The sequence below is a fragment of the Flavobacterium kochi genome (genome assembly GCF_048286715.1).
Lineage (GTDB): Bacteria > Bacteroidota > Bacteroidia > Flavobacteriales > Flavobacteriaceae > Flavobacterium.
In genome coordinates, this window is record NZ_JBLVPW010000013.1 from 1 (window position 1) to 115,343 (window position 115,343).

The 115,343-nt window shown below is 35.8% G+C and carries 101 protein-coding genes and 1 pseudogene; 59 read left to right on the forward strand and 43 right to left on the reverse strand.

Annotated features, from left to right (window positions below):
- Window positions 1-250: 250 nt before the first annotated feature.
- Both ACNQGH_RS12500 and ACNQGH_RS12505 read right to left on the reverse strand, forming a co-directional pair.
- The gene (locus ACNQGH_RS12500; protein WP_417956348.1) at window positions 251-1,840 is read right to left on the reverse strand and encodes a peptide chain release factor 3; all 1,590 of its coding nucleotides are present in this window, start codon (window positions 1,838-1,840) and stop codon (window positions 251-253) included.
- Window positions 1,841-2,028: 188 nt separating this feature from the next.
- Window positions 2,029-3,471, reverse strand: a complete 1,443-nt coding sequence (locus tag ACNQGH_RS12505) for an alpha-amylase (protein ID WP_417956349.1) — start codon at window positions 3,469-3,471, stop codon at window positions 2,029-2,031.
- An 805-nt stretch (window positions 3,472-4,276) separates the two neighbouring features.
- On the opposite strand from ACNQGH_RS12505, the gene ACNQGH_RS12510 reads away from it, so the two are divergent.
- From ACNQGH_RS12510 to ACNQGH_RS12540, 7 genes are all read left to right on the forward strand, one after another.
- Window positions 4,277-5,704, forward strand: coding sequence for a peptidylprolyl isomerase (locus ACNQGH_RS12510; RefSeq protein WP_417956350.1), 1,428 nt, complete (start codon window positions 4,277-4,279; stop codon window positions 5,702-5,704).
- Window positions 5,705-5,782: 78 nt separating this feature from the next.
- Window positions 5,783-6,736 carry an AAA family ATPase gene (locus ACNQGH_RS12515; RefSeq protein ID WP_417956351.1) on the forward strand — a complete coding sequence of 318 codons (954 nt, stop codon included), beginning with the start codon at window positions 5,783-5,785 and terminating at the stop codon, window positions 6,734-6,736.
- A 354-nt stretch (window positions 6,737-7,090) separates the two neighbouring features.
- Window positions 7,091-9,862 (forward strand): bifunctional aconitate hydratase 2/2-methylisocitrate dehydratase, encoded by a 2,772-nt coding sequence (locus tag ACNQGH_RS12520; RefSeq protein ID WP_417956352.1) that lies wholly within the window; start codon window positions 7,091-7,093, stop codon window positions 9,860-9,862.
- Between the two features lie 129 nt (window positions 9,863-9,991).
- Window positions 9,992-12,259 carry an aconitate hydratase gene (locus ACNQGH_RS12525; protein WP_417956353.1) on the forward strand — a complete coding sequence of 756 codons (2,268 nt, stop codon included), beginning with the start codon at window positions 9,992-9,994 and terminating at the stop codon, window positions 12,257-12,259.
- Window positions 12,260-12,459: 200 nt separating this feature from the next.
- The gene (locus ACNQGH_RS12530; protein WP_417956354.1) at window positions 12,460-12,780 is read left to right on the forward strand and encodes a panthothenate synthetase; all 321 of its coding nucleotides are present in this window, start codon (window positions 12,460-12,462) and stop codon (window positions 12,778-12,780) included.
- 119 nt (window positions 12,781-12,899) lie between these two features.
- The gene (locus ACNQGH_RS12535; protein ID WP_417956355.1) at window positions 12,900-13,127 is read left to right on the forward strand and encodes a hypothetical protein; all 228 of its coding nucleotides are present in this window, start codon (window positions 12,900-12,902) and stop codon (window positions 13,125-13,127) included.
- A gap of 535 nt (window positions 13,128-13,662) precedes the next feature.
- Window positions 13,663-15,144, forward strand: coding sequence for a LysM peptidoglycan-binding domain-containing protein (locus tag ACNQGH_RS12540; protein WP_417956356.1), 1,482 nt, complete (start codon window positions 13,663-13,665; stop codon window positions 15,142-15,144).
- Window positions 15,145-15,490: 346 nt separating this feature from the next.
- Here ACNQGH_RS12540 and ACNQGH_RS12545 read toward each other — a convergent pair whose 3' ends face one another.
- From ACNQGH_RS12545 to ACNQGH_RS12555, 3 genes are all read right to left on the reverse strand, one after another.
- Window positions 15,491-15,946 carry a VOC family protein gene (locus ACNQGH_RS12545; protein ID WP_417956357.1) on the reverse strand — a complete coding sequence of 152 codons (456 nt, stop codon included), beginning with the start codon at window positions 15,944-15,946 and terminating at the stop codon, window positions 15,491-15,493.
- A gap of 43 nt (window positions 15,947-15,989) precedes the next feature.
- A complete protein-coding gene (locus tag ACNQGH_RS12550; protein ID WP_417956358.1) occupies window positions 15,990-17,039 on the reverse strand; it encodes a glycosyltransferase family 9 protein in 1,050 nt (349 codons plus the stop codon).
- A gap of 376 nt (window positions 17,040-17,415) precedes the next feature.
- On the reverse strand, window positions 17,416-18,606 hold the full coding sequence (locus tag ACNQGH_RS12555) for a TIGR03118 family protein (protein ID WP_417956359.1): 1,191 nt from the start codon (window positions 18,604-18,606) through the stop codon (window positions 17,416-17,418).
- A gap of 474 nt (window positions 18,607-19,080) precedes the next feature.
- Here ACNQGH_RS12555 and ACNQGH_RS12560 point away from each other — a divergent pair, with 474 nt between their 5' ends.
- Window positions 19,081-19,254, forward strand: a complete 174-nt coding sequence (locus ACNQGH_RS12560; protein ID WP_417956360.1) for a hypothetical protein — start codon at window positions 19,081-19,083, stop codon at window positions 19,252-19,254.
- A gap of 122 nt (window positions 19,255-19,376) precedes the next feature.
- Window positions 19,377-19,604 carry a CDGSH iron-sulfur domain-containing protein gene (locus ACNQGH_RS12565; RefSeq protein ID WP_417956361.1) on the forward strand — a complete coding sequence of 76 codons (228 nt, stop codon included), beginning with the start codon at window positions 19,377-19,379 and terminating at the stop codon, window positions 19,602-19,604.
- A gap of 160 nt (window positions 19,605-19,764) precedes the next feature.
- Here ACNQGH_RS12565 and ACNQGH_RS12570 read toward each other — a convergent pair whose 3' ends face one another.
- Window positions 19,765-21,126, reverse strand: coding sequence for a sialate O-acetylesterase (locus ACNQGH_RS12570; protein WP_417956362.1), 1,362 nt, complete (start codon window positions 21,124-21,126; stop codon window positions 19,765-19,767).
- A 532-nt stretch (window positions 21,127-21,658) separates the two neighbouring features.
- Here ACNQGH_RS12570 and ACNQGH_RS12575 point away from each other — a divergent pair.
- Window positions 21,659-23,068 (forward strand): APC family permease, encoded by a 1,410-nt coding sequence (locus ACNQGH_RS12575; protein WP_417956363.1) that lies wholly within the window; start codon window positions 21,659-21,661, stop codon window positions 23,066-23,068.
- A gap of 205 nt (window positions 23,069-23,273) precedes the next feature.
- Here ACNQGH_RS12575 and ald read toward each other — a convergent pair whose 3' ends face one another.
- Complete coding sequence (ald, locus tag ACNQGH_RS12580) at window positions 23,274-24,398, reverse strand: alanine dehydrogenase (protein ID WP_417956364.1); 1,125 nt, start codon at window positions 24,396-24,398, stop codon at window positions 23,274-23,276.
- Window positions 24,399-24,610: 212 nt separating this feature from the next.
- Here ald and ACNQGH_RS12585 point away from each other — a divergent pair, with 212 nt between their 5' ends.
- Window positions 24,611-25,069, forward strand: coding sequence for an Lrp/AsnC family transcriptional regulator (locus tag ACNQGH_RS12585; RefSeq protein WP_417956365.1), 459 nt, complete (start codon window positions 24,611-24,613; stop codon window positions 25,067-25,069).
- A gap of 155 nt (window positions 25,070-25,224) precedes the next feature.
- Here the strand turns inward: ACNQGH_RS12585 and ACNQGH_RS12590 are convergent, their stop codons facing one another.
- Both ACNQGH_RS12590 and ACNQGH_RS12595 read right to left on the reverse strand, forming a co-directional pair.
- A complete protein-coding gene (locus ACNQGH_RS12590; RefSeq protein WP_417956366.1) occupies window positions 25,225-26,667 on the reverse strand; it encodes a glyceraldehyde-3-phosphate dehydrogenase in 1,443 nt (480 codons plus the stop codon).
- Window positions 26,668-26,820: 153 nt separating this feature from the next.
- Window positions 26,821-28,221 carry a S1C family serine protease gene (locus tag ACNQGH_RS12595; RefSeq protein WP_417956472.1) on the reverse strand — a complete coding sequence of 467 codons (1,401 nt, stop codon included), beginning with the start codon at window positions 28,219-28,221 and terminating at the stop codon, window positions 26,821-26,823.
- Window positions 28,222-28,358: 137 nt separating this feature from the next.
- On the opposite strand from ACNQGH_RS12595, the gene dapF reads away from it, so the two are divergent.
- The 5 genes from dapF to ACNQGH_RS12620 all read left to right on the forward strand — a co-directional run bounded on the left by dapF (window position 28,359) and on the right by ACNQGH_RS12620 (window position 32,446).
- Window positions 28,359-29,141: a diaminopimelate epimerase gene (gene dapF / locus ACNQGH_RS12600; protein WP_417956473.1), complete on the forward strand. Its 783-nt coding sequence runs from the start codon at window positions 28,359-28,361 to the stop codon at window positions 29,139-29,141.
- A 33-nt stretch (window positions 29,142-29,174) separates the two neighbouring features.
- Window positions 29,175-29,735, forward strand: a complete 561-nt coding sequence (locus tag ACNQGH_RS12605) for a GNAT family N-acetyltransferase (protein WP_417956367.1) — start codon at window positions 29,175-29,177, stop codon at window positions 29,733-29,735.
- Window positions 29,736-29,749: 14 nt separating this feature from the next.
- Complete coding sequence (gene mltG, locus ACNQGH_RS12610) at window positions 29,750-30,790, forward strand: endolytic transglycosylase MltG (RefSeq protein WP_417956368.1); 1,041 nt, start codon at window positions 29,750-29,752, stop codon at window positions 30,788-30,790.
- Between the two features lie 38 nt (window positions 30,791-30,828).
- Window positions 30,829-31,707, forward strand: a complete 879-nt coding sequence (locus ACNQGH_RS12615; protein ID WP_417956369.1) for a DUF2279 domain-containing protein — start codon at window positions 30,829-30,831, stop codon at window positions 31,705-31,707.
- Window positions 31,708-31,804: 97 nt separating this feature from the next.
- Window positions 31,805-32,446, forward strand: coding sequence for a peptidoglycan-binding protein LysM (locus tag ACNQGH_RS12620; protein WP_417956370.1), 642 nt, complete (start codon window positions 31,805-31,807; stop codon window positions 32,444-32,446).
- 74 nt (window positions 32,447-32,520) lie between these two features.
- Here the strand turns inward: ACNQGH_RS12620 and ACNQGH_RS12625 are convergent, their stop codons facing one another.
- The 5 genes from ACNQGH_RS12625 to udk all read right to left on the reverse strand — a co-directional run bounded on the left by ACNQGH_RS12625 (window position 32,521) and on the right by udk (window position 38,075).
- Complete coding sequence (locus tag ACNQGH_RS12625) at window positions 32,521-33,054, reverse strand: hypothetical protein (protein ID WP_417956371.1); 534 nt, start codon at window positions 33,052-33,054, stop codon at window positions 32,521-32,523.
- A gap of 353 nt (window positions 33,055-33,407) precedes the next feature.
- Window positions 33,408-35,546: a methylmalonyl-CoA mutase gene (gene scpA, locus ACNQGH_RS12630; protein ID WP_417956372.1), complete on the reverse strand. Its 2,139-nt coding sequence runs from the start codon at window positions 35,544-35,546 to the stop codon at window positions 33,408-33,410.
- Window positions 35,547-35,602: 56 nt separating this feature from the next.
- The gene (locus tag ACNQGH_RS12635; RefSeq protein WP_417956373.1) at window positions 35,603-36,970 is read right to left on the reverse strand and encodes a methylmalonyl-CoA mutase subunit beta; all 1,368 of its coding nucleotides are present in this window, start codon (window positions 36,968-36,970) and stop codon (window positions 35,603-35,605) included.
- 42 nt (window positions 36,971-37,012) lie between these two features.
- Window positions 37,013-37,345, reverse strand: coding sequence for an FtsB family cell division protein (locus tag ACNQGH_RS12640; protein ID WP_417956374.1), 333 nt, complete (start codon window positions 37,343-37,345; stop codon window positions 37,013-37,015).
- Between the two features lie 121 nt (window positions 37,346-37,466).
- Window positions 37,467-38,075 (reverse strand): uridine kinase, encoded by a 609-nt coding sequence (gene udk / locus ACNQGH_RS12645; protein ID WP_417956375.1) that lies wholly within the window; start codon window positions 38,073-38,075, stop codon window positions 37,467-37,469.
- A 152-nt stretch (window positions 38,076-38,227) separates the two neighbouring features.
- Here udk and ACNQGH_RS12650 point away from each other — a divergent pair, with 152 nt between their 5' ends.
- The 4 genes from ACNQGH_RS12650 to ACNQGH_RS12665 all read left to right on the forward strand — a co-directional run bounded on the left by ACNQGH_RS12650 (window position 38,228) and on the right by ACNQGH_RS12665 (window position 40,661).
- Window positions 38,228-38,809, forward strand: a complete 582-nt coding sequence (locus tag ACNQGH_RS12650) for a Crp/Fnr family transcriptional regulator (protein WP_417956376.1) — start codon at window positions 38,228-38,230, stop codon at window positions 38,807-38,809.
- A 90-nt stretch (window positions 38,810-38,899) separates the two neighbouring features.
- On the forward strand, window positions 38,900-39,652 hold the full coding sequence (locus tag ACNQGH_RS12655) for a pirin family protein (protein ID WP_417956377.1): 753 nt from the start codon (window positions 38,900-38,902) through the stop codon (window positions 39,650-39,652).
- A gap of 68 nt (window positions 39,653-39,720) precedes the next feature.
- Window positions 39,721-40,251, forward strand: coding sequence for a YceI family protein (locus tag ACNQGH_RS12660; protein ID WP_417956378.1), 531 nt, complete (start codon window positions 39,721-39,723; stop codon window positions 40,249-40,251).
- Window positions 40,252-40,322: 71 nt separating this feature from the next.
- The gene (locus tag ACNQGH_RS12665) at window positions 40,323-40,661 is read left to right on the forward strand and encodes a hypothetical protein (RefSeq protein ID WP_417956379.1); all 339 of its coding nucleotides are present in this window, start codon (window positions 40,323-40,325) and stop codon (window positions 40,659-40,661) included.
- A 23-nt stretch (window positions 40,662-40,684) separates the two neighbouring features.
- Here ACNQGH_RS12665 and ACNQGH_RS12670 read toward each other — a convergent pair whose 3' ends face one another.
- The 6 genes from ACNQGH_RS12670 to dnaA form a co-directional block, all read right to left on the reverse strand.
- Window positions 40,685-41,566, reverse strand: coding sequence for an SDR family oxidoreductase (locus tag ACNQGH_RS12670; protein WP_417956380.1), 882 nt, complete (start codon window positions 41,564-41,566; stop codon window positions 40,685-40,687).
- 78 nt (window positions 41,567-41,644) lie between these two features.
- Window positions 41,645-42,772 (reverse strand): methionine aminotransferase, encoded by a 1,128-nt coding sequence (locus tag ACNQGH_RS12675; RefSeq protein WP_417956381.1) that lies wholly within the window; start codon window positions 42,770-42,772, stop codon window positions 41,645-41,647.
- A 147-nt stretch (window positions 42,773-42,919) separates the two neighbouring features.
- Window positions 42,920-43,438, reverse strand: a complete 519-nt coding sequence (locus tag ACNQGH_RS12680; protein ID WP_417956382.1) for a hypothetical protein — start codon at window positions 43,436-43,438, stop codon at window positions 42,920-42,922.
- 513 nt (window positions 43,439-43,951) lie between these two features.
- A complete protein-coding gene (locus tag ACNQGH_RS12685) occupies window positions 43,952-44,674 on the reverse strand; it encodes an SAM-dependent methyltransferase (RefSeq protein WP_417956383.1) in 723 nt (240 codons plus the stop codon).
- A gap of 113 nt (window positions 44,675-44,787) precedes the next feature.
- Window positions 44,788-45,255 (reverse strand): low molecular weight protein-tyrosine-phosphatase, encoded by a 468-nt coding sequence (locus tag ACNQGH_RS12690; protein WP_417956384.1) that lies wholly within the window; start codon window positions 45,253-45,255, stop codon window positions 44,788-44,790.
- Between the two features lie 8 nt (window positions 45,256-45,263).
- Window positions 45,264-46,691, reverse strand: a complete 1,428-nt coding sequence (dnaA, locus tag ACNQGH_RS12695) for a chromosomal replication initiator protein DnaA (protein ID WP_035674283.1) — start codon at window positions 46,689-46,691, stop codon at window positions 45,264-45,266.
- Between the two features lie 184 nt (window positions 46,692-46,875).
- Here dnaA and ACNQGH_RS12700 point away from each other — a divergent pair, with 184 nt between their 5' ends.
- Window positions 46,876-47,280: an acyl-CoA thioesterase gene (locus ACNQGH_RS12700; protein WP_417956385.1), complete on the forward strand. Its 405-nt coding sequence runs from the start codon at window positions 46,876-46,878 to the stop codon at window positions 47,278-47,280.
- A 29-nt stretch (window positions 47,281-47,309) separates the two neighbouring features.
- Here the strand turns inward: ACNQGH_RS12700 and ACNQGH_RS12705 are convergent, their stop codons facing one another.
- From ACNQGH_RS12705 to ribD, 3 genes are read right to left on the reverse strand one after another with little or no spacing between them, the layout of a single operon-like run.
- Window positions 47,310-47,939, reverse strand: a complete 630-nt coding sequence (locus ACNQGH_RS12705; RefSeq protein WP_417956386.1) for an IMPACT family protein — start codon at window positions 47,937-47,939, stop codon at window positions 47,310-47,312.
- A gap of 13 nt (window positions 47,940-47,952) precedes the next feature.
- Window positions 47,953-48,555, reverse strand: a complete 603-nt coding sequence (locus ACNQGH_RS12710; protein ID WP_417956387.1) for an HAD family hydrolase — start codon at window positions 48,553-48,555, stop codon at window positions 47,953-47,955.
- On the reverse strand, window positions 48,548-49,591 hold the full coding sequence (ribD, locus tag ACNQGH_RS12715) for a bifunctional diaminohydroxyphosphoribosylaminopyrimidine deaminase/5-amino-6-(5-phosphoribosylamino)uracil reductase RibD (protein ID WP_417956388.1): 1,044 nt from the start codon (window positions 49,589-49,591) through the stop codon (window positions 48,548-48,550). The genes ACNQGH_RS12710 and ribD overlap by 8 nt, the downstream gene beginning before the upstream one ends.
- A gap of 118 nt (window positions 49,592-49,709) precedes the next feature.
- On the opposite strand from ribD, the gene ACNQGH_RS12720 reads away from it, so the two are divergent.
- Window positions 49,710-50,195, forward strand: coding sequence for a GNAT family N-acetyltransferase (locus tag ACNQGH_RS12720; protein ID WP_417956389.1), 486 nt, complete (start codon window positions 49,710-49,712; stop codon window positions 50,193-50,195).
- 61 nt (window positions 50,196-50,256) lie between these two features.
- Window positions 50,257-51,117, forward strand: a complete 861-nt coding sequence (gene prmC / locus ACNQGH_RS12725) for a peptide chain release factor N(5)-glutamine methyltransferase (protein ID WP_417956390.1) — start codon at window positions 50,257-50,259, stop codon at window positions 51,115-51,117.
- Window positions 51,118-51,226: 109 nt separating this feature from the next.
- On the opposite strand, the gene ACNQGH_RS12730 is transcribed toward prmC, so the two are convergent.
- Window positions 51,227-52,471, reverse strand: coding sequence for an ABC transporter permease (locus ACNQGH_RS12730; RefSeq protein WP_417956391.1), 1,245 nt, complete (start codon window positions 52,469-52,471; stop codon window positions 51,227-51,229).
- Window positions 52,472-52,853: 382 nt separating this feature from the next.
- On the opposite strand from ACNQGH_RS12730, the gene hisS reads away from it, so the two are divergent.
- From hisS to aspA, 10 genes are all read left to right on the forward strand, one after another.
- On the forward strand, window positions 52,854-54,224 hold the full coding sequence (hisS, locus tag ACNQGH_RS12735) for a histidine--tRNA ligase (protein WP_417956392.1): 1,371 nt from the start codon (window positions 52,854-52,856) through the stop codon (window positions 54,222-54,224).
- A gap of 302 nt (window positions 54,225-54,526) precedes the next feature.
- Window positions 54,527-55,105: a nucleotide exchange factor GrpE gene (locus ACNQGH_RS12740; protein ID WP_417956393.1), complete on the forward strand. Its 579-nt coding sequence runs from the start codon at window positions 54,527-54,529 to the stop codon at window positions 55,103-55,105.
- Between the two features lie 38 nt (window positions 55,106-55,143).
- Complete coding sequence (gene dnaJ, locus ACNQGH_RS12745) at window positions 55,144-56,259, forward strand: molecular chaperone DnaJ (RefSeq protein WP_417956394.1); 1,116 nt, start codon at window positions 55,144-55,146, stop codon at window positions 56,257-56,259.
- A gap of 144 nt (window positions 56,260-56,403) precedes the next feature.
- Window positions 56,404-57,324 carry an ABC transporter ATP-binding protein gene (locus tag ACNQGH_RS12750; RefSeq protein ID WP_417956395.1) on the forward strand — a complete coding sequence of 307 codons (921 nt, stop codon included), beginning with the start codon at window positions 56,404-56,406 and terminating at the stop codon, window positions 57,322-57,324.
- A gap of 56 nt (window positions 57,325-57,380) precedes the next feature.
- Complete coding sequence (locus ACNQGH_RS12755) at window positions 57,381-58,697, forward strand: ABC transporter permease (protein ID WP_417956396.1); 1,317 nt, start codon at window positions 57,381-57,383, stop codon at window positions 58,695-58,697.
- A gap of 134 nt (window positions 58,698-58,831) precedes the next feature.
- Window positions 58,832-59,995 carry a sigma-54-dependent transcriptional regulator gene (locus ACNQGH_RS12760; RefSeq protein ID WP_417956397.1) on the forward strand — a complete coding sequence of 388 codons (1,164 nt, stop codon included), beginning with the start codon at window positions 58,832-58,834 and terminating at the stop codon, window positions 59,993-59,995.
- Window positions 59,996-60,088: 93 nt separating this feature from the next.
- Window positions 60,089-60,823, forward strand: a complete 735-nt coding sequence (locus ACNQGH_RS12765; protein WP_417956398.1) for a DEAD/DEAH box helicase — start codon at window positions 60,089-60,091, stop codon at window positions 60,821-60,823.
- 16 nt (window positions 60,824-60,839) lie between these two features.
- Window positions 60,840-61,058, forward strand: a complete 219-nt coding sequence (locus ACNQGH_RS12770) for a DUF2007 domain-containing protein (RefSeq protein ID WP_291249006.1) — start codon at window positions 60,840-60,842, stop codon at window positions 61,056-61,058.
- 23 nt (window positions 61,059-61,081) lie between these two features.
- Window positions 61,082-61,879, forward strand: coding sequence for a Cof-type HAD-IIB family hydrolase (locus ACNQGH_RS12775; protein ID WP_417956399.1), 798 nt, complete (start codon window positions 61,082-61,084; stop codon window positions 61,877-61,879).
- Between the two features lie 262 nt (window positions 61,880-62,141).
- Entirely contained in the window at window positions 62,142-63,536 is a 1,395-nt protein-coding gene (gene aspA, locus ACNQGH_RS12780) for an aspartate ammonia-lyase (RefSeq protein WP_417956400.1), read from the forward strand.
- A gap of 55 nt (window positions 63,537-63,591) precedes the next feature.
- Here aspA and ACNQGH_RS12785 read toward each other — a convergent pair whose 3' ends face one another.
- Entirely contained in the window at window positions 63,592-64,023 is a 432-nt protein-coding gene (locus ACNQGH_RS12785; RefSeq protein WP_417956401.1) for a PepSY-like domain-containing protein, read from the reverse strand.
- A gap of 337 nt (window positions 64,024-64,360) precedes the next feature.
- On the opposite strand from ACNQGH_RS12785, the gene mtaB reads away from it, so the two are divergent.
- Window positions 64,361-65,695, forward strand: coding sequence for a tRNA (N(6)-L-threonylcarbamoyladenosine(37)-C(2))-methylthiotransferase MtaB (gene mtaB, locus ACNQGH_RS12790; RefSeq protein WP_417956402.1), 1,335 nt, complete (start codon window positions 64,361-64,363; stop codon window positions 65,693-65,695).
- A gap of 58 nt (window positions 65,696-65,753) precedes the next feature.
- Here mtaB and ACNQGH_RS12795 read toward each other — a convergent pair whose 3' ends face one another.
- The 5 genes from ACNQGH_RS12795 to ACNQGH_RS12815 form a co-directional block, all read right to left on the reverse strand.
- A complete protein-coding gene (locus ACNQGH_RS12795) occupies window positions 65,754-67,715 on the reverse strand; it encodes a vWA domain-containing protein (protein WP_417956403.1) in 1,962 nt (653 codons plus the stop codon).
- 40 nt (window positions 67,716-67,755) lie between these two features.
- Window positions 67,756-68,697, reverse strand: coding sequence for a hypothetical protein (locus tag ACNQGH_RS12800; RefSeq protein ID WP_417956404.1), 942 nt, complete (start codon window positions 68,695-68,697; stop codon window positions 67,756-67,758).
- Window positions 68,698-68,699: 2 nt separating this feature from the next.
- Window positions 68,700-69,200, reverse strand: coding sequence for an RNA polymerase sigma factor (locus tag ACNQGH_RS12805; RefSeq protein WP_417956405.1), 501 nt, complete (start codon window positions 69,198-69,200; stop codon window positions 68,700-68,702).
- 268 nt (window positions 69,201-69,468) lie between these two features.
- Window positions 69,469-70,185: a 3-ketoacyl-ACP reductase gene (locus ACNQGH_RS12810; protein ID WP_417956406.1), complete on the reverse strand. Its 717-nt coding sequence runs from the start codon at window positions 70,183-70,185 to the stop codon at window positions 69,469-69,471.
- 10 nt (window positions 70,186-70,195) lie between these two features.
- On the reverse strand, window positions 70,196-71,020 hold the full coding sequence (locus ACNQGH_RS12815; protein ID WP_417956407.1) for a DUF6929 family protein: 825 nt from the start codon (window positions 71,018-71,020) through the stop codon (window positions 70,196-70,198).
- A gap of 143 nt (window positions 71,021-71,163) precedes the next feature.
- Here ACNQGH_RS12815 and ACNQGH_RS12820 point away from each other — a divergent pair, with 143 nt between their 5' ends.
- From ACNQGH_RS12820 to ACNQGH_RS12830, 3 genes are all read left to right on the forward strand, one after another.
- Window positions 71,164-72,045, forward strand: a complete 882-nt coding sequence (locus ACNQGH_RS12820) for a PPK2 family polyphosphate kinase (RefSeq protein ID WP_417956408.1) — start codon at window positions 71,164-71,166, stop codon at window positions 72,043-72,045.
- 187 nt (window positions 72,046-72,232) lie between these two features.
- Window positions 72,233-73,681 (forward strand): PhoX family protein, encoded by a 1,449-nt coding sequence (locus tag ACNQGH_RS12825; RefSeq protein ID WP_417956409.1) that lies wholly within the window; start codon window positions 72,233-72,235, stop codon window positions 73,679-73,681.
- Between the two features lie 88 nt (window positions 73,682-73,769).
- Window positions 73,770-75,542: a cytochrome c peroxidase gene (locus ACNQGH_RS12830; protein ID WP_417956410.1), complete on the forward strand. Its 1,773-nt coding sequence runs from the start codon at window positions 73,770-73,772 to the stop codon at window positions 75,540-75,542.
- A 49-nt stretch (window positions 75,543-75,591) separates the two neighbouring features.
- Here ACNQGH_RS12830 and ACNQGH_RS12835 read toward each other — a convergent pair whose 3' ends face one another.
- Window positions 75,592-76,152: a hypothetical protein gene (locus tag ACNQGH_RS12835; protein WP_417956411.1), complete on the reverse strand. Its 561-nt coding sequence runs from the start codon at window positions 76,150-76,152 to the stop codon at window positions 75,592-75,594.
- Window positions 76,153-76,384: 232 nt separating this feature from the next.
- Between ACNQGH_RS12835 and ACNQGH_RS12840 the strand changes: the two genes are divergently transcribed.
- The 3 genes from ACNQGH_RS12840 to ACNQGH_RS12850 all read left to right on the forward strand — a co-directional run bounded on the left by ACNQGH_RS12840 (window position 76,385) and on the right by ACNQGH_RS12850 (window position 79,046).
- Window positions 76,385-77,764, forward strand: coding sequence for an MATE family efflux transporter (locus ACNQGH_RS12840; RefSeq protein ID WP_417956412.1), 1,380 nt, complete (start codon window positions 76,385-76,387; stop codon window positions 77,762-77,764).
- A gap of 81 nt (window positions 77,765-77,845) precedes the next feature.
- The gene (locus tag ACNQGH_RS12845) at window positions 77,846-78,754 is read left to right on the forward strand and encodes a prohibitin family protein (RefSeq protein WP_417956413.1); all 909 of its coding nucleotides are present in this window, start codon (window positions 77,846-77,848) and stop codon (window positions 78,752-78,754) included.
- 61 nt (window positions 78,755-78,815) lie between these two features.
- A complete protein-coding gene (locus tag ACNQGH_RS12850; protein WP_417956414.1) occupies window positions 78,816-79,046 on the forward strand; it encodes a hypothetical protein in 231 nt (76 codons plus the stop codon).
- A 2-nt stretch (window positions 79,047-79,048) separates the two neighbouring features.
- Here the strand turns inward: ACNQGH_RS12850 and meaB are convergent, their stop codons facing one another.
- From meaB to ACNQGH_RS12865, 3 genes are all read right to left on the reverse strand, one after another.
- Window positions 79,049-80,137, reverse strand: coding sequence for a methylmalonyl Co-A mutase-associated GTPase MeaB (meaB, locus tag ACNQGH_RS12855; RefSeq protein ID WP_417956415.1), 1,089 nt, complete (start codon window positions 80,135-80,137; stop codon window positions 79,049-79,051).
- A 96-nt stretch (window positions 80,138-80,233) separates the two neighbouring features.
- On the reverse strand, window positions 80,234-80,881 hold the full coding sequence (locus ACNQGH_RS12860; protein WP_417956416.1) for an NAD(P)-dependent oxidoreductase: 648 nt from the start codon (window positions 80,879-80,881) through the stop codon (window positions 80,234-80,236).
- 56 nt (window positions 80,882-80,937) lie between these two features.
- Window positions 80,938-81,345: an Rrf2 family transcriptional regulator gene (locus tag ACNQGH_RS12865; RefSeq protein WP_417956417.1), complete on the reverse strand. Its 408-nt coding sequence runs from the start codon at window positions 81,343-81,345 to the stop codon at window positions 80,938-80,940.
- A gap of 145 nt (window positions 81,346-81,490) precedes the next feature.
- On the opposite strand from ACNQGH_RS12865, the gene ACNQGH_RS12870 reads away from it, so the two are divergent.
- The 3 genes and pseudogenes from ACNQGH_RS12870 (at window position 81,491) to ACNQGH_RS12880 (ending at window position 84,369) form a co-directional block, all read left to right on the forward strand.
- A complete protein-coding gene (locus ACNQGH_RS12870; protein ID WP_417956418.1) occupies window positions 81,491-82,402 on the forward strand; it encodes an AEC family transporter in 912 nt (303 codons plus the stop codon).
- Between the two features lie 25 nt (window positions 82,403-82,427).
- Window positions 82,428-83,648, forward strand: a pseudogene (locus tag ACNQGH_RS12875) (MFS transporter).
- A gap of 82 nt (window positions 83,649-83,730) precedes the next feature.
- Window positions 83,731-84,369, forward strand: coding sequence for a peroxiredoxin (locus ACNQGH_RS12880; RefSeq protein WP_417956419.1), 639 nt, complete (start codon window positions 83,731-83,733; stop codon window positions 84,367-84,369).
- Window positions 84,370-84,462: 93 nt separating this feature from the next.
- Here the strand turns inward: ACNQGH_RS12880 and ACNQGH_RS12885 are convergent, their stop codons facing one another.
- From ACNQGH_RS12885 to ACNQGH_RS12910, 6 genes are all read right to left on the reverse strand, one after another.
- On the reverse strand, window positions 84,463-85,344 hold the full coding sequence (locus ACNQGH_RS12885) for a DMT family transporter (protein ID WP_417956420.1): 882 nt from the start codon (window positions 85,342-85,344) through the stop codon (window positions 84,463-84,465).
- A gap of 6 nt (window positions 85,345-85,350) precedes the next feature.
- The gene (nudK, locus tag ACNQGH_RS12890; protein WP_417956421.1) at window positions 85,351-85,932 is read right to left on the reverse strand and encodes a GDP-mannose pyrophosphatase NudK; all 582 of its coding nucleotides are present in this window, start codon (window positions 85,930-85,932) and stop codon (window positions 85,351-85,353) included.
- 61 nt (window positions 85,933-85,993) lie between these two features.
- A complete protein-coding gene (locus ACNQGH_RS12895; protein WP_417956422.1) occupies window positions 85,994-87,265 on the reverse strand; it encodes an adenylosuccinate synthase in 1,272 nt (423 codons plus the stop codon).
- 61 nt (window positions 87,266-87,326) lie between these two features.
- Window positions 87,327-87,782, reverse strand: coding sequence for a Fur family transcriptional regulator (locus tag ACNQGH_RS12900; protein WP_035670620.1), 456 nt, complete (start codon window positions 87,780-87,782; stop codon window positions 87,327-87,329).
- A 120-nt stretch (window positions 87,783-87,902) separates the two neighbouring features.
- Complete coding sequence (locus tag ACNQGH_RS12905) at window positions 87,903-90,125, reverse strand: RelA/SpoT family protein (protein WP_417956423.1); 2,223 nt, start codon at window positions 90,123-90,125, stop codon at window positions 87,903-87,905.
- Between the two features lie 127 nt (window positions 90,126-90,252).
- Window positions 90,253-91,038, reverse strand: a complete 786-nt coding sequence (locus tag ACNQGH_RS12910; RefSeq protein ID WP_417956424.1) for a TrmH family RNA methyltransferase — start codon at window positions 91,036-91,038, stop codon at window positions 90,253-90,255.
- A gap of 210 nt (window positions 91,039-91,248) precedes the next feature.
- Here ACNQGH_RS12910 and ACNQGH_RS12915 point away from each other — a divergent pair, with 210 nt between their 5' ends.
- The 5 genes from ACNQGH_RS12915 to ACNQGH_RS12935 are packed head-to-tail and all read left to right on the forward strand — an operon-like array spanning window position 91,249 to window position 96,220.
- Window positions 91,249-91,851, forward strand: a complete 603-nt coding sequence (locus tag ACNQGH_RS12915; RefSeq protein ID WP_417956425.1) for a trimeric intracellular cation channel family protein — start codon at window positions 91,249-91,251, stop codon at window positions 91,849-91,851.
- Between the two features lie 32 nt (window positions 91,852-91,883).
- Window positions 91,884-92,888 (forward strand): GNAT family N-acetyltransferase, encoded by a 1,005-nt coding sequence (locus ACNQGH_RS12920; RefSeq protein WP_417956426.1) that lies wholly within the window; start codon window positions 91,884-91,886, stop codon window positions 92,886-92,888.
- A complete protein-coding gene (locus ACNQGH_RS12925; protein ID WP_417956427.1) occupies window positions 92,885-93,982 on the forward strand; it encodes a DegT/DnrJ/EryC1/StrS family aminotransferase in 1,098 nt (365 codons plus the stop codon). The genes ACNQGH_RS12920 and ACNQGH_RS12925 overlap by 4 nt, the downstream gene beginning before the upstream one ends.
- 2 nt (window positions 93,983-93,984) lie before the next feature.
- Window positions 93,985-95,472: an oligosaccharide flippase family protein gene (locus ACNQGH_RS12930; RefSeq protein ID WP_417956428.1), complete on the forward strand. Its 1,488-nt coding sequence runs from the start codon at window positions 93,985-93,987 to the stop codon at window positions 95,470-95,472.
- Entirely contained in the window at window positions 95,465-96,220 is a 756-nt protein-coding gene (locus ACNQGH_RS12935) for an acyltransferase (RefSeq protein WP_417956429.1), read from the forward strand. Before ACNQGH_RS12930 ends, ACNQGH_RS12935 begins: the two co-directional genes overlap by 8 nt.
- Before the next feature lies 1 nt (window position 96,221).
- On the opposite strand, the gene ACNQGH_RS12940 is transcribed toward ACNQGH_RS12935, so the two are convergent.
- Window positions 96,222-97,121: a glycosyltransferase gene (locus ACNQGH_RS12940; protein ID WP_417956430.1), complete on the reverse strand. Its 900-nt coding sequence runs from the start codon at window positions 97,119-97,121 to the stop codon at window positions 96,222-96,224.
- 46 nt (window positions 97,122-97,167) lie between these two features.
- On the opposite strand from ACNQGH_RS12940, the gene ACNQGH_RS12945 reads away from it, so the two are divergent.
- Genes ACNQGH_RS12945 through ACNQGH_RS12955 form a run of 3 tightly spaced genes read left to right on the forward strand, consistent with a single transcriptional unit; the run spans window position 97,168 to window position 99,780 of the window.
- Window positions 97,168-98,271, forward strand: a complete 1,104-nt coding sequence (locus tag ACNQGH_RS12945) for a glycosyltransferase (RefSeq protein WP_417956431.1) — start codon at window positions 97,168-97,170, stop codon at window positions 98,269-98,271.
- A 4-nt stretch (window positions 98,272-98,275) separates the two neighbouring features.
- The gene (locus ACNQGH_RS12950) at window positions 98,276-98,683 is read left to right on the forward strand and encodes a sugar 3,4-ketoisomerase (RefSeq protein WP_417956432.1); all 408 of its coding nucleotides are present in this window, start codon (window positions 98,276-98,278) and stop codon (window positions 98,681-98,683) included.
- On the forward strand, window positions 98,680-99,780 hold the full coding sequence (locus ACNQGH_RS12955; RefSeq protein WP_417956433.1) for a glycosyltransferase family 4 protein: 1,101 nt from the start codon (window positions 98,680-98,682) through the stop codon (window positions 99,778-99,780). The genes ACNQGH_RS12950 and ACNQGH_RS12955 overlap by 4 nt, the downstream gene beginning before the upstream one ends.
- 10 nt (window positions 99,781-99,790) lie before the next feature.
- Here the strand turns inward: ACNQGH_RS12955 and ACNQGH_RS12960 are convergent, their stop codons facing one another.
- Both ACNQGH_RS12960 and ACNQGH_RS12965 read right to left on the reverse strand, forming a co-directional pair.
- The gene (locus ACNQGH_RS12960) at window positions 99,791-100,678 is read right to left on the reverse strand and encodes a glycosyltransferase family 2 protein (RefSeq protein WP_417956434.1); all 888 of its coding nucleotides are present in this window, start codon (window positions 100,676-100,678) and stop codon (window positions 99,791-99,793) included.
- Complete coding sequence (locus ACNQGH_RS12965) at window positions 100,678-101,364, reverse strand: cell division ATP-binding protein FtsE (RefSeq protein ID WP_417956435.1); 687 nt, start codon at window positions 101,362-101,364, stop codon at window positions 100,678-100,680. The genes ACNQGH_RS12960 and ACNQGH_RS12965 overlap by 1 nt, the downstream gene beginning before the upstream one ends.
- 256 nt (window positions 101,365-101,620) lie before the next feature.
- Between ACNQGH_RS12965 and ACNQGH_RS12970 the strand changes: the two genes are divergently transcribed.
- From ACNQGH_RS12970 to mdh, 8 genes are all read left to right on the forward strand, one after another.
- Window positions 101,621-104,635 (forward strand): tetratricopeptide repeat protein, encoded by a 3,015-nt coding sequence (locus ACNQGH_RS12970; RefSeq protein ID WP_417956436.1) that lies wholly within the window; start codon window positions 101,621-101,623, stop codon window positions 104,633-104,635.
- 59 nt (window positions 104,636-104,694) lie between these two features.
- Window positions 104,695-105,558, forward strand: a complete 864-nt coding sequence (locus ACNQGH_RS12975) for a PhzF family phenazine biosynthesis protein (protein ID WP_417956437.1) — start codon at window positions 104,695-104,697, stop codon at window positions 105,556-105,558.
- A gap of 141 nt (window positions 105,559-105,699) precedes the next feature.
- On the forward strand, window positions 105,700-107,454 hold the full coding sequence (locus ACNQGH_RS12980) for a TonB-dependent receptor (RefSeq protein ID WP_417956438.1): 1,755 nt from the start codon (window positions 105,700-105,702) through the stop codon (window positions 107,452-107,454).
- Between the two features lie 164 nt (window positions 107,455-107,618).
- Window positions 107,619-108,068, forward strand: a complete 450-nt coding sequence (locus ACNQGH_RS12985; protein ID WP_417956439.1) for a hypothetical protein — start codon at window positions 107,619-107,621, stop codon at window positions 108,066-108,068.
- Between the two features lie 239 nt (window positions 108,069-108,307).
- A complete protein-coding gene (gene asnB, locus ACNQGH_RS12990) occupies window positions 108,308-109,984 on the forward strand; it encodes an asparagine synthase B (RefSeq protein ID WP_417956440.1) in 1,677 nt (558 codons plus the stop codon).
- Between the two features lie 429 nt (window positions 109,985-110,413).
- Complete coding sequence (gene asnB / locus ACNQGH_RS12995) at window positions 110,414-112,030, forward strand: asparagine synthase B (RefSeq protein ID WP_417956441.1); 1,617 nt, start codon at window positions 110,414-110,416, stop codon at window positions 112,028-112,030.
- A gap of 178 nt (window positions 112,031-112,208) precedes the next feature.
- Window positions 112,209-114,152, forward strand: coding sequence for a DNA topoisomerase (ATP-hydrolyzing) subunit B (gene gyrB / locus ACNQGH_RS13000; RefSeq protein ID WP_417956442.1), 1,944 nt, complete (start codon window positions 112,209-112,211; stop codon window positions 114,150-114,152).
- An 83-nt stretch (window positions 114,153-114,235) separates the two neighbouring features.
- Window positions 114,236-115,171 (forward strand): malate dehydrogenase, encoded by a 936-nt coding sequence (gene mdh / locus ACNQGH_RS13005; protein ID WP_417956443.1) that lies wholly within the window; start codon window positions 114,236-114,238, stop codon window positions 115,169-115,171.
- Window positions 115,172-115,343 lie beyond the last annotated feature (172 nt).

The window sequence follows — 115,343 nt, forward strand, 5'->3', positions numbered from 1 at the left end:
TTAGCAAATTATCCTGGGGAACGATTAAATCATATAACGAAGAATACGGACTGAATTGAATTTTTTGTTGCTGAACTAACATCTAAAAAGCCTTATGGTTACAGTTAAATGTACGAAGAAAGGAGCAGAAAAACCGAGGTTTTCTACTCCTTTTTATTAACAATTAATCCTTAAAAAAGACTTTTTCAGTGCCCTCCAGTAATGAAGAGGCTTTTTTTATGTTCGCTATTTCAAGCGTATATTTTGCTATTTATTCAAATTCTGAAGTAAAAAATAATTTGACATTTGGATATTTATTTTGTGTCATCTGAATAGTAAAATCAGAATCGGCTAGAAATACCAATTGCCCGTACTTATCATGTGCCAAGAATTTTTGTTTGATTCTTCTAAATTCTTTAAACTCATCGCTTTTTATATCATTTGGCTTCACCCAACAGGCTTTATGAACCGGGAAATTTTCATAGGTACACTTGGCACCATATTCATGTTCTAAACGATATTGGATTACTTCATATTGAAGCGCACCTACAGTTCCAATGATTTTTCGGTTATTCATTTCCAAAGTAAATAACTGTGCAACTCCTTCGTCCATTAATTGATCGATTCCTTTGTCTAATTGTTTCGCTTTCATTGGATCGGCATTATTGATGTATCTGAAATGCTCTGGAGAGAAACTAGGAATTCCTTTGAAACTCATGATTTCACCTTCGGTCAACGTATCTCCAATTTTGAAATTTCCGGTATCGTGTAAACCTACGATATCACCAGGATAGGAAATATCTACGATTTCTTTCTTTTCAGCAAAAAAAGCATTTGGACTGGAGAATTTTAAATTCTTTTTTAAACGAACGTGATAATAGGGTTTGTTTCTTTCAAAAGTTCCAGAAACGATTTTTATAAAGGCCAGACGGTCTCTGTGTTTCGGATCCATATTGGCATGGATTTTAAAAACAAATCCAGTCATTTTTTCTTCTTTGGGATCTACTAATCGTGTTTCAGAATCTTTTGGTCTTGGTGATGGAGCGATGTCAACAAAGCAATCTAATAGTTCTCTTACTCCGAAATTGTTTAAAGCAGAACCAAAAAATACAGGTTGTAATTTTCCGTCTAAATAATCCTGACGATCAAACTTTGGGTATACTTCGTCTATTAACTCTAATTCTTCACGTAATTTATAAGCTGGTTTTTCCCCTATAATTTTTTCTAATTCTGGGTTTTTAACATCTGAAAAAGCGATCGTTTCTTCAATGTTTTTACGGCTGTCGCCACTAAATAAATTGATGTTTTCTTCCCATAAATTATAGATCCCTTGAAAGTCGTAGCCCATTCCTATTGGAAAACTTAGTGGTGTAACTGTTAAACCCAGTTTTTGCTCCACTTCATCCATCAAGTCAAAAGCATCTTTTCCCTCTCGGTCTAATTTATTGATAAATACGATAATTGGGATTTTACGCAATCGGCAAACAGCAACTAATTTTTCGGTCTGTTCCTCAACACCTTTGGCAACATCAATTACGACAATAACGCTGTCAACAGCTGTTAAGGTTCTAAAAGTGTCCTCAGCAAAATCCTTGTGTCCTGGAGTATCGAGAATGTTTATCTTTTTGTCTTTATAATTAAAGGCCAAAACCGAAGTGGAAACCGAAATTCCCCTTTGACGTTCAATTTCCATAAAGTCACTGGTAGCGCCTTTTTTGATTTTGTTGTTTTTAACAGCACCTGCTTCTTGAATAGCACCACCAAAAAGGAGGAGTTTTTCAGTAAGTGTTGTTTTTCCGGCATCAGGATGTGAGATAATCCCGAAAGTTCTTCTGCGTTGTATTTCTTTTAAAAAGCTCATGTATAATATAAATAGGCTGCAAAAGTACTATTTATAAATGCTAATTAAAAAAATAGTGTACCCTTAATTGATGGTATGAATTTCGAAGCTGTTATTCTTTTGATTTTTAAAATTAATTGTAAGCTTCTGAAGCAGTAATGACAAAAAAAAGACTGCCATTTGCAGGCAGCCCTTTAGCACATTATGTTTTACATATTAATGGACCAGACGGAATATCCATTTGGAGGGCACTGGATTTTTACCCATGTGTCTCCCTGAGTTGTAGGGAACCAGGTTGAATTACCGGTAAAATCTTTTATCTGAGCATTGGTCCAGTTGGTCGGAACCCATCTTTCTTGCCAGGTAGAGGAATTATTAATGTAAACGATTAATCCCGGATTTCCGTTATAACCATTTCTTCTGGCAATATACTCATCGGTATCTGCATATAAAATAGAAGTCGTACCGGTGGCTTTATTGTTGTGAATCCAAATCAGGTTGTTCATTTTTGTTTTGTTCAGCCATTCTTCATAATCGCGGTAAAAAATAGTAGGATACCCCTCATGGGTCAGTATGTAGGCGTAGGCTAATTCTTTTTTCCAAATTTCATCTGTGTCGTGATTGGTAACGAAGGTAACCGCTTTGTACGGGTTTCTTTTCCACATCATATCATCATTCAAAAGGGCAAGGTTGTTTCCGTCAAATGCGTCGTTCATTTTGTAATAACAGGCAAAATCAAAAACAGAACTGTTGGCATTATTCGCCCACCATTCTAACGTGTTTACATTGGAATCCCAATATTCTCCAACAGAGAAGCCGCCGACATTGGCATTCCATTGATTTACAACCCAAGGACCAAAACCTTTTACATAATCAAATCTCCAGCCGTCAAAGTGCATGGTGTTTTTATAGTACTTGCCTACACCATCAGCTCTTTTCCAAAGCCAATCCTGGACATTAGGGACTACATGGGCTAAATCCGGGAATCCGCCAAAAGCGCCTTCGTCATTATTGGCATAAGAATTTTTGTAAAAATCAGCACTGGTTCTAGGGAACTTTCCTGAAGCTACGCCAGTGAAATTAGTATAGGTTTGTGTTCCTGTAAAGGGGTTGTTTTCTAATTGACCTCCACTGTTGTGATTAATTACGATATCAGCATATACCTGCATGTTTTCAGTATGTGCTTTGGTTATCAGGCTTTCTAATTCTGTACGGGAACCAAATCTTGTTTCAACAGAGCCATTTTGATTGTAGTCTCCAAAATCGAAATAATCGGTAGGGTCGTATCCCATAGAAAAGGCACCATTTTGTGCTTTTGATACCGGAGGAAGCCATAGCGATCCGATACCTGAATTGGACCATTCGGTTACTTTGGCGTTGACGGTATTCCACCAGGTTCCGCCCGAAGGCACGTCCCAATAAAAAGCCTGCATCATAACACCGCCTCCGGGATTGGCTACATATTTCCCTGTTAATGAGCTGGTCGTTTTTCCGGTGCTGAAGGGGTGACCGTCATGATGGGTTACATTGATTATTTTGAATTGCGAAGCTGTCGCAGGGGAATCTGTTACTGCAGCATCATTGGAACTACACGAGTAAAAGCCAACTAATAAGGCTGATAAAAGATAAATTTTGAAATTTTGTTTTTTCATAAAAATACTAATTTTGGTTAAATAATAAAATTTGGTTAATAGCGATAAAAAAATAGAAGCATGCTAATTTTATAGAATCTTGGCTTGGCCCTTTTTAATGGTTTAAGCCTGAAGATGAAAATTCAATTTTATCAAAATGAAAACAAAAAGAGTAAATAAATAGATTAAATATAATTTTATGTCAATTATTTAAATAAAATGTTATTTTTTTTGCTAATTTATACAAATTCTTACACGATGTGCGTAAGCACTATTTTAATTCTTTACGAAAACGTAATAGTGTTAAAAACTTTTTAAATAGGAGTCTTAAAATGAGAATTTTAGGGGTCTTTTTGAGTTCCTTTTTTTGTGGTGCTAAAAGTGTTTTAAGAAATTGGAGTCCTATTTAAATAGTTCCGATTAATTAAGTGTTGGAAATAAATAATTCAGAAAAGAGCAGCGGCGAAAAAAGATAAAGCCGTAAGTCAATTTGAAAAGTTGTAATTTATTAAGTCAACATGCTGTTTTAAACTATTTCATTTGTTCTGTAAAGCACCTTTTTTCCAAGATTTATGATGTAAGTAAGGCAATACATAAATGCGTTTATAAATTTTTGTTAATACTAGTACGGAAACTTGTATTATGTAATTGAATTGTTATTTTTGTTCGTTTTAAATTTAAAGATTTGAAAGTAATTGTATTGTTAAATTCGATTCATTTCTTGATTCTTAAAGTGTATATTTGGCCCAAATTAATTATACCTTTTGTTATACAGATTTAAAGACAGGAAAATAACGATACCGTACGATAAAAAATTAAATTTAAAATGCCATTAAAAAAAATACAAATGAGATTCATGAATAATAAAATTGCACTTTCTTTTTTTCTTTTGCTTTTTTCATGTGTGATTACCAGGGCACAGGAAATTATTAAAGATAGTGCGGTTGTTACCACTACTAAAATACAATCCAATCAAAAACAAAAAATTGACGGTGTAATTGCTACAGTTGGGGATTACATTGTGTTAGATTCAGATATAGATAAATCCTATTTAGAAATCACGGGTCAGGGTGGTTCCGTAAAAGATATTACAAGATGTCAGATGTTGGGGAAATTACTGGAAGATAAATTGTATGCGCATCAGGCGATACAAGATAGTGTCAAAGTAACGGATTCTGAAGTAAAAGGCATGATGGATGACCGGGTGAACTACATGGTAGAGCAATTAGGGTCAATGGATAAGGTAGTGAAGTATTATAAGAAAAATTCTGAAGAAGAATTCAGAACTTATTTTTTTGATATTCTAAAAGAACAGAAGCTTTCATCAGAGATGCAAAAAAAGATTATTGACGCGGTGGAAATCACACCTGAAGAAGTTCGTAATTTTTTCAAAACAATACCGGCAGCAGAACTTCCTGTTTTTGGTGCAGAAATGGAAGTTGCTCAAATTGTAATTAAGCCTAAAGTTTCTGAGGCTGAAAAACAAAAAGTGATTGACAAACTCAACAGTTTCAAAAAAGAAATTCAGGAAGGTTCCAGTTTTGCAACTAAAGCGGTTTTGTATTCCCAAGATCCAGGATCGAGATCGAATGGTGGGTATTATAAAATGAATCGTAAAACGCCTTTTGTAAAGGAATTTAAGGATGTTGCTTTTGGACTTGCCGAAGGCGAAATATCGGCTCCGTTTGAAACGGATTTCGGATATCACATTATATACGTAGAAAAGATAAAAGGGCAAGAAATAGAATTGCGTCATATATTATTAACTCCGGCTGTTTCTGAAGAATCGCTGAATGAGGCGAAAGAAAAAATTGCTTTAATCCGAAAAAGAATTATGGATAAAGAAATCACTTTTGCGGAAGCAGCAAGAACTTTATCGGACGAGAAAGAAACCAGAGCGAATGGTGGAGCGTTAATCAACCCAAAAACACAAGATTCCCGTTTTGAATTGACAAAAATGGATCCGAGTTTGTATGGTCAGGTCTCCAATTTGAAAGAAGGAGAAATTACCGCGCCATTTATGGAAGACGAGCAAGGAAAGAAAAAATTCAAGCTCATTACCGTAACCAACAGAATAAACGAACATACGGCCGATTATGCTAAGGATTACATTAAAATAAAAGATTTGGCATTGAAAGAAAAACAAATCAAAGCAATCGGAAAATGGTTTGATGAGAAAATCAAAGAAACCTACATTAAAATTATTGGTGAATACAGAGATTGTGCTTTTACAAACAACTGGTTAAAAAAATAATTTTTATAAAATAAATAAAAAGAGTTAGCTTTATGAATTCATATCGTTAACTCTTTTTAATATAAAATACATTCTAAAATGTCTGACGTAGCAGCAATACATAATTTGGTTCAAAAACGAAATGAACTAAAAAACGAAATAGCAAAAATTATTGTTGGTCAGGATGCGGTGGTAGATCAAATTTTACTTTGTATTTTTTCTGGAGGTCACGCGCTTTTAGTTGGTGTTCCGGGATTGGCAAAAACATTAATGGTAAATACTTTGGCACAGGCCTTAGGGCTTGATTTCAAAAGAATCCAATTTACTCCCGATCTGATGCCGTCGGATATTTTGGGGAGTGAAATATTAGATGAAACTAGGAGATTTAAATTTATAAAAGGACCAGTTTTTTCGAATATTATTCTGGCAGACGAGATCAACCGAACGCCGCCTAAAACTCAGGCAGCTTTGCTGGAAGCGATGCAGGAGCGTTCCGTTACCATAGCCGGTGAAAATTATAAATTGGATTTGCCATACTTCGTTTTGGCAACTCAAAATCCTATCGAACAAGAAGGGACTTATCCTTTACCTGAAGCACAATTAGACCGATTCATGTTTGCCATAAAACTGGAATATCCTTCATTTTTAGAAGAGGTTCAAGTGGTAAAACGCACGACTTCCGATTTGAATAATATCATAAATCCGTTATTTACGGCGCAGGAAATTACCGATTTTCAACAGCTAATTCGTAGGATTCCTGTTGCTGATAATGTGATTGAGTATGCTGTAACTCTGGTGAGCAAAACACGTCCGGATAATCCTTTATCGAATGAATTTGTAAAAAACTATTTGGATTGGGGAGCAGGACCAAGGGCGTCACAAAATTTAATTTTGGCTGCCAAGGCCAATGCCGCTTTCAAGGGGAAATTTTCTCCGGATATCGAAGATGTAAAAGCTGTGGCAACAGGAATTTTGCGCCATCGAATCATCAAAAATTACAAAGCTGATGCCGAAGGAATTACTGAGGAAATGATTATTGATAAATTGATTTAAGGAGTTGTTTTTAGTCATAAACTAATAATTTTCCTTTTGACTCCTACAATATCACATATTTAGTATTATAATTTAGAAAAAAACGAAAAAATAATCAGAGTAAAAAGGTGATTTTGTCTTCGAAAGTAGTAATTATACAAATAATCTTTCTGATTTTCAGAATTTTTCAATAAAACACATAATATTTATTTTATTTCTAAATATTATGATTCACATGGCATCTTTTGCTGATTTTTTTAAATTCTCATCTTTAATTCTTAAGTTTGCATCACAAATAAAAAAAACTAATATTATGGCTTTTTTATTTTGAAATAATCAAGGAAATCTGCCATACAACATTGAAAAGACATCATTATGAACACTTATAACGATTACATCAAGGAGATCGAAGAACGAAAAATTCAGGGGCTACACCCGAAGCCAATCGATGGTGCCGAATTGTTAAGCGAAATCATTGCGCAAATTAAAGATTTAGGTAACGAATATCGCGAGGATTCTCTTAATTTTTTTATTTACAACACTATACCTGGAACTACTAGTGCAGCTGGTGAGAAAGCTAAATTTTTAAAGGAAATCATTCTTGGTGAATCTGTAGTGAAAGAAATTACACCTGCTTTTGCTTTTGAGTTGTTATCACACATGAAGGGTGGACCTTCGATTGAAGTGTTGCTTGATTTAGCTTTAGGTAATGATGTTGCTATTGCAAAAAAAGCTGCAAAGGTTCTTAAAACACAAGTTTACCTTTACGAGGCGGATACAAATTCTTTAGTGGAGGCATTCAAAAACGGTAACGAAATCGCTAAAGAGATTTTAGAAAGTTACGCACAGGCTGAGTTTTTCACAAAACTTCCAGAAGTGGCTGACGAAATTAAAGTGGTTACATATATTGCTGGTGAGGGAGATATTTCGACTGATTTGCTCTCTCCAGGGAACCAAGCACACTCGCGATCTGATCGTGAACTTCATGGTAAATGTATGATTTCTGCTCAAGCACAAGAGGAAATAAAGGCACTTCAGGCGCAACATCCGGACAAAAGCGTGATGTTGATTGCTGAAAAAGGCACTATGGGTGTGGGTTCATCAAGGATGTCAGGTGTAAATAACGTGGCTCTTTGGACTGGTAAACAAGCAAGTCCTTATGTTCCATTTGTTAATTTTGCTCCGATTGTTGCAGGAACAAATGGTATTTCTCCAATTTTCCTTACAACTGTTGATGTTACTGGTGGTATTGGTCTTGATCTTAAAAACTGGGTAAAAAAACTGGATGAAAATGGTGATCCTGTTCGCAATGAAAGTGGTGACCCTATTCTTGAGGAAACCTACTCTGTTGCTACTGGCACTGTTCTTACAATCAATATAAAGGAAAAGAAACTTTATAATGGCGACAAAGAGCTGATTGATATTTCTAAGGCATTTACTCCACAGAAAATGGAATTTATAAAGGCTGGTGGGTCATACGCTATTGTATTTGGTAAAAAGCTCCAGACATTCGCTGCGAAGGTTTTAGGCATAGATGCTCCTCTTGTATTTGCTCCGTCAAAGGAGATTTCTCATGAGGGACAAGGTCTTACTGCAGTAGAAAAAATATTCAATAAAAACGCTGTTGGTACGACTCTGGGCAAAGTGTTACACGCTGGTTCGGATGTTCGTGTAGAAGTTAATATTGTAGGTTCACAGGATACCACTGGTCTTATGACTGCTCAGGAATTGGAATCTATGGCCGCTACGGTAATTTCGCCAATCGTTGACGGTGCCTACCAATCTGGTTGTCATACTGCTTCAGTATGGGATAAGAAAGCTCAGGCTAATATTCCAAAACTAATGAAATTTATGAACGACTTCGGTTTGATCACTGCTCGTGACCCGAAAGGTGTTTATCACGCAATGACTGATGTAATTCACAAAGTACTTAATGATATTACTGTAAATGAGTGGGCTATCATCATCGGTGGTGACTCTCATACAAGAATGTCTAAAGGTGTTGCTTTTGGTGCTGACTCAGGAACCGTTGCTCTTGCACTTGCTACTGGTGAAGCTTCAATGCCAATTCCTGAATCAGTGAAGGTGACGTTCAAAGGAGATATGAAGAGTTATATGGATTTCCGTGATGTGGTTCATGCTACACAAGCTCAGATGCTTAAGAAGTTTGGAGGAGAGAATGTATTTCAAGGCAAAATCATTGAGGTTCACCTTGGAACTCTTAATGCTGACCAGGCATTTACATTTACTGACTGGACTGCAGAAATGAAGGCAAAAGCGTCTATCTGTATTTCTGAAGATGACACCTTGATTGAATCACTAGAAATTGCGAAGAGTAGAATCCAGATCATGATTGATAAGGGTATGGATAATGCTACACAAGTACTGAAGGGATTGATTGATATAGCTGATAAGAGAATCGGCGAGATTAAATCAGGTGAGAAACCAGCGCTGATTCCAGATGCAAATGCGAAGTATTTCGCTGAAGTTGTTGTTGATCTTGATCAGATTGCTGAACCAATGATTGCTGATCCTGACGTGAATAATATTGATATTTCTAAACGATATACTCACGACACCATCAGACCGTTATCTTTCTATGGAGGAGATAAAAAAGTTGATCTTGGATTTATTGGTTCTTGTATGGTTCACAAGGGAGATATGAAAATCCTTGCTCAAATGCTTAAGAATATTGAAGACCAAAAAGGTAAGGTAGAGTTTCTGGCGCCGCTTGTAGTAGCACCACCTACTTATAATATCGTAGATGAACTTAAAGCTGAAGGTGATTGGGAGGTTTTACAGAAATACTCTGGTTTCGAATTCGACGATAATGTTCCTAAAGCTGCTGCACGTACAGAATATGAAAACATGCTGTATTTAGAGCGCCCGGGATGTAACCTTTGCATGGGTAATCAGGAAAAAGCATCTAAAGGAGATACAGTAATAGCAACTTCAACGCGTCTTTTTCAAGGAAGAGTAGTAGAAGATTCTGCGAGTAAAAAGGGAGAGTCATTGCTTTCATCTACACCAGTTGTGGTTCTGTCAACAATTCTTGGTAGAACTCCTACAATAGAGGAATATAAAACGGCAGTGGAAGGTATCAATCTGACTAAATTTGCACCTCCTCATAAGCTGTTGATAAAATAATTACATGATTCGTTAATCATAATTCAAAAGCCCGGGTTCATAAACTCGGGCTTTTTTTTTTATTGCTACTCAAATTTTTTGTATCTTGTCATGTTTTAAATAGAATAAATAATCAATTATATAAATCTTATGGCTTTTGATATTGAAATGATTGAAAAAGTGTACGCAAATATGACATCTCGTGTTGATAAAGCACGTGAGATAGTTGGTCGTCCACTTACTTTAACAGAGAAAATTTTATACAACCACCTTTGGGATGGAATTCCATCTAAAGCTTTTGCAAAAGGGGTTGATTATGTTGATTTTGCTCCGGACAGAGTTGCTTGTCAAGATGCAACAGCTCAAATGGCATTATTGCAATTTATGCATGCAGGAAAGAAAACAGTTGCAGTTCCTACAACGGTCCACTGTGATCACTTGATTCAGGCAAAAGTTGGAGCTTCAAGCGATTTAGCTGTAGCCAATACACAATCTAAAGAAGTTTTTGATTTTCTTTCTTCAGTTTCCAATAAATACGGAATTGGTTTTTGGAAACCAGGTTCAGGGATTATTCACCAAATCGTTTTGGAGAATTACGCATTCCCTGGAGGTCTTATGATTGGTACAGATTCACATACTGTAAATGCAGGTGGATTAGGAATGTTAGCTATTGGTGTCGGTGGAGCTGATGCGGTAGATGTAATGTCAGGAATGTCATGGGAATTAAAATTTCCTAAATTAATAGGTGTAAAATTAACTGGAAAACTTTCAGGTTGGACTGCACCAAAAGATGTGATCCTTAAAGTAGCTGATATTCTTACTGTAAAAGGTGGAACCGGAGCTATTGTTGAATATTTTGGAGAAGGAGCGACTTCAATGTCTTGTACCGGAAAAGGAACGATCTGTAATATGGGAGCCGAAATCGGTGCTACCACTTCTACATTTGGTTATGACGAGTCAATGAGAAGATACCTTTCTGCAACCGGTCGTCAAGACATCGTAGATGCTGCTGATAAGGTAGCTTCTTACTTAACTGCCGATCCGGAAGTTTATGCAAATCCGGAAACTTATTTTGATCAGGTAATCGAAATTAACCTTTCTGAATTAGAACCACACATTAATGGTCCTTTTACTCCAGACAGAGGTACGCCGGTTTCTAAAATGAAAGCAGAAGCTGCGGCAAACGGATGGCCTTTAAAAGTAGAATGGGGATTAATTGGTTCTTGTACTAACTCTTCTTACGAAGATATGGCACGTGCAGCGTCTATCGTGAATCAAGCCGTTGAATTAGGAATTAGCCCAAAAGCTGAATTTGGTATTAACCCAGGTTCTGAGCAAATTAGATATACTATCGAAAGAGATGGAATCATCGCTACTTTCGAAAAAATGGGAACCAAAGTATTTACAAATGCTTGCGGACCATGTATCGGACAATGGGATAGAGCTGGAGCGGATAAAGGGGAGAAAAACACTATTGTACACTCTTTCAATCGTAACTTTTCTAAACGTGCTGATGGTAACCCCAATACACATGCTTTTGTAACTTCACCAGAAATGGTTGCAGCATTAGCAATTTCAGGTCGTTTGGATTTCAATCCTTTGACTGATACGTTGATTAACGATAAAGGGGAAGAAGTAAAATTGAATGCTCCTTTTGGGGATGAATTACCTAAAAAAGGATTTGCTGTAGAAGATGCAGGGTTTCAAGCGCCGGCAGCTGATGGATCAGGTGTTCAAATCGTAGTTAGTGAAACTTCAGATCGTTTGCAATTATTAGCGCCATTCCAGCCTTGGGACGGTAAAAATATTTCAGGAGCTAAATTATTGATCAAAGCTTTTGGAAAATGTACTACAGACCACATTTCTATGGCCGGTCCATGGTTGCGTTTCCGTGGTCACTTAGATAATATTTCCAACAATATGCTGATAGGAGCAGTTAACGCTTTCACAGATAAAACCAATTCAGTTAAAAATCAACTAACTGGTGAGTATGATGCAGTTCCTGCAGTTGCTCGTGCATACAAAGCGGCTGGAGTTCCGTCTATTGTTGTAGGAGATCACAATTATGGAGAAGGGTCATCTAGAGAACATGCTGCTATGGAGCCAAGATTCTTAGGTGTTCAAGCGGTATTGGTAAAATCATTTGCTCGTATCCACGAAACAAACCTTAAAAAACAAGGTCTTTTAGGATTAACATTTGCTAACGAAGCAGATTACGATAAAATCCAGGAAGATGATAGTATCAACATCACAGATTTAGTAGATTTTGCTCCAGGAAAACCATTGACATTAGAATTTGTTCACGCTGATGGAACCAAAGATATCATCTTGGCAAACCATACGTATAACGAAGGACAAATTGGTTGGTTCGTTGCTGGTTCAGCATTAAACTTAATTGCTGCTGCCAGTGAAGCATAAGTAAATTAATTTTTTATATACTCAAAACTCTCAGGGCAACTTGGGATTTTTTTGTTTTATTGGCCTTTCTTTGAAGAATGGAATCTCTCGTCTCAAATCATATTAACTAGAAGTTAAATTATTGATAATAAGTTAATTAGTGTTTATGGTGCTTGTGTTATTTTGTATCTTTAGCAGTATTAATTTTAAATTCAATTGCTATGAAAATGTTAGTTAATGTTATTTTTCCTATTGAGCCTTTTAACTCAATGGTTAGAAATGGTAGCGCTGGTGAAATCATCAATCGGGTGATTGATGATATCAAACCAGAGAGTATTTATTTTTCCGAACAAGACGGTAATCGAGGTGCTGTTATGGTAGTTGAAATCCCTGATGCTGCTGCTGTTCCATCTATTGCTGAACCTTGGTTTTTAAATTTTGAAGCCAATTGCGAATTTAGGATTGCGATGACTCCTGATGATTTAGGGCGAGCCAACCTCAGTAAACTTGCTGAAAAATGGAATGACGTTCATGTAGTATAAGAAAGCGAGAGAACTAAGAGCACCACTTCATATAAAATGAGGTGGTTTTTTTATAGACCACTATTAATTAATATGGGGATAAATACCGAAATAAGCGGGAATTTTGATCGCTGTACTATTTGCCAAGTTGGATAGCATTTCAAAGCGTTAGCACTCCTTTTGCCGCCGTATGGGATAATGGGTTACGTCCAAAGAGAGTACATATTGTAAATCCACTATACTATTTAGTGGTCAGTTTAAAAGAAGAAGTGTTTAGAGTTGAGGACTGCGACTGGTTATTAAAACACTTTTTTGGGAAGCCATTTCCTGTTGGCTGTTCCAATGTTTTTCATGGAATTGCATTTTAAAGGCTTTTCACTTTCATCTGATCAGCAATCTGGAGGAATATTTTTTTATGGATTTTACGATTTGTCAAAAGGAAAGAAGTATGTTTTTTTATAAAAAATGGAATTTTTTGTTCTAAAAAGGCCTTAAAAATGCTGAAAAATAGGCGTTTTCTTTTTTTTACGTGTTAAAATCAAAAAAAAATATTGTTTTTTTAATTTTATAACTTAAATTAGCTTTTTTGTAGATAAATTTTTCAGCGAAGCTTTTTTTGATTGTAAATACAGATCATCTTCACCAGAATATTTATTTTAAGCGCGACAATACATTAGTATTGTACTGCGTTCTGTTTAAGTTGCTTTTGCAATTCGAACAAAAAATTCAATTAGATTTTAAAATCAAAACATTCTTGCCCTCTTTTTAAAAAAGAGATAAGATTTTTTTATGATTTTTTTAAATAGAAAATAGTTGAAAAGAGACCCTGGCGAGATTTAATAATTATATCCCGAAATTGCTAAGGAGAATAAAAATGGGGTAAGTAATTTGAAATAAATGAATATGAGTTTAAGATTAGTTGTAACATTGTTTTTATTTAATAGTATTGTACTTTTTTCCCAGGAAAGCACCAAGAAACATACCATCGTAAAAGGGGAGACCATATCGAGTATCGCAGAGAAATATGATGTAAAACAAAGTGAAATCTATAAATTAAATCCAAAATCCAAAAATCTATTAAAACTCCATTCAGTATTATTAATTCCTAGTACTGCTCCAAAGAATACCACTCCCAAATCTAAGATTGCAACAAATTATTCCGAGAAAGAACATGAAGTGCTTGCCAAAGAAACACTTTACGGAATCGCAAGACAATATGGAATCTCACTAAAAGAATTGAACGAAGCCAATCCAGCATTAGAATCGTCAGGATTACAAATTGGTCAAAAAATCATCATTCCTTTAAATGCAACTTCAACTGAAATCACAGTTGTGGCTCCAGTAAAAAAGTCCTCTCAAAAAGAATTAGTAGCGGTTGAACCTCAAAGTGTCGAAACGGAAAGTTCTACTACAGGACAAACCACCATAGAAGTTTTACCAAAAGAAACAAAATATTCCATTACAAAAAAATACGGAATCACAATCAAGGAATTTGATAAAGCTAATCCAACATTGGGAGTTAAATCACTTAGAGTGGGCCAAAAAATTAATATCCCGGCAACCGCTTCACTAAAAACTGAAATCGCAGTTGTAGCGCAGGAAAACAAAATACAATCAGTAGCGGAACAAACTGTTATTGTTCAGCCCATAACTGATTTGCGTAAAGCTGAATCGGTAGCTGTTTCCCAACCAGCCGAAACTACAGGCGAAGCTATTGTTCATGAAGTTTTACCAAAAGAAACCAAATACGGCATCGCAAAACAATACGGCATTACGGTTCGGGAGTTAGAAAAGCAAAATCCTGAAATTAGAAATAATCTGGCTGTTGGCTATAAACTAAACATTCGATCGGCTATTGTGACTAATGAAAGTGTAGCAGCTTTAAATACTGAAAATACAGTACATGAATTTAGAAATACTGAGGATGATAGCGAGGAATATAAAAACGTAGAAAACAACGTTTGGGAGTTCAAAAGTTTTGTAAAACCAGCTTCGAATCCTAATTTTTTAGATGAATTGATAGAGACAGCCTCGTCTAATATAGGGACGAGATACCAATCGGGAGGAACTTCAAAATCGGGTTATGATTGTTCTGGTTTAATGTGTACTACATTTGGAGCTTTCGACATTAAATTACCGAGAACTTCTTTAGAACAGTCCCGTTTAGGAGTTGTTGTCAATCCGGAAGATGCCCAAAAAGGAGATTTAATTTTCTTTAAAACTAATGGAAGAAGCCGCATCAATCACGTTGGAATGGTTGTTGAAGTTTGCGATGGTGATATAAAATTCATTCATGCCTCTGTCGGTGGAGGTGTTGTGATTTCATCTGTTAAAGAGAAATATTATGAAAAAAAATTAACTCAAATCAATCGCGTTTTACAATAATCAAACGTTAGAAAATACAGTACTTATATATAATGGAAACTCTTCAGGAAACTAGGGAGTTTTTTGTTTTTTATTGATTTCATTTCATCTTTTAACTCCAATGGATTTACAGGTTATGGCAGCTATCTGCTTTATTATCTGGTCCAAATGAGAACTAAAATCTATACTACAAAGTGTTGCACAATAGGTGCGAAGAAAATGTTACACAATTTAGAAGAAAAGTATCATTTTTCACACCTGCGATTAGAGTGGTTTATTATTCTTTTGCGAGAGTCGTGACGCTTATCCATTCTCTTACTCGCATTTTGGCATTACGACTAAGCTGCAGATTTAGAATGACGGGCGGTTATTTTTCGACACTGTTTACTTCAATCCAATATCCATCGGGATCCTGAAAATAAATCTGTTTGATACCGTCAGCACGGACATTGATTTTATGAAGTGTTCCTGGCCAGTCAGAATAAGTAATTTTTAGGTTTTCCAATACTTTTACCAGTTCATCAAAGTTAGTCGCTTTAAAAGCAAGATGCACCGCTTTATTTATTACAACGGGTTCTTTAATAGTAGAGACTAAATGCAATTCTTTTCCATCTCCCAAAGAAATCCAACGAATGCCTTCTTTTCTGGTGAGGTTAGTAATTTCTTTAAGTTTCAGAACGTTGGTGTAAAAATCTACCGAACGATCTAAGTCTTTTACTGAAAGCGCTGCATGATCCATAGTTAAGGAAAAGGAGTAGTTGTCCTGCGCCCAAATTGCTTTGGTAATTAAAAGTGTAAAAACTAAAAAGAGTATTCTTTTCATGGTTATTTAATTTGGGTTTTTTGTAAAAAGCAATGCTAAATCATTAGGCAATAAGGATTTTATTGATGATTTCAATACAATCATCCGTAGTACTAGTATTGGTATCTATTGCTATACTATTATTATTGTAAGGCGCATACATGTTTATATTAGGACGTGAAAATAAACCGACAGTTGGGGTTTGCGAAGCACTGGCCAAATGCATAATGCCACTATCAGCACCAATAAAAATAACGGTATTCGCAATCACAGACCCTATTTCACGAATGTCTTTACTATAAAATGTAGGTGCTTTGAATCCAATCTGCGAAATATTTTCAACGGGTAAAACTTCAATAATGTTGTAATTTGGGCATGCTGTTTTTAATCGATCATAGAATTCTTCCCACCAAGATTCTGAATAGCATTTATCATCAGTGGCGTAGGTGAAAATGGAAATTGTTTTTTTATCGTTATCGACTATTTTCTGTACAATTTTTTGACCTTCAGCAATTTCTGAAGGACTTAGCTTGAGGTCCAATGAGGAAACTGGATTCTCGTTTTTCTCAAATCCTAATTTGGTTAAAAAACTTCTAAATTCATACACCGGATATTTTGCAATATGTTCGTAATCTTTGTATTTCAATTGAATGTTTTCGTCCACTTCACCAAAAAATTTATATTTTGCATTAGCAAATTGTGCCGATAATCTTCCGGATGAAGAACCTTTATCCACATTTATAACAATATCATAATGCTGTCTTTTGATTTTTATCCAAACTTTAAAATAATCTATTATATGTTTAAAAGGTTTTTTAGGCAGCTCAATGATGTAATTTATGTTTTCATAATTTTGAAAAACAATAGGGGCTAAACCTCCTTTTACAAACAAATCAATTTTGCACTGCGGAAAAGTGATTATAACTTCTTGTACCAGTGGCGTGATTAGCAATAGGTTCCCTAATCTATGATTGGGTCTAGAAATTAAAACTCTTTTAATTTCTATCTTTTGAGTCAAATCAATGTGTTGTTTCTTTTGTGAACGGCCAATGTTTTTAGTCAGGCTGTGCGTTAAAATCCTTCTGTAAACATTTACTTTTGTTAAGATACTCATGCTTTAAATAATATATGGTATTGAATTCTTCTTTGTTAAAATTAAAAAGGTTGTGAATAGGAAAAAAATAAACACAGCCAAAAAAATGTACGACGTAGGCAAATGTACAATTTAGATGGAAATCATCCTGCTTATACACTAAAAATAAAAAGGGAACCGGAATCAGCATCCGTTTGCGCGATTGCGAATGGTACTTTAATTAAGATTTACAAATTGTGGAAACAATTTTGGAAAACAAAGAACGAACTCGAATTAATAGTTTGCACAATCGAGAGGTTTATTCATTTGAGAAAAATAAAGGAAGTTTTTAAAATAAAAAACCCGGCACTGAGTTGAGTCATTTACCAGGTTAATCAAATAAATTGATATTTTGAGTTTACGGTTTTTTGTAGGTCGGAATAATGTACCCGAACAATCCATGTTCTTCCTCATCAGGACCAGCAGTGAAATAAATTCGGTTGCGGGCATCCTTATAAGCAGTGTTTTGTTGTGGAGGATATGAAAGTGCCCATAGTCCTTCAATTTCTATTGGGGAACCATTACTTTGCAGCTGGCCAAGAAACATTCCTTTGCCGTCATAGGCATTAATGCGGCCATCACCAAAGTTTCCAATCAGGATCGTTTGTTGTGCCAAAGGCAATTCGGGAGCTATTGCAAATCCGTTGTTAAATTTCAGAAGCTCAATTGCCCAGGGAGAATTAAGAGTTCCTTGCGAAGCAAAACGGTGTTTAAGAACACCGCCGGCATTGAAGATATTTACATAACCATTGCCTGGACCGGCTTCATCATCCTCATTGTCCGGACCCAGTTGCTTAGCATAGGTAACAAATAGGCTGCCGCCGATTTCTCTAATGTTAAAGGGAGCAAAACCTACAGGAATTGTAGGATCGGCAAACATGCTATTTCCTATGAAAGCAAAATTGTGGTCGAACATGTCCACTTTTCCATTATGAAAATCCGTTGCATAAAGAAACCACTCGCCATTGTTGTTTACCAGCGAAACGCCTTTGTAAACCGCTCCGTCTGCCGATCTGTCGGCTACTGTTACGGCATTATTACCTCCAGCCCATGCGGCGATCGTTCCGTTTTCGGTAACGAAAATAAATCTGCTCACCTGTCCTGTTGCCGGAATAACAAAAGAAGTAGTTGAATTAAATACCTGCCCTGTTGGATTGCCTCCTCCGGTTCCAAACGGAATATGAACGGGAGCGCGAAGAATATTACCCTCCTGACCGTATATAGTGGATACACTGGTTTCAGCTGCTGAAACCCATATGCCTCCGGTTGGGCCAAATGCAATGCCCCATGCGTTCACAAGATTGGGATCGATTAATTGCGCATCATATTCTTCGACATCCGAAATGAGGTTTACCTGGGCATAATTGGTACTGCTGCGAAATATTTTTGCAGTGGAGTTGTAACTGCCTTCCGAATCCATTAAAACATCATTACTTTGACATCCTGAGATGGTCATAAACAATGCAAGAGCAACGATACAAACAACTGAAATTTGTTTTTTGTAATTCACATTCCCTCTGATAGCTTTTTTTGATAGTTTATTTTTCATATTAGTTATTATTAAATGTTTATAAATTATGTTTAGTGCTTAACTCTTTAATGGAATGATATTAATTTTCGAATCTGTTTATTTGGTAAAACAGTGTTGGATTACATTAAATTGCATAAAAAAATACAAGGGTATTCCCTCATCAAATTTTATTTCAAATCAATGTTTAAAGAACTACGATAGTCGTCTATACTTTTTATTTTATTTCACCAGGCTTGATTTGGGGTTTTTCAAGCATTTCCTATTTTTTTGTCTTCTCAAATGTCAGGTCATTTTGGTAAGAGGACATGTTTCGGTTTGAATTCGTTTCAACTCATTCCAACTTAGTTTGTTACTTATCGAAATTTTTTGAACTGTAAATTTACGAAATTAATACAATAATATTTAATGTAATTTGCTTATTTTCAAAATGTTAGATGTATTTTTTTTGAAATTAATGTTCTTTAGATATAATCTTACAAGCAGTAATGTTTTTTGAATAAAAACAAAATCGCTACTTTAGGAAGCGTATTTAGAGAGCGGGGATTTTGCAATTTATATTGGGGAAGTAAAGCGATAAAAAGAGAGGGTAAAAAGGGAATCAGAAAAAGGATTGGGATTTATTTAGTCTCGGTAGTTGGGGCTGCTGTCGTTACTATTGCCTCATAATTTAGCTTTTACTCAATATAGAATTAATGTAAATTAGCCTTCTGCATCATAAAAAAATAGCAATTGCAGCCCTGTCAGGATATATTTTTGCAATCTTTGGGCTCAAAAAAAGCAATAGCACTATGAGTAAGACAAAATTAATAATTAATCGCAACGGATCTATAAAAATAGAAGGAGAGTTCGAAATAATGGACTATGAGGGTAAAGTTTATGGATTGGAAGGAAGAACTGCATTGGGACTTTGCCGTTGTGGATTATCATCCAACAAACCTTTTTGTGATGGTTCACACCGCAACAATTTTGAACATGAAGCAGCTGCATTTGATTTGCCGCCTATGAAAACGAATTAAAGCACACTGTTTTCTCCTTGCCATTTGAAAATAGAGTAAGATCGTGCGGATTTTGTGTATCGTTATTTCAAGACGGACATTAAAGCAGTTCCTAAAAAAATAAAGCCGCACAATTCTGCGACTTTATTTTTAGTTCGGTTTATCTATTGATGAAATTGTTTTAATAGAAAAGTTTATCCCACGGATTATCACTTCTGAAAGGAACGGCAGGAAGTCCTTCTTTGTTGATAAAATTGGATTGAGCAGCTTCGTTCCAGCCAAAACGCACCGAAAGGGGATGTTGAACTTCGAGAGCGCCAACGATTACTTTATTGCCATCTATTTCAGCTTTTGCCGGCACAAATTTTCCATCAGCTCCTGCTACACTAAACCAAGTAAGAGATTTTTTATCACGGCTTGCTAAACCACTTCCTACATTTGAAAAAGTGACTTCAATGGTATTGTGTACTATTTTTATTTTTTGATATGCAGGTCCGGAACAAATGACATTTTTTTGTCCGTAAGCTTTATTTGCGGCAACAAGACTCAAACGGCGGCCAACCTGCCATTTGTATCCGGGATGTAAATCAGCAATGCTGTCGACTAAATCAGTAATTACAATCATGTTTGTATTCTTTAAATGTAATGCCAGTGCCTGTGCTTCCCGGAATTCAGGAAGATTTTCAGTAGTATGTTTACGAACATCTTTGGCAGCAGAATAATTGTAAGGAGCTATTTGAACAAAATAAAAAGGTAATTTTTTATCGTTCCAATCGTTACGCCAACTTTCTATTAGTGTTGTAAACTTATAAGCATACCGGATATTTTCGTTTAGAAAACAATTTGATTCCCCCTGATACCATAGAATTCCTTTCAATGCAAAAGGAATTAGTGGTTGTATCATGCTGTCATAAAATTTACCAGGATCGCCACCATCCGCACTTAGTTTGTCTAAAATTTTCCCATTTTTCATTTTAGGTTTCTTGTCCATTTTAGAAGCCTGAATCCATGGTTCAATCCGACTACCAGGCACTGCTGCAGCAACCATTCCGATAGGCACCTGTAATTTGGCATATAAGTCTTTTGCAAAATAGTAACCAACAGCTGAAAAATCAACCAATGGTCCTCCCATCGCTTTGTCCCAACCGAGATGTTCCGGACTTGGATCCATGTATTTTCGACGGTCAAGAAAAATGCGGATATTTGGATTATTTGCTGTGTTTAAATCATCTTCAGGCGGTCTATTTCCCTTCACCGCTGTCTTGAATTTGCCATATTTTCGCATGGCATATTCCATGTTCGACTGGCCTGAACAAAGCCAGACTTCCCCAACCAATATGTTTTTCAGTACGATTGTATTTGTCCCTTTAATGATCATTTCGCGTGGTGTAAATGATGCTTTCATCGGGCTGAGTTTCACTGACCATTTTCCAGCGTTGTCAGCAACTGTTGTTTTGCTTTGTCCAGCAAAAGCAACCGATATTTTTTCGCCCGGACCAGCGGTTCCCCAAACTGGTACTTCTTTCAGTCGTTGTAAAACCATGTTATGTCCTAGAATTTTCGGGAGTGCAATTTGACTAAAAAGATTGCAAGTAAATACAAGTAAAACAGTTAAAGATAAGAGAGTCAGTTTTTTGGAATGCATATTTTTTATTTTTTAAAAAAGCACGGGATGACTAAAACGCAGCCCGTGAATAAAGATTATTCAGTATTTTTTATCGAAATCAATTGGTCGTTTTTTTTACTTCATCGAGTTTTTTTTTCTGCTGTCGCTATTTTGAAGAAGGTCAAATAATAAACATTGTTATTTGTTACTTCAAATTCATTTACTGTAATACCTTCACTGTAATTAATTTGAGTTCATTTGTCACTATGACAAATGTAATCTTTATTCTTTTGCTAAAGTAAAAATAAATTCTCCGAAGGATTCCGGACCAACTGGATACTTTGCCGGAGGGGTCATGCCCAAAACTTTAAAATTATTGCGCATCCTTTTCTCTATTTTCTTAAATTTCTAAAAAAAGTATATCTTTAGCCAATTATAACCAAACCGATAAACCCCGCAAACTAAAAATATGGAAGACCAAAAACCAGAAGATTTTAAAAGAGAATTAGGATTATTTGACGGAACCATGCTTGTAGTGGGTTCTATGATAGGTTCAGGGATATTTATTGTAAGTGCTGATATTGCCAGACAAGTGGGATCAGCGGGTTGGCTGATTTTGATTTGGCTGATATCGGGATTGATTACGATGATTGCAGCGATAAGTTATGGCGAATTGAGTGCTATGTTTCCAAAAGCAGGGGGTCAATATGTATATCTTAAAGAAGCGTATAATAAACTGATTGCTTTCCTGTATGGCTGGAGTTTCTTTGCCGTGATTCAAACAGGGACGATTGCTGCGGTAGGTGTTGGTTTCTCTAAATTTGCGGCTTATCTGGTTCCGCCATTAAGTGACGAAAATATTCTGTATGAAATAGGCTCTTTTAAGCTCAATGCAGCACAAATAGTGTCTATAATCACGATTATTTTACTGACGTATATCAATAGTCGCGGAGTGAAAAACAGTAAAATTATGCAAACGATTTTGACGGTAATTAAAATTTTATCGTTGTTTGGATTAATTGTTTTTGGTTTTATTCTTGCCGCAAAAGCAGAAATTTGGAATACGAACTGGACAAATGCTTTTAGTTCCAGAGCCTTCAATACCGAAAGCGGTTCTTGGATGCCAATAGGTGGAACGGCTTTGTTAACCGGAATTTCGGCAGCAATGGTAGGTTCTTTATTTTCCAGTGATGCTTGGGTGGGAGTGACTTTTATAGCGGGTGAAATTAAAAATCCAAAACGTAATGTAGGTTTGAGTTTGTTCTTGGGAACCTTCATCGTTACAGTTATTTATGTTCTTACGAATTTGATGTACCTGGCCGTAATTCCTTTGGACGAGATTGCTACCGCAAAATCAGATAGAGTAGCGGTTGTGGCCTCACAATATACTTTTGGAGATATGGGGACGATTATCATTGCAGTGATGATAATGATTTCGACTTTTGCCTGTAACAACGGATTGATTATGGCAGGAGCCAGAGTCTGTTATACGATGGCAAATGATGGTTTATTTTTCAAGAAAGCAGCGGTACTTAATGATGCGAGTGTGCCTGCCTGGGCTTTATGGATACAGTGTTTTTGGGCTTCGGCTTTGTGTCTGACAGGGAAGTACGGAGATTTGCTGGATTTTGTAATTATTATTGTATTGATTTTTTATATTCTGACCATCTACGGAATTTTTATCCTTCGTAAGAAAATGCCTGATGTGGAAAGACCTTACAAGGCTTTTGGCTATCCTTTTCTTCCTTTTATATACATAGTTATCGCTTCGGCAGTGTGTATTTCTTTATTACTTACTAAGTTTTCTACCTGTGGTTGGGGAGTACTGATTATGCTTACTGGAATTCCAGTGTATTATATGACGAAACCGAAAGCGTAGTTTTGATTACTGCGGTTCGTTTGCAACTGCAAGGGAGCAAAAGGGGAAATCTTTTATGAAGTGTAACACAGTAAAAGATGGTGGTGCATAACCAGCCCTACGTTTTACAGAAGATTACTTCTAAAATTCTTTTAATTATATAAAAACAGAAAACCCGCCTTGAGACAAGGCGGGTTTTTCTAGTGTAGTAAGCACTTGTTTAATGTTAGCTAACTGCGTTTTCTAACACTAACTCTTCATGAAAAGGCAGATTCCAAGCTTCAGCAACTCCTTTGTAAAGGATTTTTCCGTTTGCAATGTTTAATCCTTTTTTCAATTCTTCATTTTCGGCACATGCTTTTTCCCATCCTTTGTTCGCTAATTGCAGCGCGTAAGGTAACGTAGCATTTGTAAGGGCCAATGTAGAAGTATAAGGTACTGCGCCTGGCATATTGGCCACGCAGTAATGTACGATGTCGTCTATGATAAAAGTTGGGTTTTCGTGTGTGGTTGGTGTACAGGTTTCGATGCAGCCTCCCTGATCAACAGCTACGTCAACTACCACAGTTCCCGGACCCATTAATTTCAACATATCACGAGTGATTAAGTGCGGTGCTTTGGCTCCTGGAATTAAAACAGCTCCAATAACTAAATCAGCAGTTGCAATTGCTTCACGGATATTATAATGATTGGAGATGATAGTGGTTACATTAGCTGGCATGACATCAGATAAATAACGTAAACGTGCTAAGCTTACGTCCATAATGGTTACTTGAGCACCAAACCCTGCAGCCATTTTTGCTGCTTGGGTTCCTACGATTCCACCACCTAAAACCAATACTTTAGCAGGAGGAACTCCCGGAACCCCACCTAAAAGAATTCCTTTTCCTTTCAATGGTTTTTCTAAATATTTTGCGCCTTCCTGAATGGACATACGTCCTGCCACTTCGGACATTGGGACCAATAAAGGCAAGCTACGGTCTGCTTTTTCAACCGTTTCATAGGCCAAACATACTGCGCCACGTTCAATCATAGCATGGGTCAATGGTTCCGATGATGCAAAATGGAAGTAGGTAAATAATAATTGGTCTTTTTTGATCAAAGGATATTCAGAAGCTATAGGCTCTTTTACTTTAATTATCATTTCAGCGATGCTGTAAACGTCTTCAATTGTTGGCAATAACTCCGCTCCAGCTTCAAGGTATGCCTTATCGCTAAAACCACTGTTTTCACCAGCACTTGCTTGTACATAAACGATATGGCCTTGTTTTTTGAATTCGGCAACACCTGCTGGTGTAAGTGCAACACGATTTTCGTTGTTTTTGATTTCTTTAGGAATTCCGATTATCATAGTGATGTGTTTAAATGTTTGAGTATAATTGCATTACAAACATACTATATAAAGAAAATATTATTGCTATATGGTGTTAAATTAAGAAAATATTCATTTTATTTAGTAATTTAGCATAAAATATTTCTTTAAAAGCCTTTTTTTATATTTCTAAAAAGAAAAAAAAACTGCTTTTTTTAAATAAAAAAGAAGCTACAATCAATTTTTTAACTATGATACTGGACGAAACTGACAAAAAAATCTTACGTCTTCTTCAGGAAGATGCGCATTTGACCTTGAAAGATATTGCCAATCAAATAAGCCTGTCGCTGACACCGGTCCATGACAGGGTAAAGCGCCTGGAAAAAGAAGGGATTATTGAGAAGTATGTTTCTATTTTGAATAAAAAAAAACTAGGTAAAAATCTGACGGTTTATTGCCAGGTGACGCTCGTAAAACAGAATTATGATATTTCAGAAGGATTTAATCAGGCGATTCTAAATATGCCAGAAGTGGTGGAATGTAATTTTGTTTCTGGAAATTTTGATTATATGTTGAAAATCGTATTGCCGGATATGGAAAGTTACCATTATTTTCATCAGAAGAAATTATCCGTTTTACCCGAGGTTTCTTTGATTAACAGCTTTTTTATTATTTCGGAAGTGAAGAGTACGACCGTTTTACCGATTTAAGTGATACGCTTGTTCGATATTCCAAAAACAAAAAAAAATCCGCTTCATGATGAAACGGATTTTCTATTTAATTCAGGTTGGGTTGCTTTATATAAAAAAAATTAAAACTAAAACTAAAACTAAAAAACGGCAACGCACAACCTGTAATCTAAATGCTAGTAGTAGGTAAAACGTCTTACTTTAGCAATATATTTTGCCAATCGGATGACTTGGTGGCTGTAGCCATATTCGTTGTCGTACCAAATGTATAGCACTATATTTTTTCCGTCATTGGAAACAATCGTTGCGCTGCTGTCATAAATCGATGGTGCCGAAGTACCCACAATATCTGAAGAAACTAACTCGTTATTCAACGAATATTTAATCTGTTCTACCAGTTCGCCCTCCAAAGCATATTTTTTCATAATAGCATTAATTTCCGCAAGTGAAGTTACTCTGCTAACTTCAAGATTAAGAATTACCAGGGAGCCATTAGGGACCGGTACTCTTATAGCGTTAGAAGTTAATTTTCCCTCAAGAGACGGTAATGCCTTTGCAACGGCACTTCCTGCACCTGTTTCGGTAATTACCATATTCAGGGCAGCAGCTCTGCCGCGACGGTATTTTTTATGCATGTTGTCAACCAAGTTCTGATCGTTGGTATAGGCGTGTATGGTTTCTAAATGTCCCTTTACAACTCCCAAAGTGTCTTCTACAACTTTCAGGATCGGTGTTATTGCATTGGTTGTGCACGACGCAGCCGAAAAAATGTTTGTTTCATCTGGATTGTATTCATTTTGATTTACACCGTGAACAATATTTGGAACTCCTTTTCCTGGAGCAGTAAGCAAGACTTTATCAGTTCCTTTTGAAACTAAATGCCTGCTCAAAGCTTCATGATCTGTGAAAGCACCGGTATTATCAATAACCAAAGCATTGTTAATACCATAGCGCGTATAATCAATTTTTTCAGGCGCATTTGCCGTGATGATGTGAACGGTTGTTCCATTAATTATCAAAGTATTATTTTTAGTGTCAGCAACAACTGAACCCTGAAAATCGCCGTGAATAGAATCATAACGCAATAATGAAGCTCTTTTTTCTAAAGAAGTCGCGTCGTTTCTATCACGAGTTACAATGGCTCTCAATCGCAATTGGTTTCCTTTTCCGGTTTTTGAAAGCAATTCACGGGCTAGTAATCTTCCAATTCTGCCAAAGCCATATAACACTACATCTTTAGGTTGTATTTCTTCATATTTTTTGGCGTCTTTTAATTTGGCTAGTACAAAATGCCTCGTGTCAGGATATTTTTCATCTTCTAAACGATATTCATAAGTAAGTTTACCAATGTCCAATTTTGAAGGAGGTAAATCCAATTCTAAAACAACTCTGGCTATTTCTACCGAGTCAAATACAGAAATTGGTTTCCCCACAAATTCGCCTGCATAATCATGCAGGTTGATGATTTCGCTAACGTTTCGGTCAATTAATTGATTTCTAAATAAGACCATTTCAATTGATTTGTCATACCACAGATCACTAATGATTTTGATCAATTCTACTCCTGCACGTCTCCTGTCGGCTTGAAAAGAAACTTCTTTCTCGTATGTAATACTCATGTTGAAAATTTATGAAATAAATGAAATGCTTTTTTTAAAATTTGCGCAAAAGTACCTATTTCAATCGATTTCGTAAGCTATTTTATGATTTATTTTTAAAATAAAAAAGCCACCTTGGTTTGCAAGGTGGCTTTCATTTTGACAGCATAAGTATTAGATGATAATTTTTATAATTTCTCCGTTTTTATTAATCATTTCAATTCGGATACTTTGGCTTTCGTCCTTTTTACCTAAAAGTTTAGATACCGTTTCTATATCTGTTGCTTTTAGATTGTCAATACTCAGGATAATATTCCCCTTGAGCTCTTCTTCATATTGTTTTAGGTTGTCATTGGTAATGGATCTAATTTTAACACCATAGCCCAGATTGAATTTCTTTTTGTCTGAAGCATCTAAGTTTTCCAATTCCAGGCCTTTAAATTCGGTACTGAAAAATTCGTTTTTACTCAAAAATACAGGGATAATTCTATTTTTTCCGTCACGAATGTAAGTTACCTGAATCTTGTCATTAGGTCTTTTCGTGTTTATATAACCAGATAAATCAGCATAGGTAGCCACATTTTGGTCGTCCAATTTTACGATGATGTCCCCTTTTTGAAGACCTGATTTTTCGGCACCAGAATTTTTAGTGACCTTGCTGATGTAAAATCCCTGTGTTTGGGAAATCCCTAATTCTTTAGAAGCAGTTCCGTTTAATTCTCCACCTTCAACTCCAAGAATTCCTCTTTGGACATTACCGAATTCCATGATATCTTCGATTATTTTTCGGGCGATATTTGACGGAACGGCGAAAGAATAACCAACATAAGAACCAGTCATGGATGAAATCATCGTGTTGATACCAATTAATTCCCCACGGGTGTTTACCAAGGCACCACCACTATTTCCGGGATTTACGGCTGCATCTGTTTGTATGAAAGACTGAATGCCGCTGGTGTCCAGATTTCTGGCTTTTGCCGAGACAATTCCTGCCGTTACTGTAGAGGTCAGGTTATAGGGATTTCCTACCGCCAAAACCCATTCTCCAATTTTGACCGAATCAGAATTGGCAAAAACAGTATAGGGTAATTTCTCATCAGCATCAATTTTTACCAATGCAATGTCCATTTTGGAATCGGTTCCAACGAGTTTGGCTTTGTATGATTTTTTGTTGTTTAAGGTGATTTCAATTTCCGAAGCATCTTTTATTACATGATTATTCGTTACAATATAACCATCTTCAGAAATAATTACACCTGAACCCGTTCCTACCTGTTCTTGTTGCTGCTGCCCGCCGTAGCCGTAGAAATATTCAAGCATTGGGTTGGTGACCGTTTTGCGCGATACATTTTTTACGTGAACTACCGTATGAATTGTTTTGTCGGCAGCTTCGGTAAAATCAACATTTTCAGCTGATAATCCGACGCGTTTTCCATACGAATCTGACGCTACCGTTACGAGTGGGTTTTTGTTACCCGAAAAATAACCATCAGTGTCAAATAATAATTTATAAGAGCCTAACGTCACGGCTCCGCTCAGTAATGATATTGAAAACAGTGTTGAAAATCGTTTCATATTAGATTTCATTTTTAAATTATTTTAAGGTAAAAATAGCATTAAATTTTTTTTTATAAAACAGTTTAACGCGCCCTTTAACAATGATTAACATTTCATTAATAGTTCGTACTTTTGTATATCTCAATTCAAAGAAAATGCAAATAGAATTTTATAAATACCAAGGAACAGGAAATGATTTCGTGATGATTGATAACCGTCAGGGAATTTTTCCAAAAGATGATGTTCAGCTTATAGCCCACTTATGCGACAGACGTTTTGGGATAGGTGCAGACGGGCTTATTTTATTAGAAAATGACATTGAAGCCGATTTCAAAATGGTCTATTACAACTCAGATGGAAATCAAAGTTCCATGTGTGGGAATGGTGGAAGATGTTTAGTGGCTTTCGCCAAAAAGCTAAACGTTATTGAAGACGACACTACTTTTATAGCAACAGATGGTCTGCATCATGCTTCAGTTGCCGACAATGGAATAGTCTCTTTACAAATGATAGATGTCGAAGAGGTGAAAATAACGCCGGAATATGTTTTTATGAATACTGGTTCTCCGCATCATATACAATTGGTAGATGATTTAGAACACTATAATGTCAAAGAAAACGGAGCGAGCATTCGATACGGTGAATTGTATGGGAAACAGGGAAGTAATATTAATTTTGTAAAAAAAATAGATGAAACTACTTTTTCATTGCGAACATACGAAAGAGGAGTTGAAGATGAAACATTAGCTTGCGGAACAGGAGCAACTGCCGTAGCAATAGCGATGAATGCCTTAGGGGAAACGAAAGCGAACTCAATAGATTTGAATGTTGAAGGAGGAAAATTAGTGGTTTCCTTTGATAAAAAAGAAGGGCAGTTTACCAATGTTTTCTTGAAAGGACCTGCTGAATTTGTATTTAAGGGTACTATCGAGATATAACAAGAACCCGAAACCAAGAATCTAATTCCCAAAATGATAACATTAAAAGGTGATACTATATACATCCGGGCATTGGAACCCAATGATTTGGAGTTTGTCTATGCTATAGAGAATGACCAAAGCATTTGGGAAGTGAGCAATACGCACACGCCTTACAGTCGTTTTTTGGTAAAACAATATCTGGAAAATGCACATCAGGATATTTATGAAGCCAAGCAATTGCGATTGGCCATTTGTCAGGATCAGGATTTTCCGGCTTTGGGATTAATTGATTTATTTGATTTCGATCCAAAGAATAATAGGGCAGGAGTGGGGATTGTGATTCAAGGCCATGAAAACAGAAATCGGAATATTGGTTCTGAAGCATTGGAATTGTTAATTCATTATGCTTTTCATCATCTTAACCTGCATCAATTATATGCAAATATTGGCATTGAAAATGTAGCAAGTACCGCTCTTTTTACTAAATTTGGTTTTCAAACTATCGGCATAAAAAAAGATTGGAATTTAGTTAACGGGATTTATAAAGACGAAGCTATTTTTCAATTAATTAATAATCACACGAGCGTCAGCGAACTGGCGCGGCAATTTTAAAAAACAATACTATTTTGAATTTAAAGAAAATTATAACTATCCTGTCTGTTGCATTAATATCCGTATTACTAGTTTACGGATTTATTTTGTTGCGTCAAATTTTTTCAGCGAATACGAAGTTTGCAGATAAAGAGGTTTACGTTTATATTCCAACAGACTCTAAGTACGAAGATGTCAAAAAAATAATCGCTCCTTATATCGAAAATATGGACCGTTTTGAAACGGTTGCCAATAAAAGAGATTATCCGGAAAATGTGAAACCAGGTCGTTTCTTATTCACAAAAGGAATGAATAGTTATGAATTGGTGAAAGCTATGAGAATCAATTTACCGGTAAATTTAGCTTTCAATAATCAGGAACGTTTGGAGAATTTTGCCGGACGCGTGGGATCTCAAATTGAAGCCGACAGTTTGTCATTGCTGGCTACATTTAAAGATTCTGTTTTTTTGAAAGAAAATGGTTTTACCGAAGAAAATGTTTTGGCGATGTTCATTCCTAATACGTATGAAATTTATTGGAATACCTCGGCTGAAAAATTCCGGGACAAAATGATTAAAGAATATAGAAATTTTTGGAACAAGGAACGTATTGCCAAGGCCGCTAAACAAGGATTAACTCCAATTGAGGCCACTATTCTGGCTTCGATAGTACATAAAGAATCAGTAAAAAAAGACGAGAGACCCAGAATTGCCGGCGTTTATTTGAATCGTTTGAGAGCACAAATGCCATTGCAGGCTGATCCAACAGTTATCTATGCGATAAAAAAGAAATCAAATGATTTTGATCAGGTTATAAAAAGGGTTTTTTACAATGACTTAACCATGTCTTCCCCTTACAATACGTATGTAAATATCGGACTTCCTCCCGGGCCTATCGCTATGCCCGATATTACAGCCTTGGAAGCGGTTTTAAATCCGGAAAAAAACAATTTTATCTATTTCTGTGCCAGTGTAGATCGTTTTGGATACCATGAATTTGCGGCTACTTTGGAAGAACATAATAAAAATGCGAAAAAATATTCCGATTGGATAAACAGCCAAGGTGTAAAAAGATAGTTTTGAAATTTATCAAACTGTTTTTTTTATTCTTGATTTTGACTGAGTGTCAAATAGGTTTTTCTCAAAATACAAATACTTTCCTTACTCCATCGGATTCTTTAAATAAGAAAAGACAACAAACCGTGGTGCTTTCTGAGGCCGTATTGGCTTCGGTGATTTTGGCAGGCTTAAACCAGCTTTGGTACGCCGATTATCCCAGGTCTGATTTTCATTTTATAAATGATAATTCGGAATGGCTTCAAATGGATAAATTGGGACATTCTTTTTCTTCATACCATTTAGGCAGGTTTGGTGCTGAAATGTTGCAATGGGCCGGAGCCGGTAAAAAGAACCAGCTGGTTTACGGAGCCGGGTTGGGATTTGCTTTTTTGACGGCTGTTGAGGTTATGGATGGGTATTCTTCTCAATGGGGTGCCTCATCGGGCGACATAATCGCAAATGCTTCGGGAACGGCTTTATATGTTTCGCAAGAATTGCTGTGGAAAGAACAGCGCATAACTCCCAAATTTTCTTTTCATACCACCCAATATGCGAATCAGAGACCAGAAGTTTTAGGTAGTTCATTTACAGAACAAATGCTAAAAGATTATAACGGACAAACCTATTGGCTTTCGATCAATTTACATTCCTTTGCTAAAGACTCAAAAATACCGGTATGGCTGAATCTTGCATTGGGTTACGGAGCCGAAGGAATGATTAGGGGAAACAGACCAAATGAGGCACAATTTTCGACCCTGAATACACAGCGATACAGACAATTTTACTTGAGTTTTGATGTTGATCTGACTAAAATTAATACCAAATCACACTTTCTAAAGACTCTTTTTTCAGTTTTAAATACAGTGAAAATTCCAGCTCCAACGATTGAAATGGTGCACTTCAACGATGTTAAATTACACTTAATCTATTTTTAGCAAACTTTAACTCATTGATTATCAGCACTATTATTTTTTACGTATATTTGCACGTAGAAATTTCTTAACGGGACAGCGTTTTGAAGAAAAACAATTTATGATAAAGAAATGGTATTTTTATGCAGGTTTGGCAATTATTGTTGCCTTTTTGAGCTCGGGTTTTAAACCCTTTAATTTAGACACCAACTCTTGGTTTCTAGTACATGAAGAAGATGGATCACACTACTTATTTCCATCTGAAAAACAAGAAGATTACACCAATTTGAATATCCCTTTTACCGGAAATTTTTTTATTGGCTTCAAAGAAGCGATCGGATACAGAGAATCTGAAAGCAAATACAAAAAAATTAATTCACTTGGATATTTAGGTAAGTACCAGTTTGGTATTGAAACACTAAAAACAATCGGTATACACAATAGTGCAGCTTTTTTGAATAGTCCTGAAATGCAGGAAAAAGCATTTATTGCTCTTTTGGCAAAAAACAAATGGGAGCTAAAAAAGGAAATTGAAAAATACGAAGGCACGATAATGAATGGAATCTACATAACGGAATCTGGAATATTGGCTGCTGCACATCTTGGAGGTGCAGGTTCAGTAAGAAAATATTTGAAAAATAAAGGGAAGAGATATTTCCGGGATGCTTATGGCACTTCCATACGAAGTTACATGAAATCCTTTGGGGGTTATGATACTTCGTTTATTGTTGCAGATAGTAATGCAAACATAAAAAACATATAAATTTGCTTTATTCAAACAAGGAGGCTGCCAATATTTTTTTTGGCAGCCTCCTTTATTTAGTATTCAAAGTAGTATTATTTCATTTTTATAATTTCGCCATCGGGACGAACTACCAATTTAACGATTTCCTTGTCTTTTTTAATCTTAACGTTATACTGTTTCTTAACAACATCCCCTTCCTTTTGTGTATAAAGAAATTGATCGTTTACAATAGCCCATCCTGGATAAGCTCTGTAAATAGAATAAATTACCTCACTGGGAAGTTTTACATTTTTATACTCTTCAACTACACGCATTAATTTTCCATTCTCATCGTAAGTTGCAGATAAGGTCCCTTTTTTGGTACTCATAACCAAGAGATATTCTTCAAACCCTTCATAGTCTTTTCCAAGGTCATAAGCGATGAATTTTTCTTCTACAGCTTTGACACCTTGATCCGGGTTATTATCCGGAAGATAGACTGAGAAATCTTTCCCCGCTTTTTTGATTACAACTGGCGGCAATTCTGTGATTTTCATCTTTCCCTGAACGGTATCTTTCTTCTGATCTTGTGAATAAGATGGTACGCATAAACCTAAAAACAATAAAGTAATAATTAATGATTTCATGATATTTGGTTTTAAATTAATATTAAATAAGTTAAATTTTATTGAACAAATAAATGCTAAAGTTTACTGTTTTCTTTTTCTTATTAATTATTTTAATTAGCTATATATCAATATTTTAAATAAAAAATTATTTTAAACTATTATTTTGAAAATTATCTTGTCTACAGTAAAATTAACATATTTATTCAGCCTTTTAAGTTAATTTTTCCTGTATGTTATGTTAAAATTAACTACTGTAAAAGGCTTTTTTTTTAATAGGAATACCTACTCCTAATTTGGATTAAAAATGGCTCAAAAAAAACACCAATCTTATGATTGATGTTTTTTAAAATTAGTAGTACAAAGGTTTTTCTTTACTCGAAACTGTCCATTAAAATTTCCAGTATCTTGATCGCTGCTTCACTAATTTTTGTACCAGGGCCAAAAATAGCAACTGCACCGGCATCAAATAAAAACTGATAATCCTGGGCAGGAATTACCCCACCTACGACCACCATGATATCTTCCCGGCCGTATTTTTTAAGTGCAGAAATTACTTGTGGGACAAGGGTTTTATGTCCGGCTGCAAGAGAAGAAACACCCAAAATATGCACGTCGTTTTCTATGGCTTGTTTTGCAGCTTCGGCAGGGGTTTGAAAAAGTGGGCCAATGTCAACATCAAAACCTACATCGGCGTAGCCGGTAGCAACAACTTTTGCTCCGCGATCATGTCCGTCCTGCCCCATTTTGGCAATCATAATTCGAGGGCGACGTCCTTCTTTTTTAGCGAAGGCATCAGCCATTTGTTTTGCTTTTTCAAAACTTTTGTCGTCTTTTATTTCTTTACTATACACGCCGCTAAAGGATTTAATTTGTGCTTTGTATCTTCCAAAAACCGTCTCAAGCGCATCGCTAATCTCTCCTAAAGTGGTTCGGTTTCTGGCAGCTTCAACGGCAATTTCCAATAAATTGCCTTCACCTGTCTGAGCGCAAAAGATTAATTTTTTTAGGGAGTTTTGTACTTTTTCGGTATCTCGGGTCGCTTTAATTCGGTCTAGTTGTTCCAGTTGTTGTTTGCGGACCATTTGGTTGTCCACATCCAGAATCTGTAAAGGATCTTCTTTTGCTAATCGGTATTGATTTACACCCACAATGATATCCTGGCCGCTATCTATTCTTGCTTGTTTTCTGGCCGCCGCCTCCTCGATTCGAAGTTTTGGAATTCCGGATTCGATGGCTTTGGTCATTCCGCCCAGTTCTTCCACCTCTGCAATGAGTTTCCATGCATTTTCGGCGATTTCATTGGTTAGGCTTTCCACATAATAACTACCTGCCCAGGGATCTACGGTTTTCGTGATTTTAGTTTCTTCTTGTAAATAGAGTTGCGTGTTTCTGGCAATTCTTGCCGAGAAGTCCGTTGGCAACGCTATGGCTTCATCTAATGCATTTGTATGTAAAGATTGGGTTCCTCCAAAGACGGCTGCTGCCGCTTCAATACACGTTCGAGCCACATTGTTGAAAGGATCTTGCTCCGTTAAACTCCAGCCAGAAGTTTGACAATGGGTTCGCAACGCTAATGATTTATCGTCTTTTGGTTCGAATTGTTTTACCAGTTTTGCCCAGATCATTCTTCCCGCACGCATTTTGGCGATTTCCATGAAATGGTTCATCCCAATGGCCCAGAAAAATGATAATCTTGGAGCGAATTCATCAATTTTCATTCCCGTTGCCAATCCCGTTCTAATGTATTCCAATCCGTCGGCCAGCGTGTAAGCTAACTCGATATCAGCAGTGGCTCCCGCTTCCTGCATGTGATAACCAGAAATGGAAATCGAATTGAATTTTGGCATTTTTTTACTGGTGAATTCAAAAATATCGGCAATGATTTTCATAGAAGGAGTCGGAGGATAAATATAGGTGTTGCGCACCATAAATTCTTTCAGAATGTCATTTTGTATGGTTCCTGAAAGTAATTCGGGTTTGACGCCTTGTTCTTCCGCAGCCACAATATAGAAAGCCATAATGGGTAAAACGGCACCATTCATGGTCATGGAAACCGACATCTCATCCAGTGGAATTTGGTCGAATAATACTTTCATATCTTCCACCGAATCAATTGCAACTCCCGCTTTTCCTACATCACCCACTACACGTTCATGATCCGAATCATAACCGCGATGGGTAGGCAAATCAAACGCTATAGAAAGTCCCTTTTGACCGGCGGCCAGATTTCTTCTATAAAAAGCATTGCTTTCTTCTGCAGTGGAAAATCCTGCATATTGGCGCACGGTCCAAGGTCTGCGAACATACATCGTAGCGTATGGTCCGCGTAAATTTGGTGCAAAACCAGCTCCGAAATCAAGATGTTTGAGGTTTTCAATGTCTTGTTCCGAATAGGTTGATTTTAGTTCAATTCCTTCGGCCGTGAGAAAGGTGTCAGTCCATAAATTGTCACTTTCGACTTTCGACTTTTGACTTTCTAATTGAATATGCTGAAGCTCTTTTCTTTTCATTTTTTAGCAATGAATTATACTATTTTGTAACTATTTTTTAACGTAAAGCGAAATTCTCAGTGTTCTTTCTCCAGTCTTTCCTGTTCTATTTTTTCTGCCAGTCGTTTTTCGATTATTGGCGTAATTAATGTTTTTCTCGGTTTGACTTTTACAAAAGGAAACAGTTCCAAATCGTGTTTCATTTTATCCTCTTTGTTGGGATGTTTGTTTGTTCCAAGTAAAATTTCTTTGCCATTGTCAAATAATTCTTGAGCCGTAGCAGCACTTTCCTGAATTTTTCTTTTGATAATTCCGTCATTAAGTTGTTTCAGAAAACCTCCGTTGGACTCTATATCCTTGAATAAAGCCAAAGATTTTTCGGCTAATTGATTGGTAAGGTTTTCTATATAATAACTACCATCAGCCGGATTATTTACTTTGTCAAAATAACTTTCGTTTTTGAGAATCAATAATTGATTTCTCGCTATTCGATCTCCAAATTCATTGTCTTTGTGATATAATGCATCGTAAGCTAAATTAGCAATAGCATCAGCTCCGCCAATAATAGCCGACATACATTCCGTTGTGGTGCGCAACATATTGACGTTGTAATCATATAATGTTTTGTTGCGTTTCGTAGGGGAAACAATGATGTTGCAATCCAGATTGTGGCTGTATTCTTTGGAAATCAAATTAAAAAGCAATCGCAATGCGCGCAGTTTTGCAATCTCAAAAAAGTAATTTGTCCCAACAGCAACTTCAAAAACGATAGGCTGGTTTATGCAATCAATTCGGTTTAAGTATTCATTGGCATGTCCTAAACTATAGGCGATTTGTTGTACCATGTTAGCGCCTGCATTTTGATACAATGCACTATTGATGCTTACTAAAGATACAGCTGCTATTTCTTTAGAAAGTAAATTGAGCGTTTCAAAATTATTTTTTTCTTTAGTGGCAAACCAGTTCCCGTCTTTGGCTAATTGTCCAATTGGATCCAGATTGCAGAAAATTGTCGTGTTGTTTTTCTTTGCAAAGGTATCAATCTTTTTAACGAAATCGATTGATATGAAGCTCAAATGGAAGTAAACACTAACTTTTTCTAAAGGTAATTGCTCCAGTAATTTTGTGATATCAATGGATTCGTTTTCTATTGTAAAGCGAAGACTGTCTGCACCCCGATTTAATGAATCCAGTGCTCTTTCTATTGATTTCTCAAAATCATAAACAAATATGTTTTGACAAATTTTGAATTGGGTGGCTTTCGTAGTAACTGAAAAAGCTTTTGTGAATTCATCTTTGTGGTAAAACGGTTTTACCTGAATGTCTTCCGGGGAATTCCAAACTAAAGTTTCATTATAATCAGCTCCATTGAGTTCAAATTGAATTTTTTGTTTCCATTGTTTGGAGGAAATGGGATTGAAATCATCGAAAAGGTTTGCAGCCATTTTGTTTGTTGATTATTTTATGGTTTTGAATAATTAAAATTTTTAATTATTTATTTTTTTTTCAATGGTGTCGCCTTCGAATTCAATGATATAAATATCTTCACTATCTTTTTTCATATAGTATTTCTCGCGGGCGTATTTTTCTATTTGTTCTGAATTTTTTAATTCTTTGATGTTCTGCTGATCTTTTTTTATTTCTTCCTGATAATATTTTTTATTGTCTTCCAGTTCGTCAATTTGTTTGTCCAGGAAGCGGTGGTCAAAATAGGAATAGTTATCCAGAAAAATCATCCAAGTAGCAAAAAACAACAAGACCCAAACGTATTTGTTACTCAAAAATTTAAACCAGGATTTATCTTTATACGGATTTATCATTTTTATTTTTTTAGTCCCGATTGCAACGTAATCCTTTTATTTTTGATGCCAAAAATAAAAATATTGAAGCGTGAAGCGGGAAATAGCTGCTACTAATTAATAGCTTAAAAGTACAGCTAAATTACAGAATTTTTTGATTTATTACCGCTCGAACTACGTCTATGGCTACGGTATTGTATTTGTCATTTGGTATTATGATGTCGGCAAATGCTTTTGTAGGTTCTATAAATTGCTCATGCATCGGTTTTAATGTTGTTTGGTATCGATTGATAACTTCGTGCATGTCGCGACCTCGTTCTGCAATATCACGCTTCATACGACGGATTAATCTTTCGTCAGAGTCAGCATGAACATATATTTTTACATCAAATAATTCCCTTAATTCTGGATTTGCCAAAATTAAAATACCTTCTACAATCATCACTTTTCTAGGATGTGTAAAAACGGTATCATCGGTCCTGTTGTGCGTTACAAAGGAGTATACTGGCTGATTGATGTTCTTTCCCTCTTTTAGCTCTTTCAGATGAGCGACCAATAATTGAAAATCAATAGCGCGGGGATGATCAAAATTGATGAGTGATCTTTCATCGAATGACAGCCCGTGATTTTCTTTATAATATGAGTCTTGTGAAATAATACCTACTTCTGTTTCGGGTAATTCATTCATAATTTGATGAACTACGGTTGTTTTTCCGCTTCCTGTTCCACCAGCAATTCCTATAATGAGCATAAAAGATGTATTATTTATTTATCATAGCAAAAATAGGAATTTAATTGCGAGTGGTTTTTATTTTTAGAGGAAATGTTGCTAATTAATATATTTATTGGGCGTAGTTAATTAGCATTTTTTTCTACCTTTAGTTTTCTAAAAACAGTAGCACTTTGTATTCACAAATCAATAGAAATATCAGTCGTTATGTGACTTTTGAACCAGAAGAAATGGAAATTTTCAATTCTTTACTGGAATATAAAACCGTTCCTAAAAAAACAATTCTGCTTCATGAAGGTGAAATGTGCAACTTTGAAGCATTTGTTATCAAAGGCTGTGTCAGGAAATATTATATTGATGCCAATGGTTTTGAAGTTATTCTTCAGTTTGCTATCGAAAATGCGTGGGTAAGTGATATTTCTTTTAGTATTTACGAAGATAAGCCGAGTCGGGTGTTTATTGAAACATTGGAAGATTGTGAATTTTTTATGTTCAGTCCTGAAACAAAAGAAGCTTTATTTGTCAAAGCGCCAAAGTTTGAAAGAGCTTTCAGAATATTGATGCAGCGCAATCTCGCAGTTACTCAAGAGCGCTTGTTTAATACTATTTCTAAAACGGCGACCGAGAAATATTTGGAGTTTCTCGAGCATTATCCTACACTGTCACAACGTGTTGCCCAGCATTATATTGCTTCCTATCTTGGTATTTCTGCAGAGTTTTTGAGTAAAGTAAGAACCAAAATCGCCAAACAGTAAATTCTCGTTATTTTTCATTTCTTGTCCTAGTTCAATGCATGCGCTCTTTTTTTGACGCAACTTTGTATCATAATAATAAAGAACAAGACAATGGAAAATAAAAATAATACAAAAGAAGAAGTAATTACCAATTACATTTTGCACAAAGCCGATACCCGAGGTCATGCAAACCACGGCTGGTTAGAATCCTATCACACTTTTAGCTTTGCTAATTATCAGAATCCGGAGCGCATGAATTTTGGTGTTTTAAGGGTTCTGAACGATGACAGAGTGAATCAGGGGATGGGTTTTGGGAAACATCCGCATGACAACATGGAGATTATTTCCATTCCTCTTGAAGGTGATTTAGAGCACCAGGACAGTATGGGAAATACTACGGTAATCAAAGAAGGAGATATTCAGGTAATGAGTGCCGGTACCGGTATTTTTCACAGCGAATACAATAAGAATAAAGACCAGCTGGTTAAGTTTTTACAGATTTGGATTTATCCGAATCAAAAAAATGTGACACCTCGCTACGATCAAGTTACTTTGGACCTGAAGGACCGTCACAATAAATTGCAACAAATTTTATCGCCAAATCCAGAAGATGAGGGGGTTTGGATTCATCAGGATGCCTGGTTTCATATCGGGAAATTTGACACTGGTTTTTCTACCTCTTATCAATTGAAAAAACCAGGAAACGGAATTTATGCTTTTGTTTTGAAAGGTGATTTTACGATAGGAAATATTGGATTGAATGAACGCGACGGATTAGGAATTTGGGATACCGATACAATTACAATCACTGCAAATTCTGCTGATGCCGAAATCCTTTTGATGGAAGTACCAATGAAATTGTAATCAGATAAATAAATAACAGCAATAAATAATACTAAATAACAGCGCTTACTAATAATAAATACAAAACTATGGCAACAACAAAATGGGCAATAGACCCAACACATTCAGAAATTGGTTTTAAAGTAAAACACATGATGTTTACTACTATTTCAGGGAAGTTTTCAAAATTTGACGCTTCAATTGAATCAGAAGATACGGATTTTGAAAACGCAAAAATTGAATTTACCGGAGCAATCGATTCCATATCTACCGGAAATACTGATCGGGATACCCATTTGTTAAGTCCTGACTTTTTTGATGCAGCGCAGTTTCCAGAAATCAAATTCACAGCGATTTCATTTACTAAAATTAATGAGGGTGAATATGAATTGGTTGGAGATTTAACCATGCACGGCGTTACAAAGTCAGTGAAACTGGCGGCAGAATTTAGTGGATTAATGAAAGATCCATGGGGAAATACAAAATTGGCTTTTTCATTGGAAGGAAAAATTAACAGAAAAGACTGGGGATTGAATTGGAATTCAGCTCTGGAAACTGGAGGAGTTTTAGTGGGTGAAGATGTTCGATTGAATATTGAATTGCAATTTATAAAATTATAATTTTCACAGGAACGAAAGGTATAGCCTCAAAGGAATAGTAATCTTTGAGGTTTGTACTTTATAAAAGTTGAATGATGGAAACCACCAATATTCTTTACGTAGGCCGACATATCGATATTCTGGCAATTGTTGTCCGACTCATTAATTCTAACGAAGATTGGAGTGGAGTAGGTGTTATGAATGATGAAGAGGCAAAGGGAATTTTTAGTCAAAAAGAGTTTTCAATAGTTTTATTGGGTTCGGGGATTGATAAAGAAAGCGAAACCAATTTGTGTGCTTTTTTCAAAAAACAGAATCCAAATATAATTATTGTGCAGCATTATGGCGGAGGAAGTGGTTTGCTGAAAAGTGAAATTTTGGCTGCCTTGGAAAATAATAAAAGCAGAAACAAAAAAGAGAGCCATTTTTAAACTCTCTTTTTTTGTTTATAAGCTTATTTATTCTTCTTTGCTTTGATCATCATTTCCAACTGATCCCAAAGTTCTTCGGGTATAGCTTCCAGAATGTTGAATTGTCCGGCGCCTTTCAGCCATTCACCACCATCAATAACAACTACTTCACCATTTACGTACGCTGAAAAATCAGATACTAAATAAGCCGCTAAATTGGCTAATTCCTGATGATCTCCAACACGTTTTAACGGTACTTTTTTTGCCATATCAAATTTTTCGGCTAAATCTCCTGGCAATAATCTGTCCCAGGCGCCTTTCGTTGGGAAGGGCCCCGGAGCAATCGCATTGGAACGAATCCCGTATTTAGCCCATTCTACAGCAAGGCTTCTTGTCATAGCCAAAACTCCCGCTTTTGCAGTGGCACTTGGCACCACATAGGCGGAACCAGTCCACGCATAAGTAGTTACGATATTTAAAATTGTAGCTGATTTTTGTTTGGTGTCAATCCAGTGTTTTCCAAAAGCAAGGGTGCAGTTTTTTGAACCTTTTAAAACAATATCAATTACGGTATCAAAAGCGTTTGCCGATAATCTTTCGGTTGGAGAAATGAAATTTCCCGCAGCATTATTAAGCAAAACATCCACTTTGCCAAAAGCATTTAAAACTTCCAGTAGCATGTTTTCCACTTCTTCATAATGACGCACATCACATTGAATCGGCAGGCATTTTCCACCTGTTTCAGTTTCCAGTTCTGCAGCTGTATTTTTTAGTTTTTCTAAATCTCTTGATGTAATGGCAACTTGCGCACCCAATTCCAAGAAATATTTAGTCATTGCTTTTCCTAAACCGCTTCCGCCACCGGTCACGACAATCACTTTGCCTTTTAGTGCATCGTCACGCAACATTTTATCAGTATAACTCATGTGTTGATTATTTTTATTGTAAATATAATAAAATTAAAATAGTATGCATGCATAATAAAAAAAATAAAAGCAATCCTTTTAAATGGCGCATAATCTTTTAGCGGCTTCTTCCAGCGTTGCATTGTCTTTGGCAAAACAAAAGCGAATTAATTTCAAGTCTTTTCCATCGGCATAAAAAGTAGAGATCGGAATGGCAGCCACGCCATGTTCAATGATCAGGCGCTTGCAAAAATCAACATCATTCTCATTTGAAATCGCAGCATAAGAAGCCACCTGAAAATAAGTTCCTTCGCAGGGTAGGAGCTTGAAGCGGCTGTCTTTTAGTAATTGTCTGAAATAATCTCTTTTTTGCTGATAAAATTCACTAATTTCATCTACAGAAACAATGTCTAAATAGTCACTAATAGCGACTTGACAAATACTGTTTACGCTGAAAACTAAAAATTGATGGACTTTTTTAATTTCTTTCGTTAAGTATTCAGGTGCTACCAGATAACCAATTTTCCATCCGGTAACATGAAACGATTTTCCAAAAGAGGAAATCATCACACAACGTTGGAGTAGTTTTGTTCTGGTATGAGCTGAAATATGTTTTTCTTCAAAAGTGATGTATTCATACACTTCATCCGAAAGAAGTAGGAGGTTGGGATATTTTTCCAATAGGATTTCCAATGATTCAAAATCGGATTTCGTTAAAATTTTCCCAGTTGGATTATGTGGATTATTAATGATGATCATTTTCGTTTTTGGCGTGCAGGATTTTTCTATAATTTCCCAATTTGGGGTGTAGTCATCGTTTAAAGCCACGCGAATCGGATTGGCGTTGCATAATAGTACGGGCGCTTCATAACAGTCGTAGCTTGGATCTAAAATAAGAACTTCATCATTATTTTTTACTAATGCCAGTATTGTGGTGAAAATGGCTTGGGTAGCCCCTGCAGTTATTATTATTTCCGTATCAGCCTGAACGGTTCTGTTGTATGATTTTTTGATAAGTGCCGTTATTTTTGATAGTAGTGGCGAATAACCTGACATGGGCAGGTATTGATGAACATTTTCTTTAGCAAGTTTTGCGACAATGTTCGTTAATCTATGGTCAACAGAAAAGTTTGGAAAACCTTGCGATAGATTAATAGCGTTATACTCAGTTGCCATTTTAGACATAACAGTAAAAATACTCGTACCGATATTTGGTAATTTACTCATATAATGATTTCATTTGTTACCTGATAAATATAACTGGTTTAACCCTAAATTTGCTTTTTTAAGATTAAAATTTCAAAAATAAATCGTTGTCTAAGTTTCAAAAAAAAGCTATCTGAATGATAGCTTTTGATTTATGTTTATTTGTGATTACATTCCTTTGACAATATCCCCATTCGCATTAACAACTAATTTGCGAACTTCTTTGTCTTTTTTTACTCTGAGATTATATTCTTTTTTAAGAACGTCACCTTCTTTTTGAGAATATAAATATTTGTCATTTACAATTTGCCATCCTGGAAAAGCTTTATAAACGGAATAAATTACACTACTTGGCAGTCTTACGTTTTTGTAGTTTTCAACTACTCGGACCAATTTTCCATTTTCATTATAAGTTGCATTCAGTGATCCATTTTTGGTTTCCATAATTACTAAATAGTTTTCATATCCTTCATAATCTTTCCCCAGATCATAGGCGATAAATTTTTCTTCTAAAGCTCTTACATTTTTATCAGGATTTCTATCCGGTAAATATATAGAGAAGTCTTTTCCGGCGCTTTTAATTACAACCCCAGGTAATTCCTCCATCTTTATATTTCCATCGATATCCTGCGAATAAGATGTAAGGGTTATGCTTAAAAAAAGCACAACAATAATAAACGATTTCATGACATTTAATTTTTAAATTATATTCAAGTCAACAGTTATGATTCAAATAAATTTAATAAGGCTTATCATTTTCTCCCCCTTTTTGTTATTAATTTTAGTTTCATTTGAATCATTACAATTCAAAACATCAGTGGTTATATTTTTTGAATATTGGTCAAAAAATTATATTGGGGACTAGTAAAGTTACCACTTTTTTCAAAGTGATGCCGTTAACATTTTCTATAAATAAAGTTAATGTGCGTTAGGGATTTATATCCATCTTTAGCAATAAAATCCATTTATAGCGAAAAAAAAAGGGAGAATTGTTATGTTTTTTGCGCAATAGTTAATGACCTTTCAATGCGGCACATTTTATTTTTAGAGCACTATAGTAATCTGTCGTCAGAAAGAGCTAAAGCCATGGTTTAGAAAGAATGTTTTTGCAGGTATTCTGTTAAATCACCTCTTTCACGGAGTTTTTGATTTAATACTAACGGTATTGTATACTGATGCTAAATCAGAAATTTTGGGATGCTATATTTTATGAATAATAAAAATAGTAGGGCGGTTGTGTAAATCCACGGATGTTTTTTTCCAATCAGAGGCGCGCATAGTTTTGATGTATTCTGTCGGCAAAGTAATATCAGTTGCTATACAAAGATACGTGGCGGGATTAAGGGCCTGTAAGATATCCTCCAGCATTTTATTATTTCTATACGGTGTTTCTATAAAAATTTGCGATTGGTTTTTATCCTGAGATAGTTTTTCCAGGTTTTTCAGAGCCGTTTTCTTTTCCCCTTTTTCAATTGGTAAATAGCCATTAAATGTAAAACTTTGTCCGTTCATTCCAGATGCCATCATCGCCAAAAGAATAGAGGAAGGGCCTACAAGCGGAATCACCTGTATTCCCTTTTCATGTGCCAGTTTTACAATTACTGCGCCAGGATCAGCTACACCAGGACAGCCTGCTTCGCTCATTAATCCTACATTTTTTCCTTCTAATAAAGGTTTGATAAAATCTAAATGCTCTTTAGTTTCAGTGTGTTTGTTTAAAACAAAAAGTTTTAGCTCCGATTGTTTCTTTTCAGGACTAACTCCTTTGATGGATTTTCGGGCTGTTTTCTCGTTTTCAACAATGTAATAATCAATAAAATCAATACTTCTTTTTACGGTTTGTGGCAAGACATCCATAGGATCGCTATCTCCCAAAGTAGTTGGTATTAAATAGAGTTTTCCTAAAAGAGGGATTGATTTCATCAGTTTGATTTTATGTTTTTAAAGTAAATGGTATGCTGTGCTTTTTTGTAAATACTGTGATTGCTATTTAAAGGGACAATAAATTCCCGAAAATATATTTTAGAACTGAGCCATTATTGATGTTTGGCTATTAATTTTTTAGCAATTGCGTCACAAACTTCGTCAAGCATATTGTAAACTATTTCAAATCCGTTGGTTAAACCAAAAAAAGGATCTGGAACATCTACATTTTCATTTGGAAATAATTCATTCAAAATAAGGTGTACTTTCTCTTTTTGATCCTGGTTTTCAGCGAGCTCAATAACATGCTCATAGTTAGCATTATCCATCACAAAGATATAGTCGAAAGTATCAAAATCATTGGTGCTGAATTGGCGTCCTTTTTGATTTGAAATATTTATTTTATTTTTTTTTGCAACAGCAATGGAACGATCATCAGGGGAATGACCAACATGCCATGAACCTGTTCCTGCCGAATCAACTGTAAATTTATTTTTTGGGAGTTTTGATGCTAATATACCTTCGGCCAAGGGGGACCGACAAATATTTCCTAAACAAACCATTAAAATTTTTATGGACATGATGCTTTTTATAGCGTTAATTTTTTATTGATATCTTCAACAAATTTTTTGAATTGTTTGTCGGTAGCAACTAAATTGTCAACGGTTTTGCATGCGTGTAATACTGTAGCGTGATCTCTGTCTCCAATTTGTGAACCAATGTTGGCCAAAGATGCTTTTGTGAATTTTTTTGCAAAAAACATAGCTAATTGCCTCGCCTGTACAACATGCCTCTTTCGGGTTTTTGATTGTAACGTTTCTAAATCCAATTGGAAATAATCGGAAACAATTTTTTGAATGTAATCGATAGAAATTTCCCGTTTTACATTTTTTACAAATTTTTCAACAACACTTTTAGCAAGTTCTAAGGTAACTTCCTTTTTATTAAAAGACGATTGTGCAATCAAGGAAATAATAGCTCCTTCCAATTCTCGTACATTAGATTTGATATTTCTTGCAACGTATTCAATTATTTCTTCAGGTATTTCCACACCATCTCTATACAATATGTTTTTAAGGATAGAAATTCTGGTTTCATAATCCGGTTGGTGCAATTCTGCAGACAATCCCCATTTGAAACGAGATAATAAACGTTGTTCAATGTCTTGCATGTCAACGGGTGCTTTGTCTGATGTCAAGATTACCTGTTTCCCATTTTGATGCAAATAGTTGAAAATATGAAAAAACACATCTTGAGTTCCTGATTTTCCAGAAAGGAATTGAACATCATCAATAATCAAAACATCAATTAACTGATAGAAGTGTATGAAATCATTTCGGTTGTTTTTCTTTACCGAGTCGATATATTGTTGGGTGAAAATTTCAGCCGAAATGTATAAAACAGTTTTTTCAGGATATTTATCTTTTATTTCCACACCAATAGCGTGCGCCAAGTGGGTTTTGCCAAGGCCAACTCCTCCAAAAATCAATAGCGGATTAAATGAAGTTCCGCCGGGTTTATTGGCAACAGCCATACCCGCAGAACGGGCTAACCTATTGGAGTCTCCTTCAAGGAAATTGTCAAAACTATAATTTGCGTTAAGTTGAGATTCAATTTTTAAATTACGTATTCCAGGAATTACAAACGGATTTTTTAATTCCGGGTTTAAGTTTTTAAATGGAGCGTCAACTTCTTGAGGCTTCATTGGAACTCTGTTGGCACTTGGCAATTGTTCCGTAAACGGTTGTTTATTGCCATAAGTGTTTTCCATTCTGATTTTATAGAGTAACTTTGCGTTTTTCCCAAGTTCTTTGGTAAGTGCCACTTTTAATAATTTTACATAGTGTTCTTCTAACCATTCATAGAAAAATTTACTTGGAACTTGAATATATAATGCATTATCGGTTAGCTCAACTGATTTGATTGGTTCAAACCAAGTTTTGTAGGCTTGATCTTGAATGTTGTCTTTTATAAAAGACAAACAGTTTTCCCATACTGATTGAGCAGTTTTGTTCATATATTCTGTTAAATTATTTTTATTCGGTAATTATTATCTTACTTAAAAAAGAGTGAAATTCTATTGTTTTTCGGGGTAACAAATATGTGAACAAATTTCTGTAAAAAAAAATATATTGGGTAATAATTTTACAAATTATTGTTGTAAGGAGCTTTTAAAATTTAAAATTTTTAATACATAATTAATGAAAGATCATCAAATTCAAGTTCGTGTACGTTATTCAGAAACGGACCAAATGGGCGTTGTATATCATGGTAATTACATTCCCTATTTTGAGATAGGAAGGGTGGAATGGCTTAGAGACAAAGGGATTTCGTATAAAACCATGGAAGAAAGCGGTATTGGGTTGCCAATTGTTTCGATGAATATAAATTATAAAAAATCAGCTCGGTATGATGAGGTGCTTACCGTTCATACAACTTTCAAAAGTCAGAGTTCCGTGAAGATTGAATTTGATTGTGCTATTTATAATGAGTCTGATGAGTTATTAACAACTGCTCAATTTATTTTGGTTTTTGTATCCTTAAAAACGGGTCGTCCAACAGCTCCTCCGGATTATATTTTAGAATTGTTAAAAAGGATAGAATAAATTATAGAAACAGTAATTTCGAGTAGAAATTAGAGTCGTTTTATATCGATTTCAAACATTAGATTAAAGGTGTCGAATATTATTTCGGCATTTTTTTTTCGTGTTTTTACTTCTATTTTGCTTATCGGAAGTCCGGAATCCTGATTTATTTCCATTTCCTGAGCTACAATTTCCATTCTTTTCTCCTTAATTACCCGCATTACTTTATTCATGTTTTTGTAGTCGAATGTAATTGAATAATGAATATTTATAGTTTTTTCGACTATTTCGCAGGTTTCAAGAACCATTTGAGCGGTGGTCTTATAAGCAGCTATCAATCCGCCGACACCTAGCTTTACGCCTCCAAAAATCCGAACCACTACAATTAATACATTGGTTACAGTAAACGACTGAATTTGTCCGTAAATAGGCACGCCTGCCGTGTTGCTGGGTTCTCCATCGTCATTAGCTCTATAAGTAACGGTATCAGCACCTATTTGATAGGCATAGCAAAAGTGTCCTGCATTGGGATGTTGTTTTCGTAAAGTTTCGATTAACGGTTTTACTTCCTCTTCAGAATGAATGGGGTAAGCATAGCCAAAGAATTTACTGTTTTTTTCTTTAAATAGTACTTCCGAAGAGGGAAAATCAATGGTATTGTAAGTGTCTTTAGATTCCAAAAAGGTATTCTTTCTAAATTATTTTTTTGTCAAATAAATTAACCACATCTTCTTTTCCAACTTGTAAATTCCAAACTTGAAAACCTAATGCAAGAGCCGCATCTGTATTTTCTTTTTTATCGTCAATAAATAAAGTGCGTTTTGGAGCTAAATCATGTTTGTTTACCAAATAATTGAAAATTTCAGGGCTGGGTTTTCTCATTTCTACTTCAAACGAAAAATATACTTTTTCAAAACACTGGTAAAAATCACTGTAAAATGAAATTCCATTTTTTTGCTCGAAAGTTTCTATATGGATGGAATCAGTATTGGACAATAAAAAGAGTCGGTATTTTTTGGAAAGCATTTGAAGAAATTCCAATCGGTATAATGGGAAATCAAGAAGAATAGCATTCCATGCATCTAAAATTTCGTTTATAGAAGCATTGGGCACCTGTTTTTGAATGCCAAGCAGGAATTTTTCACGTGAGATCTGACCCGTTTCAAACTGAATATTCAAATGGTCCAATTCTTCATTCCACTCCGGCAGGCCTAATTGATATAAGGCATCCATGGTGGCTTGTTTATTCAGATTGATAAAGATATCCCCAAAATCAAAAATAATGGTATTAATCATGGTTTCTAGAAATTATAAGTTCATCGTTGGCTATCGAATATTTTTTAAACGGTTTTTTATCTAGTATTGGGGCTTTTGTTCCTGTAGTAAATTGAATGTTTCCAACAAAGATTCTTGCTTCATCCCAAAGATTTACGTCAATAAAAGTCTGTAGTGTCTGTCGGCCGCCTTCAATAATTACGGATTGAATCTGATGCTGATACAATGCTTTCAGTATTTGTTTTGCTATGTTTTGTTCAAAATCAATTACTTCAAAGATAGTGTTTTCTTTTTCAATTGTGGTTTGCGATTTTGAAAATAGGATAGTTTTAACCTCATTGTTAAAGAGATGACTGTTTTTCGGAATCCGATTATTTTGATCTAAAATCAATCGGATAGGATTGTTTCCATTCCAGTCCCGTGCGTTCAGTTTTGGATTGTCATCAATAGCGGTTTGCGTTCCCACCAGTATAGCCTGCTCCTCTGTTCGCCATTTGTGTACTAATTGGCGGGAATAAACATTGGTAATCCAAACTGGTTTTTTCTCCTCTTTTTCTAAAGGTGCAATAAAACCATCCTGACTTTCGGCCCATTTTAAAATGATATAAGGTCTTTTCTTTTCGTGGAAGGTAAAAAAGCGTTTGTTCAGTTCATGACATTCCGCTTCAAGAATACCGACAGTAACTTGCATTCCGGCTTCAATAAGTTTTTTGATTCCGTTTCCTGCGACTTTTATATTTGGATCAATAGTTCCGATAACCACATTTGGAATTTTATTTTTGATAATTAAATCGCAGCAAGGAGGTGTTTTTCCAAAATGGCTACACGGTTCTAAACTCACATAAATAGTCGCTTTTTTTAATAGCGCTTTATCTTTTACGGAATCCACAGCATTAACTTCGGCGTGAGCTTCTCCCGCTTTTTTATGCCAGCCTTCGCCAATGATTTTATCCTGATAAACAATTACACTGCCAACCAAAGGATTTGGATAGGTTGTTCCTAAACCATTTCTGGCTAGTTCGATGCATCGTTTTATATATTTTTCATGTATTTTCACATTACAAAAGTAGTAATTTTTGGGTTTAGCCCCGAAACTTCGGGATTAGTTTTGAAACTATCGAAAATAACAATAAACAATTTCTACTTTTGTGTATAAAATTAGTTTCTGAAAGAAAATGGGAGATTACACTATTAGAAAAATAAAAAAAGAAGACAATCAGGCAGTTGCACAACTCATACGAGCGGTTTTTGATGAATTGAACATTCCAAAGGTGGGGACTGCTTATGAAGATCCTTATTTGGATTTTATGTTTGAAGAGTATAATAAGCCTAAATCTGTTTATTATGTAGTTGAAAAAGAGGGGGAAATCATCGGTTCAGCTGGAGTAGCTCCACTTGAAAATGAAACGGAAACCATTTGTGAATTGCAAAAAATGTACTTTTTACCAGAAACCAGAGGTTTGGGAATTGGTAGTAAAATGATGGCGATGTGTTTGCAAAGTGCGAAGGATTTTGGGTTCGAAAAATGTTACCTGGAAACCATGCCGTTTATGCATGATGCTCAGAAATTGTACCAAAAAACAGGTTTCGAATACATCTGTTCTCCAATGGGAAGCACCGGTCATACAAGTTGCCCGGTTTGGATGTTGAAAGAGTTATAAGTTTAGCAATATGAATGATGAATCGATAGCGACAATTCATTAGAATCGATTACCTGATAAAATGAAAATAAAAGAATACAGAACTCAATTTATTGACGCGCTTACTCCAATTTATGATGCGGGCGAAGCCGAGAGTTTTTTCTATCTGATTTTAGAGGAGAAAAAGCAGTTGAAAAGAATTGACTTGGCGTTGCATCCTGATTTGGTTTTTTCGGAAGAGGAAATTGCGGTTTGGAATGGTATTTTGGAACTATTAAAAAAGGAAATTCCAGTGCAATACGTATTAGGGAAAACCAGTTTTTATGGGTTGGATTTTGAAGTAAATGAAAATGTTTTGATTCCAAGACCGGAGACCGAAGAATTAGTGGATTGGATTATAGCATCTAATGCATCCCATGAAAAAAATAAGATCTTACGAATTCTGGATATTGGAACCGGAAGTGGCTGCATTGCTATTTCATTGGGGAAAAACATTTCTAATGCCCAAGTGTATGCCCTTGATGTTTCCGAAAATGCGTTGGACATAGCTAAAAAAAATGCCCAAATTAATACCGTTGATGTTACTTTTATACAGAAAGACATTCTTGAAGCCAAAGGTTTACAACAGCAATTTGATATTATTGTTTCCAATCCTCCTTATGTTCGGAATCTGGAAAAAGAAGAAATTAAGAAAAATGTTTTGGACAATGAACCGCATTTGGCTCTTTTTGTCGAAGATAATGATGCGCTGATTTTTTATAGAAAAATAGCTGAACTGGCTCAAAAAAATCTTGTGCCAAACGGGCAATTGTATTTTGAAATCAATCAGTATTTAGGAAAAGAAATGATTGATTTACTCACAAACTTGAAATTCAAAAATATCGAATTGCGCAAGGATATTTACGGAAATGACAGGATGACAAAAGCAGTTCTTAGCAGTTAAATTTCTGAAATTAAAAATCGGTCTCCAGGCCCGAAAGTACGAATCGGCGAAGCCATCATTAGTAAGCCATCAAAAAAAAGGTATTCAGTGCTTCTTTTACCGCTGTAAACTATTCGTATCGCAATGCCTCAATGGGATCCAGTTTAGCAGCTTTTACAGCAGGATATAAACCGGAAACTATTGCTACGATAAAACTGGTTATAAATGCTGCCATGATAGCGCCCCATGGAATTACAAATACAAAAGTCATTGCCGTAGCGATTCCAAATCCAATTAAGATTCCAAAAATAATTCCTGTCAGACCTCCTAATTGTCCTATAAGTAAGGTTTCTATAAAAAACTGAAAAGCAATCGTGGTTCTTTTAGCGCCTAATGCTTTTCTAACGCCGATCTCTCTAGTACGCTCGGTCACGGAAACAATCATGATATTCATCAAAGCGATAGAAGATCCAAGAACGGTGATAATACCGATGAGCCAGGATGCAAGTCCAAGGTATTTAGTAATTCCAAGGATTCTGTTGATCAAGTCATCACTGCGAACGACACCAAAATTATTGTCCTTTACGGGGCTTAATTTACGGACCCTGCGCATGGTACTGGTAGCATTATCTATGGCTTGATCCAATAATTCTTTCTTGGAAACCATAATACTCATAGTATAATTGATATTTGGTGCAGTAAAAAGAGAACGAGCTACTTGAATTGGGATTAAAACTCTTAAATCCTGACTGTTTCCGAAGGTGCTCCCCTTTTCTTTCAGCACTCCAATAACCTTAAATCGGGCGCCACGAATCGAAATCACTTTGTCAATTGGGTTAACGTCTTTGAGTAATCCTTTTTCAAAATCAGAACCGACAATACAGGCATAGACATTATTATCGATGTCAAAACCGGTAAAATTTCGTCCTGAACTGGTTTCTAAGCCGGAATTGGTGATGAAATGTTCATCAACGCCTACAATTGAATTTTCGGGATCAGTTTTAATGGCTCCGTATTTAACTTCCGCTATTGATGTGGCTTTAAAGGAAAGAGACGTTTCGGTAAAAGGATATTTATATTTGTTTTTGAAAGCGACGGCTTCCGGATAGGAAATAATCGGATTTATAATTTCACGTTCCTGTCCGCCACGGTTTCGGACTTCGTTTTCATATTGATTAATATTAAAAGTATTCGCCCCCATCGAGGCAAAATCAGTCGAAATCGTGTTTTCTAAAGCTGAAACAACAGTTAATATGCTAACCAAAGCGGTGATCCCGATGGCGATAATCAGCACCGTAAGTATGGTTCTTAACAATTGTGTTCTGATAGAACCAAATGCAATCCGAATATTTTCTTTGAATAATTTTAGCATCATACAAGTTTGACACGAAAATACAATTTTTGTTACATGTTTTCTTTTCTAAAATTCCAATTTAGTCCAATCTCTTTTTCCTTGTAGCGATTTCCTGCTTTTCAGTACAAACTGTCAGTAAAATAATTTGGTTTCAATTGCCTAAAGGAAGCTTTCCCTGATAGCTCCTTCAGCGAAGAAAGTTGCGGTTGTTTTTTACTGCGCTGTTTTCGCTTCCATGCGGGCTAGTCATTATTAATAAAATTGCGGGAATTTGTAAACGGATTTATTTTAAAAATAAGATATTTGCAAAGAATTACAATTTTTGAATTGCGATCTGCGATTTTGTTAGTCGATTGTTTTGTTTAAAATAGGTAATTCGTAATTCATAATCCGTAAAGCAACAATGGCATCAAAACCGAGCATTCCAAAAGGAACCAGAGATTTTTCCCCAACTGAGGTGGCAAAACGTCAATATATTATTCAGATTATAAAAAGTAATTTCGAGAAATTTGGTTTTCAGCCTATAGAAACGCCTTCATTCGAAAATTCCGAAACCTTAATGGGAAAATATGGGGAAGAAGGCGATCGTTTGATTTTTAAAATATTAAATTCCGGAGATTATTTGGCGAAAGCCGATGCCGCTCATTTAGAAAATAAAGACAGTACTAAATTAACGTCAAGTATTTCTGAGAAAGCCTTGCGCTATGATTTAACTGTTCCGTTTGCCCGTTATGTAGTACAGCACCAAAACGAAATTGAATTTCCATTCAAAAGATATCAAATCCAGCCTGTGTGGAGAGCTGACCGTCCACAGAAAGGACGTTTCAGGGAATTTTTTCAATGTGATGCTGATGTAGTAGGTTCTAAATCCTTGTGGCAGGAAGTGGAGTTGGTTCAATTATACGATACTGTTTTTTCTGCTTTAGGGTTAAATGGAGTAACCATCAAAATCAATAACAGAAAAATTTTATCTGGGATTGCTGAAGTAATTGGCGCATCAGATAAATTGATAGATTTTACCGTTGCATTGGACAAACTCGATAAAATAGGTGAGGACGGGGTGAAAAAAGAAATGCTGGAGAAAGGGATTGCTGCAGAAGCTATTGAAAAAGTGCAGCCATTATTTAATTTTACCGGAATCATTTCGGAAAAAATAAACCAACTTTCTGTCCTGCTTACTGAATCTCAGGAAGGAATGAAAGGGGTGGAAGAGTTGCGTTTTATTTGTGACAATGTAATGAAGCTTGGATTAAATACTGCCATTTTAGATTTGGATGTAACCCTGGCAAGAGGTTTGAATTATTATACGGGAGCTATTTTTGAAGTGGCTCCGCCAAAATCAGTTGCCATGGGGTCCATTGGCGGCGGTGGAAGATATGATGATTTGACTGGAATTTTTGGACTTAAAAATATGAGTGGTGTTGGGATTTCTTTTGGATTGGACCGAATCTATTTGGTTGTCGAAGAATTGAATTTATTTCCTGAAACCGTGACGGCAGCTTCCAAAGCGTTGTTTATTAATTATGGTGACTCTGAAGCATTTTATGGATTGCAAGCCATACAAAAATTAAGAGCTTCCGGAATAAAGGTGGAATTATATCCTGATAATGCAAAGGTGGCCAAACAATTTCAACACGCCGATAAACGAGGAATTCCTTTTGCTGTAATTGCAGGGGAACAAGAAATGGATTCTAATTCTTTTTTACTTAAAAATTTAATAACGGGGGAACAGGTTTTACTCGATTTTGAAGGGCTGAAAAAGGCGCTTTTGTAGGCACTTTAAAAAACATAAAAAAAGCTTCGTTTTGTAAAACGAAGCTTTTTTTACTATAGGGTAATATGAATTAATAATTTTTTTTGGGCAACCTTTTGTGTTTTTCTTTAAAAAAACATTAACAAATTTATGGAATCTATATCGAGATAGTCTTAAAATTATATTAAATTTTCAGGTCGACGCATTAAAATTATTTTGTCGTGATTTAACTAAAAATGAAATTGTGTTTCAAAAGTAAGGTGACAATTTGACATTTTATAAGATTTGGCAGTACTTTTGCAATCCAAAGAAAAGAATAAAAAATGAAGTTTAAGAATTTTTTTAAAAACACAAGTAATATGACTACTGAAAATACAGAAATCGATCAAGAAATAGATGACCTAACATTAGAACAGAATGCGAATGGCGAGCAGCTTATTATTGAAGAATTAAGTGTTGAAGAGCAATTAACTCAAGACTTAGCCAAAGAAAAAGATAAGTATTTAAGATTATTTGCTGAATTTGAAAATTACAAACGAAGAACTTCTAAAGAACGTATCGAGTTGTTTAAAACTGCAAATCAAGAAGTTTTACTTGCCATGTTACCTGTTTTAGATGATTTTGATAGAGCTATTGTGGAAATAAGCAAATCTGAAGATGAACTGCTGTTAAAAGGAGTAGAACTTATTCATGAAAAATTAAAAAACACCTTGGTTTCTAAGGGTTTAGAACAAGTTGAGGTTAAGGCTGGGGATACTTTTGATGCAGATTTTGCTGAAGCAATAACTCAAATTCCTGCACCATCAGACAAAATGAAAGGTAAAATTGTCGATGTTCTTGAAAAAGGATATAAATTGGGAGATAAGATCATTCGTTTTCCAAAAGTTGTTATCGGTCAATAATAACAACAAAACGCAATACGCCTCAAATTTAAAGAAACATGAAAAAAGATTTTTACGAAATATTAGGCATTTCAAAGAATGCTGATGCTGCCGAAATTAAAAAAGCATATAGGAAACAAGCGATAGCGCATCACCCTGACAAAAATCCTGGAGACAAATCGGCAGAAGAAAAATTTAAATTAGCGGCCGAGGCATATGAAATACTAAGTGATCCTCAGAAAAAAGCCAAATACGATCAATATGGACATCAAGCTTTTGATGGTTCGGGAGGTTTTGGCGGAGGTGGTCACGGCGGAATGAATATGGATGACATTTTCAGTCAGTTTGGGGATATTTTCGGAGGCGGTTTTGGTGGTTTCGGAGGCGGTGGAGGCGGCGGAGTTCGTCGTGCTAAAGGAAGCAACCTTCGTATCAAAGTAAAATTGACTCTTGAGGAAATTGCCAATGGTGTGGAGAAAAAAGTAAAAGTAAAACGCAAGGTTCAGGCCCCTGGAGTAAGCTATAAAACATGTTCTACATGTAATGGTCAAGGACAGGTAATGCGAGTTACCAATACGATTTTAGGTAGAATGCAATCAGCGTCTACGTGTCCTACCTGTAACGGTTCAGGACAGATTTTAGATAAAAAGCCAGCAAACGCGGATTCTCAGGGAATGATTCTTGAAGATGAAACGGTCTCAATAAAAATACCTGCTGGTGTGGTTGATGGAATGCAATTAAAAGTTTCCAATAAAGGAAATGATGCTCCGGGAAATAGTATTCCAGGCGATTTAATTGTTGCAATAGAAGAAATCGAGCACGAATTTTTGAAACGTGAAGGGGAGAATTTACATTTTGACTTATACATTAGTTTTGCTGAAGCAGTGTTAGGTATTTCTAAAGATATCGAAGCCATAAACGGAAAAGTGAGAATTAAACTGGAAGAAGGAATTCAGTCCGGTAAAATTCTGAGATTAAAAGGAAAAGGAATTCCGAGTTTGAATGGCTATGGTAACGGAGATTTACTGGTGCATGTAAATGTTTGGACACCAAAAACACTTAACAAGGACCAAAAACAATTTTTTGAAAAAAATCTTACGGATGAAAATTTTATTCCAAGTCCGGAAAAATCAGACAAATCATTTTTCGAGAAAGTAAAAGATATGTTTTCATAATAAAAATAGGTAGAGGCAATTTAATAGGTCTCATCTAAAAAATATATTTCCCCATCCTTGTTAAAATAAGGATGGGTTTTTTATGAAACAATTCTAAGTATTTCGATACTAATTATTTACTTTTACAGCAATTAAAAATTTAGCATGAGTAACATACTTGAAGTTAATAAAGTCGTCAAGCAATATGGTGATTATGTGGCGCTTAACGAGGTTTCATTAGCTGTTCCAAAAGGAAGTATCTACGGGCTTTTAGGCCCAAACGGAGCAGGAAAAACATCTCTTATCCGAATAATAAATCAAATTACATTACCTGATAGCGGCGAAATTATTCTGGACGGTGAAAAACTGCAACCCAAACATGTTCAATATATAGGGTATTTGCCCGAAGAAAGAGGATTGTACAACACGATGAAAGTGGGCGAACAGTGCTTGTATTTGGCTCAAATGAAAGGCCTTTCTAAGGCTGAGGCCAAGAAACAACTCGAATATTGGTTTGATAGATTAGAAATTCAAGGGTGGTGGAATAAGAAAATTCAGGAGCTTTCTAAAGGAATGGCACAGAAGATCCAGTTTGTGGTGTGTGTGTTGCACAGACCAAAACTGTTGATTTTTGATGAGCCGTTTTCTGGTTTTGATCCTGTAAACGCCACTATTATCAAAGATGAAATTCTGGCGCTGAGAGAAGAGGGAGCTACCATAATTTTCTCGACACATCGTATGGAAAGTGTGGAAGAATTATGTGATCACATTGCGCTGATTCATAAATCGAATAAATTGATTGAAGGAAAACTGGACGATGTTAAAAGACAATTTAAAACCAATAGTTTTGAAGTAGGTATTTTATCGGATAATGTAGAGGGTCTGATGTATGCCATTACACAGAAATTCACTGTTGGCCCGGCTCATTTTAAGTCACTCAACAACGAACTAAAACTGGAGATTCAACTTGGAAATGCAACGCCAAATGAATTGTTGAATATCCTTACACAACAGGGACAAGTGACACACTTTGTAGAAAAAATACCAAGTGTAAACGATATTTTTATAAAAACGGTAACTAAATAATATTGGTTTTACGATTTTGGAAATCGAAAAGCGTAAATCAAAAATAACAAATTTAAATGAGCATCATTTCATTAATTATAAAAAGAGAATTTATTGCCAAAGTGCGGAATAAATCTTTTATTGTTATGACTTTTCTAAGTCCGTTGCTATTTGTGGCGGTAGCGGCATTTGTGGGTTATTTAAGTTCCATGAAAGCCGATACCAAACGAATCGCCATTCATGATGAATCGGGTTTGTTCGTTAAGGAATTTACTTCACAAAACGCTAAGAAAGGGGAATACCAATACCTCGATTTGTCTTTGATGGATTTAAAATTTCTCAAAGATAGCATCACAAATGAAAGCTATCAGGGGTTGTTGTATATTCCAAACGAAAGTAATTCTAAAGATTTTGAAAATAAAATCCAATTCATTTCGAATGACAGTCCGAGTATTTCATTCATTGAAAATGTTCAGGATGTAATTGCAAAGAAGTTAACCAAAACAAATTTGGAAAAAGCGCATCTCGATACATTAGCTATAAAAAATGCAGAATCTAAAGTCAATATCAGCTTAACAAAAGCATCAGGCGAAGAAAGTGTAAAAGGACTTAACGAAATCAAAATCGGTATTGGTGGCGCGTTCGGATATCTTATCATGATGTTCATTATCATCTACGGCAATATGGTGATGCGAAGCGTTATCGAAGAAAAAACAAATCGTATTGTCGAAATTATCATTTCCTCCGTAAAGCCATTTCAACTGATGATTGGGAAAATTGTCGGAACAGCATTAGCAGGATTGCTGCAATTCATCATATGGGCCGTTATTGGACTATCTTTAATGTTTGCCGCTTCTGTATTTTTTGGGGTAAATGTTGGGCCAACTGCCAGAATTTCACCTGAACTAATGCATACTGCCCAGCAAGAATTTGCAGGAACCGCCCAAATGTATATCAGGGAATTATGGAATTTACCCATTGCAGGTATCCTGATTGGGTTTGTGATTTATTTCATTGGCGGCTATTTTCTGTACAGTTCATTTTATGCTGCGATTGGGGCTGCAGTTGACAATCAAACCGACTCGCAACAATTCTTGTTACCCATCATCATGCCGTTAATGTTGAGCGTTTATGTAGGTTTTTTTACAGTTATAAATGATCCGCACGGGACGGTTGCCGTTATCTTTTCAATGATTCCGCTAACCTCACCCATCGTAATGCTAATGCGAATTCCATTTGGAGTACCTTTGTGGCAAATTGCAATATCTGTAACATTATTATTTGGTACTTTCTTTTCAGTGGTTTGGTTTGCCGCCAAAATATATCGGGTGGGAATACTCATGTACGGCAAAAAACCTACGTGGAACGAATTGTATCGATGGTTGAAATATTAATAAGGGTTTGTTTCGGCTTCCGTTAAAATTTAATTAATTTATGGAGCTATTTCCCGCTTTTCGGTGCAATCTTTTTATTTTTAAAAAAATTAAAAAAGAGGGTTTCCGCTCAATCGGGCTAAAAAAATAAAAATATGTCAAAAATACTAATCATAGAAGACGAGGCCGCTATTCGAAGAGTACTAACAAAAATACTCTCGGAAGAAAACGACACTTATCAGGTTGAAGAAGCTGAAGATGGTGCTGCAGGTTTTGAAAAAATAAAAAATAACGATTACGATTTGGTTTTGTGCGATATCAAAATGCCTAAAATGGATGGGGTTGAGGTTCTTGAAGCAGTAAAAAAAATCAAACCTGAAATCCCTATGGTTATGATTTCCGGTCATGGTGACATGGAAACAGCCATTAACACGATGCGGTTGGGAGCCTTTGATTACATTTCAAAACCGCCGGATTTAAACCGATTATTAAATACGGTTCGAAATGCTTTAGACAAAAAACAACTGGTAGTTGAAAATAAAATTCTAAAGAAAAAAGTCAGTAAAAATTACGAAATGATTGGCGAAAGTGCTGCCATCAATCACATTAAAGTAATGATTGATAAAGTGGCACAAACAGAAGCCAGAGTTTTGATTACAGGTCCAAACGGAACTGGAAAAGAACTTGTTGCGCATCAATTACACGAAAGAAGCGAAAGAGCTAATTTTCCGTTAATCGAAGTGAATTGTGCTGCTATTCCATCTGAACTGATAGAAAGCGAATTATTCGGCCATGTAAAGGGAGCCTTTACATCGGCGGTAAAAGATCGCGCAGGAAAATTTGAAGCAGCTGATAAAGGAACCATTTTCCTGGATGAGATCGGTGACATGAGCCTGTCGGCGCAAGCCAAGGTATTACGTGCTTTACAAGAAAGCATGATTACCAGAGTAGGAGCGGATAAAGATATTAAAGTCGATGTTCGTGTGGTTGCAGCGACCAATAAAGATTTGAAAAAAGAAATTGCTGAAGGGCGTTTCCGTGAGGATTTATACCATCGTTTGGCTGTTATCCTGATAAAAGTCCCATCATTGAATGACAGACGAGAAGATATTCCGATGTTGATTTCACATTTTGCCGATAAAATTGCTCTTGAGCAAGGAAATGTTATAAAAAAGTTTTCAAGAGAAGCGATTCATTTATTGCAGGAATACGATTGGACAGGAAATATCCGAGAATTGCGAAATGTAGTAGAACGCCTAATTATCCTTGGCGGAAGCGAAATTTCTGAGAATGATGTGAAGTTGTTCGCCAGTAAATAAAACTAATTTAATGATTAAAAATGTAATGATGTGGGGATTTGGCTTCTGTTTTGATCTTTCAGTCTTCTGTTTTTTAATCTTCAATCCTAAGAAATGAAACTAAAAAAAATAAACGAAAAGTTACAACAAGCACTAATTGAAAACGGTTTGACCGAGGCTAATGTAATGCAACAAGAAACCTTTTCGACACTAAAAAGCGGGGCGGATTGTATTATTATTGCGGAAAAAGGAAGTGGAAAATCTACCACAATTGTGCTCAATGTAATTCAGCAATTGGTCTGTGAAGGAGAAGAATCGCCGCGTGCTTTGATTATTGTCGAAGACAAAGCCAAAGTATTGGAAATGGAGGAGCTTTTCGAGAAGTTTGGAAATTATACTGATTTGCGCGTTTATGGTGTACATGATAAAGGGGATATGGAATATGATAAAAATTATATTTCTACCGGAATTGATGTGTTGATAGGAACTCCAAATAAATTAAGCGAAATGTTCACTACAGCAGGTTTTAATGTAAATCGATTGAAAATGTTTATTTTGGATGATGCGGATCCAATTTTGAAATTGCGTCATGAAACTAAAATCATGCGTATTTCGAATAGTATCACTAAAACGCAACGTATTATTTTCTCCGAACAACTCACAGAAAGAATAGAAATTCTGGCGGAAAAAATGTTGGTGGAACCTTTTCTATTCGAAATTGAAGAAGACGAGGACGCAGAAAATGATTTTGAGGAAGACGAAGATTTTGAGGAGGAGGAAGATTTTGAACCGCAAGCAGGAGATGACTTCGAGGAGCAGGAAGGTGATGAAGAAAACGGTAATAAATAATTAAATAAAGAATAAAATGGGATTAATGAAAGTGTTTTCGGGTAGTGAAATTTTAGCTTTAGCGTTACAACAGAGAATTGAAGCAATAGGAGTGGATACGGTTTTAAAAAACAACATACAATCCGCTCGATTAGGAGGTTTTGGAAATTCAGATTTAGCAGTGGAATTATTCGTTCAGGAAACTGAGTTTTCAAAAGTGAATCCGGTTATTGAAGAATTTAGAATGAGTATTTAAAGATATTCGCAATAAAAAACAGAATGAAATATAAAATGTTAGTTTTGGACATGGATGACACCTTGTTGACCGATGACCATACCATTTCAGATGAGAATAAAGAAATGGTGCTTAAAGCGCAGGAATTGGGTGTGCATGTTATTCTGGCTTCAGGTAGGCCAACACCAGCAATGACTGCTTATGCTAAAGAATTACAGCTGCATAATTCCTATATGATATCTTATAATGGAGCCGTTATTACAGATTTAAAGGAAAATAAAGTTATTTTCGAGCAAACGTTAACACAACAACAAATCCATGAATTGTATGATTACAGTTTAAAAAGTAAGACTCATATTATTACTTACCTTGATGGGAAAATTGTGAGTGAGACAGATTCTGAATACATTGAAATCGAAAAAAACATTACAGGTTTAGAACATAATAAAGTACTTAGTTTTAAAGATGAGGTCAGATCCGCAGCTGTAAAATGTATTTTATTGGAAGAGCCAGGTTATCTAAAACAGGTTGAGGAAGATTTGAAAATAGCCATGCCACATCTTAGTGTTAGTATGTCAAAACCCTTTTTTCTTGAAGTAGCACAAAATGGGATTGATAAAGGGGCCAGTATAAAATTTTTGGCAGAAAAACTGAATATTCTTCAAAGTGAAATTATAGCTGTTGGAAACGCGGGTAATGATTTAACGATGATCCAATATGCAGGATTAGGTGTCTGGGTCGATAATGTAGATCCTAAATTGAGAGATAAAGGAGATGTTATTGTTGCCTCAAATAATAATCATGGCGTGGCTGAAGTAGTTCGTAGATTTATTTTGAACTAAATAGCTTTATGCCGGTATAGCAGGAAATTAAAAGAGCACTATCGTAGAGAAGGTTTTGCTTTCTTTCATATGTGTTTTTTGTCTTGGTTTTTACTTCGTCTCAAGTTTAGGAAAGAAAAAATCAATTGTCTAATTAGATAATTTGTAAATAACCACAATTGCGAAAGTAGTTGTGGTTATTTTATGTTTGTGTTTTAAATTTATTTATTCCGGAAGTTTTATTGTTAAAATAAGAGGTATCTTTAATGTAAAATAACTCAAAATGGATAGAATAGAAAACGATTTATTGGGAGATTTAAATGTTCCCGTAAATGCTTATTACGGTGTTCAAACCCAAAGAGCAATTGAAAATTTTCATATTTCAGGAGTCAAATTAAATCAGTTTCCTGAATTCATCAAAGGGTTGGCTTACGTAAAATGGGCCGCTGCCGAAACCAATTTTACACTGGGATTACTGGATGAAAAATTGAAAAATGCTATTATTCAGGCAGCAAAAGAAGTTATTAGCGGTCAATTTAATGATGAGTTTCCAATTGATATGATTCAGGGTGGCGCCGGAACTTCCACCAATATGAACATCAACGAAGTTTTGGCGAATCGTGCCCTGGAAATTATGGGGTATCAGAAAGGGGACTATCAATATTGTTCTCCCAATGATCATGTGAATTTGTCGCAATCGACCAATGATGCCTATCCAACATCCATAAAACTGGCGGCCATTAATTTGAATATCCAATTGATTGAACATCTTAAAACGTTAATCCGATCGTTTCGAAGAAAAGGAGAGGAGTTCAAGCACGTTCTGAAAATGGGAAGAACGCAATTACAGGATGCGGTTCCCATGACCATGGGGCAGGAATTTGAGGCTTACGCGGCAACTTTAGAAGAAGAAATTGAGCGATTGAACCAAAATTCAGCTTTGTTTCTTGAAATCAATATGGGAGCAACTGCTATTGGAACCGGTTTAAATGCGGCTCCGGGTTATGCCAAATTGTGTGCGGAAAACTTAGCCAAAATTACAGGGCTTGCTTTTGTTTCTGCACCAAACCTGATTGAAGCCACACCGGATACCGGTTCGTATGTGATTTATTCTTCGGCATTAAAAAGAATGGCAATTAAAATTTCCAAAATATGCAATGATTTACGATTGCTTTCTTCTGGCCCGAGGTGCGGCCTGAATGAAATTAATTTACCGCCAATGCAACCTGGTTCTTCTATTATGCCGGGAAAAGTAAATCCAGTAATTCCGGAAGTAATGAATCAGGTGTGTTTTCGGGTCATTGGAAACGACTTAACGGTAACCATGGCTGCCGAAGCAGGACAACTGGAATTAAATGTAATGGAACCGGTTTTGATTTATGCAATAATGGAGTCTATGTCATTATTGTCCAATGGGATGGATACATTAGCTTCAAAATGTATTGATGGAATTACTGCTAACGAAGCCCATTGTAGAGATATGGTTTTACACAGTATCGGCATTGTAACGGCGTTGAACCCACATATTGGATATAAAAACAGTACTAAAATTGCCAAGGAGGCACTCCAAACAGGGAAAAGTGTTTACAACCTGGTGTTGGAACACCAGCTTTTGTCTAAAGAACAGTTAGATGATATTTTGAATCCAGAAAATATGCTGGCTCCAAAGCCGGATTAAGATGAAATAAGAATACTCCAGATAAAAAAACGAGACTTCATGCTGGCGTAAATGATTAATCGACTTTTAGGAATTTTCCGTCGGTATCAAACTCCAAATCAATTCTGTGTGTCAAATCTACATCCACATCTTTGTGGCCTTTATCGATATGCGTAATCCGTTCATTTGGATAATTTGCTTTCACATAATTGACAATCGGTTTAGGAATATAATCGGTCGGAATAGCTTTTTTATGGCCATCAACCTCTCTCCAGGCGCCATCTTTCGTAAATTCGACTTCGGTTCCGTCAGTTAGTCTGACCTCATACCCTTTCTCTCCGTGTTCCCAGTCTTTAGTCGCGCGATTTATTGGGTTGTTTGGAAAATGTTTTGAAAGAAAAAAAGAGGCCTCCTTAGGAAGCTCAGAAATGCTGATTTTCTTACCTTGTCCGTTGGTTAACGTCACTATAATTAGCATTAATAGCGTGTAAATGATTTTTGGATCCATAACCTGGAGTTTTAGAAATTGAAAATAGCAGCTTAAATTTACGAAAAACCAAATCGAACTCCAATCAATTTAAGAAAGGTTTAATTTTTACGGCTTTTTGGAGCTCCTGTGGAAACCAGGGTGTTTTGTGTTGGTCTTAAATTTAGGATATTTTTTGAGCAGCTTCATTTGCAGTACTTTCAGGATCAAACTTTAATTGCTCTCCTGTTACTACTTTTGCCCTGTTTTTATTTTGTTGAGGGTAACAAATTTAGAGGATTTGTATTAACTCTTAAAATATTGTGCGTAAATTTGCAACCTCATTTTTTTGGAGAAATTTGCAAATGAGATTGATTTTATGGAAAAGAGAAAAAGAGTTGCTTTTTATACGTTAGGTTGCAAACTGAATTTTTCAGAAACGTCTACTATTGCCCGGAATCTTCAGGATGAAGGTTTTGATCGCGTAGATTTCGAGGAAGTGGCAGATATGTATGTCATTAATACCTGTTCGGTTACTGAAAATGCAGATAAGCAGTTCAAGCAAGTCGTGCGAAAAGTAATGAAATTGAATGACAAAGCATTTGTTGCGGCAGTGGGGTGTTATGCCCAGTTGAAACCAGAAGAATTAGCTGCAGTTGATGGTGTGGATTTAGTTCTTGGTGCAACTGAAAAATTTAAATTGGCAGACTATATCAATGACTTGTCCAAAAATGATTTTGGAGAGGTGCATTCTTGTGAAATTGCCGAAGCTGATTTCTATGTAGGAAGTTATTCCATTGGTGACCGAACCCGCGCTTTTTTGAAAGTACAGGATGGTTGCGATTATAAATGTACGTATTGCACAATTCCATTGGCAAGAGGGATTTCCAGAAGTGATGAGCTGGAAAATGTATTGAAAAATGCCGCTGAAATTTCAAAACAAAACATCAAGGAAATTGTTCTTACCGGAGTAAATATCGGTGATTACGGAAAAGGAGAATTTGGAAATAAAAAACACGAACATACTTTCTTAGAATTGGTTCAGGAGTTAGATAAAGTAGAAGGAATCGAAAGATTGCGAATTTCATCTATCGAGCCGAATTTATTGAAAAATGAAACCATCGAGTTTGTGTCAAAAAGCAGGACTTTTGTACCGCATTTTCATATTCCGTTGCAATCCGGAAGCAATGACATCTTAAAGTTGATGAAGCGCCGTTACCTTCGGGAAGTATATACCGAAAGGGTGAATAAGATTCGTGACGTTATGCCGCATGCCTGTATTGGTGTGGATGTGATTGTTGGATTTCCCGGAGAAACAGACGATCATTTTTTGGAAACGTATCATTTCCTGAATGATATGGATATTTCGTATTTACACGTTTTTACCTATTCAGAGCGGGATAATACAGAAGCAGCTGCAATGGAAGGCGTTGTTCCTGCCAATGTTCGTGCGAAACGCAGTAAAATGCTACGCGGATTATCCGTTAAAAAGCGTCGTGCTTTCTATGAAAGCCAGTTGGGAACCAATAGAACTGTTTTGTTTGAAAGTGAAAATAAAGAAGGCTACATTCACGGTTTTACTGAAAACTATGTGAAAGTAAAAACACCTTGGAATCCGGAACTAGTCAATACATTACACGAAATCAATTTGACCAAAATTGATGAAGACGGAAGTGTACGAATGGATTTTTTGAAGATCAATTCGGAAGTTTAATAAAAGAATAGACCTAACCGTTGCTAAAACGGGTTAGGTCTAAAAAAATACTATAATCTTACTGCACTGTTTCTACCAACCTCATAAACTCGGCTTTATAGCCTTCAGGGTCTTTGGAAAGTCCCTGTTTCGTCAGTTTTAAAATGGATTGTGAATCTTTTACAGCGATTAATTTGGAATCTCTTAGCTTTAATCCAAACCAGGCCACGGCAGCACTAAATTTAAAATCATCAGAAGTGCTTGATAGGCCATTGCTTTTGTTTTCAATGGTTTGAATCATTTCAATACTTTTGTTTTCATCGGCTTTTTTGTAGCGAAATTTGATAGTGGCTAATTCGTTGCTGTAATTACTGGTATTCGCTGTTTTAGTGTATTTTAAATCCGGCAGACTGTAGTCACTTTCCACACCTGTTGGAATGATTTCATACAATGCTGTAACCGTATGCCCACTTCCTAATTCCCCAGCATCAATAGCATCATTTTTAAAATCTTCCGGGCGCAGTTTTCGATTTTCGTAACCAATCAACCGGTAGGCTTGAACATGTTTAGGGTTGAATTCAATTTGAATTTTAACATCTTTGGCGATAGCAAATAAGGAACCTTTGAATTCTTTACCTAAAAAACGATTGGCTTCCTGAATGTTATCGATATAAGCATAATTTCCGTTGCCTTTGTTGGCCAGGATTTCCATTTTGCTGTCTTTGTAATTTCCCATTCCGTAACCCAGACAAGTTAAGAAGACACCTGATTTTCGTTTCTCTTCAATCAGGGTCTGCATGTCCTTATTAGAGGAGCTACCTACATTAAAATCGCCATCTGTAGCTAAAATTACGCGGTTGTTTCCTCCTTTGATAAAATTTTCTATAGCTGTTTTATAAGCCAAGTCAATTCCTGCTCCTCCAGCCGTGCTTCCTCCAGAACTGAGATTGTCCAGGGCATTGATGATGATTTGTTTTTTATCACCTGTGGTAGGTGGTAAAACCATTCCTGCAGCGCCGGCATAAACTACAATGGCTACTTTGTCTTCTTTTCTCAATTCGTTGACCAAAATTTTCATTGATTGTTTGAGTAAGGGTAATTTGTTGGGGTCACTCATTGAGCCTGACACATCAATAAGAAAAACCAGATTAGAAGCGGGTAATTGTTCGGTAGGAACGTTTTTGCCCTGTAACCCAATTTTTAGTAGATTGTGTTTGCTGTTCCATGGGCAGTTACTGTATTCCGTATTGATAGAAAACGGATATTTGTCTTTGGGCTGAGGATAGCTGTATTTAAAAAAGTTCATCATTTCTTCGATTCGTACAGCGTCTTTCGGAACGGCTTGTCCGTTATTGATAAAGCGACGAATGTTGGTATAGGAAGCATTATCCACATCGATAGAAAAGGTAGAAAGCGGAACGTTTTTAGGTGTGTCGAATTGGTTTTCAACAAAATTTTCGTACTCTTCTCCGTTTGGATCCGCTGGCAAAGGGGGATTGATATTCACCTTATCATACAATGGAGAACCAGTATCTGATGAGCGAACTCCCCGAATCATAATGGAAAGGGAAGTTTTAATTTTATTTTCTGTAGTCGCTACTCCGGCAACTTGACCTTGCAAAGCTTTAGTATAATTATTGGAATAATAATTTTCCTTTTTTTTGCCGGATACAGCTGCTATGGATCCTGTCTGTGTTTCTTTGCTAATGTTTCCGTATCCGACAACAACTACTTCGTCCAGTTGCTCGGAATTGTTTTTCAGACGTACATTAATCACATTCGAATTTTCTATTTTAATCGTCTGGGAGTTCATGCCAATATAGCTAAACACCAATTGGTTTCCTTTTTGGGCCTGAATGGCGTAGTGACCGTTACTATCGGTTTGTGTTCCTTTTCGGGTACCTTTGATAGAAATTACTACCCCAGGGAGTGCGGTCTTGGTTTCATCGGTTACCGTTCCGGTAATTTTGATTTCCTGTCCAAAAGAAAGGATAGAAAAAAGCATAGCAAGGGCTAATGAAATAAGTTTTAGACTTTTCATGACAATAGTTTTTAAAAGGTTAGAATGTGTTTTTTACGAATTAGTGCTGCAGTGGAATTCCGTTTTTAGTAGTGACAATTACGACTCCTTTTTTGCCTTTATCCCCATATTTTGCAGTTGCCTCCTCGTTTTGCAAAATTTCAAGTGTTTCAATTTTTTGCTTACTCAATGGAGCATAAGGACTAGTAGGATTTGGTCCAAAAAGCGATGCTTCACTGTATTCAATACCATTGATGATGTACAAAGGTTCTTTGAGAATGATAAGCGATTCCAGTTCCTCATTATCGAGGTTGGATAAGATTTCTTTTTTAGTTTCCTGCATCGTCTTGTATTTTGCACTGGAAATAATTTTTCCGTTCCTAACAACCAGAGGAGCATTTGCTGCAATTGTTTTTGTCTCCGGTGTGGGCTCTTGCGTTATTGTATTTGCGTAGGCAGATTGTACTTCAATAGCATCATAAATTGCCCCGCTGTTAAAGTTACTCTTGTTCTTGTCAGCCCGTTCTTTTTTGAGCATCATTTTTTCGGCTCCAGCTGTTTTATCATCGCTTTTCGTTTGAACTTCTTGTAGGGCAACAACTGCTGGTGTAGAAATTTTATCCTTTATGTCTTTAGATGCAGTAACTGTTTGGGTTTCTTTTATAACGCTACTAATTTTTGCAGTATCGATTATTGCAGCGGTAACTACTTTTTCTGCTATTTTTGGTGCGATTGGGTTTACAGAATCTTTTTGAACTATTATTTCGTTAGTTTTTTGATTGGCTTCAGATGGTTTTAATAATTGGTATACTAAAGAAACCAATAGTAAGACGGATGCAGCAATGGCTATTTTTTTCCAAACTTTATTTTTGGTTTGCAATGCCTTTTGGTCGAGTTTTTCGTCTACACGTGCCCAAATCTTTTCCATTCCAGGAAAATCTTGTTGCTCCGCTTGATGTGCAGCGGCTTTGATTTTGTTAATTATTTTATCTTGATTGTCCATGACTAATTCGATTTTTGGTAATACAGATGGTTTACTAATTCCTTCAATTTGGTTTTTGAGGCATTCAATTGTGATTTTGAAGTGCCTTCTGAAATGTTGAGCATGCTGGCTATTTCTTTGTGGCTGTAGCCTTCAATGACAAAGAGGTTAAAAATAGTCTTGCATCCCTGGGGAATATGATGGAGTAAATGGAGTAAATCTTCTTCTTCAAGATTTGTTGCTTCATCTGTAAAAGGTTGCGATAGTGTTTTGACATCATCGAGATACATATTGAAGTTGGTTTTCTTTTTTATAGTGGCCAAGCATTGATTGACTGCTATTTTTCTTGCCCAGGATTCAAAAGCACCAATTTCTTTTAGTTGATCTAGTTTTGTAAATATGGTATAAAAAGCATCTGCCATTGCTTCTTCAATTTCCTCCTCCTGCTTTAAATAGCGTTTGCAACTCGCATAGATTTTAGGAGCTAGTAGCTCATACACTTGACGCTGGGCGCTTCGTTGCATTTTTTTGCAGGCTAGTATTAGATTTTCGTTTATCACAATAAGGTCTTTAATAGTAAAGAGCGTTAAAAATTAAAAAAGGTTGGGAGAGGAAATGTTTTTTTTTCAAAAAGACAAAATTATTTTTGTAATCAACAGCTAATCAGTATGTTTTTTTTTGCTAAAATAAAACCATTAAAGAAATAGGAAACTCAATTCTTTAATGGTTTTGTTTTTTAAGTAGTAGTTTGCGTGTTCTTGCTTACTTTATAGGCCTAGAATTAAAATCATCTTATGGATTGGTAGACCAAATACTGCTGTTTTTTATAAAAACGCGTCTGTTTAGTTTGAGTTGCGCGATGATTAATTCGGCCATATCTTCGGATTGCATGACTTTATCAGGATTACCATCGGTCAGCTTTAGTTCTTTGGCCATGTCAGTGGCAACAGTACTTGGAGTTAATGCCGTTACACGGATGTTGTGCTTGCGAACTTCCTGCATCAACGATTCGGTCAATCCTAAAACTGCAAATTTAGAAGCACTATAAGCACTGGTCAAAGCATTTCCGCTTAGTCCCGCTGTTGAAGAAATGTTGATGATGTCACCAGTTTGTCTTTCAATCATATTGGGCAAAACGGCACGTGTCACATAATAGGTTCCCATCAAGTTTACCTGAATAATGCGCTCCCAGGCTTCAGGTTCTAATTCTAAGAATTTGCCAAAAGCGGCGATCCCGGCATTGTTGATTAAAATGTCTATAGTTTTAAATTCAGCCAATGCTTTCTCAACGGCAGCGTTTACCGAATTGATATCAGCAACATCAGCGGTTATTGCAAGTGCTTTTACTCTTAAAGAACGCACTTTTGCTGCTACATTGTCTATTTCCTCCTGTGTTCTGGCAACCAAAATCACATTTACGCCCTCTTTGGCTAAGGCCAAAGCGATAGCTTTTCCAATTCCTTTTCCAGCTCCTGTAATCAGGGCATTTTTATTTTTTAAGTCAGTCATCGTTTAATTTTTAAAATTTTTTGTCTAAAGTCAATTTGTAAATATCCGTTTCCAAAGCTTCGGTGTCCTTATCTTCACAGAGTAAGAATTCAATTTTTTCTTTTGAATGCGTAAATAAAGTTAATCCTTCGAATTTATGGGTTGCTGAAACCTTTTGGGTAAATGCAACTTCGGAAGTCTCTAATGATAAAGCTCCGATGAAACTTCCAAATACTTCTCCATCCTCGTATGTTGAGGTGGTGTTTTCTACTGCTGCCAGGAAATAGATTTTATCTTCTACGAGAATTGCATCGGTAAAGGTAGCTTCTATGTTTTGGATCTTCGGTAACGAGATTGGGGAAAAACGAATGTCATTTCCTTCTTTGTCTAAAATAAAAATACCGTTTTTAGATTGTGCTCCATTTCCTCGTTGAAAGAAATGCCATTTTTCGTTGTGAAATAAAGCACCTTCTATGTTTAAATCATTATCCGAAATAGAAGCGGTTTGTTTTAGTTTACCATAAATAACGGATAAATCTTTTTCTTCTATTGCTTTAGAAGTAAGATCGTAACTGATCCGTTTATTTCTGTTAGGTGTGGAACCGGAACCAAAAAAATAGAATTTGTTTCCTTTTTGCATTATGGATTCAAAGTCAAATTTGTTTCTTTTCGGAATGTTTTCCTGGCTGTTTTCGAAGAGTTTTATTTTATGGAGTTCTTTTTCTTTGACGCGGTATTCATAAAGGAAGGAGCTGTTGTCAGAGATTACAAACAAGGAATCGTCTTTGTGAATAAGTCCTGAGGCAGAGCCAATTCCGATGATTTGAAATAGTAATTCAAGCGTGAATTTTTCCATAAGGTTTATTTTGAAAAGGAATGTCCTGGTCCTGCTGTACGCTTGTATCTTTTCCTTTTATAAAGGAAAAAATACAAGCGTACAGCAGGAAAAAGCTCCCTATTTTTTGTTATATTTGAGTTAACAAAGATAAAATATTTCTTATGAAGTCTATAGATCCCAACGATTTTAAAGTGCTTGACAAAATTAAATTGTCTGAAATCCCTACCAACTTGTTTAGTAAAGCCGATGATGATGATAAAGAAGAGAAGCTGGAAAAGGTACAGGTGAAATTGAGTGAAATACAAGATGTGATGTATGCCCACAATCGCTACGGTGTTTTGATTTGTCTGCAAGGCATGGATACCTCCGGGAAGGACAGCATGATTCGGGAAGTTTTTAAGGAATTTAACTCACGGGGTGTTGTGGTCCACAGTTTCAAAACGCCAAATTCAAGCGAGTTGGAACATGATTATCTGTGGAGGCATTATTTGGTTTTACCTGAAAAAGGCAAGTTTACGGTTTTTAACAGATCGCATTATGAAAACGTTTTGGTCACCAGAGTGCATCCGGAATATATTATGAATGAAAATTTACCGGGTATTGAAACAGTAGATGATATTACACCGCAATTTTGGGAAAACAGGATGGAACAGATCAATAATTTCGAGAGGCACATTACCCAAAATGGAACAATTATGTTGAAATTCTTTTTGCATATGAGCAAAGAAGAGCAAAGAGAACGCTTGTTACGCCGATTGGAAGAACAAAAACACAATTGGAAATTCTCAACAGGCGATCTGAAAGAAAGGGAGCGCTGGGATGATTATATGCATTATTACGAAGAAGCGATTAATAAAACAAGTTCAGAATATGCACCCTGGTATATCGTTCCTGCGGATGATAAGGAAATGGCAAGATATATTGTTGCCAAAATTATTTGGGAAGAAATGCAAAAACATACCGATATTCAAGAACCTGAAATGGATGAAAAAATCAGGGAAAATATTGAAATCTATAAAGAAATATTGAAGAAAGAGAAATAGGTCGAGTGGACTTTCTCCTGAATGTTATTTTAAGTTTATTACTGTATTATCGTAGTATTAGCATGTAAATTTATTGTTTTTAGAGTTGAAAATCGTAGTGAACTCTTGTCTTTTTATTAATATTTAGTTCATTTGAAGTTAAAATTCAGTGCATTTCTTTGCCTTGAATTTAAAACTATCGACCAAGATGAAAAGAATTATTTTACCATTGTTATTTTTGGCCTCATTAATCTCTTGTGAGAATGATGCTAAATCTTCGAATGAAACTACCAATGTGGTTTTAGCAAACCAATCTGTAACCCCCGTATTATTGAAAAAACAAGCAGGCTTTGAAAGTCTGGAGCTTTTTTCGCTTGTTACTTCAGATGATGTTTTAGCAGGAAGTCCAAGCTATGTTTTTGGGGGATCTGCGGACGGTTCAGGTTTATTGAAAAATGAAGATGGGACTTTTACCTTTTTAGTAAATCAGGAAGATAATTTTGCAGTTTCCAGAATCACATTAGACAAAACGTTCAAACCTACAAAAGGGGAATATTTGTTGAATTCGAACGGAGGAACCTGGAGATTATGCGGTGCTACAATGGCAACTGTTGCTGAACAGGGTTTTGGACCACTTTATTTAACCTGTGGTGAATCAGGTGAAGAATCTCGTACACATGCTTTAAATCCTTATGGAGATGTTGGTTCTGCCTCTGTTTCTAAAGAATTACCAGGTTTTGGAAGGTTAAGCGCAGAGAATGCTTTGCCTTTAAGAAAGACTGCTTTTGCAGGAAAAACAGTTGTTGTAATTGGTGACGACGATTCCGGTACCTATGGAGGTCAGGTATTTATGTATGTTTCCAATACTGTTGGAGATTTAGCGAATGGTTCTTTATATATGATGAAAAGAACAGATGACAATCAAAGAGAAAAAGATATGGCTGTTGGTCAAACGTATGCTGTTTCGTTTGTAAAAATCGAGAATCATACTACAATGACCGGGGCTCAAATTAATGCCTCAGTAAATACCCTTAAAGCGATAAAATTTGGTAGAGTTGAAGATTTGGATTACAGAAAAGGAGGAGATGCAGCAGATCGCGAAATCTACTTTAATGCTACAGGACAAAATACTACCGGAGTTAATGCGGATGCTTCAAGAACGAAGTATGGTAGAGTTTACAAGTTAAATTTAGATGCTGCAAATCCGTTAACAGGAACTTTACAGGTAATTCTTGATGGTGACGATCGTACAGGAATTGCTGGAAAATTTCAAAATCCAGATAACATTTGTGTTACAAAAAATTACGTTTATGTTCAGGAAGATTCGAATGGATATGGAGACGAAACGCATGATGGTTATATTTATCAGTACAATATTGCAACCAAACAATTGAAAGTGGTCGTAGAGTTGGATCATCGTCGTGATGCAACTGATGCTGCAAAATATAATGTAGGGGGAGTTAGTAAATTTGGAGATTGGGAATATGGAGCATTAATTGATGTATCGGAGCAGTTAGGAATTGACGATACCTTTTTGTTAAGTGTGCAGCCACATACCTGGAGAGGAACAAAATATAAAGGAGTCGATGGGGGAACAAATCGTCCAAATGAAGATCAAGCCAGCCAAATTGTAATAATCAAAGGACTTGCCAGATAATTTATCTCTAAATTAAACAGTTACAAAAATCCACGGTTTCCTATTAGGAATCGTGGTTTTTGCTTTCTCCTCATTTTTAAAATTTCTTATGAAAAATTTCTTTTTTCTTTTACTGTCGATGCTCCTTTTCTCTTGTGAAAACCTACCCAAAGACGAAAAAATAAATAATTTGTTTCAATCCGACATTCAGGTGCTGATTCAAAATGTTGCCCAATTGGAACTTTTAGTGAAATCAGATGTTGTTTTGCCAAAAATTCAGAAACAATTTCTTCAGGCGCGTCAAAGCTATAAGCGTGTAGAAATGATAAGTGAATATTATTTTCCTGTTGTTTCTAAAGCGATTAACGGACCGGCGTTGGATGAGTTTGAAGAAGATGAAGGGAAGACAGTCCCTCCTGAAGGATTTCAGGTAATCGAAGAATTTCTTTTCCCCAAGTATGACTATCGATCAAAAGCCGAACTGCTAAAAGAAATCGGTATTCTTTCCGCAAATTTAAAACGATTGGACAAAGTGTCGCAAACTAATGAATTAACCGATTCCCATATTTTTGATGCGATGCGGTTGGAAGTTTTTAGAATGATCACTTTAGGAATTTCCGGATTTGATTCTCCAATTGCCCAAAACTCAATTCCTGAAGCGTTAGCATCATTAGAAAGTATGGAGCAGTATTATCAAATTTATGCCGATAATTCAAATGACTCGAGTTCTAATTCGGTTTTAAAAACGATCAAAGAAGGGAAACAGTATTTGAAAAAGAATACCAGGTTTAATGAATTTGACCGGGCTGGTTTTATTCTGCGAATTGCAAATCCGCTGAGTAAGGGTTTGTATAAAACTCAAATGGATTTGAAAATTGCTTTTATTAAGGAAGAACGAGGATTAAAAACAACTGCCCAGACCCTTTTTGATACAAAAGCTTTTGATACCGAAGCTTTTTCGGGATTTCCAGATTATGAAACGACCCCGGAGAAAATTGAGTTGGGGAAATTATTGTTCAATGATCCGATTTTGTCTGGAAATAATTCGCGTTCCTGCGCCTCCTGCCACCATGCTGACAAAGCTTTTACTGATGGATTAGAAAAGGCGGTCGCCTTAGATGGTCAATCGCTGATTAAAAGAAATACACCAACGCTTTCTAATATTGCTTTTCAACGTGTTTTCTTCTCAGACTCCAGGGTCAATTATCTTGAAGACCAGGCTGTCGCTGTAATTACAAATGAAAATGAAATGCATGGTTCTTTGAAAGAGTCCGTTTTGGCTTTAAAAAAGGATGCGGGTTATACTATCAAATTTAAAGAGGCATTCCCTAAAACTGCAATAAATGCCTTTGCAATAAAAAATGCATTAGCCTCTTATATAAGGTCTTTGAGTGATTACGATTCGAAATTCGATGAATATATGCGGGGGGAGAAAACGTTTAATCTGGACGAAATTGCAGGATTTAATTTATTTGCCGGAAAAGCAAAATGTGCTACCTGTCATTTTATTCCATTAACGAACGGAACGGTGCCACCAAATTTTGTGAAATCCGAAAGTGAAGTCTTAGGTGTTCCCGATACGAACAAAAAATTGGATACGGATTTAGGAAAATTTGAATTGACAAAAGCGGCACTTCATCAACATTCTTTCAAGACACCGACTTTAAGGAATGTTGCGTTGACAGCGCCTTATATGCACAATGGTGTTTTTAGATCCCTGGAAGAAGTAATTGATTTTTACGATGAGGGAGGTGGTAATGGATTGGGATTTAATTTGTTAAATCAAACCTTACCTTCGGATAAATTAAATTTAACAGACCTGGAAAAAAAGCAGCTTGTTGCCTTTATGGAGACTTTAACCGATAAAAAATTTTATAAATAAAAATGCCCTGAAAAAATTTTCAGGGCATCTTTTTTAACGACTATATCTTTTATAGTTCAAAACCATAGGCTAAACGAACTCCCACTTGCCCAACACCTTTTCCTGTAGAACCATTATTGTTCAATTTTTCGAAGTCAGAATAGTGCTCATAGTGTAATGATACATCAATGTATTTTGAAGCATAACCAATACTTGGAGACAACAATAAAGACGTTTTATTGTAATTATTAGATACTGCAAAAGCAGCACCGGCTTCTCCCATTACATAAAATTGGTCATTCCATACGAAAGCTTTAAAACCTGCTTTAGCCGGAATAAATCCTAAATCATTACCATCTGCTTTACTAACAAATAAGTTACTATAACCAGTTGTCAACGTTAGAGAGTATCTTTTTGACAAATCGTACTGTACTCTCGCATCAGCCCCTAGTGCCAATTTGTAAGGATCATTAATAGAGTATCCTGCATTTAAACCAAATCCTAAACGGAATCCCTGATCGTAATTTGTTGCTTCTTTTGCTTCTTTTGTTTCTTGTGCTTGTACATTACTAGCAAACATCATTGCTATTGCGAACACAAATAACATTTTGATTTTTCCTGTCATTTTCATAATTGTAATTTTTTATTAATAATTTTTTTGGTGCTGTCTTGATTTTTATTTGATTCAAAACAACGTTACAAATGTATAGCCCGCAATTGCTCGAAATGTTATAGAATTAATGGGTTTTGTTATAGAATTCCTTGTTTTGTTTAAATAATCGCTGAAGCGGAGCCTTTATATTTGCAATAGTATCGATGCAATTGAAAGCTTCTATTTATCTTTGCCAACAAAAAAACAGAAAGTGAATTTATCTCAATATACCAAAGAGTTTTCTTATAATATAAAATTAGCGTATCCTGTGATTTTAGGAATGCTTGGCCATACATTAATAGGGATTGTAGATAATTTCATGGTGGGTAACCTTGGTTCTACTGAGTTGGCGGCCGTTTCGCTCGGTAACAGCTTTATCTTCATTGCTTTATCTTTAGGGATAGGTTTTTCTACGGCTATAACTCCATTGACAGCTGAGGCTGATGCCGAAAAGGATGATAAAAAAATCCGTTCTACTTTTCATCATGGACTGCTTTTGTGTACCGTTTTAGGAGTAGCGTTATTCATTTTGACAGTATTGTCAAAACAAATAATGTACCTAATGCACCAGCCCAAAGCAGTAGCTGATATGGCAGCTCCTTATATTGATTGGGTGGCCTTTTCTTTAATTCCGGTTATTATCTATCAGGGATATAAGCAATTTGCCGATGGTTTAGCGAAGACAAAATATTCGATGTATGCTATTTTCATGGCAAATGTGGTTCATGTATTTTTTAATTATGCGCTGATTTATGGATTTTGGATTTTTCCAAAATTAGGAATTCTTGGTGCAGCATTAGGAACTGTGATTTCAAGAATTATGATGGTTGTCTTTATGCATTATCTAATGAAAAGAAATGAAACTTTGAAAAGGCATTTCACAAATTTTAGTTTCAAAGAAATACGAAAATCAGTTTTGAAAAAAATCATTAATCTTGGTTTGCCTTCAGCGATGCAAATGCTGTTTGAAGTAACTTTATTTACTGCGGCAATATGGCTTTCGGGTTCTTTGGGGAAAAACAGTCAGGCTGCCAATCAAATTGCGCTTACTCTTGCTTCATCGACCTTCATGGTAGCTATGGGTTTGAGCGTTACCGCGATGATTAGAGTGAGCCATACTAAAGGAATGGGCGATTATAAAAATTTGATAATCGTTGCCCGATCCATTTTTTTGTTGGCGATTATGCTGGAAACACTTTTCGGGATTATTTTTGTTGTTTTTCATAATTTTTTGCCTCATTTATTTTTGAATATGACCGATGCTGCTCAGGGGTTGGACAATCAAGATATCATTATAATAACATCTAAACTGCTTTTGATTGCAGCAATTTTTCAAATTTCAGATGGGATTCAGGTTGTTGTTCTGGGCGCGTTAAGAGGTTTGCAGGATGTAAAAATCCCGATGTACATAACGTTTGTCGCGTATTGGGTTATCGGTTTTCCTATTTCTTATTATCTGGGGAAATATACTTCTTTGCAGGCAGTAGGAATCTGGATTGGACTTTTGGCAGGACTAACAGCTGCCGCTTTATTTTTGTATATTCGCTTTGCGAGATTAACAAGAAAATTAGTTTTAAACAATCATAAATAATACTGTTCTTACAATGTAACTTCTACTATCTTTACTCGTATAATAGCATAGAAATAAAACCTAACCAGCCAAATAAAAAAAATGATACTATTTATTATTCTTGGAATAATTTTATTGATTACTAGTTTTTCATTAAAAAGTAACGTAAATCCGTTTTCTAAATTCGCAAATGTTCTGAAAATTATTGGAGTTTTAGTAATTGCTTTAGGGCTCTTTTCTTCGATGTTCAAACAGATTGATGCGGGAAAAGTGGGAGTTCAATCGCTTTACGGAAGTGTTCAGCCCGATGTTTTGGAAAGTGGTTTGCATTTGATAAATCCATTACTGGATGTAACCGAGTTTGATATTCAAACCCAGAACTACACGATGTCGGCAGTGCATGGAGAAGGTTCCCAAACGGGCGACGATGCCATTCGTGTTTTATCCAATGACGGACTGGAAGTGGTAATTGATCTGACAGTTTTGTTCCGTGTTTCACCGGAGTCGGCACCTAAAATTTTCAAACAAATTGGAGTGGATTATTCGGATAAAATTGTTCGTCCGGTAACAAGAACCCGTATTCGTGATAATGCTGTTTATTATGATGCAGTAGCTTTGTATTCTACGAAAAGAAATGAATTTCAACAACGAATTTTCAAAACTATTGAAGCTGATTTTAAAACCAGAGGATTGGTTTTAGAGCAATTGTTAATTCGAAATATCAATCTTCCTACATCAGTAAAAGCATCTATTGAAAGTAAAATAAATGCAGAGCAGGATGCGCAGAAAATGACTTTTGTCCTTCAAAAAGAAAAACAGGAGGCCGAACGAAAAAGAGTGGAAGCTCAGGGGATTGCTGATTATCAGAGAATTATTTCAACTGGTTTGTCAGACAAACAATTGCAATACGAACAGATAAAAGCGCAAAAAGAACTAGCTGCTTCTCCCAACTCAAAAATTATTTTTATGAATGGTAGGGGAAATGCACCAGTTATTCTTTCTGATAAATAGGTTTCGGTTATTTGATTCATGGAATGACCGAAACAATGATTAATTGATTAAACATAAAAAAATGGAATTACCAAAATTTTTACTAGGCGACAATACTGATTTTCCCGAAGATATTTTTATCGTACATTTAGATTATCCAAGATTTATCATCAATTTAAAAGATGATGAGGTAGAATTCATGGAAGAGGCGGAAGACCTTGATGAGGGCGAATTGAATGCCGAAATGGAAGGATTAATAGTTCTTGCCAATGAATTTTACGATAGGGAAATGGAACGTTATGAAAAAGAGTAAGTTTATTTTTTAAAATACTTTTCCAATAATATTTGAGCGGCTGCAAAAGGTGAAATTTCATCATTTTGCACTGCTTTTTTAGTTGAATCCAATAGATGCTGAATTTCAGGATGATGGTAGAAATTTAATTTCAACTGTTCGTTAATCGTTTCTAACATCCAGTATTGGTTTTGCTCTTTTCGCTTTTCAAAGAAATAATTATTGTCTTTTGTCAACTCCAGAAATTGCTCAATAGTTGTCCAGACAGCGTCAATTCCCTCCTGTGTCAGTGCACTACAAGTTGAAGTTGTAGGAGTCCAGCCTGATTTTTTAGCTGGAAAAAGATGCAAAGCCTTGTTGAATTCTGCTTTTGCTAAATTGGCTTTTCTAACATTATCGCCATCTGCTTTATTGATTACGATAGCATCTGCCATTTCCATAATGCCACGTTTGATACCTTGTAGTTCATCCCCTGCACCAGAAATTTTTAAAAGTAAAAAGAAATCCACCATGCTGTGAACTGCGGTCTCACTTTGACCAACTCCGACAGTTTCAATTATAATAGTGTCAAACCCGCAGGCTTCACAAAGGGTAATGGTTTCCCGGGTTTTTCGTGCAACACCACCCAATGTTTCTCCCGATGCTGAAGGACGAATAAAAGCATTTGCGTCTTTAACTAATTCTTCCATTCGGGTTTTGTCACCCAAAATGCTTCCATGGGAAATCGAACTGCTGGGGTCGACGGCGAGAACAGCTACTTTTTTCCCTAAATGGGTTAAGTATTTTCCAAAAGCTTCAATAAAGGTGCTTTTTCCAACACCCGGGACACCTGTTATTCCTATTCTTACGGATTTACCGGCGTAAGGTAAACAAGCATTGATCACTTCGTTGGCTTTTGCCAAATGATCACTATTGGTGCTTTCGATTAAAGTAATGGCCCGACTCAGTGCCGTTATATTCGCTGCTAATATTCCTTCAACCAATTCTTTTGAGGACGGTTGGATCTTTCTGAATTTTTTGATATGCTCAACAGCGACTGAACTGATAATTTCCGGCGGACGAATTCCAGGTTTTTCGTGTAAGGCGCTAGGATGCTGTTTTTTATTTGACAAAACGATGTATTTGAAGAGTAAAAGTAGTGAAAACAAAAACAGTTTCAAAAAGCGATTGCCTTATGAAACTGTTTTGTAGAAAATTTAGGATACTAATTAGTATGCTGCAGTAAACCGCACCTGGTGGTGTTTTGGATTTTCAGCTTCATCAGCAATAACAACTGCCAGATCTTCAGCTGACAAAATACTTCTTTGATTTTCATCCAAAACCGGATTGTCTAATCCCAAACGGTATTTTCCGGTTCTTCCTGTTGTGATGCCTTGATGCATTTCGAAAGCGGGACTGAAAAAGGCCCAGTCTAAATCTTTTTCATTCTTAAGGATGTTCAAATAATCTCTTGCTGCTGTGGCTCCTTCATGATATTCTTTTGGGAAATCCGGTGTGTCTACCGCTTGCAAATTAGGGGCGACAAATAAACTTCCTGCACCGCCAATTGTAATGAATCGTTTCACGCCTGATTTTTTAACTGCTTCCTGAATGGCTTTTGAGCCCTCAATAAAATCAGTGTATAAATTGGGATTGGACCATCCGGCGTTGAAAGCGCTTATTACCACATCATTTCCTGCAATAATCTTAGATAATTCTTCTTTATTATTGATGTCTGCTTTCTCCCATTTGATGTTTGCTTTTTCATCATTTTTAGGGTTTCTTGCGATGGCTGTAATCTCATGATTACGACTGGCCAATTCATTTAAAATGGTTGAGCCGACAAATCCTGTGGCTCCGATAATTGCGATTTTCATAATTGTATTTATTTAAAGTAATAAAAAATGTTACAGTTTAATTCAAAAAAATAGTTTTAAAATTTACTGGCAAAATCTGCCAATGACATTGCGCTTAATTCCAAGCTGATTTTTTTATTGAGGGTATCATATAAATTTTCTAGATTTTCATTGATTTTCTTTCCAACAAGGCAATCTGGATTCGGTTTGTTTTTTGAAAAACCTAAAGTTACCGTGTCAAAAGTCATTTTAAAAATGGAGTCCAATGAAATATCTGAAGCGGATTTTAACAATTTCGTTCCGCCATTTTTACCTTCTTTGCTTTCTATAATATTGTTTTTCTTTAAGTTTGCTATTTCCTTTCGTACCAAAACAGGATGTAAATTCATGCTTCCCGCTATAAATTCAGAAGATAAATAGTCGTCTGGGAATTTAGAGAGTAAAGTAAGGATGTGTACCGTTATTGCAAATTTACCTGAAATCATACTGTAATAAAATATATTACAAATATATGATTAAAATTGGAATTAGCGTGTTTTTTGTTTTTTTTTATATAATGGAAAATCAAAAGGGTGATTTCCTTTTTTTCTAAATAAATTTAAATGGTATTTTTGCATTCAATTGTACCCTATGAACAACATTATCCTAATCTTCGTTTGTTTATTTTTTGGAATCGTATTGCAAAAGGTAAAACGTTTTCCGTCCAATACGTATAAGATTTTAAATAATGTGGTTATTTATATTTGTCTTCCCGCTTTGGCCTTGTATTATATTCCTAAAATAGAATGGGATAATAAGCTGTTGTTTCCTATTGGCGTAACATGGATTGGTTTTACAGTTTCGTATTTGTTTTTTAGCTTTTTAGGAAATAGATTTGGGTGGTCAAAAAAACTCACGGGTTGTTTAATTATAACCGCAGGTTTGGGGAATACTTCATTTTTAGGTTTTCCAATTATCCAGGCCTTGTATGGTGAAGAAGGTTTGAAAACTGCCATTCTGGTTGATCAGCCAGGTACTTTTGTGGTGCTTTCGACATTGGGAATTCTTGTGGCTACTTTATTTTCTGCCGGAAGTCCCAATGGATTTCATATTGCAAAAAAAATACTGTTCTTTCCTCCATTTATTACTTTTCTGTTAGCTTGTTTAATGAATGTATTCCATTTTGATTTCCACGAATATATTCAAATTGGCCTGCAAAAGGTGGGGAGTGTAATGACCCCTTTGGCCATGCTTTCCGTTGGATTGCAATTGCGATTTGACAGGAAAAGCCAGCATTGGAAATTCTTAGGATTGGGACTTTTGTATAAATTAATCTTGACTCCGGCGCTAATCTATTTATTGTATGTTGTAATTTTGGATCAAAGTTCAAAAACGATTCAGGTATCCATTATGGAAGCTGCTATGGCTCCTATGATTACAGCAAGTATTTTGGCTACTTCGCATGGTTTAAAACCCAGATTGAGCAGTATGATGATTGGCTTTGGAATACCCTTGTCATTTGTAACACTGGCGTTTTGGTATTTCGTGGCACAATATATTTAATTTTAGCCCCTTTTATTTGTAGCATATGAATAGTTCCTCAGCAGCAGCATCACCAACCATTAATGCCCCAATTATTCAAAGAACAGTTTACTCGGTTTTATTTTCAATAGCTTTTGCACATTTGCTAAATGATTTAATGCAATCGGTTATTCCTTCGACCTATCCCATATTAAAAGAAAATTTTAATCTTAGTTTCACTCAAATTGGAGTGATAACATTCGTTTTCCAACTTACCGCTTCTATTTTACAACCTTTTGTGGGTTTTTATACCGATAAATATCCAAAACCTTATTCTTTAGTAATTGCGATGTTATTTACGATCATCGGATTGGGGTTTTTATCGATTTCAACTTCTTTCTGGATGCTGCTGGTGTCCGTTGCATTTGTAGGAATCGGCTCTTCCATATTTCATCCGGAAGCTTCTCGTGTCGCTTATTTAGGCTCGGGAGGAAAACGAGGTTTGGCGCAATCCATTTTTCAATTGGGAGGGAATTCAGGTAGTGCAATAGGGCCTTTGTTAGTGGCGTTGGTTGTGGCTCCTTTTGGTCAGTTGAATATCATATGGTTTGTAATGGCAGGCATTTTAGGAATCATTATTTTGTCCCAAATTGCACTTTGGTATCAGGGTCATTTGAATCTTGGGGCTGCAAAAAGAACAGTTACAGAAGATTTTGCTGTTCCATTGTCCAAAAGAAAAATTAACATAGCAATAGCGGTTTTATTGTTGTTGATATTTTCCAAGTTTTCTACATGGCGAGTATGTCAAGCTATTTTACTTTTTATCTTATGCATAAATTTGGTTTGACGATACAGGAATCGCAGTTTCATTTGTTTGTATTTTTAGCTGCGGTGGCTGCAGGAACATTAATAGGAGGGCCTTTGGGAGATCGGTTTGGAAGAAAATATATCATTTGGATCTCTATTCTTGGAGCGGCACCATTTACTTTATTATTGCCGTACGCCGATTTATTTTGGACGGGAGTGCTGGCTGCTATCATCGGAATCGTTATCGCTTCAGCTTTTTCAGCAATTTTAGTTTTCGCGCAGGAATTAATGCCTGGTAAAGTAGGGATGATTTCGGGACTTTTTTTGGTTTTGCCTTTGGAATGGGAGGTCTAGGTTCGGCAGTTTTGGGGTATGTTGCAGATCAGACAAGTATTGAATACGTTTATAAATTAAGTTCTTTTCTGCCGCTTATTGGCGTTTTTACTTATTCTTGCCCAATATGAAAAAGAAAGGGGCCTAAGTTAATTTATACTTTATTTATAATTTTCATGGTAGGTGCTATTGTTTTTTTATTTAATTTTAAAAGATAAAAACAAAAACTCATGGCAACATTACGATTAGGAGATATAGCTCCGGATTTTGAGGCAGAAACTACTCAAGGAAAAATAAAATTTCATGAATGGCTAGGTGATTCCTGGGGCGTTTTATTTTCGCACCCTGCTGATTTTACACCTGTTTGTACCACTGAATTGGGGACTGTGGCTAATTATTATTCTGAATTTGCAAAGAGAAATGTAAAAGTGATCGCATTGAGCGTTGACGGATTAGATTCTCATATAGAGTGGATTAAAGACATAAATGAAACTCAAAACACCACGGTTAACTTTCCAATTATTGCTGATGAAGATAAGCATACAGCGAAATTGTATGACATGATTCATCCCAATGCCAGTGAAAACTTTACGGTTCGTTCCGTTTTTATAATTGGACCTGACAAAAAAATAAAATTAACGCTCACCTATCCGGCATCGACGGGAAGAAATTTTGATGAATTACTGCGTGTAATTGATAGTCTACAGTTGACAGCAAATTATAGCGTTGCCACCCCGGCAAACTGGAAAGATGGAGAAAAAGTGGTTATTTCAACAGCTGTTAAGGATGAAGATATTGCTGCAAAATTTCCAAAAGGATATGAAAGAGTAAAACCATATTTAAGAATGACTCCGCAACCTAACAGGTAATTATTTTTCCGAATTACTAGTTTGAACATAAAAAAGTGCAAATGAGACTATTTTCAGTGCACTTTTTTTATTGCTGTTACAGCTATAAAATAGTTACTCCCGATTGGTTATCAGCAAACCGATGATAATGATTCCCATGCTTATAACCTGAGTTATTACAATGGCCTGGCCCAAAAAAAAATAAGCTAAGATTCCACTGAATACAGGGATTAAATAATAAATTAGTGCTGTTTTGGATGTCCCTATCAGCCGAATCGCTTCGTTCCACAAATAGTAGGAAACTAAAGAGGCAAAGAGACCAACGTAAGTGGTTGCCAATACGGTCTTAGTGTCAAAAATTACTTTTTTATAAAATAAATGTTCCCAAAGGTAAAACGGAAAAAGGAAAATCACACCCAACACAAAAACACTAAATAAAAATATTTTTGGGGTTAGCCCCGCTGGTTTTTGTCGCACTAATAGGGTGTAACAGGCAAAAAAGAAACAGGAGACGAGCATCAATACATCTCCAGTTGTAAGGTTAATATGCAGCAATGCCTGCAGGGAGCCTTTGGTAATAAGAACAAGAACACCCGTAATTATGATTACAATTCCAATTATTTTTAAATTGGACACTTTTTCTTTAAAAACAATTCTGGAGAGGACGACAATAAATAGCGGAATCGAAATGGCGATTAAAGATAAATTGACAGCAGTTGTTGTTTTTCCTGCAACGTAAATCAGTGTATTGAAAATAGTAATGCCCAATACCGCTGTCAGCATAAGATAGTGCATGTGCTGCTTTATAAGTTTAAAACTTTCAACAGTGCTTTTAATTGCAAATGGAGCCAAAGCGATACAAGCAATTGTCCAGCGCCAAAAAGCCAATCCAATAGGAGGAATGTGCCCTTTAATACCACTGGCAATTACCATATTTACGGACCAGAGTAAAGTGGCCAATAAGGCAAAAAGCACTCCTTTGGTTTGATTGTGCATCTTAAATTAAACGAGATTCTTTATTTTGGCATATTGCAATAACATAATGGTCTTGGCATCGTTTATTTCCCCAGTTTCGATCATCGCGTAGGCTTCCTCATAAGACATCTCTAAGACATCTATATTTTCCTCTTCATGTTCGACTCCGCCACCGTCGCTGACTTTCATGGACTGGTCATATTCTCCAACAAATAGGTATAAAATTTCGGTTACTGCTCCAGGCGACATATACGTTTCCATTATTTTGTCAACTTTAGTGAGGCGATATCCCGTTTCTTCTTCGGTTTCTCGAATGATGCATTGCTCTGGATGGTCTTCGTCCAAAAGCCCTGCGCAAACCTCAATCATCATTCCTGTTTTATTTCCGTTAAGGTAAGTTGGTAAGCGGAACTGTCGCGTAAGAATAACTGTTTTTTGTTGTGTGTTGTATAGTAAAATGGCGGCGCCGTTTCCTCTGTCGTAAACTTCTCTTTTTTGTGAAATCCAGGAGTCGTCTTTTTTTTGATAGTCAAAAGTCACTTTGTTTAAAATATACCAATTGTCAGAAAGTAATTCTGTTTTTTGTATTTTAATAGCGGGATTTTTCATTGGTTGGGATTGGTTTGTGAACTAAAAAAAACGCTCTGAATTTTCAGAGCGTTACCTATTGTTATTTAAGAATAGTTTGCTTTCTATCTGGTCCTACAGAAACAATTTTGATAGGAACTTCAACTTCTCTTTCTATGAATTCAATGTATTCTTTCAATTCGGTAGGTAATTCATCATACGTTGTCATACCTGTCAAATCAGCTTGCCATCCTTTGAAGTCCTGATAAACAGGAGTTACATTTTCCGGTTCGATGTTATAAGGAAAGTGAGCGATGTTCTTGCCTTTATAGTTGTACTCCGTACATACTTTTAAGGTTTCAAATCCTGAAAGTACATCCCCTTTCATCATCATCAGTTGTGTTACGCCATTGATTTGAACGGCATATTTAAGTGCCACTAAGTCCAGCCATCCGCAACGTCTTTGTCTTCCGGTTACCGATCCAAATTCATTTCCGACACGTGCCATAGTGGCACCATCTTCGTCAAAAAGTTCAGTTGGAAATGGTCCGCTTCCTACACGTGTTACATACGCTTTGAAAATTCCGTATACTTCTTTTATTTTATTTGGAGCAATTCCTAAACCGGTACATGCGCCAGCAGCGGTTGTGTTTGATGAAGTTACAAATGGATAGGTTCCAAAATCAACGTCTAATAATGAACCCTGAGCTCCTTCGCATAATATTGATTTACCCGCTTTTTGAGCTTGGTGTAAATATTCTTCACTATCGATGAAGTCTAGCTTTTTTATTTCTTCTATTGATTCAAAGAATTCTTTTTCTAATTCTTCTAAGTTGTATTGAATGGCGACATCGTAAAATTTAATCATGGCTTCATGCTTGTCAGCCAAAGCTCTGTAACGATCTGCAAAATCTTCCAATTCGATATCCCCTACACGAAGACCGTTTCTTCCGGTTTTGTCCATATAAGTCGGACCTATTCCTTTTAATGTAGAACCTATTTTTGCTTTACCTTTAGATGCCTCAGAAGCTGCGTCTAATAAACGGTGCGTTGGTAAAATTAAATGTGCCTTTCTTGAAATGATTAATTTGTTTTTGATGTCTAAATTAAATTTTTCAAGACCTTCAATTTCTTTTTGAAAAACTACAGGATCTATTACAACTCCGTTTCCAATAATGTTTACAGCAGTTTTATGAAAGATACCGGAAGGAATAGTTCTAAGAACATGTTTTATTCCGTCAAATTCTAAAGTGTGTCCTGCATTTGGGCCACCTTGAAAACGAGCAATAATATCATAATTTGAAGTAAGAACATCAACAATTTTTCCTTTTCCTTCATCTCCCCATTGTAATCCTAGTAATAAATCTGCGGTCATTCTATGTGTTTTATTTGTAGTTAGTTTTTATATTCAAAAGACAACTGTCGGGCTGTCTGTATTATTTTTGTTTTTTTATTCCGTATAAATACAAGGAATGATTGGTAATTTCTATGTCGAATATTTCTTCGATTGTCTTTTTAATACTTTGAATTCTTGGATCGCAAAACTCAATTACTTCGCCAGTATCCGTCATAATAATATGATCGTGCTGTTTGTCAAAGTACGATTTTTCGTAATGCGCCTGGTTTTGTCCAAATTGATGTTTACGAACCAAAGCACAGTCCAATAGCAATTCAATAGTATTGTAAAGTGTTGCTCTACTGACACGATAGTTTTTGTTTTTCATTTTGATATAAAGGTTCTCCACATCAAAATGTTCTTCGCTATCGTATATTTCCTGAAGGATAGCATAACGTTCAGGAGTTTTGCGATGTCCTTTTTTTTCAAGATACATTGTAAAAACATTTTTTACAATTTCTTGGTTTTTGGTGTTATCTGTGGAAATGAGTGTCATATGCTGGCAAAGATAAATTTTTTAGTTTAAAGTTTAAAGTTTCCCCTTTGTTTAGTTTTAAGTTTTTTTCGTTTCAACCGGAGGAGCCTGCAACCTGAAACAAAATTTTTTAAAATTTTTCTAGGTTTTATATACTCTGGTTACCTTATCAATTCCGTCAATTTTTTTGATGTTGTTGATCATTTTCTTCAAAATGGTATTGTTTTGAACAATTACGGTCACCTGACCATGAAAAATTCCTGCATCGGTACTTAAAGAAATACTCTGAATATTTACATGCATATTGTTCGAAATTACCTTTGTTAACTGGTTTGTAAGTCCTAAGACATCCATTCCGGTTATGTTTATTATGGCTTTGAATTCTTCTTGTGAAGAGTCGATCCATTTGGCCGTCATGATTCTATAGGCATAATTGGACTGCATGCCAATGGCGTTTGGACAATCCTTTTTATGCACTTTTATTCCTTCATTGATGGTTACAAATCCAAATACATCATCACCCGGAATCGGGTTACAGCAAGGAGATAATTTGTAGTCCAGTTTGTCATGATCTTTTCCAAAAACCAGCAAATCATAATTGTTGCTTATTATGGGTTTATGAATATCTTCATCGGCTGTGCTGCTTGCGGAACGTTTTATTTTATTTTTGAAAAAATTAATAAAAGTGTTGCTTTTTTGGGCAGCATAATCCTTGAGTTGCTGATTTTCTATGGCACCAATTCCGACTCTGTAAAATAAATCTAAACTTGTTTTTAATTTGAAAAAGTTAACTAACTCGTTAACAACGGATTCGTTTAAAGTTATTTTTAAATGCTTTAATTTTCGGGTAAGCAGTTCTTTTCCTTCTTCACCAATTTTTTTGGTGTTTTCGTTCAGAACGTTTTTAATTTTCGTTTTGGCTCTCGAAGTGGTAACATAGTCTAACCAGTTGGAAGTCGGTTTTTGATGTTGTGAGGTGATCACTTCAATTTGGTCCCCACTTTTTAATTCGAAGTTCAAAGGCACTAATTTACCATTGACACGGGTTCCTCGGGTGCGAATTCCTATTTCTGAGTGAATACTGAAAGCAAAATCGAGTGATGTGGCTCCTTTTGGCAGTGATTTTATTTCTCCTTTAGGGGTAAATACAAAGATTTCTTTAGAATATAAATTCATTTTGAAATCTTCCACAAAATCTACTGCGTTAGTTTCGGAACTTTCTAAGGCTTCTTTTAATAAATTGAGCCATGCATCGAGTTCGCTTTCTTCAGTAGCTCCATTTTTATATTTGTAATGCGCTGCGTAGCCTTTTTCTGCAATTTCATCCATACGCTCGCTTCGCACCTGAACTTCTACCCAGCGGCCCTTTGGTCCCATAACGGTGATGTGCAGGGCTTCGTAACCCGTGGATTTAGGCGAAGAAATCCAATCCCGTAAACGACTGGGACTCGGCCTGTAATAGTCCGTTACTATGGAATAGATTTTCCAGGCAAGAAATTTTTCTTCGTGCGGAGTCGATTTATATACGATGCGAAGTGCAAACTTATCATAAACTTCATCGAAGCCTACGTTTTGCGCTTTCATTTTTCTGCGAATGGAATAGATTGATTTGGGACGGCCTTTTATGATATAATCGATTCCTTCGGCATCCAATGCTGTTTTTAATACATCTGAAATGTCTTTTATATAGGCATCCTGTTCTTCTTTGGTCTCTTTTATTTTGCTTACAATTTCATTGTAAATGGCAGGTTCTGTATATTTTAAGCCTAAATCTTCGAGTTTTGTTTTAATGTTGTATAAACCCAATCGGTGTGCCAATGGGGCATATATGTATAAAGTTTCAGATGCAATTTTGGTTTGTTTGTCTTCCTGCATCGAATCCATCGTTTGCATATTATGCAAACGATCGGCTAATTTTATAAGAATAACCCGTACATCATCATTGAGGGTCAATATCATTTTACGGAAGTTTTCCGCTTGTATGGATGCATTTAAATCCTTTTGCACCATGGAGATTTTTGTCAATCCTTCAACAAGTTGTGCTACTTTAGGATTAAATAATCGTTCAATATCCTGCACCGTCATCAGCGTGTCTTCAACGACATCGTGCAAAAGTGCAGCAGCAATGGATGTGGCTCCCAAACCGATTTCGGAAGCAACAATTTTTGCGACAGCAATGGGATGGAAAATATAGGCTTCACCTGATTTTCTTCTTTGATCTTTATGGGCATCTACGGCAACATCAAAAGCTTTACGGATCAGTTTTTTATCTTCATCAGTTAAGGTTTGATAACTTATTCGGAGCAGCTCTTTGTATTCTTGGGCAATTGCTTTGTTTTCTTTTTCTATATCTATTTCTATCATAACGGCATGGTTCAATTCCTAAAAATAGAAATTAGTTAGGAGATATGCAAATGTATATTTGAATTTAAAGGGAAGGAAACTCGGATTCGGTTTTAATTTAGTCTTTGTTCAATCCATAATTTTAAATCTAAAACCCTCTTTGTCTTTTGGCTTCAAAAATTAAAATCGCTGCCGCAACCGAAACATTCATGGAGTCGATTTCGCCTTGCATTGGGATGATAATGTTTTGGGTAGCTTCTTTTCGCCATTCTTCTGTCAATCCGGTTGCTTCCGTACCCACTACCAAAGCGGTGGGTGTCGTATAGTCTTGGGTATGATAGGAGGTGGAATTCTGCAAAGTCGCACAATAAATATTGATTTTTCTTTCTTTCAGAAAAGCAATAATTTCCGATGTTGTCCCGGTAGCAATTTGATTGGTAAACAGACAACCCACGCTGGAACGCACAATATTGGGATTGTATAAATCACTTTTTGGATTGGCAATAATCACAGCGTCCAGATTGGCAGCATCGGCAGTGCGCAATAAAGCGCCAATATTCCCGGGTTTTTCGGGAGCTTCAGCAACCAATATTAATGGGTTTTCAGATAATTTCAAATCGGATAATTGCAACGATTTGGTTTTGGCTACAGCCAAAACACCTTCGGTCGTGTCCCGATACGCCAGTTTTTGATAGACTTCTTTATTGATTGCTATCAGTTCCGCATTTTTGGATAATTGTCTGGCCTCGGTTTCTGAACAAATTTCAGGTAAAAACAATAGTGTTTCCATTTCATACCCCCCTTTTAGGGCAATTGAAATTTCACGCTTCCCTTCAATTAAAAATGTTCCGGATTGTTTGCGTGCTTTGGCTTTTTCCTGCAATTGCACTAAGGATCTAATATATGGATTTTGTATCGAAGAGATTTGTTTCAAGAGTGACAACTGTTAATTAAATAGGGCACAAAGATACACAGAGAAAATTCAGTTTTCTATTTTTGGATTCGAATATTTATCCGGCTGGAATTACAGTGATGAATTGTAGGTATTGCAAGCGGGTTTGTAGTGTATTTTCTTTAATTTTGTCTGAAATATAAGAAATAGAACAATTCTGTTTTTCGTCCATTTTTTAAATCCAAAAACATAATGTTTCATTTATTAGACATCATCGGTACGATGGCCTTTGCCATGTCAGGCGCATTGACCGCAATGAATAAAAAGCTGGATCCTTTTGGCGTTTTCATCATTGCTTTCGTAACCGCTGTGGGTGGAGGGACCCTGCGCGATATTATGATTGGTACAACGCCGGTCGGATGGATGCTGGACCTGAAGTATGTTTATGTAATAATTATGGGCTTTGTTTTAGCCATTATTTTCAGAAAAAAATTCGACCGGTTGCGCACTTCTTTGTTTTTATTCGACACGATTGGATTAGGGGTTTTTACATTAATTGGTCTTGAAAAAGGAATAAATATTGGACTTCATCCGGTTATATGTATTGCTTTAGGAACAATGACTGCTTGTTTTGGCGGCGTAATCCGCGATATTTTATGCACTGAAATCCCTGTTATTTTCAGAAAAGAAATTTATGCTACAATTTGTATTTTGGGAGGTGTTGTATTTTTTCTTCTTCGAAAATTGAATTTAGATAATGATGTTTTATACCTGGTAACTTCTTTAGTTATCATTTCAGTTCGCTTAATGGCCGTGAAATATAAATGGTATTTGCCAACTTTAGAACATAAATAAAAAATGCTTAATTTCACGAAGTCAAAAACCAAATGGTGAAAAATTATTCTGTAAAACAATACCAAGAAAGTGATTATGAAAATTGGAATACCTTTATTGGTCAAGCCAAAAATGCTACCTTCTTATTTCATCGCGGTTTTATGGAATATCATAAAAATCGATTTCAGGACAATTCCCTGATTGTTTTATACAAGGATAAATGGATTGGTGTAGTTCCCGCGAATAAAGTGGGGAATGAAATTTTTTCGCATCAGGGATTGACTTATGGTGGATTAGTCTATAATGAAAAGTCTAAATTGACTACTGTAATTGCCGCTTTTAGGGCTGTTTTGTTGTTTTTGGAAGCTAATGGAATAACGAAATTACATCTAAAAACGGTTCCGTCTATTTATCACATGAAACCAGCTGAGGAAATTCAGTATGCTTTGTTTTTGGCGGAAGCCCAATTGGTCCGAAGAGATAGTTTGTCAGTGATTGATTTATCTCAAAAATATAATTTTTCAAAAATTAGAAAAAGAGGCATTCAAAAAGGAATAGTAAATGGATTAGTAATCAAAGAAGAAGCTGATTTTGAATCCTTTTGGGACAAAATATTAATTCTGAATCTGGACGAAAGGCATAGCGTAAAACCAGTGCACTCTTTAGAAGAAATAAAGTTATTAAAAAATCTTTTTCCTAATAATATCAGGCAGTTTAATGTCTATCATAAGGATGAAATCGTTGCGGGCACAACTGTTTTTGAAAGCAAAACCGTAGCACATTGTCAATACATTTCTAAATATGAAAGTGATGAAAATCTGGGGAGTCTGGACTTTTTGTATCATTTTTTAATTACAAAAGTATTTGCCAATAAACGTTTTTTTGATTTTGGAATTTCAAATGAATCGCAGGGAAAAAAACTGAATGATGGCTTGTCGTGCTGGAAAGAAAGTTTTGGGGCCAGTACGGTAGTGCACGACTTTTACGAAGTGGAAACAGCTAACTATGCTAAACTAAATTCCTTTTTTACCAAATCAAAAAATATACTTACCAAATGATTCCATTTCTTGATTTAAAAAAGATAAATGAGCCTTATGAAACTGCTTTTCAAGAAAAATTGAAAGCAGTTTTATCTGCTGGCTGGTATATTTTAGGGAATGAAGTCAACGCGTTCGAAACTGATTTTGCCAGGTATTGCACTGCCCAACATTGCATTGGGACAGGAAATGGTTTTGACGCTTTAGTGCTGATTTTTAAAGCCCACATTCAATTGGGAAAATTACAAAAAGGGGATGAGGTTATTGTTCCTGCAAATACTTATATTGCCAGTATTCTGGCTGTTTTACAAGCGGATCTGATTCCCGTTTTAGTTGAGCCAAAGTTGGAAACCTACAATATCAATCCAGATTTAATTTCAGAAAAGATCACGGCAAAGACCAAAGCAATTTTAGCGGTGCACCTTTATGGACAATTGGCCGATATGGACGCTATAAATAAAATTGCCGCTGCCAATGATCTGGTTGTAATTGAAGATGCGGCTCAGGCTCATGGCGCAGTCGAAAATCAGAAATCAGCAATTAAGAATAAATCAAGCATAGCTTATAGTTTTTATCCCGGAAAAAATTTGGGTTCATTGGGCGATGGGGGAGCAGTCACCACAAATGATTCCGAATTGGCCAAAACGATTCAATCGTTACGGAATTATGGTTCGGAAACAAAGTACTACCATGATCATGCCGGCATAAATTCACGATTAGATGAATTGCAAGCTGCTTTCCTGAATGTAAAATTGCCGAATTTGGATCAGGAAAATGAAAAGCGAAGAACCATCGCTAAACGCTATTTGTCTGAAATTAAAAACGATAAAATAATGCTGCCCTTTTGGGATTTGTCTGCGAATCATGTTTTTCATTTGTTTGTTATTCGAACCCAAAACAGAGCTGCTTTACAGCACTATTTATATGAAAATGGCATTCAAACGCTGATACATTATCCTATTCCGCCGCACAATCAAAAGGCGTTGTCATTCTGGAACCATTTATCATTTCCAATTACCCAAAAAATTCATGATGAAGTATTGAGTTTGCCTATAAGCCCGGTTTTGACAATGGATGAAGTCAGTTTTATTGTTGCCATTTTAAACAAATATTAAAAGTGTCCGATAGTAAAACGTCATACCATCAAATTATTAAAACCACCTCGCTTTTTGGTGGCGTACAGTTTTTTACTATTATTATTGCCATAGTCCGCACAAAATTGATCGCCATTTTCATTGGTCCGGCAGGAATGGGAATCGTTACTTTATTGAATTCAGGTATAAATGTTATAGGTGGTATTACGGGTTTGGGTATAGAAACAAGCGGTGTAAAACATATTTCAAACACTTTTAAGAATGAAGATTCGGACCGCATCGCTACTATTGCTGCAATAGTAAAAAGGCTGGCATTACTAACAGGGATTTTAGGCTGTTTTGTTGCTATTTTTCTTTCAGGCTGGTTGAGCCAGTTAACTTTCGGGAATTCAAATCACACATTTTCATTCATTTTTATTTCGATTACGTTGCTGTTTAGGCAATTGATGATAGGAGAATTGGTTGTTTTGCAGGGTTTAAGGAGAATGAGACTTTTGGCAAAAGCCAATTTTTATGGAAATTTATTTGGATTGTTATGCTCCGTTCCGTTGTATTATTATTACCGGATTGACGCTATTGCCCCCACAATTATTGTTGCTTCACTTTCCTCATTATTGTTTTCTTTTTTTTATTCGAAAAAGATAAAATTGAATAAAATTGGAATTACCAATGCGCAATTGACTACTGAAGGAAAAAGTATAATTAAACTGGGAATTCTTTTGACATTAAGTGGTTTGCTTACGTTGCTTTCAACCTATTTAATCCAAATCTATGTCGCAAAACAAGGCGGTTTGGTACAGGTGGGATTTTACAACGCAGGTTTTACCTTATTGAATTCTTATGTTGGTATAATTTTTACCGCAATGAGTACCGATTATTTTCCAAGATTGGCTGCAATAAGTGATGAAAAGGAAAAAGTCAGAACAAGTGTAGTGCAACAATCTTTTATTTCGATATTGATTATAACACCTATAATTATCCTGTTTTTAACGCTAATTCCACTGATTGTAAAAATCATTTATACGCCCACGTTCATTTCAATTATTCCCATGGTCTGTTTTGGGATATTGGCCATGTTGTTTAGAGCAGTTTCATGGTCGATGGGTTATATTTTGATAGCCAAAGGAGATGCTAAAATATTTATGAAAACGGCCTTTGGTTTTAATCTTATTTCGTTATTTTTAAATATCTTAGGCTATCACTTTTATGGGTTAGAAGGGCTAGGAATTAGTTTTTTTGTCTTTTATCTGATTCATTTTTTTGGATTAAAAATCATTACTAAAAAAAGATATGATTTTTATTTTGATGCCGATTTTTATCAGATTTATGCCGTTTGCTTTTTGATGTGTATCGTTACTTTTTTATTTCGATACATTCCGGATCCGATTGTAAAATATGGTTTAATGTCACTAATGGTCCTGCTTTCATTCGTTTTTGTTTTGTTTCAAATGAATAAAAAAATGGAGTTGAAAGGTTTGTTTAATACTATAATTAAAAAAAAGAATGATTGAATTTTTAAAAAATAATTATAGAAAAGCAAGATCAGGTTATGAAAAATTTCAATTTTTTTATGCCGTAAACTGGACTAAAACACTTTATTTTAATTTCAAAAAATTTCCGTTCCGTACCGCCACAAAGCTGCCTGTCTTTTTTTATGGGAAGGTAAAATTTAGCTCAATAACCGGTGAAATAGCAATTGAGGGAAAAATAAAAAAAGGAATGATTGGTTTTGGGCAGCCTTATGAAATGAATACGCTCCACAAGGGAATTGCCGAAATTAATATTTTGGGAAAAGTAGTATTCAAAGGTCATGTGCAATTTGGCAAGGACTATTTTATCTACATTGGGGAGAATGGGTATACTGAATTTGGTCATATGTCCGCTCTGGGATCTTATGTGAAATTAGTTTGTATTGAAAATATTGCTTTGGGTAGTTATGCTCGTTTTGGTCCTGAATGCCAGATCACGGATACTAATTTTCATCAAATGATGAACACAGTTACAAAAGAAAAGTACAAAATGACGGCTCCAATTGTAATTGGGAGTTATAATTATATAGGAAACAGGGTTACTGTCATGCAAAATACCAAAACACCGGATTATTGTACCGTTGCCTCCAATAGTTTGTGCAATACCGATTATACGGCATTGGGTTCGAATATTTTGATAGGTGGCATTCCTGCAAAATTCATAAGAGATTCCATTTCTCGGGATTGGGAAGCAGAAAAAGATTTGTTGGATGATTATTTAATAGTGTAGTTCACGAAGTCAGTAAATGAATTCTTAATTTAATTTCCAGAAAAACATACTTCCATAGTAATGTCATATACGCTGTTTTAAAGGACAAAATCATCTCAAAATGAATTCGTTTTAACAGGGCTTTATTTTCTTGTTTCGTTTTATTGAGTCCAATTGCTTTTTTTATTATTAAATAGGTGGAATGATTTATTTTTTTTGCTTTAGCATCATTTTTTCTGAAAAAATCAGTTCCTAAAGAATTGGTAACCATTCTTTTCTGGATTAGGATTTCGTCTATAAAATCAAAATCATAAACTCGCGAAGCGCGTATCCAAAAATCCAAATCCTCGTAGGCCAGCGTTTCATCGTAACCATTTAAATAATCAAAAACAGTTTTCCTGACCATCATCGAAACCGAACAAATACTGTCTCCACCAGAAAGAACAGCATGGTAAATAGCGCCTGTTGTTCTTTTTTCAATTGTTTTTTTTGAACTATTTACAGGGAAGTAATACGATTCAAAGGTGCCGTTTTCGGCAATTAATTCGACATTTCCATATACAACTCCAAGGTTTTTACAGGTTGTATTTCTGAAAGCATTTATTTGTAAAGTAACGCAATTGGGTACTAAAACATCGTCTGCAGCCAAATCGATGAGGTATTCCCCGTTGGCTTTTTTCAGTGCTTTGTTAAACGATTTTGTATTTCCTAAGTTGGTTTCGTTTGCAATAAATAAAATTTCGGGATAGTTGACAAGCCATTTTTCAATTACTGATTTAGAATTGTCAGTACTGCAATCGTCAACAATAATAAGCTCTATATACGGGTAATTTTGATGCAGTGCAGAAAACAAACTCTTCAAGACGAATTCTTCCTGATTGTAACACAAGCAAATAATGGTAACCAATGGGCTGACTTGCATATTTTTTTAAAAGAGTTATATTTGATACGAAAATAACAAATCGATAATGATTTTGCCTAACAAAAAAATTAAAATTGCTTTAATTGGTTATCGATTAAGTCATGGTGGAGCCGAAAAGGTTATGGCCATCCTGTCTCAATTTTTTGAAAAACAAGGAATAGAAATTCACAATATTATTGTTCTCGACAATGTTTCCTATTCCTATTCGGGAAAGTTAGTCAATTTGGGTAAGCTGAAAAATGCTTCCAATGGCCTCTTTAATAAATGGAATCGCCTGATGTTCCTTAAAAAATATCTCGATGAAAATAATTTTGATTATATTATTGACTTCCGATTTAGAATAAAACCGATTCAGGAATTAATAATATCAAAATGGCTCTATAAAAGTAAATCCATTTTTATGGTTCACAGTTATTTAATCGATCATTATATGTCCAATTGGTCTTTTCTTAGCCGTTTGACGTATGGAGATTGCTATAAAATCGTAAGTATCACCGATGAATCCAAGGCTTTAATAGAAAGAAAACACCAGCTTAAAAACGTTATTAGGATTTATAATCCAATAGCTATTGACAGTATTGTAGCAATGAGTACGGAATTAAATGAACTTTCATTTGCTTATATTATGGGAATGGGACAAATGGAAACGAACATCAAACAATTCGATAAATTGATAGCAGCGTATGCGGAATCTATTTTGCCAAAAAACGACATACATTTAGTTTTGCTGGGTGAAGGGGAAAGAAAAGGTATGCTTCAAAAGTTAGCCAGGGAGAGAAATATTGAAGAAAAAGTACATTTTTTAGGCTATCAAAATAACCCTTTTAAGTATTTAAAAAAAGCGAATTTTTTCGTTTTGAGTAGTTTGAATGAAGGCTTGCCCAATGTTATTTTAGAATCATTGGCTTGTGGAACTCCAGTTGTTGCGTTTGATTGTTTGTCGGGACCAAAGGAAATGATTCAGCATAGAGAAAACGGATTGCTTGTCGAAAATCAAAATATTGAAAAACTTACTGCAGCAATGAATTTATTCGTGGAAGACAAGAATTTATATCGATATTGCAAACAAAACACCTGGCAAAGTGTGCAGTCTTTTTCAATTTCAACTATTGGAAAACAATGGTTAGACGTAATGGAAATTAGTTTATAACAGCATGATGACAACAATAAAAGACATACAATTACTTAAAATCCCGGTTGTAGAAGATACCCGTGGGAATCTGGCATCTATCCAAAATGATGTTTTGCCATTTGAATTTAAGCGGGTCTATTATCTTTTTGACGTGCCCAGCAATTCCTTTCGGGGAAGTCATGCTCATATTAACCAAAGTGAAGTTCTGATTGCTTTGAGTGGAAGTTTCGAAGTGGTTTTAAATGATGGATCCGAAAAAAAATCTTTTTTTTTGAATAAACCCAATATTGGATTGCATATCCCAACAGGAATGTGGCGCGAGTTGGAAAATTTTTCATCTGGGGCCGTTTGTTTAGTTTTTGCATCTGATATTTATAATGAACACGACTATATCAGGGATTTTGATGAATTTTTGATGTCCAAAAAATGAAACTGCTGTACATTGTTCCCAACATCAATAACGAAGGAGGTGTCGCCAGAGTGCTTTCGATCAAAGCCAATTATCTTGTTGAAAAACTAGGTTATGAGGTTCATATCCTGACGCAAAATGAAGGTTTTTCTCCACTGTTTTATCACTTCAATGTCAATGTTGTTTTTCATGATGTGCTGCTGAAAGGCAATTTTTTTCAGTTTTTTAATGCTTTTGTAAAGGGCTTGAAACGCAACGTTCAGGCCATTCAACCCGATGTTATTATTGTTTGTGATAATGGTTTAAAAGCCTATTGCATCCCTTTTATTTTAAAAAATAAAATTCCTCTGGTATTAGAAATGCACAGTTCCAGGTTTATAGAGGAAAGAGCAATACGAAAAAATAGTCGCACCAAACTGGCATTCAATTGTATTGCTGTTTTAAAAAGAAACGGAATAAAGAAGTACGATCGATTTATTGTTGAAACGACCGAAAGTGTTTCAGAATGGAACATAAAAAATACCATTGTAATTCCGAATCCTTTATGGTTTACTACAGAACAATTCAATGATTTAGAAAGTAAAAAAGTGATTGCTGTAGGACGGCATACGTATGAAAAAGGATTTGACAGCATGTTGAAAATCTGGAAGAGAGTAGTTGCAAAACACCCGGATTGGCTATTGGAAGTTTATGGAAAATCAAATAAAATTAGTGATTTAAATGCATTGGCTGAAAACCTGGATGTTTCGAAAAATGTTGTTTTTTATGAACCGGTTCACCGTATTAACGAAAAATATTTAGAAGCTTCTTTTTATTTAATGACTTCTCGATTTGAAGGTTTTGGCATGGTACTGATTGAAGCTATGGCTTCGGGATTGCCTTGTATTGCCTATGATTGCCCGTGTGGACCTCGAGCAATAATTTCTCATAACGAAGATGGTTTTTTGATCGAAAATGGAGAAGAATCTGATTATGTCAAAGCAATTGAAACTTTAATTGAAAATGCGGCATTAAGAAGGGAAATGGGGAAAAAGGCAAAATTATCCAGCGAAAAATACGAAATCAACGCAATTATGCAAACTTGGAATCAATTATTTGTAGGAGTCAAAAAGAGTTGAAATCATCTTGCTATTTTGAGTTTAATGCAGACAGGTACCCGATTCTAAACAGATTAAAAATGAATAAATTTGGATTGTTCCCTGTCAAATTTTTAGCAAGTGATTTTTCAAAAAGTGCATAAATTTTTGAAATAATAAAAGTTGATTTTGTTCTTTTTAAAAAATGATACAGTTGCATCAATCGTATAAATTCAACCGCTATTTTTTCTTCATTATAAAGCGTAATCAAATTTTCCAGCGATTCTTTGGTTTTGTTCAAATAGATTAAATTGGAGTCAATTGCTCCATGCTCAACCGGGTTTTCTATATGGTTTACTTTGGATTGTAATACACTCAATTGATAGGAAAGCTGGGTGTCGTCATGTCCGTATTTTTTTATGTTTTTGTCAAATTTTACTTTGTCAAAACATTCTTTTTTAATCACGGTATTGTTGAAAAGTAACGATTGGTATGGTTTTTTATTTCTGTTTTCTACAGATTTATCCTCAACGAATCTTCCATATTTCCACCGCAGTTTTTGATTATCGGAAGGGTATTTTTCAGGATGCAAACGGCCCCCGTAAATCACCTCAAAATCCGCAAAATTATCGATGTAGTTCTGTATGTAATCAGCACGAATGATTATGGAGTCGCCATCAATAAAGAGTAAATAATCAAATGTTGCTTTTTCAGCAAGGGAATTTCTGTTTTCGCGATGTGCGACGTTTTCTTTTAATAAAACAAAACTACAATTCGATAACGCATTTACAGTTTCGTTAAGCACGTTCCAACGCGATTGCGAGGCATCATCCTGGCATAAAATCTCAAAATTTATTCCGCTCTCCGTACATTGTTTATGCAGCTCTAAAACGAGAGGATAAACATTGTAATTATATATTGGAATAAGAATGGAAAGCATTATGCCGTGCGCTGCTGAACTACTTCGAAAATTCTGGCATCTTCACATTTCAGTGTTTTAGATGGGAATTTCATCAGCAAAGCATAATCGTGAGTAGCCATAATAATGGTTTTTCCGTTGGCATTGATGTTTTTTAGTACTTCCAAAACTTCAGCACTGGTTTGTGGATCAAGGTTTCCTGTTGGTTCATCAGCAAGGATTAATTCAGGATCGTTAAGTAAGGCTCGGGCAATGGCCACACGTTGTTGTTCGCCACCGGAAAGTTGATGCGGCATTTTATTGCCAAATTCTTTCATCCCCACTTTATCTAAAACTTCGTCAATTTTTCGTTGCATTTCTTCATTGTCAATCCAGCCTGTGGCTTTTAGAACAAATAACATATTGTCTTTTACCGTTCTGTCAGGCAGTAATTTGAAGTCCTGAAAAACGATTCCGATCTTTCTTCTTAAAAAGGGAATGTCATCTTCTTTCAAAGTTGCTAAATCAAAATCTACGATATGCCCTTCTCCTTCCCTCAAAGGTAAATCACCGTATAACGTTTTCATTAAACTACTTTTTCCGGAACCTGTTTTTCCAATGATGTAAAGGAATTCACCATGTTTTACATCCAAGTTTACGTGGGATAAAATAGATTTATCTTCTTGATAAATGTTTACATTTTTTAAAGACAGTACGGATTGTGACATAATTTGCATTTGTTTATGGGGTAAAAGTAAGAAGATAACGGTTCTATTCAAAATAAATTCTATGCTATTAATAGAATTCCAATAATTATAAATAATATAGGAAAATATATCGTTTACAGCGAAGCATAGGGAAGGAGCGTATTCCAATGAAAGTTAAATTTTACAATGTTTAAAAAAATGTTGATAATAAAAACGAAGTGCGATTCGTTATAGAGTTCAGAATATGATACATTTGAATTATTAAAATAAAATCACAATGCGTAAAATTTCTTGGCTCTTCTTCCTGGCTCTTTTCATTATAACTGCTACTATTTCGGCACAAAAATCAACGATTTACACTAACGATTCAAAAGATTTTAATAAGGCGGTCGCTTTGTTTAAAGATGCGCAATATGCATCGGCACAAATTATTTTTAATAAAGTTAAAGAAACTGCGACTACTGAAGAACTGAAATCGGATTGTGCGTACTATGCCGCTAATTGTGCCATTCGCACCAATCAAGCCAATGCTGATGAATTAATGGAACGATTTGTCTCGGACTATCCGACAAGTGTAAAACAGAATCAGGCGTACATTGAAGTGGCTCATTATCACTTCAGTCAGGGAAATTATCCGCAAGCATTACAATGGTTTGATAAGGTGGATGAAAGCCAATTGAGTGCCGGCGATCGAGATAAATTCAACTTCCAGAAAGGCTATAGTTTTTTTAATGCCAAAAATAAAAAAGAAGCGACAGTCTATCTGAACAAAGTGGTGAACTCAGCGGAATATGGTTCGCAAGCTAAATATTATTTAGGATTCATGGCTTACGAAGGCGACGATTATAAGCAAGCGACAAAGTATTTTGACGAAGTTTCGGGAGAAGAAAAATACAAAGAAAAGCTTTCGTATTACCAGGCTGATATGAACTTTAAGTTGGGAAATTTTCAAAAAGCAATTGATTTGGGAGAAAAAGCCATGGTCAAATCGAATCCGGCTGAAAAATCAGAATTGAATAAAATCATTGGCGAAAGCTATTTTAATTTAAAAAAATACGATACTGCAATCCCTTATCTGGTTGCCTATAAAGGGAAAAAAGGAAAGTGGAATAATACTGATTTTTACCAATTGGGATACGCGTATTACAAACAAAAAAATTACGAAAATGCAATCTCTCAGTTTAATAAAATTATAGGAGGGAAAGATTTTGTAGCGCAGAATGCGTATTATCATTTGGGAGAAAGTTACCTCAATACCGATAAAAAACAACAGGCTTTAAATGCTTTTAAAAATGCTTCTGAAATGCAGTTTGATGCTGCGATTCAGGAAGATGCCAGTTTAAATTATGCGAAATTGAGTTACGAATTAGGGAATTCCTATCAAAGTGTACCATCGGTTTTGCAAGCTTTCTTAAATAAATATCCTGACAATGCCAGCCGTCCGGAGGTGGAAAGATTGTTGATTGATTCTTATATTTCTTCTAAAAACTACAAAGAGGCCTTAGTTCTATTGGAAAAAAATAAAGCGCCTGAAAACAAATTAGCTTACCAAAAAGTGCTTTTTTACAGCGGCTTGGAATTGTACACCGACGGGAACTATTCAGAAGCATTGAAAATGTTTTCACGAGCTGCTAACGAACAAAAAGATGCCGTTTTTACGGCAAGAGCCACTTTCTGGAAAGGGGAAACGGAATATGTTTTAGATGATTTCAAAAGTGCCCTGTTGAGTTTTAAACAATTTATAGGCTTGTCCCAAGCCGCAAGTACACCGGAATACAAAAATAGTAATTACAATATTGCTTACACCTATTTCAAATTGAAAGAGTACGATCAGGCAGGTAATTATTTTCAAAGCCAGATAGAAAAAGCAAAAGAGGACAAAGTGCGTTTGAACGATTCGTATTTGCGTTTAGCCGATTGTCGTTTTGTTACTTCAAAATACGGACCGGCTATGGATGCCTATGTTAAAGTAATTGAATCCAAAAGTGTAGATGCTGATTATGCCTATTTCCAAAAAGCAATTTGCTATGGATTTATTGCTAAGAATGATAAGAAAATAGAAGAATTAAACGCTTTTTTACAATTGTATCCAAAATCAGAATACAGAGATGACGCTCTTTTTGAACTTGGGAATACGTATGTAGCTGAGAATAAAACGGATCTTGCCGTAAAAACATATGATCGACTTAATACGGAATTCAAAAGAGGTTCTTTTACTTCCAGAGCAATTTTGCGTCAAGGTCTAGTGTATTACAATTCAGATAAAGACGAACAGGCATTGGCGAAATTTAAAAAAGTAGCTGCTGATTTTCCTAAAAGTCCTGAGGCATTAGAGGCAGTTGCCACCGCTCGATTGATTTATGTTGATAGTGGAAGAGTGGATGAATATGCAAATTGGGTGCGTACTTTGGATTTCGTGGCCGTTACAGATGCAGAACTTGATAATGATACGTATGAAGCTGCTGAAAAGCAATTTCAACAAAATAATACCAAACAGGCTATCAGTGGATTTAGTGGTTATGTTGCAAAATTCCCAAGAGGAATACATGCTTTGCAGGCTAATTATTACTTAGCGCAATCCTATTTTTCTGAAGGATCAGAAAGTAAGGCCATTCCCAATTATGAATTTGTAATTGCACAATCCAGTAGCGAATATACAGAACAATCTTTAGCGCGACTGGCTCAGATTTTTCTTAAAAATAAAAACTATGATAAAGCAATACCGGTCTTATCTCGTTTAGAAACAGAAGCAGATAATTCTCAGAATAAAACATTTGCCCAATCCAATTTGATGAAATGTTATTATGAAAAGAAGGATTATCAAAATTCGGTTATTTATGCGGAGAAGGTTTTAATGAATTCTAAAACAGATGACAATGTGAAGAGCGATGCGCAAATTATAATTGCACGTGCAGCAATGCAAACGGGTGATGAATCAAAAGCGAGAACTGCCTATGCAAAACTAACGTCGATTGCCAAAGGAGAATTAGCTGCCGAAGCCTTGTATTATGATGCTTATTTTAAAAATAAAGATGGAAAGTTTGAAGTGTCAAATGTTGCTGTTCAAAAATTAGCAAAGAATTATTCCAGCTATAAGTATTTTGGAGCGAAAGGATTGGTCCTGATGGCAAAAAACTTTTACGGATTGAAAGACAGTTATCAGGCAACCTATATTTTGGAAAATGTAATTCAGAATTTCACTGATTTTCCAGATGTTGTTTCAGAAGCAAAAACAGAATTGGACGCTATTAAAACGGAAGAATCTAAAACAAATTCATCGGTAATAAAGTAACGGATTCAGAGATTGGAATTAAAATGACCGAAAAAATTGAAAGCCAAAAAATAAACGGAATGAATAGATCTTTTTACATCGTTGATGTTTTTGCCGAGAAAAAATATGCAGGCAACCAACTGGCCGTTTTCTTAGGGGCTGATGTCTTAAGTGCCGAAGAGATGCAAAAAATTGCCCGTGAAATCAACTTTGCGGAAAGCACCTTTATTACTAAAGTTGAACCGGAAAACAGTCGCGCAGCAATTAGAATTTTTACGCCTGAACACGAAATGAAATTTGCTGGACATCCTATTATAGGAACTTCGTGGGTTTTAATGAATAAAATATTTGAAAATCAGCCAGAGAAGATTAGGTTGTCGGTTCCAATTGGCGAAATTCCAGTGCATCAGTCGGGTGATTTGGTTTGGTTGCAGGCCGCTCAGCCAGAGTTTTTGGATGCTTTTTCAGCCGAAGATTTTTTATCCTTCAGTAATTTAAGCCGTGCTGATTTTGATGGTGAATTTCCTATTCAGGAAGTTTCAACAGGGAGCGCTTTTGTTATTGTTGCGCTCAAAAATAAAAAAGCATTAGCCCATTTAATGCTTGATAAGGTTAAAACGAATGAATGGCTGCACGCGCATTGTAAAACAAATCATAGGGCCTTGTATTTTTATTGTTTAGAAGGAACAGAGCTCAGCAGCAGAATGTTGTATGTTGAAGACAATCAGCTTAAAGAAGATGCTGCCACTGGAAGCGCCAGTACTTGTTTACAGGCTTTTCTTTTAAAATATCATGCTCCTGAAATTCAAATTATCAATCATCAGGGAGATTTTATTAATAGATCTTCTCAAATTTATTTCGACGGAAAATTAACTGAAAATCATTTTGATATAAAAATTGGTGGCAAAACGCAATTCATCGCAAAAGGGGAATGGGAAGTTTAATTAAAAGAATAGCGTTAAAAATAAGAAATATAATAAGAATATAAAGAAATAAAAAAGAGAGGAGGAGTACTAAATTGAAAGCATAAAGGCGTTGGCTTTATTTTTGATTTTTTACTTTCTTTTTGAGAAAAAACAAAAAACATGAAAATCAATTTCCAAAATAAAATAATTACTAGTCTGTTGCTTATTGCGTTTCAGATTTCGTTTGCACAAAAGAAGGAACAAATCGGAACAGAAACGGTAAATGTTGTGAAACCTTATACGCCGACAATTTCAGACGCTTTCAAAGTAAAGGAAACGCCTGCTCTTGAAGAGGAAGGGAATACCAAAAAGGAAACGATTAAGTATACGATTTTCTCTTTTCCGGTAGCCTCGACTTTTACGCCGTCTAAAGGAAAGGCTGAAGGAGTAGAAAAAGAGAAACAGGAGCATTTATTTAAAAATTATGCAACTTTTGGTGTTGGGAATTACGGAACCTTGATCGGTGAGTTGTTTGTGAACGAAGATGTTAATGCTACCGATTATGCAGGAGGCATGTTTCGCCATCATTCCTCACAAGGCGGAATTAAAAATGTACTAATGGATGATCGATTTTATGACACAGCCCTTGATTTGATGTATGGGTCGAATCAAAAAGAGGTTTCGTGGAATCTGGATTTAGGGTATCAAAATCAAGTGTATAACTGGTACGGATTGCCTGCCGGTTTTGGGAGTGCTTTGACATCTAAGGATCGGGCAGATTTTATTGATGGAATAGATTCGCGACAAACCTACAACACCATATCCTTAGGAGGGAAAGTAGAATTTAATGAAAGTATTTTGAGTAAAACCAGCTTAAAATACAACCATTTTACGGATGCTTACGGATCTTCAGAGAATCGATTTTATGCTAAGCCAACCCTGCAGTTTGATATTATGGAAAGTGCAGTAAAAACAAATATAATTGTTGATTACGTGGGCGGAAGCTTCAGGAAAAATTATTCGGACACTAATGTACTGCCTGTAAAATATGGTTTTACCAATTTTGGGATTGCACCAAGTTTTGTGATGCAAAAAGACGACTGGACCCTTAATATCGGAGCTGGATTGTTTTATAGTCTGGATAATGAAAACAGCAGTAATAAGTTTTTTGTTTATCCACAAATCAATGCTTCCTACAAAGTGGTCGGTGATTTGATGATTTTCTACGCCGGAGCCGAAGGAAATCTGGAACAAAACTCATATCAGGATTTTGTAAGTAACAATCCGTTTCTGTCGCCGACATTAAACATTGGTCCAACGGATAAACAGTATGATATTTATGCAGGATTAAAAGGGAAATTGACCACTAATGTAAGTTATAATATTAAAGGGTCGTATGTGAATGAACGAAATAAAGCCTTGTTTAAAAGTAATGATTACAATGAAAACCAGACGAATCAGAATTATGCTTTTGGAAATTCCTTCCAAGTGGTTTATGACGACATGAGAACACTCAGTTTCTATGGAGAATTAAAAGCTGATTTTTCAGAAAATGTAAGTTTTGGAATCAACGGTACTTTTAATAGTTTTACGAATGATTTTCAAAGTGAAGCCTGGAATTTACCGACCGTAAAATTAAATTCAAGCATCGATTTTAATGTTACACCAAAATGGTTTGCTGGTGTAAATGTGTTTTATGTAGGGGAACGAAAAGATCAGCAATGGAATACCAGTTCGAATGTAGTTGATTTAAGTCCAATTACTTTGCCTTCTTATTTTGATGTAAATGCAAATGTCGGATTCAAATACAGCGACCGATTAACCACTTTTCTAAAAGCGAATAATATTACTAATAAAGCGTACGAAAAATGGTTGAATTATCCGGTTCAGGGTTTTCAAGTAATTTTAGGAGTGAACTATAAATTTGACTTTTAGTATTTTTTGCCACAAAGGCACTAAGGCACAACGTTTTTATTTGTTCTTTTGTGAGGAATTAAATTTCTATATTTCTTATTAATTTATGGCGAAAGTGTTTGTTGTTTTATTTAGATAACGGGCAGTATTGCTTTTTAACTCCGTGCCTTTGTGGTAAAATAATTATGACTTTCAAACAAAAAATACACAGCCATTATCTACAATTAGTTCAGGATCGAATCGATGTTTTTAAAGACATGATTGTTGCGCTTACGGAAGACTCGAAGAACGACGCCAAAGGTTCCGCTGGAGACAAACACGAGACCGCTTTGTCCATGATGCATATTGAGCAGGAGAAACTCAACACAAAACTTAGAGAAGTGTTAACTCAAAAAAAGGTTTTAGACAAAATCGATGCTGCCATGATTGCCGAAACAATTATTGTTGGCAGTCTGGTAAAAGCTAACGGAATTTATTTATACCTGAGTGTGGCTCTTCCGAAAATCAATGTGGAAGGTGTCAATGTTATCGCATTGTCACCCCAGTCGCCTTTGGGAAATAAATTAATGGGGAATACAATTGGGTTCGCCTTCGAAATTAATACCACAAAGTATCTGATAGAAGCCATTCTGTAAAACAGCATTGATTGCGCTTGTTTTAGATGCCGTAGGTTTTATAAAAGCAGTTTTGATAGGGGACAAATTACTATTTTCAACTTCAAAACTGTTTTCACCGTTTTTTAATTACAATTTAATTGTAAAATGTAATTTTTAGTTTAAATTTAAAACCAAAGTGGCTATTTGTGTTTTAGGAATGTAACTGTTATTGCATCTTTGCCTTATCAAATTAAAAAAACAAATTAAAAAATATAGTTATGTGCGGAATAGTATGCGCCTTTGATTTAAAACAAAAAGCTGAAGTTTTAAGACCACAAGTATTAGAAATGTCTAAAATTATCCGTCACCGTGGACCGGACTGGAGTGGGATTTTTAGTAATGAAAAAGCCATTTTATCTCATGAGCGTTTGGCAATTGTTGATCCGGCTTCGGGGAAACAGCCTTTATTTAGTGAAGATAAACAACTTGTTTTAGCTGCAAATGGCGAAATTTATAACCACAGAGAATTGCGTAAACAATTTGAAGGTAAATACAACTTTCAAACGGAAAGTGACTGTGAGGTTATTTTAGCACTTTACAAAGAAAAAGGACCTCATTTTATAGATGAAATGAACGGGATTTTTGGATTTGCCATTTATGATGTAGAAAAAGACGAGTATTTTGTTGCTCGTGACCATATGGGAATTATTCCATTATACATAGGCTGGGATCAACACGGTACTTTTTATGTGGCTTCGGAATTGAAGGCATTAGAAGGATATTGTACAAAAATCCAATTGTTTCCTCCAGGACATTATTTGACTAGTAAAGATGGAGAATTTGTACAATGGTATAAAAGAGAATGGACGGATTATGATGCTGTAAAAGATAACGTAACTAGTATTGCGGCTATTAAAGAAGCATTGGAAGCAGCTGTTCACAGACAATTGATGAGTGATGTGCCTTATGGAGTATTACTTTCAGGAGGTTTAGATTCTTCTATTACTTCGGCTGTAGCCAAGAAATATGCTCAAAAACGTATTGAATCAGGAGATGTTGCTGATGCCTGGTATCCACAATTGCACTCTTTTTCTGTAGGATTAGAAGGTTCACCAGATTTAGCTGCTGCCCGTATCGTAGCGGATCATATTGGTACGATTCACCATGAAATAAAATTCACTATCCAAGAAGGTTTAGATGCTGTTCGTGATGTGATTTACAACTTGGAAACCTATGATGTTACAACGATCAGAGCCTCGACACCAATGTGGTTAATGGCGAGAGTTATTAAATCAATGGGTATTAAAATGGTATTGTCTGGTGAGGGAGCTGATGAGTTGTTTGGAGGATACCTGTATTTTCACAAAGCACCAAATGCGAGAGAGTTTCATGAAGAGACTGTGCGTAAATTGAGTAAACTTCATATGTATGACTGTTTGCGTGCCAATAAAAGTTTAGCGGCATGGGGTATTGAGGGACGTGTTCCGTTTTTGGATAAAGAATTTATGGATGTGGCTATGAGAGTTAATCCACAAGATAAAATGATTAACAGCGAACACAAAATGGAGAAATGGGTGGTTCGTAAAGCATTTGAAGATATGTTGCCGGAAAGTGTTGCCTGGAGACAAAAAGAACAATTTAGTGATGGTGTTGGCTACAGTTGGATTGATACCTTAAAAGAAGTGGTCGCTGTAGAGGTTTCTGATGATCAATTGGCCAATGCTAAATATAAATTCCCTTTGCAAACGCCAACTTCTAAAGAAGAATATTATTATCGTTCGATTTTTAATGAGCATTTCCCAAGTGATGCTGCAGCTTTATGTGTTCCGCAAGAAGCAAGTGTGGCTTGTAGCACAAAGATTGCTTTAGAATGGGATGAAGCATTCAAAAATATGAATGATCCTTCAGGAAGAGCAGTGGCTAACGTTCATGAAGATTCTTATGTAAAAGGATAAACAGCATTAAATTTAAGATTTAATAAATAGATGAAACGTTCTCAATTTGAGAGCGTTTTTTTTTGTTTTGTTTTTATTTTTATATGTTGAGCAGGTGGCCTGTATGGGAAAATATAGAATTATAAAAAAAACAGATAAGTAGTTATTATCTAAAATAATAGGAATCATGAAAATTGTTGAGGGTAAAATCGCTAAAAGAAAGGTTTTTGATGCTTCTTTAAAAGGAGGAGGGTGATGGGCTTTCTGTTTAAAGTGCTTATTTACAATTTATAACGTAATAGTTTAGTTTTTTAACTTGTAAATTACATTTTATGCGTAAATTAGTTATTTTGATTTTAATTTTAAATTAAATTAAGGCTTTGTGTTTTATATTTGTAACTATTAATGCATCTTTGAGTTACCAAAATAAGCGAAAATAAAATTATAGTTATGTGCGGAATATTAGCCATTATCGGAAAAGGAAAAGATGAAAAGCTGGCAAGGGAGCTTTCTAAAAGAATGGGACACCGTGGTCCCGATGAAAGTGATTTGCATATAACGGAAAACGGATCTATTTTAAGTCATGAGCGTTTGTCTATTGTCGACTTGCATTCTGGAAAGCAACCGATACAAGGCACAAAAACGGCCTATATGATTCATAATGGCGAAATATATAATCATCAGGCTTTAAGAGATGGTGTTTTGAAAGACCATACTTTTAGAACTAAATCAGATTCAGAGGTTATTGTTCATTTGTATGAAGAATTTGGATGTGATTTTTGTAATATGCTTGATGGTGACTGGGCATTTGTTATCGTTGACGGCAATCATTTTATTGCGGGCAGAGACCCTATGGGGGTAAAACCGCTCTATTATGGTTTAGATGAGAGAGGAAGAATTTATTTTTCATCAGAAATGAAGCCTATTGCCGATCAGTGTAAAACATTTTCCACTTTTCCTCCGGGACACTATTATACTCAGAAAACTGGTTTTGTAAAATACTACCACCCAAAATATGAAGATTATTCGAAAGCAGATCAGGATCTGGATTTAGATTTGATCAGAACAACTTTGACTGAGGCGACTCGCAAGCGTCTGATGAGTGATGTGCCAATTGGTGTATTGCTTTCAGGAGGATTGGATTCTTCTTTGACTTCGGCAATCGCTTCCAGATTATTAGCTGAAAGCGGTAAGAAATTACATTCTTTTTCTATTGGGTTGGATGCCGATGCGCCAGATGCTGCGGCAGCGCGAAAAGTGGCGAAGTATTTAGGTACGGAACATCATGAAATTCACTTTACAATTGAAGAAGGGATAAAAATATTGGATAAATTGATTTGGCATCTTGAAACCTATGATGTGACTTCGATAAGAGCGAGTACACCAATGTATTTCTTATCGAAAGCAATTGCTGGTATGGGGATAAAAGTAGTGCTTTCAGGAGAAGGGGCTGATGAGATTTTTGGAGGATATTTGTATTTTAGAAATGCGCCGTCAACAGAAGATTTTCAAAAAGAAACAATTGAAAGAGTTCAGAAATTATTTACTGCCGATTTATTAAGAGCCGATAAATCAACAATGGCTCATGGATTAGAGGCCAGGGTTCCGTTTTTAGACAAAGCTTTTCTTGATATGGCAGTTCGTATCAAAGCAGAAGAAAAAATGCCTAAAACATACGAAGGTAAAGAGAAATATATTTTAAGAAAAGCATTCGATACGCCAGACAATCCCTATCTTCCAGCGGAGGTTTTATGGAGACAAAAAGAACAATTTTCTGATGGAGTGGGGTATAACTGGATTGACGAATTGATTGCGTATTGCTCTTCGCAGGTGACTGACCAGCAATTGGCTGGAGCTGCAACGGAATTCCCTTACAATGCGCCAACTACAAAAGAAGCCTATTTTTACAGATCAATATTTAATAAATATTATCCGCAGCTTAGTGCAGCGCAAACTGTTAGGAAATGGATTCCAAAATGGCAAGAAAACCAAGATCCGAGCGGAAGAGCCAATGCTGCTCATGTTCAGTCTGATACTGAACTTGCAAAAACAGGAATTACCATATAGAAATAGTAGATTTAGCTTAATAAGAACGCTCTCTGTTCAGAGGGTGTTTTTTTATGTTAAAAACTCAACATAATGTTAATAACTTAACTGCTTAAAAAGTGATTTTAACGGTAATATAATTTGCGTTTTTATATATTTGCGTGTTAGACAAAAATTACATTTTTTTAGAATAAAATATATGAGCGAAGAAATCAAGAAGGACAATTATTCAGCAGATAGTATTCAAGCATTAGAGGGAATGGAGCACGTAAGGATGCGTCCGTCGATGTATATTGGAGATGTGGGTGTTCGAGGACTGCATCATTTAGTTTATGAAGTGGTAGATAACTCTATCGATGAGGCAATGGGAGGCTATTGTGATACGATAAGAGTTGATATAAATGAAGATGGATCTGTTTCTGTTGAAGATAACGGACGTGGTATTCCGGTAGGTATTCATAAAAAAGAAGGAGTTTCGGCGCTTGAGGTTGTAATGACTAAAATTGGTGCCGGAGGAAAATTTGATAAAGATTCCTATAAAGTCTCCGGAGGACTTCACGGTGTGGGGGTTTCGGTGGTAAATGCATTGTCAAACCATTTGAGAGCCACAGTACACAGTAGTGATGGGAAAATATACGAACAGGAATATGAAAAAGGAAAAGCATTATATCCTGTTAAACAAATTGGAGTAACTACAAAAAGAGGTACTATAGTAACTTTTTATCCTGACCCTTCTATTTTTACACAAACCATTGAGTTTTCTTATGATACTTTGTCCGCTCGTATGCGTGAATTGTCCTACTTGAATAAGGGGATTACAATCACATTTACAGATAAAAGAGAAAAAGATAAAGACGGAAATTTTGTATCGGAAGTATTTCATTCTGATGAAGGTTTGAAAGAATACATCCGTTATTTAGATGGGAATCGTGAGCCAATCATCGCACACGTAATTTCGATGGATCATGAAAAGGGAGAAATTCCGGTTGAAGTGGCATTGATTTATAACACCAGTTATACGGAAAATATTTTTTCTTATGTGAATAATATCAATACACATGAAGGAGGAACGCACTTGCAGGGTTTTAGAACCGGTCTTACCAGATCGTTAAAGAAATATGCAGATGCTTCGGGCATGTTGGATAAACTGAAATTTGATATTTCAGGAGATGATTTCCGTGAAGGATTGACAGCTATTATTTCGGTAAAAGTTGCGGAACCACAATTTGAAGGTCAAACCAAAACTAAACTGGGGAACAGAGAAGTTGTTTCTCCGGTAAGCCAGGCGGTGAGTGAAATGATTGAAAATTATTTGGAAGAAAATCCAAATGATGCGCGTATCATTGTTCAAAAAGTGATTCTTGCCGCACAAGCGCGTCACGCAGCTAAAAAAGCGCGTGAAATGGTACAGCGCAAAACCGTAATGGGTGGCGGCGGATTGCCAGGGAAACTTTCTGATTGTTCGGAACAGGATCCTGCAAAATGTGAAGTATATCTTGTCGAGGGAGATTCGGCGGGTGGAACTGCAAAACAAGGTCGTGATCGTGCGTTTCAGGCTATTTTGCCATTGCGTGGTAAGATTTTGAATGTGGAGAAAGCAATGCATCATAAAGTTTTTGAAAACGAAGAGATTCGAAATATTTTTACTGCTCTTGGTGTTACCATTGGAACTGCCGAAGATAGTAAAGCATTGAATATTGAAAAATTACGTTACCATAAAGTAATTATTATGTGTGATGCCGATGTCGATGGTAGTCATATTTCTACTTTAATTTTGACATTCTTCTTTAGATTTATGAAAGAATTAATCGAGGAAGGTCATGTGTACATTGCAGCACCCCCTTTATATTTAGTTAAAAAAGGAAATAAAAAAGAATACGCTTGGAATGACGTTCAACGCGATCAGGCGAATGAAAGAATGGGTGGAAGTGCAGGAATTCAACGTTATAAAGGTCTTGGAGAGATGAACGCGGAGCAATTATGGGAAACTACAATGGATCCGGGATTTAGAACTTTACGCCAGGTAACTATTGACAGTTTGGCGGAAGCCGACAGAGTGTTCTCCATGTTAATGGGTGACGAAGTGCCGCCACGTAGAGAATTTATTGAGAAGAATGCAGTTTATGCCAATATTGACGCATAAACCCGCTTTGATCGTTGTTTTCGAATAAAGGAATGCTTGCTGAGATTGACCAAATTAAAAAATAACCGAATAAACTTTAAAATATGAAAGTTACCATTGTAGGAGCAGGAAATGTAGGTGCAACCTGTGCAGATGTAATTTCTTATAGAGGAATTGCTAGCGAAGTAGTGTTATTGGATATTAGAGAAGGTTTTGCGGAAGGTAAAGCTTTGGATATTATGCAATGCGCTACAAATACTGGTTTTAATACCAAAGTGTCAGGTGTTACTAACGATTATTCTAAAACAGCAGGAAGCGATGTAGTGGTAATTACGTCCGGAATTCCAAGAAAACCAGGGATGACTCGTGAAGAACTAATCGGTATCAATGCAGGAATTGTGAAAACAGTTGCTGAAAATGTATTGAAACATTCACCAGATACTATTATAGTGGTAGTTTCTAATCCAATGGATACAATGACTTATTTGGCTTTGAAATCTACAGGATTACCAAAAAACAGAATTATAGGTATGGGTGGAGCATTGGATAGTTCTCGTTTTAGAACGTATTTATCTTTGGCTTTAGATAAACCTGCTAATGATATTTCGGCAATGGTTATAGGAGGACATGGTGATACGACTATGATTCCTTTAACACGTCTGGCTTCTTATAATGGAATTCCGGTAACTGAATTTCTTTCGGAAGAGGTATTGCAAAAAGTGGCTGCTGATACCATGGTAGGCGGAGCTACACTTACAGGGCTTTTAGGAACTTCCGCTTGGTATGCTCCGGGAGCTTCGGTTGCTTATTTGGTTGATAGTATTTTGAATGATCAAAAGAAAATGATTGCTTGTTCTGTTTTTGTTGAAGGGGAATATGGTCAAAATGATATCTGTATAGGTGTACCTTGTATTATTGGTAAAAATGGGGTGGAAGAGATTCTTGACATTAAACTAAATGAGCAGGAAAAAGCCTTATTTGCCAAAAGTGCGGATGCAGTTAGACAGATGAATGATGCCTTAAAAGAAATTCTGGTATAATATTTTAATTATAAAAAAGAGAAGACTGCACTTTTGCAGTCTTTTTTTGAGATTAATCAATAAATAAATTGGTTAATCTTAGCGTTAATTATATATTTGCTCGGTTTAAAAAAATGATGTAATTCCTGATATTCTTTTTTGGATTCAAAAATTGATGGCAGGGCTTATTCTA

Excerpts from the sequence above, each read along its gene's own strand:
- ACNQGH_RS12500 (WP_417956348.1), bottom strand. The coding sequence starts at position 1,840 with ATGAGCTTTTTAAAAGAAATACAACGCAGAAGAACTTTCGGGATTATC.
- ACNQGH_RS12505 (WP_417956349.1), bottom strand. The coding sequence starts at position 3,471 with ATGAAAAAACAAAATTTCAAAATTTATCTTTTATCAGCCTTATTAGTT.
- ACNQGH_RS12510 (WP_417956350.1), top strand. The coding sequence starts at position 4,277 with ATGCCATTAAAAAAAATACAAATGAGATTCATGAATAATAAAATTGCA.
- ACNQGH_RS12515 (WP_417956351.1), top strand. The coding sequence starts at position 5,783 with ATGTCTGACGTAGCAGCAATACATAATTTGGTTCAAAAACGAAATGAA.
- ACNQGH_RS12520 (WP_417956352.1), top strand. The coding sequence starts at position 7,091 with ATGAACACTTATAACGATTACATCAAGGAGATCGAAGAACGAAAAATT.
- ACNQGH_RS12525 (WP_417956353.1), top strand. The coding sequence starts at position 9,992 with ATGGCTTTTGATATTGAAATGATTGAAAAAGTGTACGCAAATATGACA.
- ACNQGH_RS12530 (WP_417956354.1), top strand. The coding sequence starts at position 12,460 with ATGAAAATGTTAGTTAATGTTATTTTTCCTATTGAGCCTTTTAACTCA.
- ACNQGH_RS12540 (WP_417956356.1), top strand. The coding sequence starts at position 13,663 with ATGAGTTTAAGATTAGTTGTAACATTGTTTTTATTTAATAGTATTGTA.
- ACNQGH_RS12545 (WP_417956357.1), bottom strand. The coding sequence starts at position 15,946 with ATGAAAAGAATACTCTTTTTAGTTTTTACACTTTTAATTACCAAAGCA.
- ACNQGH_RS12550 (WP_417956358.1), bottom strand. The coding sequence starts at position 17,039 with ATGAGTATCTTAACAAAAGTAAATGTTTACAGAAGGATTTTAACGCAC.
- ACNQGH_RS12555 (WP_417956359.1), bottom strand. The coding sequence starts at position 18,606 with ATGAAAAATAAACTATCAAAAAAAGCTATCAGAGGGAATGTGAATTAC.
- ACNQGH_RS12565 (WP_417956361.1), top strand. The coding sequence starts at position 19,377 with ATGAGTAAGACAAAATTAATAATTAATCGCAACGGATCTATAAAAATA.
- ACNQGH_RS12570 (WP_417956362.1), bottom strand. The coding sequence starts at position 21,126 with ATGGTTTTACAACGACTGAAAGAAGTACCAGTTTGGGGAACCGCTGGT.
- ACNQGH_RS12575 (WP_417956363.1), top strand. The coding sequence starts at position 21,659 with ATGGAAGACCAAAAACCAGAAGATTTTAAAAGAGAATTAGGATTATTT.
- ald (WP_417956364.1), bottom strand. The coding sequence starts at position 24,398 with ATGATAATCGGAATTCCTAAAGAAATCAAAAACAACGAAAATCGTGTT.
- ACNQGH_RS12585 (WP_417956365.1), top strand. The coding sequence starts at position 24,611 with ATGATACTGGACGAAACTGACAAAAAAATCTTACGTCTTCTTCAGGAA.
- ACNQGH_RS12590 (WP_417956366.1), bottom strand. The coding sequence starts at position 26,667 with ATGAGTATTACATACGAGAAAGAAGTTTCTTTTCAAGCCGACAGGAGA.
- ACNQGH_RS12595 (WP_417956472.1), bottom strand. The coding sequence starts at position 28,221 with ATGAAACGATTTTCAACACTGTTTTCAATATCATTACTGAGCGGAGCC.
- dapF (WP_417956473.1), top strand. The coding sequence starts at position 28,359 with ATGCAAATAGAATTTTATAAATACCAAGGAACAGGAAATGATTTCGTG.
- ACNQGH_RS12605 (WP_417956367.1), top strand. The coding sequence starts at position 29,175 with ATGATAACATTAAAAGGTGATACTATATACATCCGGGCATTGGAACCC.
- ACNQGH_RS12620 (WP_417956370.1), top strand. The coding sequence starts at position 31,805 with ATGATAAAGAAATGGTATTTTTATGCAGGTTTGGCAATTATTGTTGCC.
- ACNQGH_RS12625 (WP_417956371.1), bottom strand. The coding sequence starts at position 33,054 with ATGAAATCATTAATTATTACTTTATTGTTTTTAGGTTTATGCGTACCA.
- scpA (WP_417956372.1), bottom strand. The coding sequence starts at position 35,546 with ATGAAAAGAAAAGAGCTTCAGCATATTCAATTAGAAAGTCAAAAGTCG.
- ACNQGH_RS12635 (WP_417956373.1), bottom strand. The coding sequence starts at position 36,970 with ATGGCTGCAAACCTTTTCGATGATTTCAATCCCATTTCCTCCAAACAA.
- ACNQGH_RS12640 (WP_417956374.1), bottom strand. The coding sequence starts at position 37,345 with ATGATAAATCCGTATAAAGATAAATCCTGGTTTAAATTTTTGAGTAAC.
- udk (WP_417956375.1), bottom strand. The coding sequence starts at position 38,075 with ATGCTCATTATAGGAATTGCTGGTGGAACAGGAAGCGGAAAAACAACC.
- ACNQGH_RS12655 (WP_417956377.1), top strand. The coding sequence starts at position 38,900 with ATGGAAAATAAAAATAATACAAAAGAAGAAGTAATTACCAATTACATT.
- ACNQGH_RS12660 (WP_417956378.1), top strand. The coding sequence starts at position 39,721 with ATGGCAACAACAAAATGGGCAATAGACCCAACACATTCAGAAATTGGT.
- ACNQGH_RS12665 (WP_417956379.1), top strand. The coding sequence starts at position 40,323 with ATGATGGAAACCACCAATATTCTTTACGTAGGCCGACATATCGATATT.
- ACNQGH_RS12670 (WP_417956380.1), bottom strand. The coding sequence starts at position 41,566 with ATGAGTTATACTGATAAAATGTTGCGTGACGATGCACTAAAAGGCAAA.
- ACNQGH_RS12675 (WP_417956381.1), bottom strand. The coding sequence starts at position 42,772 with ATGAGTAAATTACCAAATATCGGTACGAGTATTTTTACTGTTATGTCT.
- ACNQGH_RS12680 (WP_417956382.1), bottom strand. The coding sequence starts at position 43,438 with ATGAAATCGTTTATTATTGTTGTGCTTTTTTTAAGCATAACCCTTACA.
- ACNQGH_RS12685 (WP_417956383.1), bottom strand. The coding sequence starts at position 44,674 with ATGAAATCAATCCCTCTTTTAGGAAAACTCTATTTAATACCAACTACT.
- ACNQGH_RS12690 (WP_417956384.1), bottom strand. The coding sequence starts at position 45,255 with ATGTCCATAAAAATTTTAATGGTTTGTTTAGGAAATATTTGTCGGTCC.
- dnaA (WP_035674283.1), bottom strand. The coding sequence starts at position 46,691 with ATGAACAAAACTGCTCAATCAGTATGGGAAAACTGTTTGTCTTTTATA.
- ACNQGH_RS12700 (WP_417956385.1), top strand. The coding sequence starts at position 46,876 with ATGAAAGATCATCAAATTCAAGTTCGTGTACGTTATTCAGAAACGGAC.
- ACNQGH_RS12710 (WP_417956387.1), bottom strand. The coding sequence starts at position 48,555 with ATGATTAATACCATTATTTTTGATTTTGGGGATATCTTTATCAATCTG.
- ACNQGH_RS12720 (WP_417956389.1), top strand. The coding sequence starts at position 49,710 with ATGGGAGATTACACTATTAGAAAAATAAAAAAAGAAGACAATCAGGCA.
- prmC (WP_417956390.1), top strand. The coding sequence starts at position 50,257 with ATGAAAATAAAAGAATACAGAACTCAATTTATTGACGCGCTTACTCCA.
- ACNQGH_RS12730 (WP_417956391.1), bottom strand. The coding sequence starts at position 52,471 with ATGATGCTAAAATTATTCAAAGAAAATATTCGGATTGCATTTGGTTCT.
- hisS (WP_417956392.1), top strand. The coding sequence starts at position 52,854 with ATGGCATCAAAACCGAGCATTCCAAAAGGAACCAGAGATTTTTCCCCA.
- ACNQGH_RS12740 (WP_417956393.1), top strand. The coding sequence starts at position 54,527 with ATGAAGTTTAAGAATTTTTTTAAAAACACAAGTAATATGACTACTGAA.
- dnaJ (WP_417956394.1), top strand. The coding sequence starts at position 55,144 with ATGAAAAAAGATTTTTACGAAATATTAGGCATTTCAAAGAATGCTGAT.
- ACNQGH_RS12750 (WP_417956395.1), top strand. The coding sequence starts at position 56,404 with ATGAGTAACATACTTGAAGTTAATAAAGTCGTCAAGCAATATGGTGAT.
- ACNQGH_RS12755 (WP_417956396.1), top strand. The coding sequence starts at position 57,381 with ATGAGCATCATTTCATTAATTATAAAAAGAGAATTTATTGCCAAAGTG.
- ACNQGH_RS12760 (WP_417956397.1), top strand. The coding sequence starts at position 58,832 with ATGTCAAAAATACTAATCATAGAAGACGAGGCCGCTATTCGAAGAGTA.
- ACNQGH_RS12765 (WP_417956398.1), top strand. The coding sequence starts at position 60,089 with ATGAAACTAAAAAAAATAAACGAAAAGTTACAACAAGCACTAATTGAA.
- ACNQGH_RS12770 (WP_291249006.1), top strand. The coding sequence starts at position 60,840 with ATGGGATTAATGAAAGTGTTTTCGGGTAGTGAAATTTTAGCTTTAGCG.
- ACNQGH_RS12775 (WP_417956399.1), top strand. The coding sequence starts at position 61,082 with ATGAAATATAAAATGTTAGTTTTGGACATGGATGACACCTTGTTGACC.
- aspA (WP_417956400.1), top strand. The coding sequence starts at position 62,142 with ATGGATAGAATAGAAAACGATTTATTGGGAGATTTAAATGTTCCCGTA.
- ACNQGH_RS12785 (WP_417956401.1), bottom strand. The coding sequence starts at position 64,023 with ATGGATCCAAAAATCATTTACACGCTATTAATGCTAATTATAGTGACG.
- mtaB (WP_417956402.1), top strand. The coding sequence starts at position 64,361 with ATGGAAAAGAGAAAAAGAGTTGCTTTTTATACGTTAGGTTGCAAACTG.
- ACNQGH_RS12795 (WP_417956403.1), bottom strand. The coding sequence starts at position 67,715 with ATGAAAAGTCTAAAACTTATTTCATTAGCCCTTGCTATGCTTTTTTCT.
- ACNQGH_RS12800 (WP_417956404.1), bottom strand. The coding sequence starts at position 68,697 with ATGGACAATCAAGATAAAATAATTAACAAAATCAAAGCCGCTGCACAT.
- ACNQGH_RS12805 (WP_417956405.1), bottom strand. The coding sequence starts at position 69,200 with ATGCAACGAAGCGCCCAGCGTCAAGTGTATGAGCTACTAGCTCCTAAA.
- ACNQGH_RS12810 (WP_417956406.1), bottom strand. The coding sequence starts at position 70,185 with ATGACTGACTTAAAAAATAAAAATGCCCTGATTACAGGAGCTGGAAAA.
- ACNQGH_RS12815 (WP_417956407.1), bottom strand. The coding sequence starts at position 71,020 with ATGGAAAAATTCACGCTTGAATTACTATTTCAAATCATCGGAATTGGC.
- ACNQGH_RS12820 (WP_417956408.1), top strand. The coding sequence starts at position 71,164 with ATGAAGTCTATAGATCCCAACGATTTTAAAGTGCTTGACAAAATTAAA.
- ACNQGH_RS12825 (WP_417956409.1), top strand. The coding sequence starts at position 72,233 with ATGAAAAGAATTATTTTACCATTGTTATTTTTGGCCTCATTAATCTCT.
- ACNQGH_RS12830 (WP_417956410.1), top strand. The coding sequence starts at position 73,770 with ATGAAAAATTTCTTTTTTCTTTTACTGTCGATGCTCCTTTTCTCTTGT.
- ACNQGH_RS12835 (WP_417956411.1), bottom strand. The coding sequence starts at position 76,152 with ATGAAAATGACAGGAAAAATCAAAATGTTATTTGTGTTCGCAATAGCA.
- ACNQGH_RS12845 (WP_417956413.1), top strand. The coding sequence starts at position 77,846 with ATGATACTATTTATTATTCTTGGAATAATTTTATTGATTACTAGTTTT.
- ACNQGH_RS12850 (WP_417956414.1), top strand. The coding sequence starts at position 78,816 with ATGGAATTACCAAAATTTTTACTAGGCGACAATACTGATTTTCCCGAA.
- ACNQGH_RS12860 (WP_417956416.1), bottom strand. The coding sequence starts at position 80,881 with ATGAAAATCGCAATTATCGGAGCCACAGGATTTGTCGGCTCAACCATT.
- ACNQGH_RS12865 (WP_417956417.1), bottom strand. The coding sequence starts at position 81,345 with ATGATTTCAGGTAAATTTGCAATAACGGTACACATCCTTACTTTACTC.
- ACNQGH_RS12870 (WP_417956418.1), top strand. The coding sequence starts at position 81,491 with ATGAACAACATTATCCTAATCTTCGTTTGTTTATTTTTTGGAATCGTA.
- ACNQGH_RS12880 (WP_417956419.1), top strand. The coding sequence starts at position 83,731 with ATGGCAACATTACGATTAGGAGATATAGCTCCGGATTTTGAGGCAGAA.
- ACNQGH_RS12885 (WP_417956420.1), bottom strand. The coding sequence starts at position 85,344 with ATGCACAATCAAACCAAAGGAGTGCTTTTTGCCTTATTGGCCACTTTA.
- nudK (WP_417956421.1), bottom strand. The coding sequence starts at position 85,932 with ATGAAAAATCCCGCTATTAAAATACAAAAAACAGAATTACTTTCTGAC.
- ACNQGH_RS12895 (WP_417956422.1), bottom strand. The coding sequence starts at position 87,265 with ATGACCGCAGATTTATTACTAGGATTACAATGGGGAGATGAAGGAAAA.
- ACNQGH_RS12900 (WP_035670620.1), bottom strand. The coding sequence starts at position 87,782 with ATGACACTCATTTCCACAGATAACACCAAAAACCAAGAAATTGTAAAA.
- ACNQGH_RS12905 (WP_417956423.1), bottom strand. The coding sequence starts at position 90,125 with ATGATAGAAATAGATATAGAAAAAGAAAACAAAGCAATTGCCCAAGAA.
- ACNQGH_RS12915 (WP_417956425.1), top strand. The coding sequence starts at position 91,249 with ATGTTTCATTTATTAGACATCATCGGTACGATGGCCTTTGCCATGTCA.
- ACNQGH_RS12920 (WP_417956426.1), top strand. The coding sequence starts at position 91,884 with ATGGTGAAAAATTATTCTGTAAAACAATACCAAGAAAGTGATTATGAA.
- ACNQGH_RS12925 (WP_417956427.1), top strand. The coding sequence starts at position 92,885 with ATGATTCCATTTCTTGATTTAAAAAAGATAAATGAGCCTTATGAAACT.
- ACNQGH_RS12935 (WP_417956429.1), top strand. The coding sequence starts at position 95,465 with ATGATTGAATTTTTAAAAAATAATTATAGAAAAGCAAGATCAGGTTAT.
- ACNQGH_RS12940 (WP_417956430.1), bottom strand. The coding sequence starts at position 97,121 with ATGCAAGTCAGCCCATTGGTTACCATTATTTGCTTGTGTTACAATCAG.
- ACNQGH_RS12945 (WP_417956431.1), top strand. The coding sequence starts at position 97,168 with ATGATTTTGCCTAACAAAAAAATTAAAATTGCTTTAATTGGTTATCGA.
- ACNQGH_RS12950 (WP_417956432.1), top strand. The coding sequence starts at position 98,276 with ATGATGACAACAATAAAAGACATACAATTACTTAAAATCCCGGTTGTA.
- ACNQGH_RS12955 (WP_417956433.1), top strand. The coding sequence starts at position 98,680 with ATGAAACTGCTGTACATTGTTCCCAACATCAATAACGAAGGAGGTGTC.
- ACNQGH_RS12960 (WP_417956434.1), bottom strand. The coding sequence starts at position 100,678 with ATGCTTTCCATTCTTATTCCAATATATAATTACAATGTTTATCCTCTC.
- ACNQGH_RS12965 (WP_417956435.1), bottom strand. The coding sequence starts at position 101,364 with ATGTCACAATCCGTACTGTCTTTAAAAAATGTAAACATTTATCAAGAA.
- ACNQGH_RS12970 (WP_417956436.1), top strand. The coding sequence starts at position 101,621 with ATGCGTAAAATTTCTTGGCTCTTCTTCCTGGCTCTTTTCATTATAACT.
- ACNQGH_RS12975 (WP_417956437.1), top strand. The coding sequence starts at position 104,695 with ATGAATAGATCTTTTTACATCGTTGATGTTTTTGCCGAGAAAAAATAT.
- ACNQGH_RS12980 (WP_417956438.1), top strand. The coding sequence starts at position 105,700 with ATGAAAATCAATTTCCAAAATAAAATAATTACTAGTCTGTTGCTTATT.
- ACNQGH_RS12985 (WP_417956439.1), top strand. The coding sequence starts at position 107,619 with ATGACTTTCAAACAAAAAATACACAGCCATTATCTACAATTAGTTCAG.
- asnB (WP_417956440.1), top strand. The coding sequence starts at position 108,308 with ATGTGCGGAATAGTATGCGCCTTTGATTTAAAACAAAAAGCTGAAGTT.
- asnB (WP_417956441.1), top strand. The coding sequence starts at position 110,414 with ATGTGCGGAATATTAGCCATTATCGGAAAAGGAAAAGATGAAAAGCTG.
- gyrB (WP_417956442.1), top strand. The coding sequence starts at position 112,209 with ATGAGCGAAGAAATCAAGAAGGACAATTATTCAGCAGATAGTATTCAA.
- mdh (WP_417956443.1), top strand. The coding sequence starts at position 114,236 with ATGAAAGTTACCATTGTAGGAGCAGGAAATGTAGGTGCAACCTGTGCA.